The following is a 114,546-nucleotide window of genomic DNA, read 5'->3' as shown; positions in this document are numbered from 1 at the left end:
TAGTCGGCCTCGCCCGGGGTGTCGATCCGGACCACGGCCTCGAATTCGACACCGGTGTCGGTGCGCACGGTCACCGTACGCGGAGTGGCGCCGTCGTTGAGCGCGGTCACCCCGACGATGTCGATCGTCTCGGTGCCGGTGAGCCCGAGGGCGGCGGCGTCCTGCCCTGCCGGGTACTGCAGCGGCAGCACCCCCATGCCGATCAGGTTGGAGCGGTGGATCCGCTCGTAGGACTCGGCGATGACGGCCCGTACGCCGAGCAGCATGGTGCCCTTGGCCGCCCAGTCCCGTGACGAACCGGAGCCGTACTCCTTGCCGGCCAGCACCACCAGCGGCACGCCGGCCTGCGCGTACGCCACCGACGCGTCGTAGATGCTGGTCTGCTCACCGGTCAGGTGGTTGACGGTGAACCCGCCCTCGACGCCCGGCACCAGCTGGTTGCGCAGCCGGATGTTGGCGAAGGTGCCACGGATCATCACCTCGTGGTTGCCGCGCCGGGACCCGTACGAGTTGAACTCGTGCCGGGGGACACCGTGCTCGCTGAGGTAGCGCCCGGCGGGGGAGTCGGGCTTGATCGCACCGGCCGGCGAGATGTGGTCGGTGGTCACCGAGTCGCCGAGCCTGGCCAGCACCCGGGCACCGGCGATGTCGGTCACCGGCCGAGGTGTCGGTGCCATGCCCTCGAAGTACGGGGGCTTGCGCACGTAGGTCGACTCGTCGGCCCAGGTGAAGGTGTCGCCGGTGGGGGTGGGCAGCGACTGCCACTGCTCGTCGCCGGCGAACACGTCGGCGTACGCCGCACCGAACCCGGCGGCACCGATCGCACTGGCCCGCACCTGTTCGATCTCGGCATTGCTGGGCCAGATGTCACGCAGGAACACCGGCTGGCCGTCGGACCCGGTGCCCAGCGGCTCGTTGGCCAGGTCGATGTCCATCGTGCCGGCGAGGGCGTACGCGACGACCAGCGGTGGCGAGGCCAGGTAGTTCATCTTGACGTCCGGGTTGATCCGGCCCTCGAAGTTGCGGTTGCCGGACAGCACCGACACCACGGTCAGGTCGTGTTCGTTGACTGCGGCGGAGATCTCCTCGGGCAGCGGGCCGGAGTTGCCGATGCAGGTGGTGCAGCCGTAGCCGACCAGGTGGAAGCCGAGCTTCTCCAGGTACGGGGTGAGGCCGGCCCGCTCGTAGTAGTCCATGACGACCTTGGAACCCGGTGCCAGGGTGGTCTTCACCCACGGCTTGCGGGTCAACCCCCGGTCGACGGCGTTGCGGGCCAGCAACGCGGCACCGAGCATCACCTGCGGGTTGGAGGTGTTGGTGCAGGAGGTGATCGCCGCGATCACCACCGCCCCGTGGTCCAGCTCGAACCGGGCGCCGTCGGCGCCGGTCACCTGAACCGGCTTGCTGGCCCGCCCGCCGGCACCGACCGAGGCGCTGATCAGCTCGTGCGGCTTGTCGGCCGGGTCGTCGGCGCCGTCGGCGGCCGGCGGGTCGCTGGCCGGGAAGGACTCGACGCTGGCCTCGTCGGCCGGGCCGGCCACGGACGGGGTGTGGTCGTCGGCGACGTAGTCGGTCAGCGCCGAGCGGAACATGGTCTTGGCGCTGCCCAGCGGCACCCGGTCCTGCGGGCGCTTCGGCCCGGCCAGCGACGGCTCGATGGTCGACAGGTCGAGTTCGAGCCGCTCCGAGTAGTGCGGTTCGGCGGCCGGGTCGTGCCACAGGCCCTGTTCCTTGGCGTACGCCTCGACCAGCGCGACCTGGGCGTCGTCGCGACCGGTGAGCCGCAGGTAGTTGATGGTCTCCGCGTCGATCGGGAAGATCGCGACGGTGGAGCCGTACTCGGGCGACATGTTGCCGATGGTGGCCCGGTTGGCCAGCGGCACGGCGCCGACGCCAGGTCCGTAGAACTCGACGAACTTGCCGACCACGCCGTGCTGGCGCAGCATCTCGGTGATGGTGAGCACCAGGTCGGTGGCGGTGGTGCCGGCGGGTGCCTCGCCGGACAGCTTGAACCCGACGACCCGGGGGATCAGCATGCTGACCGGCTGGCCGAGCATGGCGGCTTCCGCCTCGATGCCGCCGACGCCCCAGCCCACGACGCCCAACCCGTTGACCATCGTGGTGTGCGAGTCGGTGCCGACGACGGTGTCCGGGTAGGCCTGCCCGTTGCGTTCCATGATCGTCCGGGCCAGATACTCGATGTTGACCTGGTGCACGATGCCGGTGCCGGGCGGGACGACCTTGAACTCGTTGAACGCGGTCTGCCCCCAGCGCAGGAACTGGTAGCGCTCCTTGTTGCGGCCGTACTCCAGCTCGACGTTGCGGGCGAACGCGTCCTCGCGGCCGAACAGGTCGGCGATGACCGAGTGGTCGATGACCAGTTCGGCCGGCGCGAGCGGGTTGACCTTGGTCGGGTCGCCGCCGAGCTCGCGGACGGCCTCCCGCATGGTGGCCAGGTCGACCACGCACGGTACGCCGGTGAAGTCCTGCATGAGGACCCGGGCCGGGGTGAACTGGATCTCGACGCTCGGCTCGGCGGTCGGGTCCCAGGATCCGAGTGCACGGATCTGTTCGGCGGTGACGTTGGCCCCGTCCTCGGTGCGGAGCAGGTTCTCCAGCAGGATCTTCAGGCTGTACGGCAGGTGTTCGTGACCCGCCACTGTGTTGATCTTGAAAATCTCGTAGCTCGCGTCGGCGACGCGCAGCTGGCTCTTCGCACCGAAGGTGTCGAGGCTCGCCACGTCGGACTCCTTACCGCTGTGTACCTGGTCGTCCTGGCAGTCTTTCGTACGGATTACCGCAGCATCGGGGTGAGGTAACACTTACCCGGAGCGCGGCTCGCAACAAAACCGTACGTCCGTCTTGCTATTGTTGCAACCCGGGTACCGGCTCCCGGGACGGGTTTGCCGACCAGTGCCACCGGGCACTGCGATCGGAGTGGACACCTCGACCGACCTCGACACGCTCGCCGGCTTCTTCGACCGGTACGGCGCGGCGATCACCGCCGGCGATGTACCCGGTATCGCGGACTGCTTCGCCTCGCCGGCGATGGTCGTCGCCGATGCCTACAGCTTCGCGTTCTCCTCGCCGGCGGCGGCGGCGCTGTCCTTCGTCGGCGCCGCGCCCGATTACGCGCGACGGCGGATCGTCGCGTCGCACGCCCGCTTCCACCAGGTGCAGCAGGTCAGCGCGACGTTGGTCGCGATCGAGGTGGAGTGGGAGTATCTCGATGCGTACGGGCGGTCGGTGCCCGGCCAGCGATTCCACTACCTGTTGCGGATCGGCCGCGACGCGGTGCGTATCTGTACTGTTACCCCACTCGACTAACTAGTCAGTAACTGGGCCTTTTGCGCTGCGGGTCGGAATCGCTACTCTTCCGCGGGACGCCGGTGCGAAAAGGGGGCCAACGTGGACGGCAGACACGCCGCGCGCACCACTTGGACCCCCTCCACCGTGATCGCCCTGGCACCCTGGGTGGTTGTCCTGAGTGGAGTCGCTGTCATGGTGGTCATCTTTCTGGTAGCCGCTGGCTGCGTACCCGTGCAGACCCGGGCGATCGGTGAGCCACCTCCTACCGTCGTCCCCGAGCCCGAGCCCGAGCCGCGGGTTGCCCCGACCCCGCCGGCGGTGAAAACCGGAGGCCAGCTTGTCGCCGCCGCCCCGCCGCCGTCCGGTGAGGCGGTGCTGCGACCCGCGCCCTCCTCGCCGGCACCATCCACTTCGGCTGCCATGCCGCCGTCGCCGGCCGGTCCGACCCACCGGTCGGTCGAGTCGCCGCGCGCCACCACCCCTGCCCCGCCCCGCACCCCGGCGCCGTCCGTCGATCCCGACGTGGTCGGCCGCTACCGGGTGCTCCAGCAGTTCGGCGACGGGTTCATCGCCGAGGTGCTGGTGGTGAACACCTCGCGGCGCGATCGTGACTGGACCGTCACCGTGCGGTTCCCGGACAACGTCGGCCGGTTGTACGCGGCCTGGGTCGAAGGCGCGCCGCAGGCGACCATGCGCCGGTCCGGCCGGGAGTACGTCTTCACCGGTTCGGTGCCGGTCGGGGCCCGCTCATCCGTGCCGCTGCGGTTCCACTTCGAACGCCACGGCCACGGCGCCACCCCGCAGCGGTGCCTGGCCAACGGCGCGCCCTGCGACCTGGACTGACCACGCCTGCAAGATATTGCAGAATCTTGCAGCAAGGGTTAGCGTGCGCTCATCGCCAACGGAAGGCTGTCGATGGAAGCCGCACCCGTCCGCACCCGTGCGTCCCGCCTGGCACCGTACGGTCTCGCCGCCGTCCTCGCCGCCACCCTGGTCGGCGTCCCGGCGCCGGTGGCCGGTGCCGCACCCACCGGTGCCGTACCCACCGGGACCGTCAGCCGCGCCGAACAGTTCTACTTCCTGCTGCCGGACCGGTTCGCCAACGGCGAGCCGGGCAACGACCGGGGCGGGCTGACCGGCGACCGGCTCGTCACCGGTCACGACCCCACCGACAAGGGCTTCTACCAGGGCGGCGACCTACAGGGTGTGATCGACAACCTGGACTACATCCAGGGCCTGGGCACCACCGCCATCTGGCTCGCCCCGGTCTTCGTCAACCGACCGGTGCAGGGCAGCGGCGACGACGTGTCGGCCGGCTACCACGGGTACTGGATCACCGACTTCACCCAGGTCGACCCGCACTTCGGCAGCACCGCCGACCTCAAACGGCTCGTCGACCTCGCCCACCGACGCGGCATCAAAATCTATCTGGACGTCATCGTCAACCACACCGCCGACGTCATCTCCTACGCCGAGGACAGCTACAGCTACGTCGACAAGGCCACCGAGCCGTACCGCGACGTCGCCGGCCGCCCGTTCGACGACCGCAACCACGCCGACGGCAGCCGCGCGTTCCCGGACGTCGACACCGACGCGTTCCCGTACACCCCGGTCGTCGACCCCGCCGACGCGCGGGTCAAGGTCCCGGCCTGGCTCAACGATCCGACCATGTACCACAACCGGGGCGACAGCACCTTCATCGGCGAGAACAGCGAGTACGGTGACTTCTTCGGCCTCGACGACCTGTGGACCGAACGTCCGGAGGTGGTCCACGGCATGACGAAGATATTCGCCGACTGGATCCGTGCCACCGGAGTGGATGGCTACCGGCTGGACACCGTCAAACACGTCAATCTCGACTTCTGGCCGCAGTTCAGCCACGGCATCGACGACGCCGCCCGACGCGCCGGGCGCCCCGACTTCTTCATGTTCGGCGAGGTCTACTCCGCCGACCCCGAGGTCACCTCGACCTACGTCCGCCGGGGTGGGCTACCGGCCACCCTCGACTTCGGCTTCCAGGAGGCAGCCCGGTCGTACGTCGCCGACGGCGGGTCCGCGACCGCCCTGGCCGAGCTGTACGCCGCCGATCCGCTCTACACCGCCCGGGACACCGACGCCGGCCGGCTGCCCACCTTCCTCGGCAACCACGACATGGGCCGGATCGGCACCTTCGTCGTCGACGGTGGCACCGACCCGGCCAGCCACCTGCGCCGCGACCTGCTCGCCCACGAACTGATGTTCCTCACCCGGGGCCAGCCGGTGATCTACTCCGGCGACGAGCAGGGCTTCACCGGCGCCGGGGGAGACAAGGACGCCCGGCAGACGATGTTCGCCTCGCGGGTCGACGACTATCTCGACGACGACCTGCTCGGCACCGACCGCACGCACGCCGACGACCAGTTCGACCGCGACCACCCGCTCTACCGGGGCATCGCCGAGCTCGGCGCGCTGCGCGCCGGCCACCCGGCGTTGCGCGACGGCATCCAGGTCACCCGGTACGCCGCCGACGGCCCCGGGGTTTTCGCCTTCTCCCGCGTCGACCCGGCCGAGCGCGTCGAGTACGTCGTCGCGGTCAACAACGCCACCACCGTCCAGCAGGTCACCGTCGACACCTGGTCACCCGGTGCCACCTTCACCAACGTGTACGGCGGGCACCGGCCGGTCCACGCCGACGCCGCCGGGCGGATCACGGTCACCGTGCCGGCGCTGTCCTCGCTGGTGCACGCCGCCGGCACCCCGATCCCGACACCGGCCGGCGTACCGTCGATCTCGATCACCGCCCCGGCTGACGGCGCCGCCGTCGCCACCCGGGCCACCGTCACCGCCGAGGTGACCGGTGACCCACTGGCCGAGGTCACCGTCTCCGCCCGGGTCGCCGGCGGCAGGTGGACCGTGCTCGGCCGGGCCGGGCACGCCCCGTACCAGGTGCACCACGACCTCGCCGGGTTGGCCGGCGGCACCCGGATCGAGTACAAGGCGGTGGTGCGCGACAGCAGACACCGGACCGCCACCGCCAGGACCACCGCCGTGGTCGGCACCCCGCCGTCCGGCGACGCCCGCGACTGGCTGGTCGTGCACTACCAGCGCCCCGACGGCGACTACACCGACTGGGGCCTGTACACCTGGGGCGACATCGACCCGGACTGGCAGACCACCTGGCCGACCGGTCAACCGTTCGCCGGCGAGGACAGCTACGGCCGGTTCGCCTGGGTGAAACTCGCCCCCGGCGCGAGGTCGGTCGGCTTCCTCGTCGTCGACGGCGACGGCACGAAGGACGTCGACGTCGACCGGACAGTCGACGTGGACGCGACCGGCGAGGTGTGGGTCAAGCAGGGCGACCCGGCGCTCTACCCGACCCGCCGCGACGCCACCGGTGAGGACGGTCCACCGGTCGACGACGGCGTGGCGGTGCTGCACTACCGCCGCGCCGACGGCGACTACACCGGCTGGGGGCTGCACGTCTGGGGCGGCGCCGCCACCCCCACCGACTGGGACGAGCCGCTGCCGCCCGCCGACCGCGACGACTACGGTGTCACCTTCCGGGTGCCGCTGGCCGACGGCGCGACCGGGCTGAGCTACATCGTCCACCGGGGGGACGACAAGGATCTGCCGGCCGACCAGCGGCTCGACTTCGCCGCCGCCGGCCGCGAGGTGTGGCTGCTCGCCGGTGACCCGCAGCGACTGCTGCCACCGGCACCCGGCGGCGCCGGCCGCGACCTCGACCTGACCGCGCGGCGGGCCCACTGGATCGACCGGTCCACCGTGGCCTGGGCCACCGGACCGACCGACGGCAGACGCTACGACCTGGTCTGGTCACCCGACGGCGGGCTGCGGGTCGACGGCGACGAGCTCGTCGGCGACCATCGGTCGATCCCGCTGACCGCGCGGCGCAACGGGCTCACCGAGGACCAGCGGGCCGCGTTCCCGCACCTGTGGGCGCACCGCGCGTTCACCGTCGACGTCCGGGACCGGGCGACGGTCGCCGCCGCGCTGCGCGGCCAGGTCGCGGTCACCGAACGCGACCACGAGGGTAACCTGCTGGCCGTCACCGGCGTGCAGACGCCGGGCGTGCTCGACGACCTGTACGCCGCCGCGACGAAAGCCCCGCTCGGGGTCACCTTCACCGGCCGGCGGCCCACCCTGTCGGTCTGGGCGCCGACCGCCCGTACCGTGGCGCTGGAGTTGTTCGACACGCCGACCGTCGAGCCGCAGACCGTGGCGATGCGCCGCGACGACCGCACCGGCGTCTGGTCGGTACGCGGTGAGTCGTCCTGGTCCGGCCGCTACTACCGCTACCGGGTCGACGCCTGGCAGCCGGCCGCCGGGCGGATGGTGACCACCTCGGTCACCGACCCGTACGCGGTGGCCCTGGCCGCCGACTCCACACACAGCCTGATCGTCGACCTCGACGACCCGGCGCTGACCCCGGACGGCTGGACGCGGCTGCGCAAACCGGCGGCGGTGCCGGCCGGCCGGACCCAGATCCAGGAGGTGTCGGTCCGCGACTTCTCCATCGCCGACCACAGCGTCCCCGCCGAGCGGCGCGGTACCTACCTGGCGTTCACCGACCCGGACAGCACCGGGATGCGGCATCTGACCGCGCTGGCCGACGCCGGCGTCACCCACCTGCACCTGTTGCCGACCTTCGACTTCGCCAGCATCCCGGAACGTCGCGCCGCGCAGGCCGAGCCGGACTGCGACCTGGCCGCGCTGCCGCCGGACTCGCCCCGCCAGCAGGAGTGCGTCGCCGCCATCGCCGACCGTGACGGCTACAACTGGGGCTACGACCCGCTGCACTACACGGTGCCGGAGGGTGGCTACGCCACCGACCCGGACGGTGCCGCCCGGACCGCGGAGTTCCGCGCGATGGTCGCCGGGCTCAACGCCGCCGGGCTGCGGGTGGTGCTCGACGTGGTGTACAACCACACGTCGGCGGCGGGTGTGGACCGGCACTCGGTGCTGGACCAGATCGTTCCCGGCTACTACCACCGGCTGCTCGACGACGGCACCGTCGCCACCTCCACCTGCTGTGCCAACACCGCCCCGGAACACGCCATGATGGGCCGGCTGGTCGTCGACTCGGTGGTCACCTGGGCGAGGGCGTACAAGGTGGACGGTTTCCGGTTCGACCTGATGGGCCACCACCCGAAGGCCAACATCCTGGCGGTACGCCGGGCGCTGGACCGGCTGACCGTGGCCCGGGACGGGGTGGACGGCCGGTCGATCCTGCTCTACGGCGAGGGGTGGGACTTCGGCGAGGTCGCCGGCGACGCCCGGTTCGTCCAGGCCACCCAGGCCAACATGGCCGGCACCGGGATCGGTACGTTCACCGACCGGCTGCGTGACGCGGTGCGCGGCGGCGGCCCGTTCGACGCCAACCCCCGGGTGCAGGGCTTCGCCACCGGCCTGTTCACCGCCCCGAACGGGGATCCGGTCAACGGCAGCCGCGCCGAGCAGCAGACCCGGTTACGCCACCAGCAGGACATCATCAAGGTCGGCCTGACCGGCAACCTGGCCGGGTACTCGTTCACCGCTGCCAGCGGCGAACGGGTGACCGGCGCCGACGTCGACTACAACGGCTCACCGGCCGGCTACACGGCGGCACCGGGGGAGGCGGTGACCTACGTAGACGCCCACGACAACGAGATTCTCTACGACGCGCTGGCGTACAAGCTGCCGGCCGGCACGTCGGTCGCCGACCGGTCCCGGGCCCAGCTGCTCGCGCTGTCCACGGTGATCTTCGCTCAGGGCACCGGGTTCGTCACCGCCGGCAGCGAACGGCTGCGATCCAAGTCGTTGGACCGCAACTCGTACAACTCGGGGGACTGGTTCAACCAGATCCGCTGGGACTGCGCCGCCGGCAACGGATTCGGCGCCGGGCTGCCGTCGGCCGCCGACAACGCCGACAAATGGCCGTACGCCGGCCCGCTGCTCGCCGACCCGGCCCTGGTGCCGGACTGCGCCACGATCGAGGCGACCGCCGCCCGGTACGCCGAACTGCTGCGAATCCGTGCTTCGTCACCGGTGTTCGCCCTGTCCACCGCCCGCGAGGTGCAGCAGCGGGTCAGCTTCCCGCTGGCCGGGCCGGCCGAGACCCCCGGCGTGATCACCATGCGGCTGCGCTCCGCCGGCCTGGACCGGCGGTGGCGGTCGGTGACGGTGATCTTCAACGCGACTCCGCAGACCGCCCGGCAGCGGCTGCCCGAGCTACGTCGGACCACCGTCGAGCTGCACCCGGTGCTGCGCGACTCGGCCGACCCGGTGAGCCGGCAGGCCAGCTTCGACGCCGCCACCGGCACGTTCACCGTGCCGCCGCGTACCGTGGCGGTCTTCGTCCAGCCGACCTGACGGCGTCACCGGACCGGCACCGGGTCAGGCAGATGGTGGGAGGGACAGTCGAACGTCAGCGCAGTCGAGCGTCGTCAGGGCAGCCGGGGTCCGGCGTCGCGCTGCGCCGCCAGCCAGGCCTCGACCTCGCCGGCCTGCCGGGGCAGCCCGGCCGACAGGTTCACCGCCCCGGCGGCGGTGACCAGCACATCGTCCTCGATCCGGATGCCGACTCCGCGCAGCTCCTCGGGCACAAGCTCGTCCTCCGGCTGGAAGTACAGGCCGGGCTCGACGGTCAGCACGTACCCCTCGCCGAGCTCGCCGTCGCGGTAGCGTTCCTTACGGGCGTACGAGCAGTCGTGCACGTCGATGCCGAGCATGTGGCCGAAGCCGTGCAGCGTCCACCGGCGGTAGACGGTCGACTCCTTGTCCATCGCCTCGTCCACGCTGACCGGCAGCACGCCCAGCTCGGCCAGGCCTTCGGCGAGCACCCGCATGCAGGTCTGGTGCACGTCGCTGAACTTCACCCCCGGCTTGATGTAGTCCATCCCGGCCTGCTGCGCGGCGTAGACGATGTCGTAGACCTGGCGCTGCAGGGCGGTGAACCGGCCGGACACCGGCAGGGTCCGGGTCACGTCGGCGGTGTAGAGGTGGTGCCCCTCCACGCCCATGTCCATCAGCAGCAGGTCACCCGGACGGGTGACGCCGTCGTTGCGTACCCAGTGCAGGATCGTCGCGTGCGCGCCCGCGCCGACGATCGAACCGTAACCGACGTCGTTGCCGTCGTGTCGGGCACGCAGCGCGAAGATTCCCTCCAGCAGCCGTTCGGCGACCGGTCGGTCGGCCGGCAGCACCCGGGCCACGTCCTCGAAGCCGCGGACCGTCGCGTCGATCGCCGCCTGCAGCTGGGCGACCTCCCACCCGTCCTTGACCAGCTTCGCCTCGGCGATCGCCGTGGCCAGCTCACGGTCGCGGTCCCCGGTGTCGTCACCGCTGTCGTACGGCAGCACCGCCGCGTCCACCCGCGGGTCGAAGCCACGGAGCACCCGGGTCCGGGCCGGCGCGCACCCGGCCAGCGCCTGCGGCAGCTCACTGAGCGGTGCCGTGCGCAGACCCAGCTCGGTCGACTTCTCCGCCAGGGTGCGCCGCCGGCCCACCCACAACTCGCCGTCGCGGCTGCGGAAGAACTCGTCATTGTCCCGCGACGACCGCTGCCGGGTGTAGAGCACCGCGTCGTGTCCGTCCCCGGTCGGGTGCAGCACCAGCACGCTGTCCGGATCGTGGTCACCGGTCAGGTAGACGAAGTCGCTGCCCGGCCGGAACGGGTAGTCGGTGTCGTTGGCCCGGGTCTTCTCGGTGCCGGTGGGCACCACCAGGGTCTCGCCGGGGAAGGCGTCGGCGAGGGCGGCGCGACGGCGGGCGTGGTTCGGTGCCTCGGTACGCGGGGCGAGCGGCAACGTGTCGTCGCGCCAGCCGGTGCGCATGAACTCCAGAAGCTTCTCCGGGAAGTCCGGGTCGTGCGACTCGGTGCGCGGCTGCTCGGCGACGACCTCGGCGGTCGTCTCGGTGCCTTCGGCGGTCATCTCGGTGCCGGTGGCTCCGGCCCGGTCCGGTGCCGTGCCCTCGGTCTGATCTTGTGTCACTGCGTCCTCCCCACGGTTGGGCGTACTCGACGGTACCGCGTGACCGGCACGTGAAAAGATGTCTGCCATGTGCGGACTCCTGGCCTTTTTCAGCGCCCGCGGCGACGCCGGCGCACACCGCGACGCGATCGCCCACGCGTTGGAATGCCTGCACCACCGTGGCCCGGACGAGACCGGCGTGGAGGTGATCGGCGACCCGACCGGCCGGTGGGCGGACGCGGTGTTCGCGCACAAGCGGCTGGCTATCATCGACGTGGCGTCCAGCCAGGAGCCGCTCGCCTACGCCGACGGCCGCTACCTGCTCACCTTCAACGGCGAGATCTACAACTACATAGAGCTGCGCGACCAACTGGTCCGGGAGTTCGGCGCGCAGTTCGCCACCGCCGGTGATGGTGAGGTGATCGTCGCCGGGTACCACTACTGGGGCGAGAAGGTGCTGCACAAGCTGCGCGGCATGTTCGCCTTCGTGATCTGGGACCGGCAGCGGCGTCGCGCGTTCGGCGCCCGGGACTACTTCGGCATCAAGCCGCTGCACTACCTGCAGACCCCGGACGGCATCTACCTGGCCTCGGAGAAGAAGGCGCTGCTGCCGTTCTCCGCCGCCGCGGGTGCCGGCGACGCCGGGGTGGACACCGCGAACCTGTCGCATTATCTGACCCTGCAGTACGTGCCCGAGCCGCGCACCCTGCACTCCGGAATCAGCCGGATCGGCTCCGGGGAGTGCCTGACCTGGTCGCCGCCGGCGCTGGACCCGACGACCGGTCGGCCGGCGCCGGACCCGGCCGGCGGGGTGCAGGTCCGCCGCTGGTACCAGCCGATCTTCCGGCCGACGTCGACGCCGGACCCGCAGCGGCTGTACGACGAGATCCGCGAGACGCTGCGGGAGAGCGTACGCATGCACATGCGGGCCGACGTGCCGGTCGGAGCGTTCCTGTCCAGCGGCATCGACTCGACCGCGGTGGTGGCGCTGGCCCGCGAGTTCAACCCGAACATCCTGACCTTCACCGTCGGGTACGACGTGTCGGGCTACTCGGAGATCGAGGTCGCCCAGGACTCGGCCCGGCACCTGAACGTGACCACCATCCCGACGAAGATCGGGCCGCAGGACATGATGGAGGCGCTGCCGCGCATCGTCTGGCACCTGGACGACCCGGTGGCCGACCCGGCGCTGGTGCCGCTGTACTTCGTGGCGCAGAAGGCCGCCGAACACGTGACGGTGGTGCTCTCCGGCGAAGGCGCGGACGAGTTCTTCGGCGGCTACACCATCTACCGTGAGCCGCTGTCGCTGGGCGCGGTGCACGGACTGCCGGATCCGATGCAGAAAGGGCTGCGTGCCGTCTCGAAGGTGATCCCGCAGGGGGTCAAGGGCAAGAGTTTCCTGGAGCGGGGCACCACCCCGATCGAGGAGCGCTACTACGGCAACGCGCGGATGTTCACCGAGGAGGAGAAGCGGCACCTGCTGCGCCGCTACGACCCGTCGGTGCGCTACACCGACGTGACCGCGCCGATCTACGCCGAGTGCGCCGAGCTCGACGACGTCACCAAGATGCAGTACGTCGACCTGTACACCTGGCTGCGCGGCGACATCCTGGTCAAGGCGGACCGGATCTCGATGGCGCATTCGCTGGAGGTGCGGGTGCCGTTCCTCGACAAGGAGGTCTTCGACGTGGCCGCGAAGATCCCGGTGGAGCTACGGCTGCCGCCCCGCTCCGACGCCACCAAGTACGCGATGCGCCAGGCCCTGCAGACCGTGGTGCCGCCGGCCATCGTGAACCGCCGCAAACTCGGCTTCCCGACCCCGACCCGGGTGTGGCTGCGCGGCGAGATGTACGAGTGGGCCCGGCACATCTTCGCCACCTCGGGCGCCGGTGACCTGCTCGACCTGTCGTACGCGATGCGGCTGCTCGACGAGCACAAGCGTGAGGAGGCCGACCACTCCCGCAAGGTGTGGACGGTGCTCGTGTTCTGCATCTGGCACGCGATCTTCGTGGAGCGTTCGCTCGACCCCGGCATCCGGCGCAACCAGTCGGCGCTGCTCACCAAGCCGGTGGTCGGGTCGATGGTGGCCTGACCCACTGCGGTCCCGCGTCGCCGGGACTACCGAGTCACGCGTCGACCCGACCTGCGAGGCCACGCACCGACCGGGCCCGGCAGCGTTTCGCGCTGCCGGGCCCGGTCAGGTGGGAATCTGCCGTGTGCGGCGGTGGATCAGCTCGCTGAGCAGGCCGTCGACGGTGTGCCGGGGCTGCCGTTGGCGACGAAGCCGAACGTGGTCGACCCGCTCGGCGACAGCGACCCGTTCCAGGCCGCGTTGCGGACGGTGACGCTCGATCCGCTCACCGTGTGGGTGCCGCTCCACAGGCTGTTGATGGTGACCCCGCTGCCGAAGTTCAGGGTCGTGGTCCATCCGCCGATGCTCGCGGAACTGTTGTTGGTGACTGTCACTTCACCCTGGAATCCACCGGACCAGGAGCTGGTGGTCCGGTAGGTCGCCGAGCAGCCGCCGGTGGGCGGGTTGCTGGTCGGCGGCGCGGTGGTCGGCGGGGCCGTGGTGGGCGGGGGAGCGGTGGTGGGCGGCGGCGCGGTGGTTGGCGGCGGGGTCGGATTCGGGTTGCCCCCGATCCCGGTGACCTCACCGTTGCCACCGTCGAACGTCACGTCCGAGCAGCCGAAGAAGTTCTCCTGGCTGTCCGAGCGCACCCACCGCGAGTAGATGATGTGCCGGCCGCTCTTGTTGCTGGGCAGGTTGCCGCTGAAGTAGTAGTGGCCGTCGTTGGTGCCGACCGCGCCCCGCTGCGGCGGGTTGGTCACCGTCAGGAACGGGGTCGCCTCCAGGTCGCTCCAGGCCAGCGCGCGGTTCGGGCTCCAGCTGTCCTTGGTCACGTAGAAGTAGAACGTGCCAGGGTGGTGGGCCCAGTTGCTGTACTTGAACTCCATCCGGGCACCGGCGGTCAGGTGGGTCAGCGGCCAGTCGTTGCGGGCCAGGTTGTATCCGGAGAAGCCGGAGTTGCCGCCGCTGCACAGCTGTCCGTCGGGGATGAAACCGGTGGTGCGGCCACCCGCGTCGGAGCGCAGCACGCTGAACCAGTTGTACAGCGAGTTGGCGCCGCTCTGAGCGACGGCGGCCGAGCAGGCCGGGTTCTGCGGGATGATCTGACCGGTCTGCGTCAGACCGTCGACCCAGCAGAGGTAGGTGCGGCTGCCCGGCGTCATGGCGGCACCGTGCGCCGAAGCCGCGTTGGGGGTCACCACCGTGAGCAGGCCGGCGGTGAGCGCGGAAGCGGCGGCAACTACCGCCACTCTGCGTAGAGCTTTCACCGAGACTCCTTCGTGAACCGGTCCACGGCGCGGGACAGACCCGGGCCGGCGGACAGGGCGATGGGTTCCGACATAACGGAACGTCAGGAAACATGAGGAGGAACGGCGACTGGCCGGCCGTGCCGCGGACGCGGTTGACCGACGTGCCGTCCGATGGACGTCTAGCGCGCTCGCGCAGCTCCCGGCGAGTCCGAAAGACAGCGAGTTGCCCCCACGCCGTCCTGGTAATCGATATCCCACCATACATCGATCGGAAGTGCAATAGTCACTGCTCGATGTGCGGGGCGCGGTGCGGGGTGGTGACCGGGGCCCGGGCGCCGACCTGGCAGACTTCGGAGCGGCAAAACTGCAGGTGGAAGGAGATCCATGCGGTACGCGGTGGTGCTCGGCGAGGCACTGATCGACCTGCTCGACGGCGAATGCGCCGGCCAGCCGGTCTACCGCCAAGTGATCGGCGGGGCGCCGCTGAACGTCGCGGTCGGGGTCGCCCGGCTCGGCGGCGCGGTCGAGTTCGCCGGGACCCTCGGCGATGATCCGCTCGCCGACCGGATCCGCGACTTCCTGCGTACCGCCGGGGTCGGCGACCGGGCCCTGGTCACCGTGCCCACGCCCACCACCCTGGCGGTGGCCACCTTCACCGGCGCCGAGCCGGACTTCCGCTTCTACGGCGACCCGCCCTCGTACGGGCTGCTCGAACCGGCCAGCCTCGACGGGAAACTGGTCGGCGACGCCGCCGTGCTCTACTGCGGTTCCATCGCGCTGCTGTGCGAGCCGACGCTGACCGCCGCCCGACAGGCCTGGGCGGGCACCGGCGGGCTGCGGGTGTTCGACCCCAACGTCCGGCCCCGGCTGTTGCCCGACGCCGCGTCTCTGACCGCGTACCGGCAGGTCGTCGCCGGCTTCGCGGCAACCGCCGACCTGGTCAAGCTGAGCGCCGCCGACGCCGAGGTGCTCTACGACGGCGCCGACCCGGTGACCGCCGCCGCGCTGCTGCACGATCTCGGCGCCGGTGCGGTGGTGGTCACCCGGGGCGCGGCCGGCGCCCTGGTCAGCGCCGGCCGCGAGGTGCTGACCGTGGCCGCCCCGACGGTGGCTGCGGTCGACGCCACCGGCGCCGGCGACTCGGTGATGGCCGCACTGATCGCCGAACTGCTCGGCACCGGGCTGCCGGCCGACGTCGCCGGCTGGGCCGCCCGGGTCGGGTTCGCCCTACAGGTGGCGGGGCTGGTGTGCGAGTCACCGGGCGGCGCGGTGTCGATGCCCACCCGGACAGCCGTCGCCGAACGTTTCGGCTGACCTGGTCGTCGCTGACGTTGGCGTCGAGACCGGGTAGCCGGGGATGGTCAGCGCGCCCTCGTTGAGCGATTCGGCAGCACGTGCACCCGGTCGGCGACCTCGGTGACAGTCGGCTCCATCCAGGTGGGAATCCACGTGGGACCCAGGTTTCGCGGACATTTCACACCAGTATCGCTGGAACCTTGACCGGTGTACGTGAGCGCTAACCGGATGAGGCTCCGGTCACGTCCGCGTGTCAACGGTGAGGTGCGGCGACCGCCTGGATCTCGGCGATGGTTGGCGCTCACCGCGTCGGACTTCGACGCCGCCTCGCGTGCAGCACGGCCGGCGTGTCCGCTGCTGCGGGTGCCCTCCGGAAATGGGTCGACGGACAGATTGTCCGTCGACATTGATGGAACTGCGGTAAGTTACCAAGATGATAAGTATGCGCTGGTATGAATACTGATAAGATTTGATGTTCGGGCCTCTTGGTGCTGAAGTGCTGAGTGCTTAGAGATCCACAAGTCTCCGCGTCACCCATGGGGCATCCGCTCGTTGTGGTACGGACCGCTGCGCCGTGCGGTAGGGGTGCCCAACGTTGGGAGAAGAATGGGAGCGTTTGGATTCCAAATCCATCCCGATATCGAGGTCAACAACGTCTTGGAGGATCTGAGAATCCGCAATTTCACGGTTGAACTGGATCAACCGGAGGGAGCGATTGTCTGCGCCAAGGGTTGCCATCAGAGAAGTGTAAGCTGGCGCCCGCAGAACGCCGAGAGGTATGCCAAGAGACTTCTGGATTGGGCTAACTCGCTAGACTGTCGGCGGCGCCCCAGAAGGGTGCGGAAGCGGAATTGGAGGCTTGGATCCCATAGGGAGCTGGTGCGGGAGTGGAGGTTAGAGTCGTCTTGCGAGTCGTGCCCCGAGGGTGGAGCTCCGGCTTGCGGCCAGTCGAGGCCGAACTGCACGCAGATGCAAAACACGTCCTGGAAGAAATCCTCGGGGTTGCGGATGCCGCTAAGGTCGCAGATATCTCGACCTCCAGTGACGCGATCGAAGGCGTCATCGAAGTCGAGGCCTTCGTCGAGGCGGAGACGGAAGGTGCTGCAGTCGACCGGCTCGTGAGTGATTTCCTTGTTGCGGCGCGTGCTGTTGAGCGCAGTCGGCCAGGTGTTCGTCGTCCGATCGGCTATCGCATACATCGCATCTACGTAGAGTATTCTAGTGGTCAGTTTTCTCGTGGTGACGGTGGTGATGTGCCGCGCGGGGACGATCGTGGTGGTGAAGCGATGCGCGGTGCATTCCTTGGTGGGCAGATTGGTGGCCAATGGGACATAGCCCTGCCGGACGCCGATGATGCCGCAAGAAAACCGCCACCGACGGATGGTAAAGGGATCTCTAGGGGCGGTAGAGATCGCAGGTTGCAGCCACGTTATCGGGTGGAATCAGGTGTGGGGTGGCATCCCGCGTCGGCGCGGCCACCAGGTATGTGACGCAGTCCTGCTGATGGCTCACGGCAAACGCACACGAGTTCCCGGTCACCCGTTCACGGGTGACCGGGAACTCGTGTGCGTTTGCCTGTTCGGCCGGAGTCGTCGTCCGACGGTGACGCCGGCTACCGTCGCAGGATGAGCGGTCTACGCGACAACGTCGACATCCGACAGGTCACCGAATGGGTCGCCGACGCCCGCCGGATCGTGGCGTTGACCGGAGCCGGCATCTCCACAGACTCCGGCATACCCGACTTCCGGGGACCTAACGGCGTCTGGACCCGCGACCCCGAGGCGGCGAAACTCTTCACCCTCGACGCGTACGTCGCCGATCCGGCCATCCGCCGCCGGGCCTGGCAGGGACGCCGCGACCACGCCGCCTGGACGGCCGAACCGAACGTCGGCCACGCCGCGTTGGTCGAGTGGGAGCGCGCCGGCAAGCTGGCCGCGATCGTCACCCAGAACATCGACGGGCTGCATCAGCGGGCCGGCAACTCACCGGACACCGTGATCGAAATCCACGGCACGTTGTACGAGGTCGAATGCCTCGGCTGCGCCGACCGTACCGGCATCCAGGAGGTCCTGGACCGGGTGGCCGCCGGTGAGGACGACCCGGCTTGCCGGCACTGCGCCGGCATCCTCAAGACGGCGACGATCTCGTTCGGCCAGTCGCTGCACGGACCGACCCTGCGGCGGGCTGCGCGGGCTGTCGCCGACTGCGACCTGATGCTCGCCGTCGGCACCTCGCTGACGGTGCAGCCGGCCGCCGGACTGGTCGAGATCGCCGCCGAGTCCGGTGCCCGCGTCGTGATCATCAACGCCGCGCCGACCCCGTACGACACGATCGCCGACGCGGTGGTGCGCGAGCCGATCGGTACGGTCCTGCCGGCTCTTGTCTCGGGTTGAGCGGCTCTCGGGTTGAGCGGCTCTCGAGATGAGTGGCTCTCGGGGTGAGCGGCGGCAGAACGTGCGCAGCACCTGCGCGGCCGGATCCGGCTGGCCGGGAGACCGGTCCTGGCCGGGCGGGACGGGCGACCTGCTGGTCGTCCCGGACGCCCGGCACGCGCTGTACGCCGACGAGGACTCGGCGGTGCTGTTGACCGTCGCCCGCTGACGGCGGTGTCGGCGGCTCAGCCTGCCAGCATCCCCGGCCCGAACACCTCGTAGCCGATCCGCTCGGCGGGCATGCCCCGGCGCAGCAGCTCGCCACGGACCTGCGCCATGAACGGCACCGGCCCGCACAGGTGCGCCCAGGCTCCCGGCGTGAGCGGGACCAGCGTCGGATCCACCCGCCCGGCGTGGACGGTCGCCTTCAGCCCAGCGATCTCGCCGTCAGTGGCGTCCTCGTACCACAGGTGTACCGACAGGTTGGGCATCCGCTGCTGGAGCTCCGGCAACTCGTGGCGCAACGGGTGCGCGGCCGCCGACCGGTCGGCGTGCACCAGCACCACCTCGCGGGCCGGCGCGACCGCGCCCAGCTGGGCGAGGGCGGCCATCGCCGGGGTGACGCCGATCCCGGCACTGACCAGCAGCAGCGGCGCGCCGAGCGCGCCGATGGAGCTGACCTCGCCGAACGCCGGGCTCAGCCGCAGGACGTCACCGACGGCGGTCCGGTCGTGCAGCTGGCTGGAGACCGTTCCGTCCGGTGCCGGCGACCCGGCTGACCCGCCCGCCGCTCCGGCCCCGCCCCGGAGCCGTTTGACGGTGATCCGCCAGGTCGCGGCGCCGGGACGGCCGGACAGACTGTACTGGCGGATCTGCCGGCCCTGGCTGTCTCCCAGATCAACCGCGACCGAGACGTACTGGCCGGGGGTGAAGGTGGGTGCCGGGTCGCCGTCGGCCGGAGCCAGGATCAGCGACACGACGTCGGCGGTCTCCGGAATCTTCTCGACGATCCGCCACGGCCGCCAACCGGCATCGGCTTGCAGGGGGAGGCCGGCGACGGTGTAGAGCCGGGCCTCCCGGGCGATCAGCTCGCAGGCCAGCAGCCAGTAGACCTCGTTCCATGCCGTCGCGACCTCGGGCGTCACCGCGTCGCCGAGCACCTCGCCGACGGCGGCGAGCAGATGCCGCCCGACGATCGGATACTGGGTGGCGGTGATGCCGAGCGAGGCGTGCTTGTGTGCGATCCGGTCCAGGATCGGCGCCCAGGGCAGCGTGCTGTGCCCGGTCAGGTGCTCGGCGTAGGCGACCACCGCGGCGGCCAGCGCCGCCTGCTGGCGGCCGGTCGCCTGGTTACCCCGGTTGAACAAATCCAGCAGCTCCGGATGGGCGGCGAACATCCGCTGGTAGAACCGGCTGGTGATGGCCGCGCCGTGGGCCTGTACGGCGGGCAGGGTCGCGGTCACCACCGCTGCTGAGGACTTCGAGAGCACGGTCACTCCTTTGGGGATCGGACGGGTACGACGCCTCTAAACAGGAATCTGTGGTTCCTCTTTTACGGCCATTGGTCCCGAGCCCCGATCACACCGCGCCGGGCCGGGCCGTTCACGCCGGGCCGTGCCGGTCTGCCGTGGCTGACTAGGGTCGGGACGTGAAGCTCAACCGGTCCACGGACATGGCGTTACGGGTCGCCATGTTCACCGCCGCGTCCCGCACCCGTACCACGGTGGACGACCTGGCCGCCCGGCTCGCCCTGCCGCGCAGCCACGTCGCCAAGGTGGTGCAGCGGTTGCAGCGGCTCGGCGTTCTGGTCACGGTGCGGGGCCGGGCAGGCGGCACCGCGTTCGTCCCGGCCGCCGCCGAGATGACCGTGGCCCAGGTGGTACGGGCTTTCGAGGGCGACGGTGAGGTTGTCTCCTGCGACCAGCCGGCCTGCCCGCTGCGCGCCGGTTGCCGACTGCGCGTCGAGCTGCGCCGGGCCCGAGCGGCCTTCCTCTCCGCGCTCGACGAGGTTCGCCTCGGTGACCTCGTCAACGCCGACGCGGGTCCGCTGCCCGCCCTGCTCACCATCGACTCCGGACCGCCGTCGCCGGCTCCCGTCGGTCGCGCCGAGTGCGGTCAGGCCCGGTTGGACAGTTCGGCGTAGCCGCGGACGACCGCGGTGCCCGCCGTCTGCGGCCCGAACGGTGCCCGCGCGGCGACCCGTTCCGGCGGCGCCCCGTCGGCGTGCCCGTCGCGGATCAGCCACTCCAACGCCACCAGGTCGGCGTGCTGGGCCCGGACGAAGTCGACGCCGACGCAGGCGCCGTGGCCGGGCACCACGACGCTGGCCGGCCCGAGGCGCCGCAGCACCGCCGCGAGGGTGTCCGGCCACTCCAGCGGGTAGGCGTCGTCGAACGACGGTGCGGCACCCTGCTCGACCAGGTCGCCGGCGACCAGCAGGTCCGCGTCCGGGACGTGCACCACCAGGTCGCCGATGGTGTGCCCGCGCCCGGGATGCCACAGCTCGACCACCCGGCCGCCCAGGTCGAGCGTCGCGGCGCGGGTCACCGTACGGTCCGGTGGGTGGACCACCGCGTGGCTGAGCTGCTCGGCCAGCTGCGGATCGTGGCCGATCATCTCGCGGTACGCCTCGTCGCGGACCACCTCGACCGGGCGGGCCAGCAGCCGGGCCGCCTCCTGATGGGCCCACACCGGCGCGGGCGGATCCCCGGCGGCCACCTGGTTGCCGAAGCAGTGGTCGAAGTGGTGGTGGGTGTTCACCACCGACCAGGGCAGGTGGGTGATCCGCCGGGCCGCCTCGACCAGCTCGGCGGCCTCGGCCGGCGTACTGCCGGTGTCGACGAGCACGGCGGCGGCCGCGCCGACGACCAGCGTCGAGTTGACGTCGAGCCGGGGTCGGCGCAGCACGTACACCCGGTCGCCGACCTCGACGAACCGGGCACTCATCCGGAGACTGCCCGCTCACCGGTGGGGTCGTCGCCGGCCCGCGGCGCCGGCGTGCGGTCGAAGGCCCGCTCGACGAATCGGTGCCGGTCGACCAGGGCCCGCTCGATGCGGCCCTGCGCGATGGTCGTGCCCGCCTCGAACACCACCACCTCGAAGACCAGCCGCCGCCCGTCGACCTCGGTCAGCCGGGCCAGCGCGGCCACCGTACGGCCGACCGGCGTCGCCGCCCGGTGGTCCAGCTCGACCCGGGTGCCGACGGTGGTCATGCCGGGTGGCAGCCCGGTGGCGGTGGCGGCTACCGTCGCCGCCTCGGCCAGGGCGAGCAGCCGCGGGGTACCGAGGACCGGTACGTCGCCCGAGCCGACCGCCTGGGCGGTGTCGGAATCGGTCACGGTCAGCTCGACCCGGGCGGTGGCACCCGGGCGGAAGCTGTTCTCCGGCGTGTGTCCCATGACCAGTCAGCCTAGGTGCTCGACCTGTGTCGGACCACGAAAGCCGGACCACGCGCCGGCCGCGTCCGGGTCACCGCTGCCGTCCGGGCCGTCCCCGGCAGCGTCGCCGGCGGTGCTCTGCCGGACCGCCATGGCGAACGGGGTCTGCACGTCGTACGGCGGCCGGGGCGGACGCCCTTCGATCCGGTCGACCAGCCGTCGGACCGCCAGCCGGGCGATCGCCGCCTTGTCCGGGGAGATACTGGTCAGGCTCGGGTTGGCGTACCGTCCCTCCTCGATGTCGTCGATCCCGACGACCGCGACGTCCTGCGGGATCCGTCGGCCGGCGTCGACGGCGGCGCGCATCGCGCCGAGCGCGATCAGGTCGTTGTACGCGAAGACCGCGTCCGGCGGCTCGGCGAGGGAGAGCAGTCGTCGCATAGCCGTCGAGCCGTCGAGCCGTCGAGCCGTCGGCTCGGCCGAACCGGTCGGTGACCACGGTCAGTTCCGGCCGGTCGGGCAGCCCGGCGGCGGCGAGGCCCGCCCGGAAACCGCGCAGCCGCAGCTGCGCCGACTGCCGGTCGTCGTGGCCACGGGATCCGATGAAAGCGATTCGGCGGCGGCCGAGCGCGACCAGGTGCGGTATCTTCTACACCCCGGCCTCGGGCATCTGGCAGACCGTCTGGCTGGAACCCACCCCGGCCACCTCGATCAGCGACGTCGACCTGCGCCCCGACCTGGCCAGCGACACCATCCGGATCCGGGTGGCCACCCGAGGCGACACCACCGGCCACACCGTCCGCGCCGAAGCCCTCGCCGGAGCCACCGTCGTCGGCACCGCCACTGGTGGCTTCACCGAGTTCGCCGTACCGGTGCCGGACGCTCGCCGCTGGTCCCCGGACGACCCGTACCTCTACCACCTGCGCGTCACCCTGCGGGACCGCAACGGCCGGGCCGTCGACCGGACCACCCACTACTTCGGTATGCGGGAGATCGGCGTACGGACCATCGACGGGGTACCGCGACCGACCCTCAACGGCGAGTTCGTCTTCCAGCTCGGCACCCTCGACCAGGGCTGCTCGTTCGAGTCGGTCAACTTCCCGGGCCAGTACCTCCGACATGCCAACTCCCGGGTCCGAAACTCGCCCGACGACGGCACCGCGCTGCTGCGCGCCGACGCCACCTGGTGCGCCCGGCGCGGCCTGACCGGATCTGATGTCTCGCTGGAGTCGTTCAACTATCCGGGTTCGTTCCTGCGCCACTTCGCCGCCGAGATCTGGCTCAGCGACGGCGCCGGTGGCCCGTCCTGGAACTCGCCGACCAGCTGGGCCGCCGACGTCACCTGGGACGTCGACCCCGCCTGGGCCCCGTAGCGGGGCCGCCGATCGTCCGGTCGCCGACATCGAGCGGAGCGCTATCCACCTCATGCCACAGTTGCAATCGGATAGCGCTTTCCTCGACGACCACCACATCTTCCCAGCACGGTCAGGGGGGTTCGCACAAACTTGCACGGGTGGACCACCGCGCCTAGCCGTTGCAACACCAACTGTTCGAGGTCACGGCGTTGGCCACAGATCTTGCTGTAGTCCGAGGTCCAGCGGCTGCCGCCGGCCGGTGCGCCGGTGATCGTCCGGCAGGTGCTGCGGTGCAGCACAAGGTAGCTGGCGGCCGGGTAGCGGTGGATGTTGAGCACTAAGCCGTCCGGGTGCCGGTCGATTCAGGCGAGGTAGCCGGAGTCGTCGTTGACAGACATTTCTACACCCGCTGGTACATCGAACGCACCACCGCGCCGCTGGTCGCCCTCCGACCGGGCCCGCCCCGCGACCCCGGTGGCTTCGGGGTCGGGTCCGTTGACTGCCCGTCCGCCGTCGACGGCCAGGACGACGCCGTTGACGAATCCGGCGGCGGGAGACAGCAGGAAAGTGACAGCGTCGGCCACCTCACCTGGGGTCCCAACTCGACCGAGCGGATGCAGCGCGGCCATCTCGGCGTCCACCTCGGGGTGCCGGGCCCGGTACTGCTCGAACCGGCCGGTGGCGATGGAGCCGAGCGCGACAGCGTTGGTACGGATGCCGGCTGGCCCGTGATCCACCGCCATTGCCCGGGTCAGACCCTCGACGGCAGCCTTCGCGGTCGCGTAGGGCAGCGCTCCGCGGACTGGGCGCTGGGCCTGGTGGGACGAGACGTTGACGATGGCCCCGCTACACCTGTGCGTCAGGAAGTGGTTGACCGCGACGTGGCAGCCGGTGACCGCCAGGGCGAGGTTCGTGGAGATCAGGTCCAGGATCTGGGCCGCCGACGCGTCGTCCATCCCCGCGTCGCCGTAAACCGCTGCGTTGTTGACCCAACCGAGCAGCGGACCGGCGGACTCGGCGGTGGCCGCCGCCCGTTGCGCCGTCTCGGCGTCACGAGCGTCGCCGGTGATCGGTACGACCCGTTCGTGCTGCCAGTCGAGTTCACCGGTGACATCCACGACGACGACCTGACCCTCGTCGGCGAGGCGTTCTGCGATCGCGCGACCGATGCCCCGGGCGCCTCCAGTGACCACATATGATGGTCGTGTCGCCATGACCGGGTACCCCCTCCGTATGCTCGGTCCTCATGAATCGATGGGATCACGTCAGGTGAGGGTCCTACCTCGCGCTGCCGCTGGTGGCGATCCTCTGGCTGGACGCGGACGAGTTCGAGGTCGGCGTGCTGACCGCGATGACCACGGCCGGGTCGCTGCTGATCGGGCTGCCGGCGGGTGCGTGGGTCGACCGGTGGCGCAAGCGCGCGGTGATGGTCAACACGGATGCGCTCCGAGCCGCGCTGCTGATGACGCTACCGCTGGCCTGGTGGGCCGATGCGCTGTCGATCTGGCTGCTGTACGCGCTTGCTCTCGGCCACGGACTGCTGACCATACTGTTCGAGGTCGGGTATACAAGCTATGTCCCTACGCTGGTCGGTCGTGACCACCTGGTCGAGGCGAACAGCAGGATCGCTGCGGTCCGTTCCACCGTCAGCATCAGTGGCCCCGGTCTGGCGGGTCCCCTGGTCGGCTGGCTCGGTGCACCGCTCACGCTGATCGTGAGCGCCGCCGGGATGCTGTTGTCCGCGCTCGGCATGCTGCGAATCCGTACCGTCGAGGTGGTGCGGCCGGAAGCAACCGATCGGCAGCTGATCCGGGAGGTTGCCGAAGGACTGCGCTTCGTTCTCGGTCATCGGCTGCTGCGGCCGATGCTGTTCACCGACGGCTTCTTCAGTCTCTTCCTCGTCGTGTACCAGACGATGCTGCTGGTCTTCCTGGCCCGGCAGCTGGATCTGAGTACGTCCGGCATCGGCTCGGTGCTCTCGGCGATGGCCTGCGGCGGGTTCGTCGGCGCGCTGATGGCCGGCCGGCTGATCGCCAGGGTCGGCCCGGGTCCGGCGATCTGGCTGGCGCCGCTGTGCACCGCTCCGGCCGCCGCGCTGCTGCCAGCAACAAGTGTCGGCTGGCCGACCTGGCTTGCTGTGGCCGGGCTGGCACTGCTGTCCTTCGGCGGGGTGGTCCGGCTTGTCGCGCAGGCGGGCCTGCAACAGAGCATCACTCCGGATCGGCTGCTGGGCCGGATGAGCGCCACGGTCCGCTTCGTCCAGTTGGGCAGCATGCCGGTCGCGGCGCTGCTCGGCGGTGCGCTCGGCGGCCTGTTCGGGGCGTCGGCCGTACTGTGGATCGGTACGGCCGGGATGACCGCCGCCTTCCTGCCGGCCCTGCTGTCGCCGCTGCGGGCAACGTACCGGCTGCCGGCGAGCGAGAGCGCCGCAGCTCATTAGGACGACCCAGGCTTGGCTCCAACCGCGAGGGCGGAGTCAAGCCTGGGTGATCCGGCCTACGGCTGACTCGGCGCTGTCCGATGGCTCAAGGCTTCAGGGTGGCAGCCGTCGACACGAAGGACCGCCACGCGGTCGGTCCGAAGGTCAGCATCGCGCCGTCGCGGTCCTTGGTGTCCCGCACGAGGACGCGCCCGGTGATGTTGTCGGCCACCTCGACGCAGTTCGCCGTATCGCTCCTAGTGCTCTTGCGCCAGCGCGCAGCCTCGGTCAGGTCCATCTCTCTGTCGCCTCCATGATCAATTTTCGGGACTGCTCTACCGACAAAGCGTAGCCCCGAATGTCCTCCCAGTCGGCCTCCAGACTTGCCACGGAGTCTGGTGACTCGACCACGTTGCCCTCCAGATGCCCCTCCAGGAAGCCGACCGTGCGGCCCTCGACGGACGCGAGCACCATCGGTCCCCGAAGCCCGACGTATGCCGGGGAATCGGCCGGAACGACGAGCACCCGTATGTGCTGCTCTGCGGAAATCGAGACCAGCCATTTCAGCTGGTCGCGCATAACCTCGGCATCGCCGACCCGCCGCCGTAGGGCGGCCTCGTCGACAACCACGACCAGGCGGCACGGGCTGGTGGTTCGGGTGATGATCTCTTGCCGGTCCAGCCGTGCCGCGAGCGTCTGTTCGACGTCCTCGGCCGGGACGTTCATTGCCGGCAGGAGAGCGCGTGCGTACGCCTCGGTTTGCAGCAGTCCGGGGATCAGCGTCGGATGGTAGACCCGCAGCAGGGTCGCCCGACCTTCGTACTCGACGAACGGCCGGTACCACACGGGTGTCCAGTCGCCCCGGACGAACTCCCGATAGAACCTGACCAGCGCGGTGCCGAACACCTTGTCGACGGCCTTCAGGTAGTCCGGCAGCGCGGGCCGCTCGCCGCGCTCGATGGCACCCACGTGCTTCGCCGAGAAGTGGATCCGGTCGGCCCACGCATCCTGGGTCAGCCCGAACGACTCGCGCAGCCGGCGTAGCTCCGATATCAGATAATCGCTCCCAGCCATAGACCTTCACATCCCCCAAATCGCTCGAACTTGTGATCTTCTGCTGGCCTGGACAGCACGTGCATTCCCTGGGCCTAACGCCTTCTTCCATTGAGCATGGTCACCTATCCAGGGTGGAACTCGACAGAAAGATACACGCTGTTCGTAATCGATCCGAGGGGGTAATGATGATCAGAAACGACGGGATCGGTGGGCCCCCGGACGATCCGACGCGAGGCGGCGACCCTACCTGGTCACCGGAGCTGGCCCGAGTCGTCCATGATGCGAACTCCACCGCCCGGACCCACATCCCGAACCGCACCACCGGGGAGTGTCACCGGTGCGGCGGCATCCCGGCACCGTGTCGACCGTTCCTGCGGGCACTCGCCATTCTGGACCGGTGGGACGCGAGCTCCGCCCGGCGCATCCGGGCTGTGCTGCACCTGTCCGGGCTGATGCCGGCCGGCGAGCCGGACGACGACGGTGACGGGTGACCCGGCGACCGGCACCTGCGGTGGACGCGGCTCGCCTCGCCCGCCGGGATCGCGGCGGCCGACGCCGCGGACCCGGACTGCCGCTTGTGCGGCGGCATCCTGAAGGCGGCGACGATCTCGTTCGGTCAGTCGTCGCACGGACCAAACCTGCACCGCGCGGTGCGTGCCGCCGAACGCTGCGACCTGCTGCTCGCCCTCGTCCACCAGTTGATCTAGAAGGATCTGGCCGGTATATCGACCACGACTCCTTTCAGATCGACGGCTGCGGCGAGGGCGGATCGGCTGGCGTGCTGCGGGCGGCGCGGGCCCGGTCGCTGAGCTCCGCCGCCAGCCGCCACGCCTCGGCCACATCCCGGTCCTTGGCGGCGGCGCTCGGCCCGCTGGCGGTGTCGGCGTACACGGTGGCCAACCCGAGCAGTCGCTGCAACGGCCCGCGCACCACCCGTACGCTCTGCATCCGCGCGTACGGCACGACCAGCATCTGCCGGGTCAGCAACCCGCTGCGGACACTGAACACGTCGTTGGCAAGCCCGGCACCGAGCTTCGGCTGCACCAGCGGGTTGAGCCAGCGGGCCCGGCGCGGCGGCGGCGTCATCGGCAGCGCGTCGAGCGCGATGCCGGGCAGCACGTCCGCGAGGATGTGGTTCGCGGTGGGCAGTACGCCGACCGGCAGCAACTGATCGGACTGGGTGCCGCCACCCTGCCCGTCCGGTGCGGCGTAGCCGGCGACGTGCAACCGCATCCGCAGCCACTTCTTCCCCCGCCACAGCAGCGGCCAGGTCGCACCGACCGCCTGGATCCGGTGCAGCGGTACGGTCTGCGACCGGGTCTCGGTCAGCCCGTGCCGGACCCGCAGACCCACCTCGTCGCGGGCCAGCCGGAAGTTCCAGTCGCTGAGCACCCGCCGGATCGGCTGCAGGATCACCCCGGCGGTGGCGGTCAGGGTGCTGGCGACCGCCACGAATGACCAGGTGGCGTCCATCGCGAACTGGGTGATAACGAACGCGACACCGAACGGCAGGAACATGGTCTGCGGGGTGAGCAGTTGGCTGATCAGCAGGTCCCGGTTGACCACGGTGTGTAGCAGCCGGCCGGGTGGCGGCGCCGACGGGTCGGGCAGGCCGGCCGGGGTGCCGTCCGGCAGCGGTGCCGTCCCGTCGGGAGCTGCCGCGTCCGGGGCCGGCTTGGCGCGGCCGGCGAGCGCCAGCAGCCGGGCCCGCAGCGTGGCGGCGTCGGCGACGGTCAGATATGCCAGCGGCGCCTCGGTCTGGCCACCGCCGACCACTTCGAGCCGCAGTTCGGCCAGACCGGTCAGCTGGGCGAGCAGCGGCCGGACAACCTCGACCGCCTGCAGCCGCTCCAGCGGGATGGCACGGGTCCGCCGCCACAGCAGACCTTCGTGAATTCGCAGCTCACGGCCGACCACGTGGTAGCCGGTGTTGTACCAGCTGATCACCGCCACCGCCAGGTAGCCGAGCAGGCACAGCACGACCAGCAGTGCGAAGCGACCGAAACCGACCCGGCCGAGCGTCTGCCAGGACAGGCCGGCGATGATCACCACGAGGGCTCTGCTGCCCTTGAGGATCGGGCTCAGCGGATGCAGCCGCTGGCGGGGCTCCTCGACCGGACCGTGCGGCGGGTACGGCGGGTACGGCTGGCCCGGTAGCGGGTAGGCCTGTCCGGGCAGCGGGTACGGCGGCGGGACCGGATCGTGCGGCTGGCTCACAGACCCTCCGCCCGGATCTCGCCGAGTGCGGTGAGCCGGTCCCGTAGCCGGGACGCCTCGGCGGGCCGCAGCCCGGGCACCCGGGCGTCGCTGGCCGCCGCGGCCGTGTGCAGCTGCACGGTCGCCAGGTCGAAGGCCCGCTCCAACGGGCCGGCGGAGACGTCGACGAACTGCATCCGGGCGTACGGGACGATCGACAGCCGGCGGACCAGCAGCCCGTGCCGCACCAGCAGGTCGTCGTCGCGCTCGGCGTACCCCCAGGCATAGACGGCCCGTACCGTCGCCACCACCCGTAGCACGGTGAGCAGCACGGCGGCGGCGAAGCCGACGCCGACGAACCAGAAACCGGTGATCGCCCAGCCGACCCCGAGCCCGACGAGCAGGAAACTCATCCCGATGGCGAGCCGGATCAGCTCCACCCAGACCAGGTCGCGGGAGACGGGCTGCCACTGCACCGTCTCCGGCCAGGGCTCCAACGGGCTGATCGGGGCTGCCGGTGCGGCGGACTGTTCGGTCACCCTTACGAGCGTAGGCGATCAGCCAAGCGGCGCCACGTCGCGGAGGAATCCACGTACGTGCAGGAAGTCGCCGAGCCGGTCCCGATGGTCGGCGCAGGCCAACCAGGTCTTGCGGCGTTCGGGCTGGTGCAGCCGGGGATTGTTCCAGTTGAGCGCCCAGATCGCCGGGGCACGGCAACCCTTGGCAGAACAGACCAACTGCTCGCCCGGTGCGGTGTCGGCGGAATCGGGGGGTGCGGCCACGGTACGAGTCTAGGTCGGTACCAGGCGAGGCCGGCGCCAGGCCGGGACGGCGCCGGGACAGGGCGGCACGCACCTGGAAGGAGTGAGCGCCGGGCGGCCACGGGGGAAGCCGCCCGGCGACGGCTGAATCGTACACACGCCGATCCCCCTCGTGTCTACCCACCGGGCGGTGCTTTCTCGGCCCCTGCCCGCCGGTTCGGACCGGCGTGCGACGCTTAGTGCGGCACGACCTTTTCGACCCGACGACGCCAGAACCCTGACGACACCAGAGCACGCTGTGGAGGACCGGTGGCCCAGCCGACCACGCCCGAATCTTCGACACCGACCGCTGCGCCACCGTCGCCCCCCGAGGCGACACCGGCCGCCGACGCGACCCTGCTGGAGCGGGCGATGTTCGAGGTCAAACGGGTCATCGTCGGTCAGGACCGGATGGTCGAGCGGATGTTCGTCGCGCTCCTCGCCCGGGGTCACTGCCTACTGGAAGGCGTCCCCGGGGTGGCGAAGACGCTCGCCGTGGAGACGCTGGCCACCGTCGTCGGTGGCTCGTTCGCCCGGATCCAGTTCACCCCCGACCTGGTTCCCGCCGACCTGGTCGGCACCCGGATCTACCGGCAGTCCAGCGAGAAGTTCGACATCGAGCTCGGGCCGGTGTTCGTCAACTTCCTGCTCGCCGATGAGATCAACCGTGCGCCGGCCAAGGTGCAGTCGGCGCTGCTCGAGGTGATGAGCGAGCGGCAGGTGTCGCTGGGCGGGCAGACGCACCCGGTACCGGATCCGTTCCTGGTGATGGCCACCCAGAACCCGATCGAGCAGGAGGGCGTCTACCCGCTGCCGGAGGCCCAGCGCGACCGGTTCCTGATGAAGATCGTGGTGGGCTATCCGACCGACGCGGAGGAGCGGGAGATCGTCTACCGGATGGGGGTGGAGGCGCCGCAGCCGAGCGTCGTCTTCAAGCCCACCGACCTGGTCGACCTGCAGCGCAAGGCGGACAAGGTGTTCGTGCACAACGCGCTGGTCGACTACACCGTACGCCTGGTGCTGGCCACCCGGGCGCCAGCCGAGCACGGCATGCCGGACGTCGCGCAGCTGATCCAGTACGGGGCCAGCCCGCGCGCCTCGCTGGGCATCGTGCGGGCCACCCGGGCATTGGCGCTGCTGCGCGGGCGCGACTACGCGTTGCCGCAGGACGTGCAGGACATCGCCCCGGACATCCTGCGCCACCGGCTGGTGCTCAGCTACGACGCGCTCGCCGACGACGTGCCCGCCGACCACGTCGTCGGGCGGATCATGCAGACGGTGCCGCTGCCGTCGGTCGCCCCCCGGCAGAATGCGACGCCGCAGGCGGTGGGACCGATGGGACATGCCGCGCCGGCCGCCGCGGTGCCCGGCCCGCCCGGTGGCGCCGGCTGGCCCGGGCAGTCGCAGTGACCACTGCGGTGCCGAGCTCGGGCCGGGCGGAGGCGGTGCTCTCCCGGCTCTACCTGACCGTCACCCGCAAGCTCGACGGCCTGCTGCAGGGCGACTACGTGGGGCTGCTGCCCGGTCCGGGTAGTGAGGCCGGTGAGTCGACCGAGTACCGGCCCGGTGACGACGTACGCCGGATGGACTGGCCGGTGACGGCCCGGACCACCGTGCCGCACGTACGGCGTACCGTCGCCGACCGGGAGTTGGAAGCCTGGGTGGCGGTGGACCTGTCGGCCAGCCTGGACTTCGGCACCGCCCGCTGTCTCAAGCGGGACCTGGCCGTCTCGGCGGCGGCGGCGATGGTGCACCTGAGCGCGCGGGGCGGCAACCGGGTGGGCGCGGTGATCGGCACCGGTGATCCGGCGCTCGGCGGCGTCCTCACCCGGCTGCCGGCGCGGACCGGCCGCAAGGAGGCGCACGGGCTGCTGCGGGCGATCGCCGGCACCCAGTCCCGACCCGGCCGCAGCGACCTCGGCGCCCTGATCGACATGCTGAACCGGCCGCCGCGTCGCCGTGGCGTCGCCGTGGTGATCTCCGACTTCCTGGCCTCGCCGCAGCAGTGGGGCCGGCAGGTCCGCAAACTCGCAGTCCGCCACGACGTCCTCGCCGTCGAGGTGGTCGATCCGCGTGAACTGGAGCTGCCCGACGCCGGCGTGCTGACCCTGGCCGACCCGGAGACCGGCACGCTGCACGAGGTGCAGACCGCCGATCCGCGGCTGCGCCGGCGGTACGCCGAGGCGGCCGGGGCCCAGCGGGCGGCGATCGCGCAGACTCTGCGCGGCGCCGGCGCGGCCCATCTGCGGCTGCGGACCGACTCGGACTGGCTGCTGGACATCGTCCGGTTCGTCGCCGGGCAGCGGCACGCCCGTACCCGTGGCATCGCCCGCCCGGCCCCCACCCCGCGCCCGGAAAGCGAAGCTCGATGATCCGTTTCCTGCAGCCCTGGTGGCTGCTCGCCCTGCTGCCGGTCCTGGCGATCGCCGGGATGTACGTGTGGCGTCAGTTCCGCCGCAAGGCGTACGCGGTCCGGTTCACCAACGTGGACCTGCTGCGTACGCTGGCTCCGCGCGGTCTGGGTTGGCGCCGTCACCTGGCCGCCGGGGCGTTCCTGCTGAGTCTGCTGGTGCTGGCGTCGGCGCTGGCCCGGCCGTCGATCGACACCGAGGAGTCGCTGGAGCGGGCCACTGTCATGCTCGCCATCGACGTGTCGCTGTCGATGGAGGCCGACGACGTGACTCCGAGTCGGATCGAGGCGGCCCAGCAGGCGGCGAAGGAGTTCGTCGCGGAGCTGCCGGAGGGCTACAACATCGGGCTGGTCGCGTTCGCCAAGTCGGCGAACGTGCTGGTCTCGCCGACCAAGGACCGGGCTGCGGTGTCCCAGGCGATCGACGGTCTGGTGCTGGCCGAGGCCACCGCCACCGGCGAGGCCGTGTTCACTTCGTTGGAGGCGATCCGGCTGGTGCCGACCGACGGTGCGCAGGGCCCGCCGCCGGCCCGGATCGTGCTGCTGTCGGACGGCTACCGCACCTCGGGCCGGTCGGTCGAGGAGGCCGCTGCGTCGGCGTCGGCGGCCAACGTACCGGTGTCGACGATCGCGTTCGGCACCGACGACGGCCAGGTGCAGATCGGCAACCAGGTGCAGCGGGTGCCGGTGGACCGGTTCGCGCTGGCCGAGCTGGCCGAGGCGACCAACGGCTTCTTCTACGAGGCGGCGTCGGTCGGCGAGCTCAACCAGGTGTACGAGGACATGGGCTCGTCGATCGGGCAGCGGACCGTGCCCCGGGAGATAACCCAGTGGTACGCGGCCCTGGCGTTGCTGCTGGCGTTGGGCGCGGCGGTACTCAGTCTGCTGTGGACCTCGCGGCTGCCGTGAGACGGCTCGACCGGCCCTGCGGGTGACAGGGCCCGGCCCGGCGGGAGACGGACACCCGCCGGGCCGGGACCCGTCACCGTGCGCCGCTGGCCAGTACGAAGATGACGGCGATCCAGACGGCGGCCAGGGTGAACCCCAGTGGTGCGACGTATCGGTTCATCGAGGGTGGACTCCGGCGACGGGCCGGCCACCTGTGGATCAGGGTGACCGGCGGGCGGGCTGACGGGGCGACACGGGCAGATCGCACGGGCGCACCGGGAGCCGCGCCGACCTCAGCGCGCTCGACCGGTGGCCCGGCGACGACTAGGAGGATCGCTATCTCGCACAGCGATCACCTCCACAGGTCGTCCGGCCGTTGAACCGGGCAAGAGCGTACACCCGGGCCGGCGGGTCGGCACAATCCGCCGCAACGTGATCAGCGCGACGGCGAGAACCGGCAGGTAGACGGCCCGGTCGACCAGCCACCCGGGATGCTCCGGCGCGGTGTGCACCCCGGCGACGGCGGTCCCGCCGGCCAGCCACAGCGCGGCGACCGTCAGCCCGACCAGTACCGGCTGGTGCCACAGGTAGACGCCGAGCGCGTGCCGGTTCACCGCCGCGACCACCGACCACCACCGGGCAGTGGTGTCGATCCGCCCTCGCAGCCACCGGACCGCCAGCCCGGCCGCACCGACCTGCGCGGCCACCAACGCCAGCGTCGCCAGCGACGGGGGGTTCAGGTTCGACCGGACCTGCCCCGGTACGCCGACCGCGCTGGCCGGGTACCCGCCGACGACGGTCAGCACGGTCAGCACCACCACGCCGCCGACCAGCAGGCCCACCGCGCAGCGCGCCGGCGGTGGACCGTACTCGGCCATCAGCAGCCCGGCGAGGAACGGCATCAGCCAGGCGGCGAACACGGCGAGCACCGGCGGCAGGTGCCCGAGGTCGGCGGCGGTGACCACGGTGAGCGCCGCCGTCACCAGTGGCGTCACGATCACCAGCGCCCGCTCCGGGCCCTGCCGGACGCCACGCAGCAGCGGTCCGCTGACCGCCCGCAGGACCAGCAGCACCACGAGGAACCACAACGGACTGACGGTGAGCGTCGCGACGGTCACCAGGCTGCCGGTCGGTGCGCCGGCGAGGTAGCCGACGACCAGCGCCAGCGCCAGGCCCCCGGCCAGCCCGGTCAGCGGCCCGCGAAGCGCTCGGAGCCCACCGGGCGTCCGGAGCCCTCCGGCCCGGCCGGCCGGGTTGCTGCTGCGCGCCGCGGCGAACCCGGCCGCGAAGAACAACAGGCCGAGGGTCTGCGCCAGCCAGGTCAGCGGGCTCAGCCACGGCATATCGGTCAGCGGGCTGGCGGTCTGCAGCACCCCGTCGTCGGTCAGTACCACGGCGGTGACCCACCAGTGGCCGGCGACCACGCCGACGACGGCGAGCGCCCGGATCAGGTCGACGACCGGCTCCCGCTGTGACGTCGCCGCCAACTCCGTCTGCGGCCTGTTCACCGTGGTCTGCGGCCTGTTCACCGGGCCACCGCCATCGCCTGCGGGACGGAACCGGCCGGGTCGGCGGCGACCAGGTCAGCCGGGTCGCCCGCGACGAGTTCGGCCAGCGCGGCCAGGGTGCCGCTGCCTGCCTGCAGGTAGCCGTCGTGTCCGTCGACGCCGTCGGTGGGCAGCGGTCGGGCGCCGAACGACGGTGTCGACGGTGCCGTGCCGTGGCCGAAACCAGCCAGCCGTACCGCCGGCACCCGCCGGATCCAGTCGTCGGCGGCGGTGGCCTGCCAGACCCGGGCCGGAGTGCCCAGATCGTCGACGCGCGGCGCACCCATCCCGGGCGCGCCGAGCGCGACCAGGTCGGTGACGCAGCCGTCGAGCCGCGCGGCGGCCAGCCCGGCGACGAGCGCGCCGTAGCTGTGCCCGACGACCACGACGGAGGCGGTCGGCTGCCGCCGGCACAGGTCGGCGACGAAATCGACCAGCGCGGCCGCGCCGTCCTCGGCCCGGTCCCAGCGCAGCGCCGCCGGTCCGAACCCCTCCGGCGGGTCGTAGCCGAGCCAGGCCACCACGGCGGTACGCGGTTCGCGGCGGTGCGCCGCCCCGTACAGCACCCGGGCCTGCACTGCCGGGGCGCGGTGGGTGACCCCGTCGAGGCCACGGTCGAAGGTAGCCAGCGTGTTGTCCGTACCGGGCACCAGCACCGCGATCCGGCGGCTGGTCGCCAGATCGCCGACTACTTCGACGGCGGTGCCGTCGCCGCTGGTGTCGAAGGCCAGGAACCGCCGGCCAGTGGTGTCCGGCCACGGTCCGCCGGGACCGGTCGGCGCGGTGCCCAGGGTGACGCCGCACAACGTCGCGAGGACGATCAGTCGGATACGCATACCGGTGAGCCTGCGGTGGCGACGGGTCGCGCCGCGTCGTGCCGCAGAGCCAGAACCGGCGTGCTACCGGGGAGCTACTCGCCGGCGGTGACCAGACCGGACTCGTACGCGACGACCACCGCCTGTGCCCGGTCGCGCAACCCCAGCTTGCTGAGGATCCGTCCGACATGGGTCTTGACGGTCTGCTCGGCCACGACCAGGTCGGCGGCGATCTCGCTGTTGGACCGGCCCCGGGCAATCAACCGCAGCACCTCGGTCTCCCGGTCGGTCAGTGTGGTCAGCGACACCGGTCGGGGACGGTGCTGCCCGGGGCGGGCGGCGAACTCGGCGATCAGCCGGCGGGTGACCGACGGTGACAGCAGTCCGTCCCCGGCGGCCACCACCCGTACCGCGTTGACCAGGTCGGCCGCCGGCGCGTCCTTGAGCAGGAACCCGCTGGCCCCGGCGCGCAGCGCCTCGTAGACGTAGTCGTCGAGGTCGAACGTGGTGAGGATGAGCACCCGGGGTGGTTTGTCGCGGGACCGGCCGTCGAGCAGTTGCCGGGTGGCGGCGAGCCCGTCCAGCACCGGCATCCGTACGTCCATCAGCACCACGTCGGGGTCGAGCCGGCGGGCCGCGCTGACCGCGTCGGCACCGTTGGCGGCGTCACCGACCACCACCAGGTCCGGTTGGGCGCCGAGCAGCGCACCGAAACCCTGCCGGACCATTGCCTGGTCGTCGGCGATCAGCACTTTGATCATCTTGTCCTTCGGTCGTCGTCGGGCACGCTACCCGGCCGGCCGATGTCCGGGCCGGCGTCGCGGGCCGCGTCGGTGCGGGCGTCGGTGTCAACCGTCCGGTACGGCAACCCGGCGGTGACCACGAAACCGGACCTGCCGTCCGGGCCGGCTGCGAAGCTTCCGCCGAGCAGCTCGGCCCGTTCCCGCATGCCGACGACGCCGTGGCCGCCGATGGACCGTTCCGCACCGGCGGCCAGCGTGGCCGGCCCGTTGCCGACCCGGATCATCAGCTGGTCGGCTCCGGCGCGTAGCTCCACCAGTACCGCCGCGCCCGGTGCGTGCCGGCCGGCGTTGGCCAGCGCCTCCTGCACGATCCGGTACGCCGCCAGCCCGACCGGCCCGGCCACCGCGACCCGGTCGAGTCGCGGGTCCGCCACCAGCTCGGCGTCGAGGCCGGCCCGGCGGGTGGCCTCCACCATCGTGGCGATGTCACCCAGCCCGGGTTGCGGTGCGCGGTGCGCCTGTTCGGTCTCACTGCGCAGCACCCCGAGCAGCCGGCGCATGTCGCCCAGCGCCGACCGGGCGGCACCGGCGATCGCGGTGAACTCGTCACGGGTCGGCTCGGTCATTGCGGTCAGCCGGTACGGCGCGGTCTCCGCCTGGACGGCGATCATCGACATGTGGTGGGCGACGACGTCGTGCATCTCGCGGGCGATCCGGGCGCGTTCCTCCAGCACCGCCCGCCGCTGCTGCTCCTGCTGGGTGACGACGGTCTGGCTGGCGAGGGCATGCTGGCTGACGCGTCGCCGGCGCACCTGGTCCATCGCCGCGACGACCACCGCCAGGACGGCGAGCAGCCAGAGGCCGGGGTTCGGGGCGACGAACACCAGCACGGGCACTGCCGTGACGGCTCCCGCCGCCGCCGAGACGGCCAGCTCGGCCCGGCCGGCGAGTATCGCCAGCACGAACAGCAGCGCCAGGACCTGGAACAGGCTCCACGGGTCCGGGCCGGGGTAGAGGTGCCAGACGGCGCCGAAGAACAGCAGGAGGATCGAGATCCGCCAGGCCCACAGTGGCCGGTGATAGGCGAGCGCCGCCGGTGCGACGGTGACGAAGCCGAGGATCAGCCCGACCGGCGCGGGCAGCAGTCCGGTGCCCTGCTGGTCGAGGGCGGCGACGACGCTGACGACGAGGAACAGGGCGAACGCCAGCCACCTGCCGACGGCACGCCTGCGGTTGTCCGTCGGCGGGGCCGGTGGTGGCGGGAGGTCCGGCCCGACGACCAGGTGCCGCAGTGCCTGGCGCACCTGCTGGACCGTCCCACCGTTCACCACTGTGAGGCTACGACCGGACCGACCTGGTGTCAGGACACCACAGGGGTAGTACCCCCGGGTTACTGCTTACCCGGCGGTAGCACCTAGTCTCCAAGGCCGGATCATCGACGACGAGGGGGGAACGTGGCCCGCACCGTACTGGTCACCGGCGGTAACCGGGGCATCGGCCTGGCGATCGCGCAGACGTTCGCGAAGCAGGGCGACCGGGTCGCGGTCACCTACCGGTCCGGCTTCGACGAGCAGGCCGGCCTGTTCGGCGTACGCTGCGACGTCACCGACGCCGACTCGGTCGACCAGGCCTTCGGCGCGGTCGAAGCCGAGCTCGGGCCGGTCGAGGTGCTGGTCGCCAACGCCGGCGTCACCGACGACACACTGCTGCTGCGAATGTCCGAGGAGCAGTTCACCTCGGTGCTGGACACCAACCTGACCGGCGCGTACCGCTGTGCCAAGCGCGCTTCGACGAAGATGCTGCGGGCCCGCTGGGGCCGGCTGATCTTCATCTCGTCGGTGGTCGGCCTGCTCGGCTCACCCGGTCAGGTCAACTACGCGGCGAGCAAGGCCGGCCTGGTCGGCATGGCCCGGTCGATCACCCGCGAACTCGGCGGACGCAACATCACCGCCAACGTCGTCGCCCCCGGCTACGTGGAGACCGACATGACGGCGGCGCTGCCCGAGGAGCGCAAGGCCGAGTACCGCAAAGCCATCCCGGCTGGCCGGTTCGCCACCGCCGACGAGGTGGCCGCCGCGGTGACGTGGCTCGCGGGCGACTCCGCCGGTTACATCTGTGGGGCGGTCATTCCCGTCGACGGCGGCCTCGGCATGGGGCACTGACCGTCGACGCCGCACCGACCTGCGACACCGCACCGACCCGACCTGGCTACCGAACACCGAACGGAGAAACCTGTGTCCGCACTGCTGGCCGGTAAGCGGCTGCTCGTCACCGGCGTCATCACCGACCAGTCGATCGCCTTCTCGGTGGCGAAGCTCGCCCAGGAGAACGGTGCCACCGTCGTGCTCACCGGCTTCGGCCGGATGTCGCTGGTGGAGCGGATCGCCAAGCGGCTGCCGGCCGAAGCGCCGGTGATCGAGCTCGATGTGACCAACCCGGAGCACCTGGCCGGCCTGGCCGACAAGGTCGGCGGACACGTCGACGGCCTCGACGGGGTGGTGCACTCGATCGGGTTCGCCCCGCAGAGTTGCCTCGGTGGCGGGTTCCTCGACGCGCCCTGGGACGACGTGGCCACCGCGCTGCACATCTCCACCTTCTCGTACAAGTCGCTGGCGATGGCGGCGCTGCCGCTGATGCGTCCCGGCGGCGCGGTCGTCGGGCTGACCTTCGACGCCACCCTGGCCTGGCCGGTCTACGACTGGATGGGGGTCGCCAAGGCCGGCCTGGAGTCCGCGTCCCGCTACCTGGCGCTGCACCTGGGACCGAAGGGTATCCGCAGCAACCTGGTCTCCGCCGGCCCGCTGCGCACCATGGCGGCCAAGTCGATCCCCGGCTTCGAGGCCTTCGAGCAGGCCTGGACCGAGCGGGCGCCGCTGGGCTGGCAGTTGACCGATCAGGAGCCGGCCGCCCGGGCCTGCCTGGCGCTGCTGTCGGACTGGTTCCCGGCGACCACCGGTGAGATCGTGCACGTCGACGGCGGCTTCCACGCCATCGGCGCCTGATCTTCGGGATGCGCCGCCGCCGGGTCCGGCCCGACCAGGAACAATAGGGCGCATGGCGTACGACGCACTGGTTCTGCTGTCGTTCGGCGGCCCGGAAGGTCCGCCGGACGTGCTGCCCTTCCTGCGCAACGTGACCCGGGGCCGCAACGTGCCGCCGGAACGGCTGGCCGAGGTCGCCGAGCATTACCAGCACTTCGGCGGTGTGTCGCCGATCAACCAGCAGTGCCGGGAGTTGCTTGCCGCGATTCGCGCCGACTTCGCCGCCCACGGGCTCGATCTGCCGGTCTACTGGGGCAACCGTAACTGGCATCCGATGCTGACCGACACGGTGGCCCGGATGCGCGACGACGGGGTCCGCCGCGCCCTCGCCTTCGCCACCAGCGCCTACGGCGGCTACTCGTCGTGCCGGCAGTACCAGGAGGACATCGCGGTGGCGCGGGCGGCGGTCGGCCCGGACGCCCCGGTGATCGACAAGCTGCGGCAGTTCCACGACCATCCCGGGTTCGTCGGTCCGCACGTCGAAGCGGTCCGGGCCGCGCTGGACACGATCGACCCGGCGCTGCGTCGGCGTACCCGGCTGGTGTTCACCGCCCATTCGGTCCCGACCAGCGCGGCGGCCGCCGCCGGCCCGGAGGGCGGGCGTTACCAGGCCCAGCTGGCCGAGACCGCCCGGCTGGTCGCCGCCGACGCCGCCCCGGAGCTGCCGTACGACCTGGTCTGGCAGAGCCGGTCCGGGCCGCCGCAGGTGCCCTGGCTGGAGCCGGACGTCAACGACCACCTGCGCGAACTCGCCGGTCAGGGGGTCGACGCAGTGGTAGTCAGCCCGATCGGTTTCGTCTCCGATCACCTGGAGGTGGTCTGGGACCTGGACACCGAGGCCGCAGCGACCGCCAAGCAGCTCGGTCTGGCGTACGCCCGGGCGGCCAGCCCCGGCACCCACCCGGCCTTTGTGTCGATGGTCCGGGACCTGGTGTCGGAACGGCTGCGCCCGGACGGCGCCCTCACCCGGGCGCGGCTCGGTACGCTGCCGGTCTGGGACACCTGCCCGGTGAACTGCTGCATTGCCTCTTCCACCCCCCGGAGATCCTCGTGACCGACCGTAAGCCCGTCGAGAGTTGGCTGACCGACATGGACGGTGTGCTGGTGCACGAGGGCCAACCGGTCCCCGGTGCGCCGGAGTTCATCAACCGGCTGCGCGCTTCCGGCAAACCGTTCCTGGTGCTGACCAACAACTCCATCTACACCCCTCGCGATCTGCAGGCCCGGCTCACCCGGATGGGTTTCGACGTGCCGGAGCAGGCGATCTGGACAGCGGCGCTGGCCACCGCGCAGTTTCTCGCCGACCAGCGGCCGGGGGGCACCGCGTACGTCATCGGTGAGGCCGGGCTGACCACGGCGATGCACGCGGTCGGCTACATCCTGTCCGACTACGCCCCGGACTACGTGGTGCTGGGGGAGACCCGCACCTACAGCTTCGAGGCGATCACCAAGGCGGTCCGGCTGATCAACGGCGGTGCCCGGTTCATCTGCACCAACCCGGACCCGACCGGGCCGTCGACCGAGGGCGCGCTGCCGGCGGCCGGCTCGGTCGCGGCGATGATCTCGAAGGCGACCGGGGTGGAGCCGTACTTCGTCGGCAAGCCGAACCCGATGATGATGCGGTCGGCGTTGAACACGATCGACGCGCACTCGGAGAGCACCGCGATGATCGGTGACCGGATGGACACCGACGTGCTGTGCGGGCTGGAGGCGGGGCTGCAGACGATCCTGGTGCTCACCGGGATCAGCAGCCGTACCGACATCGACCGTTACCCGTACCGGCCGTCGCGGATCGTCGCATCGGTGGCCGACCTGATCGACGAGATCTGATCGAGACGAGATCTGGTCGGGGCGTCCGGCGCGATCGGCAGTCAGGGCCGCAGCGGGGCGTTGCAGGCGGCGACCAGCGCCCGGCGGCAGGCGGTGGTCAGCGGTCGCAGCGCGGCGTCGCGCTGCTGGGCCTCGTAGCCGTTGACGGCGCCACCGGGGGCGACGTGCTCGGCGAGCGCCAGCACCTGGTCCAGCACGCTGGCCCGGGCGAACAGCCGGCGAGCCCGCGGATCGAAGCCGGGTGGCAGGTCCATCCCGCCGTCCGGGCGGCGCAGCGCGGCCAGCGCCCCGGCCAGCTCCGGCCGCCAGTGGGCGACGTCCAGCCGGGTCAGCGCCGTGGTCGTCTCGGCCAGCGCGGTGGACAGCTCGGCCTCGGCTTCGGCGGCGCTCGGCCCGGCGTGCCCGGCGGCGGGTAGCTCCTGCGGCAGCGGGTAGATCCGCCACAGCACCGTCTCGAAGGTGACCCCGGACCCGGACGTGTGCGAGCGTACTTCGGGGATGACGCCCAGCCCGCGGGCCACCACCGCCTCGCCGGCGAGCAGCGCGGCGCCGGTGAACTCACCCGGACCGGGCAGACCGCGCGGGTCGCCGGGCGCCGGCAACGCCAGCCGGATCTCGTCCGGCGGCAGCTTCGCGAAGCAGGACAGTGCGTCGCGCAACGGCAGGTCGGTCCAGGCACCGGGTGCGTCGGCGACCAGATGCTCCTCGTCGCCGGCTATCTCGTCGGCTATCTCGTCGTACGGCACCAGGCCGGCGCGCCATGCGCGCACCCAGGCCACGAAGCGGCTGGAGCGGCGCGTCGCGAGGGTCGCCGCGCCTGCTGCGGGGGACATGCACGCTAGGGTACGTGCCGCGCTGTCGGTTGTCTCGACACCGGGCGGCAGGTCCCCGTCGGGGTGTCCGGTCGGCGCGTCGGCGGGCCACCGTCGCCCGGTGCGGTTAGCCTGCCGGACGTGGGCGGTGACCAACGGTACGGCGACGACGTGTTGGCGGGCAACTGGCGCCGCCGTCGGGTGGTGCCGGAGGTCGACGCCGAGCCGGACCTCGTGGTGGAGGACGCCGACTCCGGTTTCTGCGGCGCGGTCGTCGGCTTCGAGTCCGGCGCGGTGACACTGGAGGACCGGCACGGTCGCCGACGGCATTTCCCACTGGTCCCGGCCGGTTTTCTGCTGGACGGCCAGCCGGTGACGCTGCGCCGGCCGCCCCGGGCACCCGCCGCGCCCCGGCAGCGGCAGCGCACCGCCTCCGGTTCGGTCGCGGTCGGCCACCGACCGGCCCGGGTGGCCCAGGCCAGCCGGATCTGGGTGGAGGGGGTGCACGACGCCGCGCTCATCGAACGGATCTGGGGTGACGACCTGCGGGTCGAGGGTGTCGTCGTCGAACCGTTGGACGGCATCGACGGCCTGGCCGCTGCGGTGGCCGGGTTCGCGCCCGGCCCGCAGCGCCGGCTCGGCGTGCTGGTCGACCACCTGGTCCCCGGGTCCAAGGAGAGCCGGGTCGTCGCCCCGGTCACCTCGCCGTACGTGCTGGTCACCGGGCATCCGTACGTGGACGTGTGGCAGGCGGTCAAACCGGACCGGATAGGGTTGCGGCAGTGGCCCCGGATCCCACCCGGACAGCCGTGGAAGGAAGGCATCTGCGCGGCGGTCGGCGTGTCCGATCCGGCGCAGCTGTGGCGTCGGATCCTGTCCAGTGTGCACAGCTACCAGGACGTGGAGACGCCGCTGATCAACGCGATGGAGCGGCTGATCGACTTCGTCACCGTACCGCCGCAGTGAGCCGGCGTCCGCTTAGCCGAGGTCGTCCGCTTAGCTGAGGTCGTCCGGTCAGCCGAGGTCGTCCGGGTCGCGGGTGAGGACGAAGGTGGCCAGGTCCAGCGCCGTCGGGGTGCCGGTCGGTCCACGCCGTACGGTGAGGATCTCGCCCTGCTGGGCGCCGCTGCGGCCCTGCCAGCGGTCCGCACCCGCTGCGCCGAACCGCGACGTCACCGGCTGCACCGGCCCGAGCAGGGTGAGGACCAGCTCGGCGGCGTCGGCGTCCCAGGAGACCTGCATCTCCCGTCCCATCCACCACCATCGGCCGCAGATGGCGTCGATCTCCGGCGGCGGCCGGGTGCCCGGCCGCCACGGCTGTGGCGCGGCCGGTTCCCGGTCGAGCACCTCGACCAGCACCCGCAGCCCCAGCTCGCGGATACTGCCCCGGGCGAAGCCGTAGGAGTTGGCGAAGGCCACCACGCCGGTGCCGGTGGCGCGGTGTACGGCGAGCAGCGCCACGTAGCCGGGCATCGAGCCGCCGTGGCCGGCGAAGACCCGTTCCCCGACCCGGTACAGCTCGGGGCCGAGCCCGTGGCCGCCGGTCCACCGCTGCGGGTCGTTGATCGCCACCGGCAGGCACATCTCCGCCATCGTGGCGGGGTCCAGCACCGCCGGGTCCGGGTCGGCGAGGAACGCGGCCCACCGGCTGAGGTCGGCGACGGTGGACCAGAGCTGGCCGGCGGGGGCCATCGCGCCGGTGTCGGTACGCGGCTCCTCCCGCAGCGTGCCGTGCCACGGGTGCACCACGTAGCCGGCGGCGTACGGGTCGGTGGGGTGGTAGGTGGTGCGGGTCATGCCGAGCGGGCCGAGGATGTCGGTGGCGACCAGGTCGGCCCACGGCGTGCCGGTGATCCGCTGCAGGGCGGCGCCGAGCAGCCCGTACGCCAGGTTCGAGTAGTGGTACGTGCGGTGCGGCGGAAAGGCCATCTTGTCCGGTCCGAGCCTGGCCAGCAGGGTGGCGACGTCGGTGCCGGTGACGCGTTCCCACCAGCCGTCACTGTCCGGTTCGCGTTGCAGGCCGGCGGCGTGGCCGAGGAGCTGACGCAGGGTGATCCGCTCGAACGGGACGTCGGGCAGGTGGTCGCGAAGCCGGTCGTCGAGGTCGAGCCGGCCGGCGTCGCGCAGCCGCAGTACCAGCGTTGCGGTGAAGGTCTTGGTGATCGAGCCGATCCGGTACTGCAGGTCGGGGTGGGGTGTCGGGTGGTCACCGGCGGACGCGACGTGCACCAGCCGACGGTCCCGGAGCACGCCGAGGACGACGGACGGTGCCCGGCCGTACGACTGGGTCTCGGCGACCGCAGTGTCGATCATGCTGATGGTGTCGGGGGACAGGGGTGCGGACACGCCTACATGCTCCTTGCTCGTGACTCAGATAGAAGGGATCCTGACTTAGGGTGGCCGATCTGGTCCGACTCACCGATAGCTGCCCGATTTGTCGGTTTGGCGGTCGCCGGTGGTGCGCGCACATGTCACGATCGGTGTGTGGAACCCGTCCTGTGGATCGTATTGGGCGTCGTGCTCGCGGTCGCGGAATTGTTCACCGCGACGCTGTTCCTCGTCATGTTCGCCGCCGGCGCGTTCGCCGCGGCGATCGCCGCCGCTCTCGGTGCCCCGGTGGCCGCCCAGGGCCTGGTCTTCGCCGCCGTCTCGGCGCTGACCGTGGTCGCCGTCCGGCCGGCCATCCAGCGGCACCGGCAGTCCGCGCTCAGCGGTGGCGAGGAGCCGTTCGGCGTACAGGCGATTGAGGGAGCCTCGGCGCTGGTGCTGGAGCGGGTGGACGCGGACGGCGGCCAGGTCAAGATCGACGGCGAGTTGTGGAGCGCCCGCTCCTACGACGGCACCCAGGTCTTCGCCCCCGGCGAACGGGTACAGGTGATCCAGGTCAAAGGCGTCACCGCGCTGGTCTGGCGGGACGACGTCACCGGCGGCGGACCGGCATGAACACCCCGAGCCGGCATCAACATCCCGAGCCGAGAAGGTGAACGACGATGGACTTAGTGATCGCGGTGCTGGTCGGGGCGGTCGCCCTGATCACGGTGCTGACCCTGATCCGGGCGGTGCGCATCGTTCCGCAGCAGCGGATGGACCTGGTCGAACGGCTCGGCCGGTACCAGCGCACCCTGACTCCCGGTCTCAACCTGCTCGTCCCGTTCATCGACACCGTACGGGCCAAGGTCGACATGCGGGAACAGGTGGTCAGCTTCCCGCCCCAACCGGTGATCACCTCGGACAACCTGGTGGTGTCGATCGACACGGTCCTCTACTTCAAGGTTGTCGACCCCCGGGCCGCCACCTACGAGATCGCCAACTTCCTGCAAGCGATCGAGCAGCTCACCGTCACCACGCTGCGTAACGTCATCGGCTCGCTCGACCTGGAGCGCGCGCTGACCAGCCGCGAGGAGATCAACCAGCACCTGTCCGGCGTGCTGGACGAGACCACCGGCCGGTGGGGCATCAAGGTGACCCGGGTGGAGATCAAGGCGATCGAGCCGCCGCCGAGCATCCGCGACTCGATGGAGAAGCAGATGCGCGCCGAGCGGGACCGCCGCGCCGCGATCCTCACCGCCGAGGGGCACAAGCAGTCACAGATCCTCGGAGCCGAGGGCGAGAAGCAGGCTGCGGTGCTGCGCGCCGACGGTGACCGGCAGGCCCGGATTCTGCAGGCCGAAGGCCAGGCCAAGGCGATCCGGACCGTCTTCGACGCCATCCACCAGGCCAACCCGAGTCAGAAGGTGCTCGCCTACCAGTACCTGCAGGCGCTGCCGCAGATCGCCAACGGCCAGTCCAACAAGATGTGGATCGTCCCGGCCGAGCTCACCAAGGCTCTCGAGGGTCTGGGCGGGGCGCTCGGCGGGCTCAGCCAGATGGTCGGTGACGCGCCGTCGCAGCAGGTCGACTCCAGCGCCGTGGAGCGGGAGGCGGCCGAGGCGGCCGAGGCCGCCGCCGCCGAGGCGCAACGGGTCAACGACGAGGTGCGGGCCGCCGAGCAGGTCACCAGCGGCGGTACGGCGGCCGGCGGCGCCAGGGCCCGGCCGGCCGGGCTGCCCGCGCCCGAGCCGGTGCCCGCGTCCGAGCTGCTCGGCGAGCTGAACTCCGAGCAGCAGCGCCCGCAGGCCGAACGCGGCTGACCCACAGCCGAGGCCCGGCCCGAGCCGATCGAGGCTGGGCCGGGCCGACCCGACCGGTGGAAATCCGAGGAACCCGCGCATACCGCTGTCGTCGGCTGTCACGATCGGTCGGTCAGTGAGCACAGCCGACAGGGCCCGCCGCGGGCCCCGCAGCGCGGGGAGGCGACACCGTGACGCGTGCCGTCAGGAACACCCGACCCCGGACCACCGCGTCCAACGTCGGCCGGTCCGGCCCGGTACGGGTGGTCTCCCGCAGCGACGCCGGGGTCGCCGTGGTGGCCGCCGCCGCACCGGAGAACACCCCGGCCGCCCCGGCCACCAACGCGGCCTGGGCGTGGTCGATCCGTCGGTTCAGCCGGGTCGCCAGCTGGGCGTTGCCGCTGTACGCGATCGCGTTCGGGATCGGCAGCCTGAGTGGCGTGCGCGGCGGCGGCCCGGCACCCGACCTGGTCGACGGCCGGCCGGCGTACCTGATCTCCTGGGTGATCGCCAGCTGGCTGGGGCTGGTCGCGCTGGTGGCGATCGCCGGAATCCACGCCGCCGCCCGCAGCCGGGGCACCGCCGTTTCGGCGCTGCTGGTCGGCCTGGCTGGTACGGCGTCGACGGTCCCGTTCGTCGGGCTGCCCGACGATACGGCCGTCTACGGAACGTCGGCCCGGTCGATCGCCCTGGTCGGCGCCGCCGTGTACAGCTTCGGCTGGCTGCTGGCCGGTGCCGCGGTGCTGCGCTCGGAGCTGTTCAACCGGCTCGACGGCTGGCTGCTGATCGTCGCGTCCCCGCTGCTCGGGCTCGTCGGGCTGCTCTCCGGACCGCTGCAGACCGTCGGCGCGCTCCTCACTCTCACCGCCGGGATCGGCCTGGCCTGGTCCGCCGGCCGGATGGTGCCCAGTGTCCAGGCGCCGGCGACCACCCCGGCCGGCTCGCGTTAAGCCGGGTCGTCGCGGCACAGCTCCCAGAAGGCGACCGCCGCCGCCGTCGCCACGTTGAGTGAGTCGACGCCGCGCCGCATCGGCACCGCCACCCGTACGTCGGCGGCCTGGACCGCCGCGGTGCTCAACCCCGGCCCTTCCGCGCCGAGCAGCAGCGCCGGTCGGGCCCGGGCCGCGGCGTCCAGCCGCTGGACCGGCACCGCGTCCGGTGCCGGGGTCATCGCGAGCAGCCGGAACCCGGCGGTACGGATGGTGGCCAGCGCCGCCGGCCAGGCCACCGCCCGGGCGTACGGCACCGCGAACACCTCGCCCATGCTGACCCGCACTGACCGCCGGTACAGCGGATCCGCGCAGGTGGGGGAGAGGACCACGGCGTCCATGCCGAGCGCCGCCGCGCTGCGGAACAGCGCACCCAGGTTGGTGTGCGTGTTGATCCCTTCGCAGACGACCAGCCGGCGGGCCCGGTCGAGCACCTCGTTCAGGCTGGGCAGGGCCCGGCGGTGGAACGAGGCGAGCACCCCCCGGTGTACGTGGAATCCGGTGATCGACTCCAGCACCGCCGGGGTTGCCGCGTAGACCGTCGCGTCCGGCGGCAGGTCGGCGAGCTGGTCGACCCGCTTGGCGTCGACCAGCACCGACCGCAGCCGGTAGCCGGCCCGCAGGGCCCGCCCGATGACCAGCTCGCCCTCGGCGATGAACAGGCCGTTCGGCGGCTCCCACCGGGTCCGCAGCTCGACGTCGGTCAGCGCCCGGTAGTCGGCGATCCGCACGTCGTCCGGGTCCATGATCTCCGTTGTTGGCACACCGGGCATTGTGCCGGTCGCCGGGGTAGCGTTCTGCGGGTGTTCCCGACCGTCCGTGAGGTGCTGGCGCTCGACCCGGTGCGGAACGGCGGACCCCGGGTGGTCGCCGCCGAGGAGGGTCTGGACCGACCGGTGCGCTGGGTACACGTTACCGAGGTGCCGGACATCGCCAGCCTGCTGCGCGGCGGTGAGCTGGTGCTGACCACCGGGATCGGGCTGCCCGGCGACGACGCCGGCGTGCGGGCCTTCATCGCCGACCTGGCCGAGGTTGGCGTATCCGGTCTGGTGGTGGAGCTCGGCCGCCGCTACCACGGCGGGGTGCCGAAGGTGATGTCCGCGGCGGCGCACCGGCGCGGGCTGCCGCTGGTGGAGCTGCGCCGGGAGACCCCGTTCGTGCTGATCACCGAGGCGGTGCATGCCCTGATCGTGGACGCCCAGCTGGCCGAGCTGCGGGCCACCGAGGAGATCCACCAGCGGTTCACCGAGCTGTCGGTGGAGGGCGCGGAGGCCACCGAGGTGGTACGCCAGGCGGCCGAGCTGGCCGGTGCACCGGTGGTGCTGGAGAATCTGTCCCGCCGGGTGCTGGCCTACCACACCGCCGGAGAGAACCCCCGGCTGCTGCTGGACGGCTGGGAGCAGCATTCGCGCCGGATCCAGCCGACCGGGCGTACCGCGTATCACGCGGACACCGGCTGGCTGGTGACCATGGTCGGTGCCCGAGGCCAGGACTGGGGCCGGCTGCTGCTGCGCTGCCCGGCTGCCGGGTCGGGTGTCTCGGGCGGGTCGGGTGTCTCGGGCGGGCTCAGCGGGCCGGGCGGACCGCCGCTGCGGTGGTCGATCCTGCTAGAACGGGCCGCGTCGACCCTGGCGTTGGGCCGGCTGATCCGCCGCGACGCCGAAGGGCTGGAGCGGCAGATTCACCGGACGCTGCTCACCGCGCTGCTGGACGGGTCGCAGCCGGTCGACGAGGTGGCGATGCGGGCCCGGGCGCTCGGCGTCGGCCTGGACCGTCGGCATCTGGTCGGCGTTGCGGTCCGCTTCCGGGACGCCGGTTCTGGTGCCGAGTCCGGATCGGTCAACGGGGTCGGCGGGGTCGGGCCGGCTGCGGCGGTGCCGTCGGTCGACAGCGCCGAGACGGTCCAGGCCCGGCTGCGCGACCTCGCCGAGACGGTCGGCCTGGCGTTGCGGGAAGCCGGGCTGACCGGCCTGGCCAGCCCGTTGGACGAGCACGCGGTCGGCGTACTGCTGGCGGTCCGCGACGCCACGGCGGCGGACCCGGCGCTGAACGGTCTGCTGGCCGCGCTGCACCGGTTGCGCCGGTCTGAGCCGGTGCCGGTGGTGGTCGCCGCCGGCAGCGGGGTGGACGGCGTCCGGGAGGCCCGGCGAAGCCTGGTCGAGGCCCGCCAGGTGGCCGAGGCCGGCCGCCGGGACCGCCGATCAGACCAGGTGCTGCGGCTGCCGGACGTCGGCCTGGCCGGGCTGCTGCACCTGCTGCGGGAGGAACCCCGGTTGCAGGTCTTCGTCGAGCGTGAGCTGGGCGCGCTGCTGGCGTACGAGGCCCGTCATCCTCGGCAGCGGATGCTGGCCACGCTGCGGGCGTACCTGGAGCACGGCCGCAACAAGTCGGCGGCGGCCGCGGCGGTGCACCTGTCCCGGCCGGCGTTCTACGAGCGGTTGACCCGGCTGGGGCAGATTCTCGGCGTCGACCTGGACTCGGTGCAGGCATGCCTGTCGCTGCACGTCGCGGTGCTGGCGCTGGACGAGGTACGGGCCCGGCCACCCGCCTGATCCAAGACGTCGACTCTGATCCAGACGTCGACGGCGCCGTGTCAGGCCAGGGAGAGGAAGAGCTTCTCCATCTGCTCCAGGCTGGCCTTGCGCTCGGTGGCGTCGCTGTCGGGGCCTATGCACTGTTCGAGCCCACTGGCGATGACCTTGAAGCCGGCCCGGTCGAGCGCCCGGGAGACGGCAGCCAGCTGGGTGACCACCTCGGCGCAGTCCCGGCCGGACTCCAGCATCGCGATGATGCCGCGGATCTGGCCTTCGGCCCGCCGTAACCGCTTGACCACGTCCGCCGTGGTGTTCTCCTCGACCTGCATGGCGAGTTCCTCCTGGTCCGGGATCTCCGGCTAGTGCTTCGGGCCTGCCCAGCTGGGTTTACACGATACACCCGGGGGTATCACTTGCAGATGTCCGTTCATTCGAACATACTGGGTTCGTAGATACCCCCAGGGGTATACGCGAGAGCGGAGGAGCACCCGTGGAACTCATCTCATTCCGTACCCCCGGCCTCGGCGACCAGTCCTACCTGCTGGTCCACGAGGGCAAGGGGGTGCTCGTCGACCCGCAGCGCGACATCGACCGGTTCCTCGCCGCCGCCGCCGAACGCGACGTCGACCTGCGGTTCGTCCTGGAGACCCACCTGCACAACGACTACGTCTCCGGCGGACCGCAGCTCGCCCGACGGACCGGCGCCGAACTGGTCCTGCCGGCCGGCGCGGCACCGACCTACCGGCACACCCCCGCCTTCCACCTCGAGGACATCAAGGCCGACAACCTCACGCTGCGCCCCGTCCACACCCCCGGTCACACCCCGGAACACACCAGCTACCTGGTGCTGATCGACGGTGAGCCGGTCGCCGTCTTCTCCGGCGGCAGCCTGCTCGTCGCCTCCGCCGGCCGACCCGACCTGCTCGGCCCCGACCGGGCCCGCACCCTGGCCCGGCTGCAGCACGGCTCGCTGCACCGTCTCGCCGGCCTGCCCCGGGCCGTCGAGCTCTACCCGACCCACGGTGAAGGCTCGTTCTGCACCGCCACCGGTGCCGGCCGGTTCACCTCCACCATCGGCGACGAGGTCGACACCAACCCGCTGCTCGGCATCGGCGACCCGGAGACGTTCGCCGACCGGCTGCTCGCCGAGCCGATGCCGATCCCGGCCTTCTACCAGTACATGGGCCCGGCCAATCTGCGCGGCGGCGAGCCGATGCCGGCCGTCGAGGCTCCGGAGATCACCGCCGCCGATCTGCCGACCACCGACGACACCCAGTTGCTGGACATCCGGCCACGGCCCGCCCAGGCCGCCGGCCTGCTGCCCGGCTCCGTCGGCATCGAGCTCACCGACGACTTCGGCAGCTGGGTCGGCTGGCTGCTGCCGTACGGCGCACCCGTCGTGCTGATCGCCGAACCCGGCCAGGACGTCGCCGAAGCCGTCGTCCAGCTGGCCCGCATCGGGCTCGACACCGTCCAGGGCGTCCACCGGCCGGCCCCCGCCGACCAGCTCGGCCCCGGCTACGAACTGCTCGACCTGGACAGCTTCCAGCAGCGGCTGGCCCAGCCCGACGCGCAGCTGCTCGACGTACGGATGCCGAGCGAGCGGGCACGGGTCAGCTGGCCCGGGTCGGTCGAACGCTTCCTCGCCGACCTGGTCACCGACGGCATCCCCACCGAACTCGACCCGCAGCGACCGGTCCTCGTCGCCTGCGGCAGCGGCCGGCGGGCCGCCATCGCCGCCAGCCTGCTGGTCCGCGCCGGCCACCGGCCCGCCGTGCTCAGCGGGGCCGGCGTCGCCGACCTGGCCACCGAATCCTGACCACCACCGCACGGAGGAGTGACATGCCCCCCACCAACCCGAACATCCAGGTGCCCGCCGCCCGCGCTTTGCTGGCCGACAACCCCGACACCCTGGTCGTCGACGTGCGCACCCCGGCCGAGTTCGAGACCGCCCACATCGACGGGGCGATCAACCTGCCGCTGGACCAGGTGGACGCGCACCTCAACCGGATCGTCGTCGACGCTGGCGGCCGCATCCTGCTGATCTGCCAGTCCGGCAACCGGGCCAACCATGCCTGCGCAAGACTCGCCAGCGCCGGGCTGGACGGCGCGACCGTCCTCGACGGTGGGATGAACGCCTGGATCGCCGCTGGCGCCCCGGTCAACCGGGGCCGCCAGCGGTGGAGCCTGGAACGTCAGGTGCGCCTGGTCGCCGGCGCGATCGTGCTGGTCTCGGTGCTGGCCAGCATCTGGTACCCGCCGGCCCGGTACGTCGCCGGACTCATCGGGGCCGGGCTGACCGTCGCCGCGTTGACCAACACCTGCGCCATGGGCGTGCTGTTGGCCCGCCTGCCCTACAACCAGGGCGCCGGGTGTGACGTCGACACCTCACTCACCCGGATCAGCCGGGCCGGCGCAGCGGAATGACCACCACCGCGTACCCCCGCCAGGAGCGCACCGGCCCGGCGCGGATCGTGCCCATCCTCGGTTGGCGGGGCGGATACGACCGGCACGTGCTGCGTCACGACCTGATCGCCGGCCTCACCGTCGCGGTGATGCTGGTGCCGCAGAGCATGGCGTACGCTGCCCTCGCCGGCATGCCACCGGTCACCGGCCTGTACGCGGCGATCGTGCCGGTGCTGGTGTACGCCCTGCTCGGCACCTCCGGTTCGCTCGCCGTCGGCCCAGTGGCGATCACCGCGCTGATGACCGCCACCGCGCTCGCCCCTCTCGCCGACGGCGACCCCGGCCGGTACGCCGCCCTCGCCGGCCTGCTCGCCGGCCTGGCCGGTGCCATCCAGGTCCTGATGGGGGTGCTGCGCCTCGGCGCTCTGGTGAACTTCTTGTCCCACTCGGTGCTGTCCGGGTTCACCTCGGCCGCAGCGCTCGTCATCGCCGCGAGCCAGGTCAAGGACCTGCTCGGGATGCGAGTCGAGCGGGCCGAGAACCTGCCCGGCATCATTGCCAGCCTGTGGCAGGGCGTCGCCACGATCCACCCGCTGACCGTGGCGGTCGCTGCGGCCAGCATCGCCGGGCTGGTCCTGCTGCGTCGGTACGCCCCGAAGGTGCCGGCGGCGCTGCTGGTCGTCGCCGCCGTCACGGCGGTCAGCGCCGTGCTGGCCCTCGGCAACCGGGGCGTACCCATCCTGCGGGACGTACCGAGCGGGCTGCCCACCCCGGACCTGCCGGCGCTCGCCCTGGCCGATCTGCGGTCCCTGCTGCCGGCCGCGGTCGCGATCGCGCTGGTCGCCTACATGGAGGGCATCGCGGTAGCCAAGTCATTGGCCGCCCGGTCCCGCCAGCACGTCGACCCGAACGCCGAACTCGTCGCGGTCGGCGCGGCGAACGCCGCTGCCGGTGCCTTCCACGCGTTCCCGGTGGCCGGCGGCTTCTCCCGCAGCGCGGTCAACTTCTCTGCCGGGGCCCGCACTCCGGTCGCGTCGGTGGTCACCGCAGGCGTGGTGGGGCTGACCGCGTTACTGCTCACCCCGGCCTTCTACCACCTGCCCAAGGCGGTGCTCGGGGCGATCGTCGTGGTCGCCGTACTCGGGCTGGTCGACTACCGGGGCGCCCGGACGGCCTGGCGTCTTCGTCGGGTCGACGGGTTCACCCTGGCGCTGACCTTCGCGGTCACCCTGGTCGCCGGGGTGGAGCCGGGCCTGGCCGCCGGGTTGGTGTTCAGCCTCGCGGTGTTCCTGCGCCGGTCCGCCCGCCCGCACACCGCCGAACTGGGCCGGGTGCCCGGCACCGCGACCTTCCGCAACGTGGCCCGTTACCAGGGCCTGCTCACCGATCCGCAGGTGGTGGTGCTGCGCATCGACGGGCCGCTGTACTTCGCCAACGCGCAGTACCTCGCCGACCGGCTGCTGACGCTGGCCGAGACCCGCGAAGCGCTACGGGCGGTGGTGGTCGACGCCAGCGCGGTCGGCGACGCCGACGCCGACGGCGCGCACGCCCTGGCCCAGGCCAGGGATCGGCTGGCCAGCCGGGGCGTCGTGCTGCGCCTGGCCACCGTCCGGGGACCGGTGCGGGACCTGCTCACCCGCTCCGGCCTGTGGCCAACGATGCGGGAGGCCGGGCAGCTGCATCCGGAGGTGGCCGACGCGGTCGACGCCGCCACCGGCGAAGGCGGGGCGACCGGCGGTGACGGGACCGCGGACACTGGCTCAACGCCCAGCTTGCCGCAAGAGGTGTACTGACGAACCGGACCATGTTCCGGGAGCGGTTGTCCATCGCACGTCCGGCTCCGCCCCGAACCGGATCTCAGGCCAACGCGCTGAGGACCTCCGCGTACGCCGCCGGCACGTGGTGCGGCCCGCCGGGCAGTAGTACGTCGGAGGCGTCGACCGCCGGCCAGGCCTGTTCCGGCACCGCCGCCATCAGCTCCCGTACCAGCGGGGTGCCGCGCCACTGCGGCGACCCGGCGAGCATCCGCAACGCGACGAGAGACTCCTCGACCTCACCGACACACTCGAACGGCTTGTGCCCGTCGAGGCCGAGCAGCTCCCGGTAGCCGGCCGACTGGGCCGGATCGGCGAGCAGGTCGACGCCGAAGATGCCGACCAGCCGGTCCCGCGACATGAACGGCGCGAACGCCAGGAAAACGAACCGGCATTTCGGGCACGCCCCGCACCAGCGTTCGCTGCGGTCGCGCAGCTTGAACGCCGCGTTGCAGCTGGTCACCACCGGGTCGTAGCCGGTCGAACGGGCGTACAGCTTCGCGATGTGCAGCTCGGACAGGGTCCGCAGCAGCGAGAAGTACGGCTCGGTCAGCCCGGCGTGGCCGTGCAGTGCGGCCCGCAGTAATCCTTCGGCCTCGACGCCTTTGGACCACTGGTGGTTGATCTCGTGACCGTTCCAGACCAGGTTCGGGTCCGAGGCGGACCGCTCGTTGGACATCACCACCGGCCCGAGGCCGTGCAGCACCGCCGTACCGACCGCGATCAGCGAGTTGACGGCGGTAACCGGAACATGGCCGTTGTACGCACCGGCAGCGTTGAGGTCGAACAGCCGCGGGTCCAACGCCCGGCGGGCGGCCAGCGCCGGCAGCCCGGAGGCCGCGTTGACCGCGACGATCACCGGGTTCGGGTTGACCGAGAACGGCACCGGGTCGAACCCGGCTCGGCGCAGCGCCTCCAGGGTGACGATCGAGTCCTTGCCGCCGCCGACCGCCGACAGCGGTCGCCGGTCGGCGGCGGCAATCGGCTGCGGCGGCGCCGGCACCCCGTCCGGCACGACGGGGGCCAACTCGAGCACGTGCGGCAGACCGTTGCGGTACGCGTACTCGGCCAGGCCCTTGGTGTAGACGGCGGTGACCAGCGCGACCGCCTCAGGCCCCAGCGGCGCGGGCGCCACCAGCGACGGTGGAGCCGCCGCTTTGTAGTAGCTGACCCCGGCGACCAGGTGCAGCAGCTCCAGGACCCGACGGAACGTCGACCCGGGCCCGCTCGGCGGTGGGGTACCGCCCTCGGGCATGGGGAAGGTGATCCGTTCGACGAAGGTCAGCTCCGCGCTGTCGTCGCCGGTGAGCGTGTAGCCCAGCTCGGCCACCCCGGTCACCGGGTCGAATTCCAGACTAGGGAAGGTAAACGCGGTGTAACGTCGCAATTCGTCGCTTTCCACCCGTACCTCCTCCACAGCTCACCGACCAGACATACTAGCCCCAGCCTGTGCCCTTGATCCGGGGCCCGATGACCCGCCGGCCGGTGGTGGGGGCGCCTGGTGCGGCCCTCACCCGGTCGGCCGTCCGTCGCCGGCTCGCACCGCTGTCAGCCAGGCCGCCGGGTCGGGGGCGCGCAACAGGTCGGTGCCGCTGACCACCCAGGTCGCGCCGGCGCCGGCCAGTTCAGCGGCGCGGGCGGCGGTGACCGCGCCGTCCACCCCGAGCAGCGGCCGGCCGCGCTCGGCGCGGACCCGCTGCACCGAGCGGGGCCGGAAGGCGCCGCCGGCGTTGCCCGGCTCGACGCACATGACCAGCACACCGACCGACGCCGGCAGGGAGTCGATGGTGGACATAGCGGTGTCCGGCGACACGGCGACGGCGGGGATACGGCCCCGTCGCACGATGCGGTCGACGGCGGCCTGCCAGGCGTCTGCCTCGACGTGCACGGTGACCACGTCGCAGAACCCGGTCCAGGCGTCGACGTGGCGCAGCGGTCGGCGCACCATCAGGTGCGCCTCGGCCACCACCCCCGTCGACGCGGTCAGCGCCTCGGCCTGGGCCGGTTCGAACCCGCCGGCCAGGGCGAAGTCCCCGTCGGTGACGTCCCAGTGCACATGTCGCAGGCCGGCGTCGGCCAGCCGGGCCGCCTCCTCGCCGACCCGGGCGCGGTCGGCAGACCAGAGCGAGCCGGCCACCCGTGGCACCCCCGTCACGCCCGAATCCCCTTCGCCTGCTGCGCCGGCCGGTCCGACTGGGTTGTCTGTGCCGGCACAGCCGGCGCGACGCCCTCGGCGCCGAGTACCGCCTCGGCCAACGCCCGTTCAGTGACCAGGCCGGTGATCAGACCGGCGCGGGCCACCGCCGCCACCGCGCCCGCCTTGTCGGCGCCGCCGGCCACAGCGATGACCCGGGGGAAGCGGCGCATCTGCTCCGGGGTGACCGAAATGCAGCGGGCGGCGAAGTCGGAGGTGACGATCGTGCCGTCCTCGGTCACCAGGATCGAGGCGATGTCGGCACGGACGCCCTGGGCCCGCAGGCCGCTCACCTCCTCGGCGGAGATCGCCGGGATGAGCTGGGTGTTCGGTGGGTCCCACGAGCCGACGGAGACGACCGCGGTGGTGACGTCGTCGAACATGCGCAGCGCGCGGGCGACGTCGGGTTGGCGGCGCAGCACCGTGGCGGCGGCCGGGTCGTCGACGACCAGCGGGGCGAAGATCGGGTGGGCAGAGCCACCGGAGCTGACCGCGACCTTGCGGACGATCTCCACCGGTGACTCGTCGAGGTTGCTGCCGATGGCGCCGGTCAGCTGCACCACCGACACCGGGGGCAGGGCCGGTAGTGACTGGGTCATCGCGCTCAGCGTGCGGCCCCAGGCCAGGCCGAGCACCTCGCCGGCGCCGACGCTGTCACTGAGCAGGCCGGCCGCGGTCAGGCCGATCTGCTTGCGGACCTCGGCCTCACCACCGGCGGCCTCGACGACGAGCGCCTCGCGCAGCCCGAGGTGCTCGGCGAGACGGGCGGACAGGGCCGGATCGACGGTGCCGCTGTCGTGCAGGGTGATGGTCACGACACCGGTGGCGACGGCCTGTTCCAGCAGTCGGGCCACCTTGAAACGGGACAGGCCCAGCTCCTTCGCGATCTCCACCTTGCTGCGGTCCTCAAGGTAGAAGCGACGGGCGACCGTCACGAGGAGCCACCGCTCGGTGGGCGTCAAGCTCTCGGTGCTCATTTGAGCATCGCCAGCGCTCATTTTTGTTTCATCCTCTTGTCGATTGCTCGTCACGTGACCTAGTGTTCACGTATGAGCGCAGTCTAGTGCTCGTATGAGCAGGATTGCCAATCCATCCCCCGCAGTTTTGCAAGGAGGCCCGTCGTGAAGCGGCGCATACCTGACGAAGCCGGCATTATGGCTGTGGTGGTGCTGGTCGGGCTCGCCTTCAGTGCCCTGTCGCCGACATTCCGGACATTCGACAACGCGCAGCTGCTGCTGCTCAACGGTGCCGTGATCGCCTTTCTCGCCATGGGGCAGGCGTTCGTCCTGCTGACCGGCGGGATCGACCTGTCCACCGGCTCCAACGTGGCCCTGACCGGGATGACCGCCGCCCTGCTGATGAGCAACGGCCTCCCCTGGTGGCTCGCCGCCCTGGCCGCGATCACGGTCGGCGCGCTCGTCGGCGTGTTCAACGGCGCCTGCGTGCACTTTCTTCACCTGCCGCCGTTCATCGTGACCTTCGCCACCTTCGGTGTCGCGGCGAGCATCCCGCTCATCCTCACCGGTGCCAGCTCCGTCTCCGTCAAGGACCCGCTGTTCGCCATCATCGGCCGGGGCGGGCTGTTCGGCGTACCGATGCCGGTCGTGCTGGTCGCCGTCGCCGCCCTGCTCTTCACCGCCCTGCTGCGGCTCACCCCGACCGGGGTGCACGTCTACGCCGTCGGCGGCAACGCCGCCACCAGCCGGCTCGCCGGCGTGCGGATCGGCCGGGTGACGATCTTCGTGTACGCGATCAGCGGGGTCTGCGCGGCCATGGGCGGGCTCATCACCACCAGTCGGCTGATGGTCGGCTACCCCAGCGCCGGATCCGGCAACGAACTGTTCTACTCCATCGCCGCGGCCGTCGTCGGCGGGGTCAGCCTCTTCGGCGGCATCGGCAGCATGCCCGGCGCCCTGTTCGGCGCGGTCCTGATCGCCACGGTGTCCAACGGCATGAACGTCGTCGGCGTGCAGAGCTACTGGCAGCCACTGGTCATCGGGCTGATCATCCTGGCCGGCGTCACCGTCGACACCTACCGGCGGAACACCTCGCTCGGCGAACTGATCCGCCGCAGCCTGCTGCGACGCGGCAACGCCCCTGACGCACCCGAGCCGGGTGGCGGGCCGGGGCAGCCGACCGGCGGGCCGGCGGCGGCCGGACACGGCACGTCCACCGGGGCCGCAGCCGCCACCACCGCCACCTGATGCCTCACCCGCACCGGCACACCCGTCACCAATGGAAGGAATTTCGATGCACCGCAAGATGATGCTGTCCGTCGGTGCCCTCGGCACCGCCCTGGCCCTGTCCGCCTGCGGCGGAGCCGTCGACACCGGCACCGGCCAGCCTGCCGACCAGGCCGACGCCGACGCCCGTCCGGCCGCCTGCGACGAGGAGAACCCCTACCTCGCCGTCGCGCTGCCCAACCTGACCAACCCGTACTACGTGGCGATGAAGCGCGGCTTCGAGGAGGAGGGCGAGGCGCAGGGCTTCGACGTCGAGGTGCAGATCGCCAACGACGACGACGCCGCCCAACTCGCCCAGGTCCAGGCCATGCTGCAGAAGAACCCCTGCGCGCTGGCGCTCAACGCGGTGAAGTCCGAGCCCGCGGCGGCGATCGTCAAGGCCGCCAACGACGCCGGGGTGCCGGTGTTCACCGTCAACGTCACCGTCTCCGAGGAAGCCCTCACCGACCAGGGCGCGAGCATCGTGCAGTACCTCGGCGCCGACAACGTCGCCGGCGGCACCCAGACCGCCGAGCAGGTCCTGGCGGACCTCGGCGCCGACGCCGAACTGAAGATCGGCTTCGTCACCGAACCCGACGAGGTGCCGACGCTGCTGCGCGACGAGGGCTTCGAGCAAGCCATCGCCGCCAACCCCAACGCCGAGATCGTGGCCAAGGTCGACGGCAACGTCAAGCCCGACGACAGCCTCAAGGCAGCCACCGAGATGCTCTCCGGCAACCCGGACCTCGACGTGATCTACGCCAACACCGGACCGGCCGCGTACGGCGCGTTGCAGGCCGTGCAGGGCAAGGACGTCAAGGTGTACGGGTTCTGCGCCGCCGAGGAGCCGCTGACCGAGCAGTACGCCGCCTGCGTCGCCCAGGAGCCCGAGGACTACGGCCGCCGCGTCGTGCAGCAGGTCCGTGACTGGGCCGACGGCGGCACCCCGGAGGCAGAGATCCTGCGTCCGCTGAAGATGTTCACCACCGGCGAGACCCCGGCCCCGGGCGAGGTCGGCTGAGATGTCCAGCAAGCCGACGACGGCGGTGACCCCGGCACCAGGCATCGAGGCACGGGGCATCGTCAAACGATTCGCCAACGTGCCGGTGCTGCACGGGGTCACCGTCGCCGTACGGCCCGGCGACGTGGTCGGGCTGGTCGGTCACAACGGGGCCGGCAAGTCCACCCTGCTCAGGAGCATCGCCGGGGCGATCCGCCCGGACGGCGGCACCATCCGGGTCGACGGGCGGGTGCAGCACTTCGGCTCGCCGGCCGACGCCCGCCGGGCCGGGGTGGCCGCCGTCTACCAGGAACTGTCCCTGCTGCCCAACCTCACGGTCACGCAGAACGCGTTCCTCGGCGACGAACGGGTCACCGCCGGGCTGCTGCGGCGCAGAGCGATGCGGCAGGAGGCCCAGAACCTGGTCGACCGGTTCGGGTTGGCGGTCGACGTGGACCGCCGCCTCGGCGACTACCCGGTCGCCACCCGGCAACTGCTGGAGATCGCCATCGCGATCCACCGCGACGTCAGCTACCTGCTGCTCGACGAGCCGACCACCAGCCTGGAGGGCGGGCAGGTCGAGAGGTTCCTCGACACGGTCCGCGACCTGGTCCGTGACCAGCGGGTCGGGGTGCTGCTCGTCGACCACAAGATGGAGGAGCTGTACGCGGTCGCGAACCGGGTGGTCGCCCTGGTCGACGGCCGGGTCCGGATCGACGGCGCGGTGGACGAGGTCCCCCGCGAGGAGGTGGTCAGGGCCATCGCCGGCACCGAGACCGGCTCCGAGACGCGGACCGGCTCCGCGACCGGCGCCGACCGTCGCCGGTCTCGCGGCGGGACCGGTGACGACGTCGGCCTCGCGGTACGCAACCTGCGTACCCCGGTGCTGGACGACGTCACCCTGCACGCCGGCAAGGGCCGGGTGCTCGGCATCTACGGCCTGGTCGGGTCCGGGCGCACCGAGCTGCTGCGTACCCTCGTCGGGCTGGACCCGGTCCGGTCCGGCACCATCACCCTGCACGGACGTCGCTACCGGCCGCGCGGCCCCGGGCCGGCGCAGCGGGCCGGCGTGGTGTACGTGACCGAGGAACGCAAGAGCGACGGGATCGTCCCGGAACTCGACTCGGTGATGAACGTCGCCCTGCCGGTGCTGTCCCGCTACCGCCGGTTCGGGCTGCTCGACCACCAGCGGATGCGCCGCGACGCCACCGCCCTGCTGGAGAAGCTGCACGTACGGGGGGACCGGTCGGCGCCGGTGGTGCGGCTGTCCGGCGGCAACCAGCAGAAGGTGCTGCTCGCCCGGGCGTTGGCGCAACGCCCGCAGGTGCTGCTGCTCGACGAACCCACCAAGGGCGTCGACCTGGGCGTCAAGGCGGAGATCCACCGCATGGTGCGGGAACTCGCACACCGCGACGGGCTCACCGTGATCGTGGTGTCCAGCGAGGAGGACGAGATCTGTGAGATCGCCGACGACGTCGCGGTGATCGTCCACGGCCGGTCCACCGGCGAGCTGCTGCCGGCCCGGGACCTCACCCCGCAGGCGCTGCGCCAGGCGGCGTGGGAAGCCGCCTGACGACCCGCCGGGCCGCCTGACGACCCGCCGGCCGCCGCCTGATGAACCGTTGAAACGAGAGAACGAGGAAACACGATGACAGTCGACGCTCCGGCCGAAGCGCTGCTGGCCGGCCAGGCCGCCATCCGACGCGAGGCAGCGGGGGTGCTCGCCGTCGCCGACCAACTCGGCGAGACGTTCCTGCGCGCGGTCGACCTGCTGGCCGACTGCACCGGCAAGGTGTTCGTCACCGGATCCGGCACCTCGGGCTCGGTGGCCCGCCGGATGGCCCACCTGCTGTCGGTCTGCGGCACCCCGGCGCTGTACATGTCGCCGATGGACGCCCTGCACGGCTCGATGGGGGCGATCGTCGGCGGTGACATCCTCATCGCGATCTCACACGGCGGCGAGACCGCCGAGCTGAGCGACCTGGCCGAACGGGTACGCCGCCGCGACGTGCCGATCGTCGTACTCACCTCCGCGCCGGACTCCACCCTGGGCCGGCTCGCCGACCTGGCCGTGGTGCTGGCCGACGACGATCAGGCCGACCCGGGCGGGGTGATCGCGATGGGCAGCACCTTGGCGGTGTCGGTGTGGGGTGACGCCCTGGCGTACGTGCTGATGCGCCGCAGCGGCTACGGCTGGGACCAGGTGCTGGAGACCCATCCGGCCGGCGCCGTCGGCAAGATCACCGAACTGCCGGCCGCCCTGCCCGGCCTGACCGCCGCAGCCGACGCCGGCCGACGCGGTACCGGCACCGACGACGGCGAGGCCGACGCCGGTGCCGGAGGTAACTGACATGCCGGTCGTCGCCGGAGTGGACAGCTCCACCCAGTCGTGCACCGTCGAGCTGCGCGACGCCGTCGACGGCACGCTGCTGGGCAGTGGCCGGGCCCCGCACCCGCCCACCTTCCCGCCGGTGTCCGAGCAGCCGGCCACCACCTGGTGGACGGCGTTCGTCACGGCGCTGCCGGCCGCCCTCGCTGACGCGGCGACCCGTGGCACCCCGGTGCCCCCGGCGTCGATCGGCGCGATCAGCGTGGCCGGGCAGTGCCACGGACTGGTCATGCTGGACGCCGCCGGACAGGTGCTGCGCGACGTCAAACTGTGGAACGACACCACCTCGGCCCCGCAGGCGGCGGCGCTGGTGGCCGAGCTGGGCGCGGCCGGCTGGGCGGAGGCGGTCGGCTCGGTGCCGACGGCCGCGTTCACCATCACCAAGCTGGCCTGGGTGGCCGAGCACGAACCGCAGCTGCTGCGCCGGCTGGCCACCGTACTGCTGCCGCACGACTACCTGACCTACCGGCTCACCGGCCGGACGGTGACCGACCGGTCGGAGGCCGCCGGCACCGCCTACTACGCCGCGCACGAGCGGCGGTGGCGGACCGACCTGCTGACCCGGTTCGTCGACGCGGACCTCGACTGGGCCACCATGCTGCCCACCGTGCTCGGCCCCGCCGAACCGGCCGGCACCCTGATCCCGGACGTGGCACGCCAGCTCGGGCTGCGGCCGGACGTGGTCGTCGGGCCGGGCGCCGGCGACCAGCACGCGGGTGCCCTCGGCCTGGGTATCCGCTCCGGCGAGGTGGTCTACAGCCTCGGCACCTCCGGAGTGGTGCTGACCACCACCGAGGATCCGGTGCACGACGCCAGCGGCTGGGTCAACGGCGTCGCCGACGCGGCCGGCGGCTATCTGCCGCTGGTGTCGGTGCTCAACTGCGCCAAGGTGACCGACACGTTCGCCCGGCTGCTCGGCGTCGACCACGACGAGCTGGCCCGGCTCGCGCTGGGCGCTCCGGACAACCCGGACCGGCCGGTGCTCGCCGCGTTCCTCGACGGCGAACGCTCCCCGGACCGGCCCCGGGCGCGCGGCGCGCTGGCCGGGCTGACCACCGCCACCACCCGCGAGGAACTGGCGTTGGCCGCCGTCGAGGGCGTGCTGCTGGCCCTGGTACGCGGGCACGAACGGCTACGTACTGCCGGTGCCCCGGCCGACGGCGACGTGCTGGTCACCGGCGGCGCCGCCCGCTCGGCCGCGTACCGGCAGGTCCTCGCCGACCTGCTGGGCACACCGGTGCGCACCTGTGACGCGCCGGAGGCGACCGCCCGGGGTGCCTGCCTGCAGGCGTCGGCGGTGCTGGCCGGTACCGACGTGCGTCAGGTCCGCGACGCCTGGCGGCCGGCCACCCTGACCGTCACCGAACCCCGGACCCCGGCCCGGCCGGACGTCCGCGACCGGTACGCCCGGCTGGCCGACTGGGACGGCCTCGACTCACCCGTTGACCCATCCGCCGACCCGCCCGTTGACAACCTTGAGGACTTCGCGTGACCCTGCTGTATCTCGACTCCGCCGACCGGGCCGCCCTGGCCCCGCTGCTCGCCACCGGGCTGTTCGCCGGCGTGACCACCAACCCGTTGCTGCTGGACCGGGCCGGGCTGGGCCAGACCGACCTGCCCGCACTGCACGACTGGGCGGTCGCCGCCGGCGCCGGCACCGTGTTCGCGCAGACCCTCGCCGAGGACCCGGACGGCATCGTCACCGAAGGGCTGCGGCTGCGTGAACTCAGCGACCGGGTGGTGGTGAAGGTGCCGGCCACCCGGTCCGGCCTCACCGCCACCCGCCGGCTCGCCGACCAGCAGGTGCCGGTGCTGATCACCGCCGTCTACCACGCCGCGCAGGCGGTGCTCGCCGCGGCGGCGGGTGCCCGGTACATCGCCCCGTACCTGGGGCGGATGACCGCCGCCGGCCGCGACGGTCTGGCGCAGATCCAGACCATGCACCGGATTCTCGCCGGCGGCCCGACGCAGACCCTGGTGGCGAGCATCAAGTCGGTCGACGACCTGGTACGGCTGGCAGCGGCCGGCGTGCCGTCGTTCACCATCGGTCCGGCGCTGGCCGACGAGCTGCTGCGCGACGACCTGACCGACGGGGCGGTGGCCGAGTTCCTGGCGGCCGCGGCCCGCAACGGCTGAAGCCAACCGGTGCATTCCCTGGTAACAGGTGGGCCGGACCGGCTGAATTTCGCGTCGGGTGCTATATAGGACGGCATGATTCGTGACCGGGTAATCGCCTGTCTGCTGTTCGCCGTCGCCTTCGCCGGGCTGGTGATGCAGCGGATGTCCTCGTTCAGCGACTTCCCGTTGGTGGTGGAGGCGGTGGTCGCCGTCGCTGCGGTGACGAGTGGCCTGACCGGTGTGTGGCTGTGGGTGCGCTCGTCGCGGCAACGCTCCGGCGACCCGCAGGCGCAGGCGGGGGCGGAGACGGGAGCGACCACCTCGGACGACTGACAACCCGCGCAGGCCGTCCGGGGCCGTCGGGCGACGGAGTGTCAGGCCGAGCCGGGCCGGCCGCTACACGATGGCAGTTGCTCCTTGTCCGGTCCCGGTGGGAAGGTGCTCCCATCGACGACCCAGGGAGCGTGGTGCCGCAGATGACCGCCGACGACCTGCTCACCCGGCACCGGGCCGTAATGCCCGACTGGATGCCGCTCTACTACGCCGAACCGCTGGAGATCGTCGCCGGCTCCGGCCGGCGGGTCACCACCGCCGACGGCCGCAGTTACCTGGACTTCTTCGGCGGCGTGCTGACCAACATGATCGGCTACGACATTCCGGAGATCCGCGAAGCGGTGCAGCGTCAGCTCGCCACCGGCGTGGTGCACACCTCCACCCTCTACCTGATCCGCCACCAGGTGGAGCTGGCCGAACGGATCGCCGCGCTGTCCGGCATCGCCGACGCCCGGGTCTTCTTCACCAACTCCGGCACCGAAGCCAACGAGGCGGCCCTGCTGGCCGCCACCAACTACCGCCGGTCGCATCAGATCCTGGCCGTGCGCAACAGCTACCACGGCCGGTCGTACGCCACGATGGGCATCACCGGGCACCGCAGCTGGTCGGCGAGCGCACTCAACCCGCTGCAGGTCGCCTGGCTGCACTCCGGTGACCGGCTGCGCGGCCTGCTGGCCCGGCTCGGCCCCGACGCCCAGCTCGACGCCGCCGTCGAAGATCTGCGCGAGGTGCTGGCCACCCAGACCGCCGGTGACGTCGCCTGCCTGATCGCCGAACCGATCCAGGGCGTCGGCGGCTTCGTGCACGGCCCCGACGGGCTGCTCGGCGAATGGAAGAAGGTCCTCGACGAGTCCGGCATCCTGCTGATCTCCGACGAGGTGCAGACCGGCTGGGGGCGCACCGGCGAACACTTCTGGGGCTACCAGGCGCACGGCGTCGTGCCGGACCTGCTCACCTTCGCCAAGGGCATCGGCAACGGCTTCGCCCTGGCCGGCGTCGTCGGCCGCGCCGACGTGCTCAACTGCGTACCAGCGATCTCGTTCTCGACCTTCGGCGGCAACCCGGTCAGTACGGCCGCCGGGGTCGCCGTCCTCGACTACCTGCGCGACCATGACCTGCAGACCAACGCCGCCCGCACCGGTGAGCTGCTGCGTACCGGGCTGACCGGGGCGGCCGCCGCGCATCCGATCGTCGGCGAGGTGCGCGGCAAGGGCCTGATGCTGGCCGTCGAGTTCGTCCGCCCCGGCACCCGCGACCCGGACCCGGCGGCGACCACCGCGGTGTTCGAGGCCTGCCGGGCCGGCGGCCTGCTGGTCGGCAAGGGCGGCCTGTACGGCAACGTGCTGCGGATGGGCCCACCGTTGACGCTCACCGACGACGAGGCCCGGGAAGGGCTGGCGATCCTGGTCGACGCGATCGCGTCGGTGTCGGCCTCCGTTGTGGAAGGAGCTGCGGCGTGAACCGGATCCCGCATTTCGTCGACGGTGCCCGTACCGCCGTGGTGGAAGCCGGCGGCGACGGACGGCACGGTGAGGTGTTCGACCCGGCGACCGGGCAGGTCGCCGCCACCGTCGGGTTCGCCACGGCAGCGCAGGTCGACGCCGTCGTGCAGGTCGCGGCGCGGGCCGCCCGCGACTGGCGGGACGTGTCGCTGGCGCGGCGCACCAGTGTGCTGTTCGCCTTCCGGGAGATCATCAACGCCCGGCGCGACGAACTGGCCGCGGTGATCACCGCCGAGCACGGCAAGGTCCTCGCCGACGCCGCCGGCGAGGTGCAACGCGGCCTGGAGGTCGTCGAGTACGCCTGCGGCATCCCATCGCTGCTGACCGGCGGCTTCAGCGAGAACGTCTCCACCGAGGTCGACTCGTACAGTCTGCGTCAGCCGCTCGGCGTGGTCGCGGTGATCTCACCGTTCAACTTCCCGGCGATGGTGCCGCTGTGGTTCGTGCCGATCGCCGTCGCCTGTGGCAACGCCGTCGTGGTCAAACCGTCCGAGAAGGACCCGTCGGCGGCGGTGCTGCTCGCGCAGTGGTTCACCGAGGCGGGCCTGCCGCCCGGGGTCTGCAACGTGGTGCACGGCGACCGTGAGGCCGTTGACGCGTTGCTGGACCATCCGGGCGTACGGGCGGTGTCGTTCGTCGGCTCCACCCCGGTGGCCCGGCACGTCTACCAGCGGGGCACCGCCGCCGGCAAACGGGTGCAGGCCCTCGGCGGGGCGAAGAACCACATGGTGGTGCTGCCCGACGCCGACCTCGACCTGGCCGCCGACGCGGCGGTCAACGCCGGCTTCGGCTCGGCGGGGGAGCGGTGCATGGCGATCTCCGCCCTGGTGGCGGTGGAGCCGGTCGGCGACGACCTGGTCGCCCGGATCGTCGAACGGCTCGGGAAGATCCGTACCGGGGACGGCCGCCGGCCCGGCTGCGACATGGGGCCGCTGATCACCGGCGCGCACCGCGACCGGGTCGCCGGGTACGTGGCCGCCGGTGCCGCCGACGGCGCGAAGATCGTCGTCGACGGGCGGGGCGTGCCGGTCGACGGCGACGCCGCCGGTTTCTGGCTCGGCCCGACCCTGCTGGACCAGGTGACGCCGGAGATGTCGGTCTACACCGACGAGATCTTCGGCCCGGTGCTGTCGGTGCTGCGGGTCGACTCGTATGACGCCGCGTTGGAGCTGGTCAACGCCAACCCCTACGGCAACGGTACGGCGATCTTCACCAACGACGGCGGTGCCGCCCGGCGCTTCCAGCACGAGGTGGAGGTCGGGATGGTCGGCATCAACGTGCCGATCCCGGTGCCGATGGCGTACTACTCGTTCGGCGGTTGGAAGGCGTCGCTGTTCGGCGACAGCCACGCCCACGGCCGCGACGGGGTGCACTTCTTCACCCGGGGCAAGGTGGTGACCAGCCGCTGGCTCGACCCCCGCCACGGCGGCGTCAACCTCGGCTTCCCCACTCAGACCTGACCGAGTCGCCGGTGCCGTCCAAGGTTGACCATCGCCGATAGCATCTGGGCTGTACACAGGAGCCGGTGCGAGAGGCGATCCGGATGGCCGACGGCGAGGCGCGCACCGTTACCACTGCGGAGCTCGTTGACGAGCTGGTCGCGGTAACCCGGCAGCGCAACGCGTCGACCTATCTCTATCTCAACCTGGAAGCCGGTGGCCGGATCTGGGTGCAGTGGGAGCAGCCGGGCGTCGACCACCCCCGCCGCTACCGGGTCGTCGACCCGACCGGACCGGCCTGCCCGCACTTCGCGATCATCGATGGCGTCGCACGGCTGGCACCGGTGCTGCCGCTCGACACGCAGCGCTTCGCCCGGTCCAAGTCCCAGTATGAGGCGGTGCTGTCCACCGGGCGGCTGCCGTCGCTGGCGTTCGGCCGGCGCTCGTGGGACCCGTCGACTAGCTGGCCGGCGACTGCCACGCCGCCGACGGTGACCCGCACACGCCGGCCGACTGCGCCGCCCACCGGTCAACCGACCCCGTCGACTGCGGCGACCCGCTCACGATGGCCGACCCGCTGCCGCTGGCCGTACAGCAGCGGTATCCCGAGCCGGAGGCGGCCGTCCGCGACGTCGCGGCCCGGCTCGCCGTGGCCCGGGACTGGCGCGACGCCGCCGACGAGGTCGCCGGCGGGCGGGCCGAGACCGAGGCGACCGGGGCGTTCCTGGCCCGATGCCCACTCGCCCTGCCGGTGTCGGACGCCATGGTCCTCGCGTTGCGGCCCGGCGAGCTCAGCAGCACCAGCACGCTGCTCGACCTGCTGGGTGCCGCACTTGGAAAGCTGGTCGGTGCCAGCCTGGTCGGGCAGCTGTATCACCGCTTCGCCTGCCTGCTCCCCGAGCCGACGACGGGCCGGTTTCCGACCTCCGGCGGGTCCTTCGACGTGGCGTCCGGCGAACCGGTCCGTACGCTGCGGCTGCCGACCGGGAGCGCGCCGTTGAGTCGACGCGGCCGTGGCGTCCTGCTGCTGTTCGAGGCCCGCCACACGATGAACGTCCACACCGTACCCGTCGGCCCCGGAAAGCCGTCCGGCTACTGGCAGTCCGAGGCGGCGCTGCACGTCTTCGAGTTCGGCCTGCTCGGCGCCCTTGGCGGCGGATACGAGACGGCGGTGAACGTCTTCCTCGCCAGGCTGCGCCGCACCGGCGAGCTGCTCGACCACCCGGAGCGGGTGCTCAACCGGCGGCAACGCAAGGCGCTGGCCGAGCCGTTCGGCCGCATCGACGACGTCGAGCTGCACCTGTGGGCTTCGGTCGCCTACCGCAACGCGATCTACGTCGCGCTGGGTAGCCAGGAAGCGTTCGCGGAGCACCTACGGAGCCAGGACCACCTCCGGACCCGTTGACAGTAGACCGGAGAGAGGGTTCTTGCTGAGCGACAGACAGGATCTGGACAAGGCCGAACGTGACGCTCGATCGCGCGAGATCTTGATCTGGCAGCGGTACGGACCAGTGCTGTACCGGCTCCGCCTGTTGTTCTTCGCGGTCGTCACCCTCGCTGTGGCGTACGTGTTTTCGCTCATTTACCTCACGGCTGTTTCCTTCTACCCGGGCACCGGTTCAATTCGTCCGTACGGCCCGACCGAGCGGCCCGTCCAAGCGAGCGTCGAGGAATGTCGTCGGATAGGTCCGGTCAGCACTCATGGGCTGGGCTACTGGTGGGTCTGCCGGATCAGGGTCGAGCGAGAAGGTGAGCAAAGCGTCGAGGCTGCCGTAGGTCGTTCCATTGTCGGTCCAGGGCAGATAGGAAAAGTCGTCGCCCTCAACGAGGCGTGCCATGACCTGGAGCGGGCCGAATGTGGTTACGGTAAACCGGTTCCTGAAATACTCGGTCTTCTCTATGGATGTTCTCGAATTATTGGTAGGGCGTTTGGGTTTTTCCTACTGTCTATGGTTGCACTCTATCTGTTCCGGGCGGTCGCGGGTGCTCCGACATATTTCCTGCTACTTGATAAATGGCGAGAAATGAAGAATGGGCTTGGCGCAAAGCGAGTTGGGGTAACGGTGACAGCCCGACAGGGTGAGAACATGACGTTGAGCGGTCGCGACGAGATCGATTCGCTGCTACGGCAGCTGGATGATCCGGTGCACCTGGAGCGGCCGGCCGGGTTTGACTACACGGCTGAGCAGGCTCGGTTCGCGGCGCTTGTCGCCGCTGTGGAGGCTCGCTTCGGTTGTGTCTGCCCGGTCGACGCTGGCATGAACGTCCAGGACGCCAGCTATCTCGGGCAGTTGGAGATCCCGGCGTTCGCGACGGCCACGGAAACCGAGATCTTCGTTCGGGTGAGCAACTTCGGTGGGCTGGCTCTGCTCGGTGCCGAACGTCCCGGGGTCTACGACGATGAGGAGACGCGGATTCTCGTCGCGTATGCAGACTGGCGGAAGGTTCTGGAGATCCTGACCAATCATGGCTATGTAGTCCTGTTGGAGGACGCCTTGTCGCGTCCCTACGACGGCACGAGCGATGCCTTGCGGCGCGCATACCCGACATACCCGGCCACGTGGTTCACACGCTACTTCGACCACCTCTGAGCGCGGCTAGGTACCGTGTCGCGTGAATGTCCCGCGCACCGAAGATCCTACGGCTGACGTGATCGGCCAGGGCTGTCAGTCGGTCGAGGCCATCGCCGCCGTCTTCCGGGAGGTCCGGGTCGGCTCGCCGTTCGACCCCCAGACGCAGATGGGGGCCGCTGGCGTCCGCTGCCCAGCGGGAACGGGTCGAAGGGTACGTCGCCAAAGGGCGTCGCGAGCGGAGCCACCCTCGCCGCTGGCGGCGGCCGGCCGAAGGAACTCGACCGGGGCTGATTCGTCGAGCCGACGGTGTTCGGCAACGTCGACAACTCGTCGGTGATCGCCCAGGAGGGAATCTTCGGGCCGGTCCTGAGCGTGATCCCGGCGCAGGACGAGAAGGACGCCGTACGGCTGGCGAACGACTCCATCTACGGCCTCAACGCCGCCGTGTTCACCCCGGACACCGACCGGGCCCTCGCCGTGGCCCGGCAGTTGCGCAGCGGCACGGTCGGGCAGAACGGCTTCAAACCCGCCTTCGGCATCGCCTTCGGCGGCTTCAAGCAGTCCGGTATCGGGCGCGAAGGTGTCCGGGAAGGCATCCGGGCGTACCTGGAGACCAAGACCGTCATCCTCGGTGACGCCGTGGCGGTCGGCTGAAGTCGCGCGCCGTGGACAGTTTGTGGGGCCGCCCGACCGGGTCACCGGACCGGGCGGCCCACGCTCCGCGCGGAACGGGCCGTCGTCAGGGACGTACCAGCCTTCGCCGTTACGTACCAACTGTCGTCAGGGGCGTACCAGCCACAGCGGGTCGGCGAGATAGCGGGCGGCGACCTCCACCGTGCCGGGCTGGTTCTCCGCCCACAGATCCGCCGGCAACGCGTCCTCGCGATGAGTGGTGGCCCAGCCCAGCATGGTGAGCCGGCGCAGCATCGACAGGGCGCAGGCCACGTCGAGGTCGGCGGCGTGCAGCGGTACGTGCTCCTGATAGCCGGCCAGCCACCGCGCCGCCATCTCGCGGGCCTCCGCACGATGCTCGTAGAACGTCAACGCGGCCCGAAATCGTAGAGGTAGTAGCCGTACCCGCAGTCGTCGAAATCGATGACGGTCAGCGCATCCGCGTTGGTCATGGCGTCCGAGTGCGTCATGGCGTTCGAGGGACGCAGATCGGCGTGGATGAGCCCGACGCTCTCGGCCGGATCGCGTGAGCCGGTCCGGTCGGCGAGGATGTCGCAGGCCCGCGCCTCGGCCCGTTCGAGAACGCTCCGCTGCGTCGCGGACAGTTCGGCGCGACGCCAGTCGCCCCACCGGGCCGTCGGGCCGACAAGGTCGGCGAGCACCCAGGTGAACCGCCCGAAACCGGCCGGTGGGGTCCACTGCCGGGCATGCCGGTGCAGGACCGCGGTGACCGCCCCGATCTCCTGGAACCAGCGGGGAATGTCGTCCCGGTCCTCCAGCACCGTCCCGGCGACGAACTCGAACGCCACAACACTCCACGTGCCCCCTGCCTCGTCTCGGATGGGCTGCAGCAGGTCGCCGTCGGCCCCGGGCACCGGCGTCGGCGTCGACAGACCGACGTCGCGGCGCAGCGCCTCGATCCACATCAGCTCCGAGCGCAGGTGCGCGGCGCTGGTGGCGTAGCTGGGCCGGGCCAGGCGGACCACCAGCGTCGGGCGGCCGGCCACGTCCACCCGGAACGTGACGTTCTCCGACAGCACGATGAGGCGGACGGCCACGTCCGCACCGAGACCCCAGGCGGCGACGACACCGTCGCGTACCCAGCCGGGCGCGTCGTCGCCGCGCCGCAGGGACGCGAAGGACCGGTACGGCTCGTCGGACGCCGCCGGCGCGGCCTTCCTCGCCTCGGTCCGGGCGGCGATCGACGACATCGAATCGTCCGGGGACCGCCGCGCCGGCCTGATCCTCGACACGTCGTTCTCGTCGGACGGCATCTACCCCGGCGATCCGGGCATGATCCGGGCGGCGGTCGAGCTGGTCCGTGAGCGCGGCGGCGTCGTCATCGCCGACGAGGTCCAGCCCGGTTTCGCTCGGACCGGTGAGTCGTTCTGGGGCCACCAGCGGCACGGGCTCGATCCGGACATCGTCACCACCGGCAAACCGATGGGCAACGGCTTCCCGATCGCCGCTGTGGCGGCCCGGTCCGAGGTCCTCGCCCCGTTCGCCGGCACCCGCCCCTACTTCAACACCTTCGGCGGCAACCCGGTCGCGATCGCCGCGGCGCAGGCCGTACTCGACGTCATCCGGGACGACGAACTGCAGTCACACGCCCTGGTCACCGGTGAGTCACTGCGCGCCGGCCTGCGGGAACTCGCCGGTACGCACCCCGCGATCGGCGACGTACGCGGAGTCGGCCTGTACACCGGGGTCGAACTTGTCCCCGACGGCACCACCCGCGGGCCGGCGACCGGCCTGGCGCTCGACGTCATCGAGGAGCTTCGCGCCCGGCGGGTGCTGACCAGCGTGTGCGGCCCGGCGAACAACGTACTGAAACTCCGCCCGCCGCTGCCGTTCGCCGCCTCGGACATCCCACAGCTGATCGAAGCGCTCGACGGCGCGCTGACCGCCTCCGGCGCCTGACCTTGCCCCGTCACCTGTCAACCTCGCCAACCATCCGCGACAGAAGGAAGAAGACCCATGAGTACGTACGTCGAGTTCATCAAGGAGTACAGCGAGTTCATCGAGTCCACGATTCTCGATGAGCCGACGTTCCTGGCCAAGCTGCCGGACTACATCACCGATGAGTCGGTCCTCGCCGAACCCGACAGCCTCTTCGGCCGCCTCGTCGGAATCGACGGGTGGAACACGTGGCGTCGCGGTGCCGCCGACATGGCTGTCCGTACGGGCATCCAGTTCGCGGCGAGCAACTCCCAGTACTTCGAGAACGGGGACACGGTGCTGCACTACTACGACATCGAGTTCTCGCCCCGCGAAGGCTACCCGGACGGCTGGCGTACCTCCATCATCGAACGCTACGACTTCGCCGACGGGAAGATCGCGACACTGACCGAGTACTACGCCGACACGACCGCGTTCGTCAAATTCTTCGCCTGACGAGGAGCGGCGCGGGCGGGGCTTTCGTCAGGTGCGAGCCCCGCCCTGCCGCGCGTCTGGGCGCTTCCGGGCGTACGACCGGACCGGTTACCTCGGGCGGACCGCGCGCTTCCAGTTCGTACCCAGGCGTTCGAGTGAGATCCGGGTCCGGTCGGCGCGGAACAGGTCACGCGACAGCTCTATCGGGCGGTCCGCCGTATCGACAGTGAGGCGACGGATGTCGAACAGCGGGGCACCGACCGGCACCTGGAGGATCCGGGCCTGCGCGTCGGTCGCGGCGCCCAGCTCGATCGTCTCCGCCGCCCGCGCCGGCTCGATCCCGTACTCGCAGCGAAGGATCTCGTAGACACTTACCGAAAATCGAGTCGGGTCCACCCGGGCAGCAGCCGAGCGGGAATCGTCATGCTGTCCAGGGACAGCGGGACGCCTGCGGCATCGCGTCGCCGGGTCAGCCGGATCACCGGGTCCCGCTCGGCCAGGCGCAGCTGGCGGCACTCCAGCCTGTCAGGGGTGCCCACCTCCGCCCGGAGCAGGCTGGTGTCGTGCCGGAGGCCCTGCTGCCGGAGCATGTCCGGGACACCCTGGATCGTGTTCAGGTGTCGGGTCACCTTGCCGTCACTGACGAAGACGCCGCCGAGGCGGCCCATCGTGCGCCGGATCTCACCGCACCGCTCAAGCACCTCCAAGGCGGCACGCAGCGGCGAGCGGTCGACCCCCAGCGCCGCGCACAGCCCGCGCTCCGAGCCGAGGCGCTCGCCGGGGCGGAGCTGCTCGCGCTTGATCATCCCGCGAACGCGCTGCACGATCTCCTCGCGTGAAGCGCCCGTTGACGAGCGTGGTCTGTCCTGTTCCAGCACGTTCCGCACCCGCCCCCCACGTCGCGAGCCTGCACACCCAACCGAGCTGTCGCTACAGCGTATGGCGGTTATGGCAGTCGCTGCCACTGGTGACAGTCGGTGTGCTCTGGCGCGAGGTCTGCTTGGTGGTCGCTGCCGGCTGATCTGGCGACTTGGGCAAAAGGCATAGGGTGGGGACTGTCTGCGTCGCTACGGTATCTTCGGGGTGCTAGCCGCGACTAGGAGGTGGGTATGACTGCCGAGATGGTCGCGCCGGCCTGGATGCATGAGCAGGTTACGGCCGAGCAGTACGCGACGTGGACAGAAGAACAGTGCGCGGGCATTGAGATCGTTGATGGGATGGTCCTCGTGAGCCCGAGCGCCTCAAAGCGACACAACCGCCTGGCCAGAATTCTGGCGAACGCCTTGGACGCTGCTGCGGGGCCGGACTGGAACGCTGACACTGATTTCGACGTCCGGCTTCAGGACGTGCCGCTGAACAACCGTCGTCCGGATGTGACGGTCTACCAGGCCGATACCATCGACGTCACGCCGACCCGACCAGAGCATGTCCTTCTAGTCGTCGAGGTGGTCTCGCCTGGTTCGGAGACGACCGATCGGATCGTCAAGGCAAATCAGTACGCGAGGTCCGGGATTCAGTTCTACTGGCGTGTAGAGCAGGCAGTCACTGGCGCTCCTATCGTCTACACGTACGTGCTCGACCCGGCAACGGGCCGCTACCGCGACGACGAGATCTTCACGGGCCTCGTAAAGCTGACCGTGCCCTTCCCCGTCGAGGTCGACCTCGGCGAAATCTGACTGGTCCGGGCCCGCCTGGCAACGGCGGCATTCATCGATCGTTGACGATCAGTCGGGGTCGTGCTCGTCCGGTCTCGTGTTGAGGACAATTGCCTTCTGTGTCGGGTGACGTGATCTCCGACGAGCAGTACGTCTGCGACCGGCAGCCAGACGGCGTCGGACTGCGGCTTGCTCCACACAACCGGGTCGGGGATCCGGCCGACGCCCGCGCCGCCTCGATTAGGGATGCACAGTCCGACGAGCCTGGGCGCCGGGACACCTGCCATGAACCGGGTCGTGATGATCACATGAGCGTACCCAGGTGGCGGCAGATCGAGAGCGGACCGGCAGGGCTGGTTTCGTATCGATGAGACTCGTACACAGTGATCATCGCGGTGAGGTCGCCGAGCGTTACGACCGTGGACATGTGCCTGCCGATGGCCTCCGAGTTTATGTCCGAAGGGTACGCCGCCCAACGCCGTTCGACGTAGATGACCAGTTGCCCCGCGCGACCCGATGTCCATGTGGCTTGACCTTGTCCACTCAGTAGCCACGCCCCGAGCGTCACTGACCGCTCGGCAGCGGCCGCCCGGCCGTGCGCGGCGGCCGCTGCCGAGCGGCGAGTAGCTGGGACGCAGGGGTCGAGGCGAGCGCTTCGCTTTACGGACAGTCGCTATCAGAGCTGCCACCTCCAGGTTTGTGAGGTGAGTCGGAGGCGCGCCGAGAACCGGTGCACGCCAACGCAATCGCGCTGGATGTGATCCAGATCATAATTTTATCAACGTCGATCTAATGGTTGTTACCGCGAGTGATCGTCCCATTTCCAAGGGCTTCAATATCGACGCATACGCGCCGGCGACCGGTGCTCCGACGTCCATCTCGTATCCGGAAGGTGGTGGCCTCGTCACCGAGCAAGTCACCACCGACTACGACGCCACCACCGGGATGCCCGTCCGGTTGGACACCAGTATCACCGGTTCCGTCGGCACGATGGCCACCGCCGCCTACACGGCGTACGGCGAACGCAGCGGCGCGATCTACAAGATGCCCGGCGGTACCTGGACCCAGGACGCCGTCTACCGGGACGAGGCCACCCGCCGGATCACCCGCACGACTGTGGGGCGGGAGACCATCGCTGGTACGGTCTCCGACCGCAACTACACCTACGACCACAGCGGTAACATCACCTCCATCGAGGAGAAGCCGCAGATTGGTCAGGCCGACACCCAGTGCTTCCGGCAAGATCCGCTGGGCCGGCTCGCCAGCGCCTGGACCCCGCAGACCGGGGTGGCCTGCCAGATTGATCCGACGGTGGCGAACCTGGGCGGTCCGGCTCCGTACTGGCATGACTCGACGTTCGACTCCACCGGCTCCCGGCTGACCGAGACCAGCCACACCGCCGGCGGTGACACCACCCGCAGCTACACGGTGCCGACGGGTGGCCAGGGTGTCGCACGCCCGCACGCCGTCACCGCGATGACCACCCAGGCACCAGGTCAGAGCGGCGTCGTCAACGCCTACGCCTACGACGCGGCCGGTAACACGACCTGCCGGCCGACCGGCACCGCCGCCAACAACTGCGGCACCGGTACCAACAGTCAGACCCTGGGCTGGGACGCCGAGGGCAAGCTGGCCACGGTCTCGGCCGCCGGTCAGACAATCGAAACCAACATCTACGACGCCAACGGGGTCAGGATCATCCGCCGCGACAGCAGCGGCACCACTGTCTACCTGCCCGGGCAGGAGATTCGCCGCGAGGGTGGCGTCAACACTGGCACCCGCTACTACAGCTTCGCCGGCACCGTCTGCGGCTCCCGTACGGGCGGATCGGCGGCCACCAACCTGACCTGGCTGTTCAACGATCATCAGGGCACGCAGCAGATCGCGGTGAACGCCGGCACCCAGGCCGTCTCCGTGCGTCGTCAGACCCCGTACGGGGTGCCGCGCGGCGCGAACCCGACCTGGGCGAACAACAAGGGCTTCGTCGGCGGGGACATCGACCCGACCGGCCTGACCAACGTCGGCGCCCGACAGTACGACCAGACGTTGGGCCGGTTCATCTCCGTGGACCCGGTCCTGGTCGCCGACGATCCGGACCAGTACAACGCATACCAGTACGGCGGCAACAACCCGGTCGACAACGCCGACCCGACCGGCATGTACTACACGGAGAACAGCGACGATACCGGCGACCGCGGCTACGTCATGTCCAACGGCACGACCAAGATCGTCAAGAAGTACGTGCCGCCTGCCTGCACCGCCGAATGCCAGCAACGACGCGAGGCGGTTCACAGGGCGATCGACGAACGCGTCGAAGCAGAACGCAAACATCGCGAATGCCAGGCCAGCTTCTGGTGCCGCTCAAAGAATGCGGTCTCCGATGTCGCGTCTAGCACCCTCGAGTGGGCGCAAGAAAATGCCGACGTCGTCGGGTTGGGGGCAACGATCCTTGTTACGGTAGGGTGTTCTGCTCTTACCCTAGGCATTGGTAGCGTGGGTTGTGCGATGATCGGCGGTGCTGTCGGTGGTGGCTTGGCGGCTGGGTTGAAAGGCGGAGATATTGGTGACATTCTTCTGGGCGCGGGAACCGGGGCTCTCTTCGGTGTCGTGGGTGGGGTCGCAGGGAAGGTTATCGGTACCGGATTAGCCCGCGGTGCTCTGGGCCTACGGGGTGGGCTGACGCAGGGTTCGGATGAAGCTCTCAAAGGCGTCAAAGGGCGTAGTTGGTGAACTGGCGCCGAGGGCCCAGGCTGGCGCATTCACGAGGGAGGGCTATCGTGCAATCAGGAAGACCCGTTTTGCATTGAAGACGATGGCACGGAATAATTCGATCTCTGGTCGATTTTGGTACAAAAATGTCCGGGAAAATCTGCCGGGGGCGGTGGGTGCTGGATTGGCGGGGACTATGCTTCCCTCCAGTTTCACTCAGATTGGGGGAATCCAGGGGGGGTGTCAATGGCTTTCTGACAGGCCTTGTCTAGAATTGGTGGATGGCTGTGGCGGAGATTCGGGTTATCAATCGCATCGCCGGTGTTCTTAAGTATCTAGCGGCTAGCGTTCTAATCGCGGTTGTAGCCGCTGCAATCGCGCTTGGAATCAGGTCTGTCGAGAGCTCCTACAGTGGCACCGGTTTGGGGATTTCCATGAATCATGAGACTGGTTTTGCCACGCCGAATAATTGTCGCCGAATTGGCCCAGTATCAGAACACGGATTTGGCTATTGGTGGTCCTGTTCCGCACAGGTGGAGATGGATGATGGGAGGGTGTTGGAGATAGAGACCGAGGCCTCCATGCTGCGCCCTGGTGAGCGAGACGTTGCGATTGTTGAGTCGTGTCAGAAGAACCGGCCAACAAAGTGTGTGTACTCGCAGCCTGGCAACTTTGTCCTCGCGCTCGGTGTGCGGCTGCTGGGCATAATAACGGCGGCGGTCGCGATCAGTGGCGCGGGGGCAGCGGCTATTGTTGCAGTCTTCGCTCTGATCGGCGGGTGGCGAGTAAGGGTTCGGGTGAACGGGGAGGCTGAAGCTGGTTGACATTCGTGGGTAACGCGTCGTGGGGTGGTCGACGAAATCGGCTGGAGGAACGGCCTCCGGTCGGGCATACTAGTGATGCAAATATTGATGACCTCATTGAAGACGTGATACCGTGATCCTTTGGCCTTGCCGAGAGCCAGGATTCCTGAGCTCTGATTCACAGGCGACACGGCCGCCGAGTGGTTCGATGTGGGTGCCGCGTCTGTCGGCTCCACGGGCACGCCCGACTTAATCAGCATCTACGACGGGTAGATGCATGGTCATCGTCACTATGCTGATCGTCGTTGCAGGGCTGGCCGCGATTATTTGGATGGCAAACTGGCCCTTCGGCACGCCGTGGGCAAAAGATCTCACTGACGAGGAGCACCGTATTGATGTCGAACACAACCGGCGACACCATCGCGGCGTGGCACTCATTTTGTCTCCGGGTCTCGCCGCCATTTTCGGAGTTGCGTCGATCGCGATTTTCGTGAACCAGAAAAGTCAGTCTGCGGCAGTCGCCATGGGTGTGTGTTCGGTCGTGTGCGTAGGTGTGTTCGTTGCAGTGATCAAGGGAGGGCGGAGACGGCGCTCTTCGAAACGGCGATGAACTCCCGGCCTTGTGGGAGGGGCATTCTGACTGGGCAACCAGGTGATGTGGTCGGAAACTCGCGCGCGACGATAGGTCGCGCGAGATCTCGGCCCGTAACGATGCCAAGCCGGTCGTATACCGAATTCGTCAATTGTTCTTTGCGGCAACGATGATTTTTCTAATGATATTATTGATGTTTGTATATCTAACGGTTTCTAGTATCTATCCTGGAAACTGGCTCTTCCCGTCCTTACGGTCCAGCTGAAAGTTCGGTTGAAGTGACTGTCGAGGGGTGTCGTAGGGTTGGCCCGGTAAGCGACCACGGATTCGGATACTGGTGGGTCTGTGACATAGCCGTGCTGGAGCGTGCCGGGGCCAAGCGGTGGTAGACCTCCATTGCTGTGCCGGAAGATGTTGGACAGTTCATTTCACTGCGTGAGGCGTGCTACGGCGAGAATCAGACTGACTGTCGATACGGTGGGCCGACGTCCGCTGTCTGGCCGTTCCTCATGGTTGCCCTACGAATGCTCTGGCGAGGCTTTTTGGTGGCTGCGCTTTTTGTGGTGCTCATCTACTTGATGAAATCGATTCTAAGTGCGCCCAGATCTTATGCTCTGGTTGATCGGCTGCGCGGGAAGCGTGGAAATGCGTGAGGAGGGAATGATGTGATTTCCGTAGACGAGTATTTGAGGGCTGTCCGGCAACGATTCGACGCAGCTGGGTGTGCGGTGACGGAGGGGGTCATTGGTTCGATGCCGGTAGTCGTCGGATACCGGGCAAAGGTCCGACTGTTGAAGAGGATGCACATTTTCGCCGTCGCCGCGAAGGTGGAGCGGGTCGACGAGGAGAGCCTGCGAGGGTACGTCGACGATGTAGTGAGGCTTATTCAGCAGGGCCCCGATAGCCCACAGTGGACCCCCCGATAAACGAGACGGCCCGCCCTCCCATAGGATGGAGTTACCACACAACAACCAAAGAAAAGCGGACCGCCGAACATGTATCATACCACCGGCTTCACGACCGATCAGATCCGCGACCTCTGCGTGCTGGTCCGCACCGAATGCCGGAACCTGGGCATGGAACCGTGGCCACCGATCCTCGGCCTCTACCGCGCCCTCGTGGTCACGTTGACCTACATGCGGCGCAACCGCGTCCAAGCGGAGATCGCCGAGGCGCACGGTGTCTCCCAGTCGACGATCTCCCGGGCGGTCACCGGCATCACCCCGGTCCTCGACCGCGTGCTGGCGGGGTTCGCGCCGACCGCCGACGAGCTCGACCCGACCGTCCAGTACATCGTCGACGGCACTCTGTTCCCCTGCTGGTCATGGCGCACGGACCGCTGTCTGTACTCTGGCAAGCACAAGACCACGGGCATGAGCGTCCAGGTCGCCTGCACCCTCGACGGCGCGCTCGCCTGGGTCTCCGATCCTGTCACCGGCAACCACCACGACTCGTACGCGATCAACGACACCGGTGTTCTCGCCAGCCTGAACCCTGGAGACTGGATCGGCGACAAAGGATACGTCGGCAACGGCATGATCACTCCGTACAAGAAGCCCAAGGGCGGCGAGCTCACAGAGTGGCAGAAGGAATACAACAGGCAGGTCAACAAGATCCGCTGGGTCGTCGAACAGGTCATCGCGAACCTGAAGACCTGGAGAATCCTGCACACCGACTACCGCAGACCGCTCGCGACCTTCACAGAAACGATCTCCTGTGCCATCGGGCTGCATTTCTACAGGATCGCCTGTGAATAGACCTCAGTGAACCTCGCATTGGGGCGTAAGGGTCAGTGGCGCGGCATGCAGTCGGGCGTGATTGTGCTGCCGATCCTGGTGACCGAGGCGGTGGATCCGGCCGCTGCGGCACTGGCGCAGAAGGCGTACCGGCTGAACCTCAACGGTTTCGCGGCGATGGCTCAACCTGCGGTTGTGGATGTGACGACTGGCCAGGCTTGGACCTTCAGGGGAACCAGGTTGTGGGCTATGCATTCAACTCACTCATCAAGCAGTCGTACGAGGCGTACCTGCCGGAGCCGGTGGCTGAGTCAAGCTGATGGCGAACGGAACGGCTCGGCTTGGCCACCCAACCACGGCTGGTTGAGTGGACGGCATCGGTCGCGGCAAGGACATCTAGGCTGGCGGGAGTGTGCGGATGGTAAATGCGAGTGAGGTCATTGAGGGGCGGCTGCGCTCCGACGGCTGCGAGGTGATAAAGGAAGAGGTCGATGGCGAGACCATTACGCTCGGCTATACGTCTGAGTGGAGATGGCTGTGTCGAGTGCATGTACTCGTCGCTGTGGTGAACAGGGCGGTGGCAACTGAGGAAGATGTCCAGGGTTTCACCCTCGAGGTCTTGATGGTGGCCGACAGTATGGGCTTGAGGAACGGCCTCCAGTCGGGCGTACTGGTGATGCCGATACTGGTGGCGCCTGTCATCGGAGAGGAGATACCCGGTATGATGTCGCGATCCTTTCGCCTCGGAACTTCTGGTTTTGCGGCTATGGCTCAACCTGCTGTCGTAGATGCGGGCAGCGGTCGCGTGTACACCTTTCGAGGGCGACGCCTGCTGGGTGTCGCATTTGTGAAACTGATCCATGAAAAAATCGAAACATATCTGGCTGGTCATGCCGAGGGTCGGACTTCCTGAGCCTCGATCAACGTGCCTCGTGGCCGTCGAGTGCTTTGAGATGGGCGCCGTGCTTCCCGCCGTAGGACAAAATGGGTAACAGAGGCCTCGTCGTTGGTGCTCTTCGATCGGGAGCGGCTGCCTGCTGAGTTGTCGGAGGACTTGACTGTAAACTGACAAATACTGAGACAGCTCAAGATGGCGAGCGCCAAGTGGGAATCGACGTAGGCGATGTCGGGTCGGACAGGGTGGGGCGTGGTCATCGTTACCATGCTGTGGGGCTTGCCGGAATTATCTGGATGGCGAACTGGCCCTTCGGCACGCCGTGGGAGAAGGATCTTGCTGACAAGGAGCGCGATATTGAGGCCGAACATAAACAGCGTCACCATCGTCGCGTGGCGCGCGCCTTGTTGCCGATTCTCGCCTTTGGTTTTGCAATCACATCAATCAGCATCTTATCGGGCCCGAAAAGCAGCCAGTCTGCGTCGGTCGCCCTAGGTGTGTGCTCGGTGGTGTGCGTGGGCTTGTTCGTTGTACTTATCAAGGGGGATCGGAGACGGCGGCGTTCGAAACGGCGATAGACTCCCAGACCTGGATGTACTGGGATCGGAAGGTGCTGTAGTCTCCGCGCCTGTCGGTCCCACAGGTACACCCGACTCAACCGGCTTCGACGTTCCCCGGTCGGTCGAGGAGTTGCCGCTCACCGCGAAGTGGGGGCAGGGCGGTGGGGGTCACCTCGGGGTACCCGAGGTGACCCCCACCGCCGTGGGTTGGGTCAGTGGGGGAGGGTGCCGGACTGCAGGGCGGTGGTGAAGGTGTCCCACTGGGCGGTGCTGAACGTCAAGGTGGGACCGGTACGGTCCTTGCTGTCGCGTACCTCGGCGCGGCCGGCGTGCCGGCGGGCCTCGACGCACTGACCGCCGTTGCCGCCGCTGCGGCTGGACGTGAACCAGGGGGTGTCAGGCTTCATCGTAGGTGCTCCTCGATCGGGACCGACTGCTCACGGACCTCTCGGAAAATTCGACGGTACTCGGCCAACTCTTCAGGACGCTCCAGGTAGCGGGAGCCGAGATGGGTTTCGACGTAGGCGATGTCGGGGTCGTCGGGGTCGGCGAAGTCGAGAAGGGTGAACGGGCTGACCATCGCGGCGTGGGCACCGGCGGACCAGGGGAGAACCCGGATCTCCACCCGTACCCGTCGACCGACGCTGGCCAGGTGGGCGCGTTGCTCGGCCATCACCGCCGAGCCGCCAACCTCGCGGGCCAGCGCGCCGGCTCCGAAGACGGCAACGATCCTCGCCGGCTCGGCCCGGTCGTAGTAGGAAATCTGCCGATCCAGCCGCAGCGACACCAGGCGCTCGATCTGCTGCTCCGACGCCTGCCGGTCGGCAGCACGAAACACCGCGCGCATGTAGTCCGGGGTCTGGAGTAGACCGTGGATCAGCTCCGGATCGTAGAGCTGGATCTCCGTCGCGGCGGCTTCGAGGCCGAGGTACAAGCGGAACCAGTCCGGTACGGCGTCACCGTGCGACTCCCACCAGCCGTGCTCGTCACACGCGGCGGCGAGCCGGGTCAACGTGTCCGTCGTTTCCGCGTCGACACCGTAGAACCAGCACAGACCCCGTACGGTGTTCATCTTGACCGGGAACTTGCCGTTCTCGATGCGCCACAACGTCGTACGGGAACAGACCTTCGCCCGCTCCACCTCCTGCTCGGTGCGGGAAGCCTCCTCCCGCAGCCGGCGCAGCCGCCGCCCCAGCTGGCGGCGCACCATTGTCGGTCCGGTGACCGGCATCGCTTCACCTTCCTTTCATCCGACACACTCACCACCCGCGCCGATGTTTCAAAATGAAACACCTGGCCGGGCCGGTAGCCGAATTCGCACGTCAGACCCGTGACGGGTCGGCGTCCACGATCGAGTCTGCCGTATGTGGGCGGAAAATGTGGCCCGCCACCAGGGTGGACCGGGGCGGACGGCTGGCGGCCGTTCTGCTGACTCGGCTGGCCGGGTTGGAAGCGGGCGTGTACCGCCCGGGCGTCGGGCGGGTGAGGATCAGTCGTCGAGGAAGTCGTCGACGTGGCGGATCAGCTCGGCCCAGGCGGGTTCGGCCGCGGTGAACAGGTGGTTGGCGCTGTCGAGCAGCACCAACCGGCTGTCGTCGATCAGCGCGGCGAGTTCCGTGGCGTCCGAGGCGGGGACCCGGGGGTCGTTGCGGGCGTGCAGGATCAGCGTCGGGCAGCGGACCTGCCCCGCCAGCGGGAACACGTCCATTGTAGTGATCATCTGGAAGAAGCGGACCAGGTTCTCCAGTGACGTGGTGCGTCGGGTGAAGGCGATGTACGTGTCCAGCTCGGCCGGGGTGGCGTTGGGCAGGAACTGGGCGGCGTAGGCGCGCAGGAAGCTCGGGTCGGCGGACTGCCAGGCGACCGTGGCCAGGTCCAGGTCGACGTCGGCGACCCGGCGGTCCAGCTCGGTGCGGGCGCGGGCCAGCCGGCCCCGGGCGTGGCTGCTGATCAGGACCATCCGGGTGACCCGGTCCGGGCGCAGCGCCGCGTAGGCGATCGCGGTGGCGGCGGCCTGGGCCGTACCGATGATCGCGAAGGTGTCGTATCCGGCGGCGTCGGCGACGGTGTCGAGGTCGTCGACCCACACCTGCGGTGACTCCGACGGCGGGCACCAGTCGGACAGCCCGCAGCCCCGCTCGTCGTACCGAAGCCCTCGCCGGCTGTCGCGCATCAGGTCCCGGTACCAGTGCGTCCACATCGGATCGCGTCGGTCCAGGCCGAGGTGGGTCAGCCAGTTGGCGGTGGAGATCAGCGGGGGACCGGCGCCGGTGACGGTGTAGGCGAGTCGGACGCCGTCCCTGGTCTGGCAGAACCGGACCGTGTCGTAGTCCTTGGGGGCGGCGACCGGGGTGACGTCGGCGACGAACTGGTAGCCGCGCCGGTGGACGGTGCGGATGACCTCCTGATGGCCGCCGGTGTCGCGGATCGCGTGGCGGGTGGCGCGCAGCGCGGCGGCGAGAGCCGACTCGGTGACGGGTTGCCCGGACCATAGCGTGTCCAGCAGCTCCTGCCTGGTGACCAGCCGGTCCCGGTGAGCGGCGAGGTGGCACAGCAACTCGACGGCTCGTGGCTCCAGCAGGATCTGCTGGCCCCGGTGGTGTAGTTGCCTGTGTTCCAGGTCCAACTCGTACTGGCCGAAGCGGAGTCGTGCGGGCGCCACCGCCGGAGCATAGCTGCATCGATGCGGCGCTCCTGATCGTGATCGAGGGATACGGCCAGCTGGTAGCGCTCCCAGCCGGTAACGGTTTGAAAACTTCGCCCACGGTCTTGACACGGAGGGGGTGTTAGTAAGAACTTTTACCACTAACAGTTAACAGTCCTTCCCGAAAGGTTGGCGCCGATGGCTGACAGCGAGGTGGAGATCCCCGCGGGGACCGCGGTGGTCGACGCCCCGGGGCCGGCCGACACGGTGCTCGCCCGGATCCGGCTCACCGAGTTCACCGGTGCGCTGCGCCGGGTCGCCGACCAGGTGCTCACCGACCCGGCCGCAGCCGCCCGCGCCACCATCGTCGAGCTGGCCGAACGCAGCGGTACGTCGCCGGCGACCGTCACCCGGTTCTGCCGGGCACTCGGCTTCGACGGCTATGCCGACCTGCGGCTCGGCATCGCCGCCGAGACCGGCCGGGCCCGCGCCGCCGGCTGGACCGTCGACATCGGCCGGGAGATCCAGCCCGGCGACCCGCTCGACCGGGTGCTCGGCCAGATCATGGCCGCCGACACCCAGGCCATGCACGACACCGCCGCCCTGCTCGACCTCATCCAGGTCGAGCAGGCCGCCGACGCGGTCGCCGCCGCCAGCCGGGTCAACATCTTCGGCGCCAGCGGCAGCGCCCTGGTCGGTGAGGAGATGCAGTTCAGTCTGCACCGCATCGGCGTACCGGCCTGGGCCTGGACCGATCTGCACAACGGCCTGGCCAGCGCGGCGCTGATGCGCGACGGCGACGTGGCCCTCGGCATCTCGCACACCGGCCAGACCCGGGAGACCATCGAGATGGTCGCCGAGGCCGGCAGCCACGGCGCGACCACCGTCGCGCTGACCAGCTTCCCCCGCTCCACCCTGGCCGACCTGGCCGACATCGTCCTGCTCACCGCCCCCCAGGCGACCACCTTCCGGCCGGACGCGCTCTCCGCCCGCCACCCGCAACTCGTCGTCCTCGACCTGCTCTACGTCGCCGTCGCGCAGCGCACCCACGACCGCGCGCACGCGGCGTTCCGCCGCACCGCCCGAGCCGTCGACGGCCACAAGGCCGTCGACCGGAGCACGATCCGCCCCGCCGAAACCCCCAGCTGAGGAGCACGCATCATGTCGCTTTACCCAGATTCCGTGCGGATCCCGTCCGCCGTCGCCGGTGCCTCGGTCCGCCGGCGGACCCTGCTGCGCCGCGCGGCCGCCGCCGGGCTGCTGGCCGGCCCGGCGGCCGGCCTGCTCTCCGCCTGCGCCGGCAGCGACCCCGGCACGGGTACGGAGACCGGCACCAAGAGCGCCGACAACCCGTTCGGTGTCGCCGACGACAGCAGCGTTGACGTCGTCGTGTTCAACGGCGGCCTCGGCGACGAGTACCCCGAGTTCGACAAGACGCTGTTCGTGGCCAAGCACGACAGTGTCACGGTGAACCTCAGCTCCACCCAGAAGATCAAGACCGAGCAGCAGCCGAAGTTCTCCACCACCCCGGCCGACCTGATCAACAACTCGGGCGCCGACCTGATGGCGATCGACACCCTGATCAACGAGGGCGCGCTGACCGAGCTGACCCCGCTGCTGGACGCGCCGAGCTGGGACGACCCGGCCGTCAAGGTCCGCGACACGCTGCTGCCCGGCACCGTCGACGACGGTACGTTCGACGGCGAGTTCTTCCAGCTCAACTACGCGTACACGGTGTTCGGTCTCTGGTTCGACCAGGCGTTGTTCGACCGCAACGGATGGGCGGTGCCGACCAGCTTCGACGAGTTCTTCACCCTCGCCCCGAAGATCAAGGCGGCCGGTGTCGCGCCGTTCGCCTTCGCCGGCAAGTACCCGTACTACATGCGCTGGCCGATCATGACCTGGATCTGGCTGGCCGGTGGCCGGCAGGCGGTCGTCGACATCGACAACCTGAAGGAAGGCGCCTGGCAGACCGACGCGGTCACCGCCGCGATGAGCGCCGTCGAGAAGATGGTCGCCGACGGCTACACCCTCACCGGCAGCGACACCCTGACCCACACCGAGTCGCAGCAGGCCTGGCTGGACGGCAAGGCGGCGTTCCTGCCCTGCGGCACCTGGCTGGAGAACGAGATGCGGGCCACCATCCCCAGCGGCTTCCAGATGAAGATCGCCCCGGTGTGGAGTGTCGGCGCCGCCGACGCCGCCCCGTACGGCACCGTGCAGGCCGGCTCCGGCGAAGGCTGGATCGTGCCGAAGAAGGCCGCCAACGCCCCCGGCGGCATGGAGTTCCTGCGGGCCATGCTCTCCAAGGAGGGCGCCGGCAAGTTCGCCGAGCTGACCAGCTCGCTCGCCTCGGTGAAGGGCTCCGGCGACAACGTCACCACCTCCACCGCGCTGACCTCGGCCAACGAGCTGATGAGCAACGCCCCCGGCGACCTGGTGTCGTTTCGTCACCCCGACTGGTACGCCGACCTGGACAAGGTGGAGCAGAACGCGATCGGTGAGCTGATGGCCGGCCGGATGACCGCCAAGGAGTTCCAGGACACTCTGCAGGAGGCGGCCGACGAGATCGCGGCGGACGACGCGGTGAACAAGTTCACCCGGTCCTGAGTTGTCGCTTCGCTGACCCGATCGAGCAGAAGGTGACCTGACGATGCAGCACGGAAAGGCCCGGTTCGTGACGGGCTTCCTGGCACTGCCGGTGGCGCTGTACGTGTTCTACGTCGTCTGGCCGTACGCCCAGGCGGCCGGATACTCGCTGACCAACTGGGGCGGCTACTCCGACACCCAGGAGTTCGTCGGGCTGGCCAACTACGTCCGGATGTTCGGCGACGAGCTGATCCGTACGGCGTTCTGGCACAACGTCTTCTTCCTGGTCACCCTGCCGTTGTTCACCATCGCGCTGGCCCTGTTCCTCGCTTTCCTGCTCAACGTGGGCGGGCGTGGGGACAGGGCCGGCGTGCGGGGCGTCCGCGGCTCCGGCGTCTACAAGGTGATCTTCTTCTTCCCGCAGGTGCTGTCCCTGGTGCTGGTCGCCATCATGTGGGGCGCCATCTACCGGGGCGACAGCCAGGGGCTGCTCAACGGCATCCTGATCAGGATCGGTCTGGTCGACGCGGAGCAGCCGCTGAAGTTCGTCTCCGACCCGACGCCGTTCCTCGGCGTACCGGCGGTGCTGTGGTGGCTGCTGCTGATCGCCGTCTGGGGCGGGGTCGGCTTCTACATGGTGCTGTTCTCCGCCGCCATGCAGTCGATCCCGAAGGACATCTTCGAGGCGGCGATGCTCGACGGGGCCAGCCGGGTGACCAGCTTCCTGCGGATCACCCTGCCGCTGCTGCGCGACAGCATCTCGGTCGCCTGGGTCTACCTCGGCTTCATCGCCCTGGACATGTACGCGCTGGTCTTCGTGATGACCCCCAACCAGGGCGGCCCCGACCACGCCAGCGAGGTGTTCGCGTCGGTCATCAACTTCACCGCCTTCAACAAGGGCCAGTTCGGCTACGCCTGCGCGATCGGTGTCGCGCTGGCCATCTTCACGCTGCTGCTCGCCGCGGTGCAGTTGCGGATCACCCGCCGTGAGCGGATCGAATTCTAGGGAGGGCCGCGCGATGAGCACTGTCACCAACCCACCGACCAGTGCGGCCGGCCCGCCGCCACCGCCGTCGGAGACCGCCGGCGGTCGGCGGACCGCCCGGGCGCTGCCGCCCCGGCGGGCCGGCGCGGTCAGCGACTCCTTCTTCAACGGCTTCTCCCACCTGTTCCTGCTGATCTGGGGCGCGATGGTGGTGTTGCCGCTGCTGTGGGTGATCATGTCGTCGTTCAAGGACGACGCGCAGATCATCCGGGAGCCGCTGTCACTGATCCCGGACGAGCTGCACTGGGAGAACTTCGCCCGGGCCTGGGTCGACGGCGGCATCGGCGACTTCTTCGTCAACACCATCCTCATCGTCGGCGGCGGGGTCTTCCTGACCATGCTGCTCGGCTCGATGGCCGCCTACGTGCTGGCCCGCTACGAGTTTCCCGGCAACCGGGTCATCTACTACATGTTCCTGTCCGGGCTGACCCTGCCGGTGTTCATGGCCGCGGTGCCGCTGTACAAGGGCGTCTACAACACCGGCGTGTTCATCCCGCTGCTCGGCCCGAACAGCCACGTGATGCTGATCCTCGTCTATGTGGCCTGGTCACTGGCGTTCACGGTCTTCTTCATGCATTCGTTCTTCAAGACGCTGCCGACCACGGTCGCCGAGGCGGCGATGGTGGACGGCGCGTCGCACAGCACGCTGTTCTTCCGGGTGATGCTGCCGATGGCGAAACCCGGGCTGATCAGCATCGGCATCTTCAACGTGATCGGCCAGTGGAACCAGTGGTACCTGCCGTACCTGCTGATGCAGCCGAGTGGCGGCGAGGCGAAGAACCAGGTGATCGCCCAAGGGCTGATCGACCTGTCGGTGAACCAGGGCTACAAGTCCGACTGGTCGGGCCTGTTCGCCGGGGTGACCATGGCGATGCTGCCGGTGCTGCTGGTCTACATCGTCTTCCAGCGGCAGGTGCAGTCCGGCCTCACCGGCAGCGTCTCCAAGTAGCCGGTGGTGGTCAGTACACGTAGGTGACGTCGACCATGTGCGCGCCCCCGGTGCGCGGCGGCGACAACAGATAGGTGGTCGACGCGGGCACCGCGAAATAGAACGTCCTGCTGCTGGTGTACCACCGGTTCGTCTGGTACAGGACCCCGCCGATCGGGTTGCGCATGTAGTTGCTCACCGCCGCCTCGGCGGCATCCGCCGGCAACATGACGGCGATGATTGCGCTGAACGCGACGAGGGTACGGCGTAGTTTAACCGTCTTCTCGACATACGCATTCTGCGTTCTTGACGTGATCCTGGCCATTGCCCGCCGGCACGGTTGCCCACCTGGCGTTCGCGGGTCTGATGCATGTGTGGCATTGCGATGCCACACATGCATCAGACCTGGAGAGCACCTGCCTCCGGCCCGGCAGGCGCGGGGACTGCCGGGCCGGCGTACGACAGCACCCACGACCAGGGCCGATGTTGTCGTACGCCGGGGCGACAATGGTCGGGTGCTGGTGGCGGTGGCGGCGGGTCCGGGCGGCGGCGCGCGGCGGCTGCTGCACGCCGACGGGCGGCCAGCCGGCCCGGTCGAGGCCGTGCCCGACCTGGCGTCGGATGCCGACCGGCCACCACCGTCGCAGCATCCGGCGGCCGGGCCGTCACCATCGCAGGCACCGGCGGCGCGCCCGGTGCCCGAGCCGCGCTGGCTGTGGGCGACCACCGCGGCGGTCTACCCGGCCCTGCTGCGGGCCGGCGTGCGGATCGAGCGGTGCCACGACGTCGAGCTGACCGAGGCGCTGCTGCTCGGCTACGACGGACGCTGGGGCGAGCCGCGGTCACTCGCCGCCGCGTACGCCCGGCTGACCGGTGCGCCGGTGCCACCCGACCCGCCCGCGCCGGGTGCCGCGCCACCCGGGCACGGTCAGACCGCGCTGTTCGACGACGTGCCGGCCCTGGCGACGGTCGCCGACCCGATCGAGGCGCTCACCCGGGTCTACGCCGACCAGCAGCGCCGCATCGCGGGCACGGCCCGGCCGGACCGGTTCCGGTTGCTGGTCGCCGCCGAGTCGGCCGGCGCGTTGGTCGCCGCCGAAATGGCTGCCGCCGGGCTGCCGTTACGGGCCGACCTGCACGACGCACTGCTCACCGAGCTGCTCGGCGCGCCGTCGCCGGTCGGCGGGCCGCCGCGCCGGCTGGCCGAGCTCGCCGGTCGGATCGCCGCCGCGTTCGGCGTCCGGCAGTTGCACGCCGACTCACCGGCCGAGGTGCTGCGGGCCTTTGCCCGGATCGGGATCAGCCTGCCCAACACCCGGGCCTGGGTGCTGCGCGGCGTGGACCACCCGGCCGTTCCGCTGCTCATCGAGTACAAGGAACTGCATCGGATCTGGACCGCGCACGGCTGGTCGTGGCGGCAGGCCTGGGTCCGCGACGGCCGGTTCCGCCCCGAGTACGTGCCGGGCGGGGTGGTGTCCGGCCGGTGGGCCACCCGGGGCGGCGGGGCGTTGCAGATCCCCAAGGCGGTCCGCCGGGCGGTGGTCGCCGATCCCGGCTGGTGTTTCGTGGTGGCCGACGCCGCCCAGCTGGAGCCCCGGGTGCTCGCCGCGATGTCCGGTGACCGCCGGTTGGCCGCGGCCGGCGGCGCCGGTGACCTGTACGCCGCGCTGGCCCGCGACTCGTTCGGCGGTGACCGGGCCCGGGCGAAGGTCGCGCTGCTCGGCGCCATGTACGGGCAGACCGGCGGCGCCGCCGTGCCGGCCCTCGCCGTGCTGCGCCGCAGCTACCCGGTCGCGTTCGAGTACCTGGAGTCGGCGGCCCGGACCGGGGAGACCGGTGGCCTGGTGCGCTCCTGGCTCGGCCGGACCTGTCCACCGTCCGACGTCGGCACCCCGGCCCGGGGGCGGTTCACCCGCAACTTCGTCGCCCAGGCGACCGCCGCCGAGTGGGCGCTGATCCTGCTGGCCACCGTCCGTCAGGCGATCGCCGGCACCGCCGCCGAGCTGGTCTTCTTCCAACACGACGAGGTGGTGGTGCACTGTCCGGCGACGCAGGCGGCGGCGGTGGCCGCCGCCGTGCGGGAATGCGCCGGCCGGGCCACCACGGTGCTGTTCGGCGACACCCCGGTCCGGGTCCCGCTCGAGGTGTCCACCGTCACCTGCTACGCGGACGCCACCTGATCGCCACCTGATCGTTGGGACCGTAGTGCGTTCCATCGGATCGGGCAGCGTTTGGCGGGCGCTGTGACCGCCGGCCGGGCTGGACCGGCCGGGCAGACGTAGCGGGGGTGGCTCAGCTGAGTCGGATCGCGGGGATGATCATCGCGGCTGGTGGGGGTCGGCGGATCGGCGGGCCGGAGGCCCTGCTGTACCGCGGCGACCAACTGCTGGTCGAACGGGCGTTGCGGATCGTGGGGGAGACCGGCTGTGATCCGGTCGTGGTGGTCCTCGGCGCCGCCGCCGACCAGGTACGCGACACCGCCGACCTGACCGGTGCCACCGTGGTGGTCAACCGGGCCTGGGGCACCGGGCTCGGCTCGTCGCTGCGGGTCGGCCTGGACGCGTTGAAGGACAGCGACGCCGAGGCGGTGGTGGTGTTCCCGGTCAACATGCCAGGGATCACCGCTGACGCGCTGCGCCGGGTGACCGCGCTGCCGTACCCGGAGGTGCTGGTCTGCGCCACCTACGCCGGCACGCGCAGCTACCCGATGGTGTTCGGCCGGCGGCACTGGGCGGCGATCGCGACCCTGGCCAACGCCGACGGCGGGGCCCGGCCGTACCTGCTCGCGCACACCGGCGAGGTGATCGACATCTCCTGCGACGGCGTCGCCGAAGGCGGGCAGGTGGACACCCCGGAGTCGGTCGCGGCGTGGGGGTTGGCGGTGCCGGTGCAGCGCACCCCGGCGTGACCCGAGGGCTCAGCCGGCGGTGAAGTGCCGGTGCACCGCCGGGATGGCCAGCCCGATGATGGCCAGCACCGACACGACGCTGAACACACCGCGGAGCACGACCACCTCGAACTTGCTGCCGGCCCTGATGGAGTACCGGTCCGGCGGGCCGAACATCCGCCACATGCGCCGGCCGATCGGGATCGGCCACAGGATCGGTACGCCGGCCCGGGTGATCAGGTCACCGAGGATGTGCACGAAGCAGCCGACCCCCATCGCCAGGCCGAGCATCGGGTAGCCCCGGTCACCGGGCAGGTGCAGGTAGGTGAAGTAGGCGGCGCCGAGCGACAGCAGGGTAACGATCACCCAGCCGGCGCGTTTGGCCCACTCGTCGAACAGCCCCCGCAACGCCAGGCCGATCATGAAGAACAGGATGGCGATCACCGCCCACTTGCCGTACGCGGCGCACAGCGCGGTGGTGCCCCAACCGACCAGCACGGTGAATGGAATGGTGTGGGTGAGGGTGCGGTGCCCGTTCTTGCGGTTCGGATCCTTGCTGAGCTTCGTCGCGTGGTAGACGCCGAGGGAGATCTTCTCGATGACCTCGGCGACGAACAGCGACGCCACCCCGAAGGTCCGGGCGACGGTGGCGCCGCCCTGGTTGCGGGTGACCTTGCCGGACAGGTCCAGGTCCGGGAAGAGCGCGCCGCCGGCGCAGACGGCGGTGCCGACCGCGATCATCAGTGGCGACTGCTCGTAGCCGGCGAACTGGTCGAGCGCCCAGGAACCGGCGAGCCACACGGTGGCACCGGACAGCGCGTGGGACGGACCCATCATGGTCGAGCTTCCTCCAAGGTCAACTTCTCGGCGGAGGCAACTCTGTCAGATGGTGGTGGCACCGTCCACACCGGTACGGCGGTCAGAGCACCCGGGTGACTCCTTCGCTGTCCACCCTGGGATCGAGCCGGTCCGGGTCCAGGTTGACGCAGAGCACCACGCTCGCGCCGACGGCGAGCGGTGCGAGCAGCCAGAACAGTGGGTGCTCGTGCTGGCCGCCGTCGACGAGCACCCGGTCGCCGGCGGTGACGTCCTGCTGCGCGGCGATCTCCAGCGCCAGCGAACCCCACTCGGCGTAGCTGGTCCCGTCCACGCTGGCCAGATCACCCGGCCGGACCAGCCCGTACGCCGGCGGGCGACCGGGGTACCGGCACGCCTCGGCGAGGAAGTCCCGGTAGCCCTCCGGCGGCGGGGTGCCCGCCGCGGCCCGGGTTCCGATGTCGAGCATGAACCGGTGCCGCGCCCCGGGCACGTCCTCCAACCAGTCGTCGATCCGGCCGCGGGCGGCGAACACCGCGTCCAACGGTTCGTCGCCGCCCGGCTCGATCACCGGCAGGCCGGCGGTGGCGGCCAGCCGGATCGACACCGAAACCCCGATCGACCAGGCGCCCAGCAGAACGGCGGCGGTCTGCCAGTGCGGCGGCAGCAGGATCGCCGCCCGGTCGCTGGCGACCAGCCCGCAGCCGTCGCGCAGCACCGCTGCGGTCCGGGCCGCCCAAGCGCCCAGCGCGGTCGCGGAGAGTTCGGTCCGCTCGCCGGTGGCGTCGTCATAGCAGGTCAGCAGGGGCGTTGTCGGGTCGCCAGGGTAGATGCCCAGGCCGGGCGCGCTGGCGAGGGCGGAGGCGTCCATGCGTACTCCAGGGTGTGAATGGTCGTCGCGGCCGACCCTACCGGGTCAGGGCGCCGGGGACCCGTAACCGTGCGGCCACGTCGCGCAGCCGGGGCCAGGTCACGGCGGTAGTGCCGGGCGGGGCGCCGGCGGTCACCCGGCGCAGCATCCGGTCGGTCTCGTCCACGTCGAGCCGTCGTCTCGGGTCGCGGCGCAGCAGACCGGCGAGCACCGGCCGCAGTGGCCCGGCCCGGGTCGCCGGGTCCGGTGGCGCGGTGGCCAGCGCGGTCAGCGTCGCCATCGGCGTCGACCGGGCGTACGGGGCACGGCCCTGGACGGCGGCGTACAGCGTGGCGCCGAGCGACCACAGGTCGGCCGCCACGGTGGACACCCCGTCCCGGGCGCGTTCCGGCGAGATGTACTGCGGCGAACCGATCACCATCCCGGTCCGGGTGAGCGAGCCGTCGCCGTCCAGGGTGGCGAGTCCGAAATCAGTCAGTACCACCCGGCCCCGGTCGCCGATCAGCACGTTGTGCGGCTTGACGTCGCGGTGCAGGACCCCGTGGCCGTGCGCGGCCCGCAGCGCGGCCAGCACCCGCCGGCCGATCGCCGCGACCCGTACCGGCGGCAGCGGGCCGTCCTCGGCGACGACCTGGTGCAGCGAACGGGACCGGACGTACTCCATCACGATCAGCGGGCAGCCGGCGACGTGCCGCACGTCGTAGATGCGGACCACGTTGGGGTGGTTGAGTCGGGCGGCGCTGCGGGCCTCCCGCAGCGTCCGGCGGCGCAGTGCCTCGCGTTCGGCGTCGTTCATCCAGTCCGGGGGCAGCACTTCCTTGACGGCGACGTCGCGACGCAGGACCTCGTCGCGGGCCAGCCAGACCCGTCCCATCCCGCCGCTGCCGACCGGACGTACGAGTCGGTAGCGGTCTGCGATCAGCTGCGGTGACACGATCACCGTCTCCCATCGTCAGCCCACGACTGCATACAGTAGTTGTGGGCTGACCATGCCGGATCAGCTGGAGAAGTGGCGACCATCAGCCGTTTCGCTGCGCCGGGTGACCTAACAGCCGAGTACCCTGCCGACGAGCAACCGCGCTGCCGATGAGCAGCCGAAGCCGCCTACGAGACGGCGCCGCCGACCGCCGCGAGCAGGTTGCCGTCCGGCACGACGAGCTTGCCCGCCCCGCCGGCCAGCTGAGCGGCCGCCCGCCGGGTGTTGAAGCCCGGCGCTTCGCGGACCGCGGCGGCGTACGTGGCGGCGGTCTGCGCCGCGATCGTCGCCCAGCCGTACCGCCGGGTCACCAGTTGCCGGGCCGACCGGGCCACCCGCCGGGCGAACAGCTCGTCGGAGAGCAGCGTGTGCACCGCTTGGGCCAGCCCGTGCGGATCCTGCGGCCGGAACGTCGTACCGGTCACGCCGGGCTCGACGATCTCGGCGAGTCCGCCGGTGGCCGACACCGCCAGCGGCGCACCCGCCGCCGCCGCCTCCAGCGCCACCATGCCGAACGGCTCGTAGAGGCTCGGCACCACGGTGGCGTCGGTCGCGCCCAGCACCGCCGGCAGCTGCGACTCGGTCATGAACCCGGCGAAGTGGATCAGATCGGCGACGCCGAGCCGCGCGGCCTGCGCCTGCAGCTCACCCCGGTACGGACCGTCGCCGGCGACGATCACTCGCAGCCCGGGATGGCGTTGCCGCAGCCACGGCAGCGCGGCGATCAGGTGCTGGACGCCTTTTTCGTAGACCAGCCGGCCGGCGAAGCCGATCAGCGGCCCGTCGGCGGCGTACCGCTCGCGGGCCGCCGCCACCGCCCGCGTCGACGACCGCCACACCCGGTCGTTCACCCCGTTGGCGATCACGTCCACCCGCGACGCCGGCAGCTCCAGCAGGTGGCTTACCTCCCAGCGCATGTAGCCGGAGCAGGTGATCACCCGGCACGACTCGTGGCCGAGCCAGTGTTCGATGGAGTGGATGGACTTGTTCATCTCGTCGGGGAGCCAGCCCTGGTGGCGGCCGGCTTCGGTGGCGTGGATGGTGGCGACGAGGGGGATGTCGAGGTGTTCGGTGAGGGTGATGGCGGTGTGGGTGACGAGCCAGTCGTGGGCGTGGATGACGTCGTATTCGGCGGTCTGGGTGGCGCGGAGTGCGGCGCGGGTGAGGGTGTGGTTGAAGGCCATGGTCCAGGCGAGGAGGCTGGGGGTGGCCAGGGGGAACAGGGGTGGGTCCTCGGCGGCGCGGATGATGCGGACGCCGTCGGCGTATTCCTCGAGGGGGGCGCCGGGGGCGTGGCGGGTGACGACGGTGACCTCGTGGCCGGCGTTGGCCAGGGCGACGGAGAGGGCGTGTACGTGTCGACCCAGTCCGCCTACCACGACGGGTGGGTACTCCCAGGACAGCATCAGAATCCGCTGCGACCGTGGTGCGCGGATGTCGATCACGTCGGCGGCAGGTGACATCGACAGACCCCCCTCAATTCAAATCGGCACCGGACATGCGCGATCAGACACCTATTGCGGGTGCTGACGCGTCTTTGGGTTGCCGACGATACTGCCGGCAACGGGATAACCAGGGAAGACATTCGCGTTGCGCTGATGTAACAGGAACTGATCAGACTCGTCGGACCCGGAGTAGTTCGGCTACCGACCACGCCTGGAACGGGCAGCCGGTGGCGCCGTGCGGCGGATCCCCGTCGGCCGTTTCGCTGACCGAGCCGAGTCCGTACTCGTTCAGGTGGGCGGTCAGCCCGAGGAACACGTCGGAGACGTCCAGACCGGCGCGCCGGGCCGCCGACACGTACGGTCCGATCAGCCACGGCCAGACCGTGCCCTGGTGGTAGGCGCCGTCGCGGCGGGCCGGGCCGCCCCGGTGCTGCCCGAGGTAGCCGGCCGAGTCCGGGGCCAGGCTGCGTAGACCCAGCGGGGTCAGCAGCGCCGCGCCGATCGCCCGCAACGGTGCCGGGTCCGGCTCCAACGGGGCGTACGGCAGCGACCAGGCGAGCAGCTGGTTCGGGCGCAGCGCGTCGTCGTCGGCGTGCGGATCTCCGCCCAGCGGGTACTGCGCCGGGGTGTCCAGCACGTCGTAGAGCCATCCCGACGGGGCCGGGTAGCGGGCCCGGAACGACTCCTGCGCCTTCGGGTACAGGCTCGTCGCCGCCCCCGGATCACCGTCCACCAGCTGCGCCAGCTCGCTCACCGCCGCCAGCCCGTTGACCCACAGGGCGTTCACCTCGACCGGCTTGCCTTCCCGGGAGGTGATCGGCACCCCGTACACCCGGGCGTCCATCCAGGTCAGTGCCTCACCGCCGGCACCGCCGGTGAGCAGCCCGTCGGCCTCGTCGACCCGGATGCCGTAGCGGGTGCCGCGCAGATGCGCCGCGACCACCTCGCGCAGCGCCGGCAGCAGCTCGGCCGCCAGGTCGATGTCGCTGGTCGCGGTGACGTGCCGGTCCACCGCGTGCAGGAACCACAGGGTGCCGTCGACGGTGTTGTACTCCACGTGCCCGGTGTCGGCGGTGTTCGCCAGCATCCCCTCGGACAGCGTCGCCGCGTAGCCGCGCAGCAGCTCCCGGCCCTCGTCGGCCCGCCCGGTCGCCAGGAACAGCCCCTCGTACGACGTCATCGTGTCCCGTGACCACGCCCCGAACCACGGATAGCCGGCCACCACGTCCGGCCCGGAGCCGGTGCGCACCACGAAGGCGTCGGCGGCCAGGGCCAGCGTGGCGTCGACGGCGTCGGCCGGTTTCGCGGCCGCCACCACCGCCCGGTTACGGGTCCGGGCGGCGGCGACGATCGTGGCCGCCGGGGCCGGCACCTGTTCCAGCTGCTCCGCCCACGCGGTCACCTCGGCCACCGCGCCGGGGCCGTCGAGGGTGGCGGTGAAGCTGCCCGCGTACCACAGGTCCTCCTCGGCCCGCAGCCCGCGCGCCGCCTCCTCGCGGTGGTACACGCCGTCCCACCAGTTGCCTGCCGGCACCCAGTCCGGGCCGTGTATCCGGAATGCGCCCTCGATCACCGTCCCGCCGTCGACGTTGTCCATCCGCGGCGGGGGAGCCTGCCCGTCCCGTTCGCCGTGCGCGTCCCGCCAGGTGGTGACGGCGGCCAGGGTGAGGGTGACCGGTCCGCCGCTGACCAGCCGGTGGGTGACCGCCACGCACGGCGAGCCGTGCGTCATCGCGATCTCCCGTTCGATCACCACGTCGCCGATCCGCCACCGCCAGCGCGGCACCCCGTCGGTCAGGTCGAAGCGCTCCAGCAGGGTGTGGCCGGGTGGGTCGACCACGCCGGACGACCATTCGTGCACGCCGAGGCGGACCTGCGCGCCGGACGGCAGGGTTACCGCCGGGTCCAGGCTGACCAGCCCGACCCGCCGGGCCGCCGGGGTGGCCCCGGCGACCACCAGCAGGCCGTGGTAACGGCGGGTACGCAGACCGCTGACCGTGCCCATCGCGTAGCCGCCCCGACCGTCGGTGACCAGCCACTCCCGGCTGGCTCCGGCGGCCAGGTCGCCGCAGACCTGCGGTCCGAAGCTGATGTCGAGCAATGTTCCTCCATGGCTGGTCGACCGGCGAGAGCGGGCTGCGGGCCGGTGGCGGGACAGGGCTGGGGCGGTGGCAGGGCGAGCGGTGGTACGGCGGTCGGTGCTGGGCGGTCGGGCCGGCAAACGGCGCTGATGTGCCGGCAAGGTGACGGTCCGACAAGTGCCGGAAACACGTCCCAGGAAGAATGACCGTCATGGTCAACTCCAGGCGGACGTATCGTGATCCGGAGCGCACCCGGTTGGCGGAAGCCGACGCGGGTGAGCAACCGTGGCGGGCATGGGGGCCCTACGTGTCAGAGCGGGCATGGGGAACGGTACGGGAGGACTACAGCGAGCACGGTACGGCGTGGGACTACTTTCCGCATGATCATGCCCGATCCCGGGCGTACCGCTGGAACGAGGATGGCATGGCCGGCGTCTGTGACGACCGGCAGACGTTCTGCTTCGGCCTGGCGCTGTGGAACGGCGAGGACCCGATCCTCAAGGAGCGCATGTTCGGCCTGGGCGGCGACGGCGGCAACCACGGCGAGGACGCGAAGGACTACTGGTGGTACGAGGATTCCACACCCACCCACTCCTGGATGCGTTGGCGCTACCACTATCCGCAGGCCGCCTTTCCGTACGACGATCTCGTCGCGGTCAACGGTATGCGCGGCCGCGACGAGACCGAGTATGAACTGGTCGACACCGGCATCTTCGACGACGACCGGTACTGGGCGGTAACCGTCGACTACGCCAAGGCGGGGCCGACCGACATGTGCATCGAGATCACCGTGGCCAACCGGGGCGACACCGACGCCCGCCTGCACGTCCTACCCAGCCTGTGGTTCCGCAACACCTGGGCGTGGGGGCTGCCCGGCCGCGACCAGATCCCGGTGCTCACCGGCGACGGCGACCGCCTGGTCGGCCACCACTGGGTGCTCGGGCAGCTGGTGCTGCAGGGCGACGGCGATCCCACCCCGCTGCTGTGCGACAACGACAGCAACGCCGAGCGGCTCTGGGGCCTGCCGTCGCGTACCCCGTACCCGAAGGACGGCATCAACGACCACGTCGTCGACGGCGCCGACACGGTCAACCCGGAGCTGACCGGCACCAAGGGCGCGCTGTACTACGTCCTCGACGTGCCGGCCGGCGGGGAGGACCGGATCCGGCTGCGGCTGACGTTGACCGCGCCGCCGCCGGGCAACACCCCGCCGCCCCGGCTCAACCTCGGCGCCGGGCACGCCGCGACGCTGGCCGCCCGGCACGCCGAGGCCGACCGCTACTACGACACCGTCATCCCGGCCGCCGCCACCGACGACGAACGTCTCGTCGCCCGCCGGGCATTCGCCGGTGTGCTCTGGGGCAAGCAGTTCTACCACTTCGACGTCGCCCAGTGGCTGGCCGGCGACCCGGCCAGCCCACCGCCGCCCGACGGGCGCGGCCACGGCCGCAACGCCGCCTGGTGGCACATGAACAGCTTCGACGTCATCTCCATGCCGGACCCCTGGGAGTATCCCTGGTACGCCGCCTGGGACCTGGCGTTCCACTGCTCGACGCTGGCCCGGGTCGACCCGCAGTTCGCCAAGGACCAGCTGTTGTTGCTGCTGCGCGAGTGGTACATGCACCCCAACGGGCAGATCCCGGCGTACGAGTGGGCGTTCGCCGACGTCAACCCGCCGGTGCACGCCTGGGCGGCGCTGCGGGTGTTCGACATCGACGGCCGGCGCGACTTCGAGTTCCTCGCCCGGATCATGCACAAGCTGCTGCTCAACTTCACCTGGTGGGTCAACCGCAAGGACATCAACGGCAACAACGTCTTCGAGGGCGGCTTCCTCGGGCTGGACAACGTCGGGCCGTTCGACCGGTCCGCCGCGCTGCCGGTGGCCGGGGTGCTGGAACAGTCCGACGGCACCGGCTGGATGGCGACGTACGCGCTGAACATGCTGGACATGGCGTTGACCCTGGCGGTGCACGACCACACCTACACCGACATCGCCACCAAGTTCCTGGAACACTTCGCCTACATCGCCGCCGCCGCCTACGACCAGGGGCTGTGGGACGAGGAGGACTCGTTCTTCTACGACCAGCTGCGGCTGCCCGACGGCGACACTCTGCCGTTGAAGGTACGGTCGGTGGTCGGCCTGCTGCCGTTGGCCGCCACCACCACGCTGCACTCCGGCACCCTGGCCCGGCTGCCGGAGCTGGCGGCCCGGCTGCGTTGGTTCCTGACCAACAAACCGGAGTACGCCGACGTGATCGGTGCCCGCCGGCTGGCCGGCGACGGCCGGCAGCACCGGCTGCTGTCCATGGTCGGCCCGGAGCAGATCGTGCGGATCCTCGCCCCGATGCTCGACGAGGAGGAGTTCCTTTCCCCGTACGGGCTGCGTACCCTGTCCCGGCGGCACCTCGACGAGCCGTTCACCGTCTCCCTCGGCGGACAGGACTTCACCGTCGGCTACGAGCCGGCCGAGTCGGCCAGCGGGTTGTTCGGCGGCAACTCCAACTGGCGGGGCCCGATCTGGATGCCCACCAACTACCTGCTGGTCTGCGCGTTGCGGGACTTCGCCACCTTCTTCGGCGACGACCTGCTGATCGAGTACCCGACCCGGTCCGGCTCCAAGCGCACCCTCAACGCGATTGCCGACGACCTGTCGCACCGGCTGATCTCGCTGTTCCTGCGCGACGGGTACGGCCGGCGGCCCATCTACGGCGCCGCCGAGAAGTTCCAGCAGCACCCCGACTGGCGGGACCTGATCGCCTTCCCGGAGTATTTCCACGGCGACAACGGCGCCGGCCTGGGCGCCTGGCACCAGACCGGCTGGACGGCGCTGGTCGCCGACCTGATCCTGACGGTGCGGGCCGATCGGGGGGCTCAGCCGGGCTGAACCCGCCGGCGGGCGTACTCCGGTGCGTGCTCGGGACGCGGTCCGATGCCGATCAGGTAGGCGGGCAGTAGCGAGGCCGCCGGGAACCGGCGCATCAGGGCCAGCAGCGGTGCCGGAGGGCCGCCCCGTCGACCCTCCAGGATCGGCCGCACCACGGTGCGGTGCATCACCTGCTGCAGGGTCTGCACCGCGACGGTCGGCATGCCCCGCCGGGCGCGCACGGTGGCCAGCTCCGCCGGGGTGACCCGGCCCCGGCGCAGCGGCCCGGCCAGCCGGGTCGCCGCCGCGACGGCGTCGGCGACGGCGAGGTTGATCCCGACCCCGCCCACCGGGCTCATGGCGTGGGCGGCGTCACCGATGCAGAGCAGGCCGTCGCGGTGCCAGCGGCGCAGCCGGTTCACCCGTACGTCCAGGTGTTTGACATCGTCCATGCTGGTCAGCGCGTCGAGTCGGTCGGCGAGCCGGGGTGCGACGGCGGCCACGCCGTGGCGGAACGCCGCCAACCCCCGGGACCGCAGCTCGGCGTCGATCCCCTTGCGGGCGATGTAGGCGACCTGCAGGTGGCTCTTTCGGGGGATCACCACGAGCATCGCGCCGGGGCCGGCGGCCGGCACCACCCCCGGCAGGTCGTCCGCGTCCCGTCGGGGCAGCCGGAACCACCAGGCGTCGATCGGCACCGGCAGCTCGCGTGGCCGTAGCCCGGCCGCCCGCCGTACGGTCGACCAGCGTCCGTCACAGGCCACGGTCAGCGCCGCCCGGGTCTCGCCGGTCGTGCCGTCCGCCGTCCGGTGCCGCACCCCGGCGACCCGGTCACCGTCGTACAGCAGGCCGGTCACCTCGGTCCCCATCCGCAGGGTGAATGTCGGCTCGGCCGCAGCCGCCCTGGCCAGCAGGCTGAGCAGGTCCCATTGCGGCACCATCGCGATGTACGGGTGCGGGGTACGCAGCCGGCGCAGATCCCCGATGACGATCCGCCGGCCGTCGCCGGTCGGAAAGGCGACCTCGTGGATCCGGCTCTGTGGCAGGGCGGCGAACTCGTCGCCGAGGCCGAGCTCGTCGAGCAGTCGCAGGGTCGACGGGTGCACGGTGTCGCCGCGGAAGTCCCGCAGGAAGTCGTCGTGCTTCTCGCAGACGACCACCCGGACGCCGGCCCGGGCCAGCAGCAGGCCGAGCATCATGCCGGCCGGTCCACCACCGGCGACCACACAGTCGGCAGTGTCAGTGTCCATCGCGCCCACCTCCATCGATTTCATCACGCGTTGAATAAATCGACGATAGCGCGCCGCGTCGATCCGTTCGACCCGGCGGTCGAGGTGTGGGCGACGACACGGCCCGACTGAACGCGGGCGGGTCAGCCGATGAACAGCGGCAGCAGAGTGAGTGAGTTGACCGCGCCGTGCACGGCGACGATCGCCCACACGTTGCGGTACCGCGACCACAGGTAGCCGAGGAACAGGCCGAGTCCGCCGTTGAACATCAGCACCACCGCGACCGTGTCGGCCACCGGGCCGGCGCCGATCCGGTGGGTGTGCATCGCCGCGTACAGCGGCGCGGTCGCGGTGATCGCCGGCCAACGGCCGAGCAGCGCCTCCAGCCGCGTCTGCAGCAGCAGCCGGTAGAAGACCTCCTCCAGCACACTCGCGGTCAGGAAGGTCAGCAGCATCGCCGCGAGCAGGACCATCGGATCGTACGCCCGGTAGCCGGACAGGTCGGACGGTCCGGCCAGCGGGCTGTGGTACGCCAACCAGGCCCAGCCGACGACCGCCGGCACCGGGCCCAGCCAGTACCAGCGCCCCGGGAGCGCCCGTCGATGCTCCCGACCGCCGGGCGGTGGCGCCGGCCAGTTCCGCAGTGCCCACCATGCGCCGCCGAGCAGCAGTGCGACCTTCACCGGGCCGTACCAGACGCTTCCCGGTCCGAGGAGCAGCGCCAGCACCGCGAACACCACCGCGACCGCGCACAGACCGACCACCTGCCGGGTGAGGGTCGCCCGCGCGTCGGCCACCGCCGGGCGCAACGCCGGCAGTTGCGGCGGCACCAGCCTGGCCAGCAGCATTGCGGCGACCAGCCAGCGGTCGCATCCCGACGGATGCGCGTACCGCCTCGAGATGGCTTGTCGCTGCCCTGGCCGACCGCACGGGTAGGGTGGCGGGCATGGCTGTCACCTCAGAGATGGTGCCGTTGGGCACCCCCGCGCCCGACTTCGCGCTGGCGGATGTCTCCGGTCACGTGGTCCGCCGCGACGACTTCGCCGACGCGCCGGCGCTGCTCGTCGCCTTTGTCTGCAACCACTGCCCGTACGTGAAGCACGTCGAGGTCGGACTGGCCAAGGTGCTCGCCGAGTTCCCGACCCTGGCCGTCGTCGGCATCTGCACCAACGACGCCGAGGCGTACCCCGACGACGCCCCCGCGCAGCTCGCCGCGCAGGCCCAGCGGGCCGGCTGGACGTTCCCGTACCTCGTCGACGCCACCCAGCAGATCGGGCGCGCCTACCAGGCAGTGTGCACTCCGGACTTCTTTCTGTACGGCGCCGACCGCACCCTGGCCTACCGGGGCGCGTTCGACGACTCCACCCCGGGCAACGGCAAGCCGGTCACCGGGGCGGCGCTGCGGGCCGCGATCGAACTGGTGCTGGCCGGGCAGCCGGTGCCCGAGCCGCACCAGCCGAGCATGGGCTGCTCGATCAAGTGGCGGTCCTGACCGGACCGTCGGCGCGGGCCGGATCCGGCCGCTGGTAAACCCCGATCGGCGGCCGCGCGTCAGTCCGGTATGACCCATCTGCGCGTACCGATGATCGTCAGCCTCGCCGTACTGCTGGCCGCCGCCGGCTGCACCACGGCCGAACCGACGGGAGCCGCCACCGGCCAGCCACCGGACGGAACCGGTGCCGGGACACTGGCACCGCCCGGACCGGCAGCGGACCAGCGGGAGTCGCCAGCGGTGGGCCTCAGCCGCAGCGGCCCGGACGGACCGCCCGGCCCCGGCCCGGGCGAATACCAGGTGCGGTACGGCTGGGCGGTGCCGTCGCAGACCGTCGTCATCCGTAACGACGTCCGTCCGCCGGTCGCATCCCGGCCGGCTCCGCCGCTGCCGTACCTGGTGGAGATCGAGGCCACCGACCACGCTGACACCGACCCGGCGTACAGCCGGATCTCGTTCGTGTTCCGGTCCGGATTTCCGTCCTACGAGGTCGGTTACCAACCGCGGATCGTCCTCGACGGCACGGGGGAGCCGGTCGACCTGGCGGGCGACTGCTTCCTGCAGATCCGGTTCGTCTCCGCGCAGGCACACGACGCGTACGGCCGGATGTCGATCCAGCGATCGCCCCGCCCTCAGCTGCGGCTGGGCAGCCTGCGTGGCTACGGGTTCGCCGGCGACTACGAGGGCCGGGTCACCTACGGTCTCGGTCTCGACCCGGCCGGCGGGCCGGACCAGCCGCCGCCGGTACGGGTCGCCGAGGTCGGCGTCGGCGACCGGTTCATCGTCGCCGTCGATGTCAGGTACTGACCGCGACCGCTGCGGCTGGGGGTCGGCGCGGGCACCGCTGCGGTTGGGGTCGTCGCACGGGAGGGTGACCCGGTCCGGCAGGATGTGGCCGGCGGGTACGGGTACCGCCCGGAGCGGACCGGCCGGGCGGACGGGACGGACAGGAGAGACGGTGTCTGACGCGGTGGTGGTCGGAGCCGGCATCATCGGGCTCAGCTGTGCGGTCCGGCTACAGCAACAGGGACTGCGGGTGACCGTGGTCACCGCCCACCCCGTCGAGCAGACCGTGTCGGCGGTGGCCGCCGCGGTCTGGTACCCGACCCGGACCGACGGCACGTCCCGGGTGTTCGACTGGGCCCGTCGCACCTTCGACGAACTTGCCGACCAGGCTCGGCAGCCGGTCCCGGGGGTGGTGATGCGACCGACCCGGATGCTGCTGCGCGCCCCGGTCGACGATCCACCGTGGTGGGCAGCGGCCGTTCCCGACCTGCGTTACTGCCCGGTCACCCCGGTGGTGCCGGCCGCCGGCACCGGTCCGGCCGGTGGGGTGGTGGCCGAGTGGCGGTGCACGGTGCCCACCGTGGAGATGCGGCCGTACCTGGACTGGCTCACCCGACGGTTCGCCGCCGCCGGCGGCGTGCTGCGCCAGCGTGATCTGTCCAATTTGGCCGAGGCGGGCCAGCTGGCGCCGGTGGTGGTGAACGCCACCGGCCTGGCCGCCGGGCGGTTGGCCGCCGACCCTGCGGTGCATCCGATCCGTGGCCAGGTGGTGCTGGTGGCCAATCCCGGCATCGCCACCTCGGTACGCGACGAGTACCACCCCGACGGTTCCACCTACGTGCACCCCCGGCGGCGCGACGTCGTGCTCGGCGGCACGTTCGAGCCGGGCGTCGACGGCGAACTGCCCGACCCGGCGACGAGCCGGGCGATCCGGGCCCGTTGCGCCGCCCTCGTTCCCGAGCTGGCCGGCGCGGCGGTCCTCGCCCAGCGGGTCGGGCTGCGACCCGGGCGGCACGGCGGAGCCCGGGTGGAGGTCGATCCCGCGCCGCCGGCCGGTATCACCCGGCTGATCCACTGCTACGGACACGGCGGTGCCGGCGTGACCCTGAGCTGGGGCTGTGCCGACGAAGTGGCATCGCTCGCGGTCGAGCCGGCGTGACGGCGTCGAACCGCCTTCAGCCGTCGGGCTGGTCGAGCGCGGCGACTGTCACCTGGTACGACGGCTCGTCGGCGTACTCCTCGCGGTAGCAGATCCGCTGGATCTGCCGGTCGGTGACGAACAGCGCCACGTCGACGAGGACGCCGAGGTGGGCGACGGCACCGGCCGGCTCATGGCGCTTGTCCTGCAGTACGTCGCCGATGCCGCCGAGGAAGTTCGTCGAATGCCCGAACTGGTGCTCGCTGGGGCGGCGTACCACGACCTCCAGCGCAACCGGCTCGGTCAGCGGCGTCCAGCCGCTGCGTTGCGCCGCGTCGCACGCTGCGGTCAGCAGGGTACGGACCCGCGCTGCCTGCCGATTGCCGGCGGTGAAGATGGACAGTGTCTGATTCTTCAGTGGTGGCAGGCCCGGGACCTCGAACGCCAACGCGAGCGCCTGACGGTCACGCATCAGGACCTCCTCGAGGATCGACGGCGGGCCCGCCGGGCTGCCGGCGGGCGTACCGGCGGGAGAGCGGGTCGGCGGCGGCGGCGACCGAGTCGTAACGAAAACTACCTACCCTGTTCACGCGTCGCCCAGGGTCCGTTCGTTCACAATCCCGGATCCAGCGTTGTGCGCGGACCGGCGGCGCGAGCGTCGCACCTGCGAAGGCGGACGGATCGGCGGGCACCGTCGGAGCCGGCGCCGGGCACCGGTGTTTGCCGGCGCAACGAACGGGTAGCGCGGTACCGGGGCAGACCCGAGCCGAACCGAAGGAGCTATCGATGGACGACCCGATCAACCTGTCGGTGATCTACTACAGCGCCACCGGGACCACCTATCAGATGGCGCAGGTCGCCGTGGAGGCCGCGGAGAAGGCCGGCGCGCAGGTGCGGCTGCGCAAGGTCCGCGAACTCGCCCCGGAGGAGGCAATCCGGTCCAACTCCGGCTGGCACGCGCACCGGTTGGAGACCGAGGACGTGATGGAGGCCGAGATCGACGATCTGGCCTGGTCGGACGCGGTCATCTTCGGCACCCCGACCCGGTACGGGGTGATGGCCGCGCAGCTGAAGCAGTTCATCGACGGCAGTGGGCCGCTGTGGGCCAAGGGGGTCCTGGTCAACAAGGTGTTCTCCGGGTTCTGCTCCACCGCCACCGCGCACGGCGGACAGGAGGCGACGCTGCTGTCGCTGTACAACGTCGTCTACCACTGGGGCGGCATCGTGGTCACCCCCGGCTACGTGGAGCCGAGCCAGTTTGTCGGCGGCAACCCGTACGGCGCCTCCCATACCAGCAACAACGGCGAGATCCCGCCGGACGAGGCGGCGCTGACCGCGACCGCCCTGACCGCCCGGCGGGTGGTCGACATCGCCGCGGCGGTCAAACGCGGTCTGGCCGCCGGTTGACCGCGACCAAATCGACCAGCAGGTCCCGCAGCACGTCCAGGCCGTCCGGGCTGAGTACCGACTCGGGATGGAACTGCACCCCGGCGAACCGCGGGCCGACCAGCGCGTGCACCGCGCCGTCGATCTCGTCCCGGCACAGCCGGACCTGCCCGTACGCGGTGGGTAGGCTCGCGGTGGCGCTGCTGGCGGTGAAACTTGAGTAGAAGCCGACCCGGCGCGGGACACCGAAAAAGTCGATCTCCCGCTGCAGTCCCTGGCTGGGCAGTGGCCGGCGGGTCACCGCCAGACCGAGCCGGTCGGCCATCACCTGATGACCCAGACAGATGCCGAGCAGCGGCTGCCCACGGTGCAGCGCGGCGTCCACGACCCGGCGCAGCACCGCCATCCGGGGCTGCGCCGGGTCGGTCGGGTCACCCGGGCCGGGCCCGGCGACCAGGACGTCCGCGGTGGCCGGGTCGACCGTCGCGATCTGGTCCCAGCGGACCTGCCGGACTGCCGCGCCGAGCGCCCGCAGCAGGTGGGCGAGCATGCCGGTGAAGCTGTCCTCGGCGTCCAGGACCAGCACGTCCAGACCGGTCAACTGGGACTCGGCCACCGCACCGGGAACCCGCTGCTCCAACCAGAATCGGGCCAGCCGGTCGTTGCGGGCGGCCAAGGCGCGTACCACGGTGGGGTGTTCGGGGTGGGCGAGCGCGGCGGTGACGCCGGTGCCGGGCGTCCCGGCCGGAAGTCCGATTCCGCAGCTGGCGGCACCGTCGGTCGCCGGCCGGTCCGCCGGCACCGTCAATCCGGGTGCGGCTCCGGAGACAGATCCGGAGGCGAGCCCGAGCGACGCAAGGACCGCCGACGCCTTCGCGTGCGTCTCGGCTACCTCACCGGACGGTGTGGAGTGACGCACCAGGGTCGCGCCGACCGGCACCCGGATCTCCCCGGTCAGATCGATCTCGGCGGCCCGGATCAGGATCGGGGCGTCCAGCGTCTGCGCGCCGTCGCTGTCGTGGCCGAGCAGTGCGAGCACCCCGGCGTAGTAGCGGCGTCCACCGGGGCTGTACCGGGCGATCACCCGGCAAGCGCTCTCGATCGGGCTGCCGGTGACGGTCGGCGCGAACATCGTCTGCCGGAGCACCTGCCGGACGTCGTGGCAGTTGCGTCCGGCGAGCAGGTACTCGGTGTGGCTCAGCCGGGACATCCGCTTCAGGTAGGGGCCGATCACCTGGCCGCCGTGCTCGGCAACCGTCGCCATCATCTTGAGCTCCTCGTCGAGCACCATGTAGAGCTCCTCGATTTCCTTGGGATCGTCGAGGAACGACAGCACGGTGGCGAGATCCGGTTCGCCCTGCGGATGCCGCAGAGTGCCGCTGATCGGGTTCATCATGGCCAGTCCGTCGCTGACGCTGACGTGCCGTTCCGGCGTCGCGCCGACCAGCACCCGCTCGCCGGTGTAGACCAGGAACGTCCAGTAGGCCCCGCGTTCGTCGCGCAGCAGCCGGCGAAGCGCGCTCAGCCCGGCGACCAGCGCCGCCGAGCGGCCTACCCGGTCGGCGGCGGACCCGCCCGGCGCCACCAGCCGGGCCCGGTAGGTGCGGTGCAGCACGAAGTTGGCACCGGCACCGTTGCCGATCTCGTCCCGCAGCACCCGGGCCACCAGGTCGGCGTACTCGTCGTCGGTTTTGTCGAAGCCGCCGCCGTCGGTCGCCACCGGTGTGCCGGGCAGGTCGCGGACCGCCGTCGCGACCGGCACCTGCCGGTAGGCCGACACCCGGATGCACTCCAGTGGAAGTCCGTCGTCGACGTGGGCGAACCCGCGTTCGGCGATCTGCCGGTACGGGACCACCGCCAGCGTCGCCGGCTGGTTCGCCGGTCCAGCCGGCAGCGGGATGTCCGCCAGCCGGTCGGCGCGGTGCGGTGTGCCGCGAAGCAGTTCGACGACATCGGCGCCGTCGCGGCGCAGCAGCGCGAACGGACCTGGGTCGACGCCGTCGTGCACGGCGCGCAGCAGGCTGGACAGGTGGTCGGTCATCGGGTCCCTCCGGGCTTCGGGCGGCCCGGCGAGGAACTGCCCAGGTGGGAACCCGGTGGCCGCCTCGACGGGCGGCCGGATGGTTTCGCGCTAGACGCGCGGCGGGGCCGCCAGGTCGGCGGGCCACCAGCAACGAGTGAGCGCGAGCATGGCGACAGCATACCGGTCCAGGCCCGTGGCTGGGTACGGTGATCGACGATGAGCATCCTCGCCCTCGATCTCGGCACCTCCTCGGTGCGCGGCCTGATCCTCGACAACGCGGCCGCGCCGCAGCAGGACGCGTTGGCCCGCCGCAAGGTGGCGCTGGCGGTCGACCGGGACGGCGCCGCGACCCTCGACCCGGCCGACTACCTGGCCGCTCTCATCGACTGCGTCGACGAGCTCGACTCGGCCGGCCGGCTCGACGGTGTCGAGCTGGTTGCCTCGGCGGCCCAGTGGCACTCGGTGTTGCCGCTGGATCCTGCCGGTGCCCCGATCGGCCCGCTGATGACCTGGTTGGACACCCGGCCGGCCGCGTTGCCCGGTGCGGCCGCGCCAGCCGACGAAACCGATTTCCACCAGCGCACCGGCGCCTGGTGGCACCGCTTCTACTGGACGGTGCGACTGCCGTGGCTGCGCCGCCACTGCGGCGGCCGGCCGGCGTGCTTCGTCGGCCTGCCGGAGTATGTGCTGACCGGTCTGCTCGGGCCTGCGCCGATGTCGGTGTCCCAGGCATCCGGCACCGGCATGCTCGACCTGGTGACCATGCAGTGGGACCCCGAGGCCGTGCAGTTGGCCGAGGTGCGTCGCGGTGAGCTTCCGGAGCTGGCCCCGGCGGACTGGCGTGGGCAGCTGCGGGCCGAGTTCGCCCGGCGTTGGCCGGCGTTGGCCGGCGTGCCGTGGACCCCGACGATCGGCGACGGTGCCGCCTCCAACATCGGCTCCGGATGTCTGGACCCCAGTCGGGCCGCGGTCACCGTCGGCACCTCAGCGGCGGTACGAGTGGTTCAGTTGGCCGCGCAGGGGGTCCCGTTGCCGCCGTTGCCCGCGCACCTGTGGCGCTACCGGGTCGACCACACCCGGATCGTCACCGGCCGGGCCTACTCCGCCGGCGGCAACCTGTACAGCTGGGCGAACCGGGAACTGCGCCTGCCGCAGGGCGCCGAGCTGGAACGGGCGCTGGAACTGATCGAGCCGGGTGAGGGCGTACCGGCGGATCCCCGGTTCGGCGGCGACCGCCCGCCGGGCCGAGCCCCGGCCGGCTCCGGCGAGCTGCGCGGACTGGGGTTCGGCACCACGGCGGTCGACATCTTCGCCGGGCTGATGGAGGGCGTATGCCGGCAGGTGGCCGGTGACCTGGACGAGATCGAGTCGACGATGGCCGGCCCGGTGAACGAGGTCGTTCTCGGCGGTGGCGCACTCGCCGCGTCAAACTGGTGGCGTCGAGCGTTCGGTGCGGCACTCGCCCCGCGTCAGGTGCGCTACATGGCCGAGCCCGAGGTCGGCGCCACCGGGGCCGCGCTGGTGGCGCTCGGCCGGCTCGACGGGCCGGGGCCGGCACGCGACATCGGCCGGACGGACGATGGCGAGTCGGCGGGTAAGCTACCCGCCAGTCAGCCACTGTATCCTTCGTGAGTCTTCCCGCAGGTCGCCGCGTTGACAGCGGAACGTGGCCTGGTTGGATGGACTCCGCTCCTCGGCTTGGCCGGTGTCGGGGAAACTGCGAGGAGGCGTGGTGGTAGCTCCCGGTGGCCCGTACGACAACGCGGTGCCGTACCCCCGCCGTCGCCTGACCGACGACGACGGGGTGACGCCACACCGTCGTCGGCTCCGGCTGCGCCCCCGGGACTGGCGGATGGGCGCGAAGCTCGCTGCAGTTCTGATCGTCCCATCGGTGGCGTTCCTGGTGGTCGCCTCGGTACAGACCGGCTCACTGGTCGGCCAGGCGACGGCACTCAACGAGTTCGCCCGCCAAGTGCAGATCGGCGAGCAGGTCACCGCGCTGGTACACGAGCTGCAGCAGGAACGCGACCGGTCCGCCGGGGAACTCGCGGTCCGGCAGGCCGGCGTCGGGTTCGACCCGGAGCGCAGCGTCGAGGTGCTGCAGCCGCACTACGACGCGGTCGACCGCCGGATCGCCGACTTCCTGGCCGCCGCCGGTGCGCAGTCCGGCGGGGACGCGGCCTGGCAGACCGCCTACAGCCGGGTGCTCGAATCGCTGGACCAGCTGCCACAGCTGCGTGAGTCCATCTCCGGCGGCGCGGTCGGGGCCGACACTGTCTTCGGCAACTACACCCGGGCCATCGACGCTCTGCTGGAACTGCTCGCCGAACCGTCGCCAGGTCAGGACCGACCGGAGCTGACCCAGGCGGTGCTGCGCAGCGTCCAGCTGGCCCGGGTCAAGGAGCTCGGCTCCCGGATTCGCGCACAGCTGTACGCCGCCGCCCGGGCCGGCCGGTACGGCCCCGAGGACCAGGTCAGCCTGACCGACCTACGGGCACAGCAACTGACCGCGCTCGCCGAGTTTCGGGTGACCGCGACCGGCAACCAGATCGCCCGGTACAGCCAGGCCGCCGCCGACCCCCGGTTCGTCGCCGCGGTGGAACTGGAGGAAACCACCATCGTCGGTGGCGCCGCCAGCCCGGCGGTGCTGGAGCCGGACGCCTGGTGGGCCGCCAGCCAGGACCGGCACCAGCTGCTGCGCCAGGTCGAGTCGAGCGTGCTGGGCAGCGCGGTGAGTCTCGCCGACGCCCGCAGCGACCAGCAGCTGCAACGGACCGTGCTGGTCGCCGGGGCGGTGCTCGGCGTGCTGTTCATCGCGTTGTTCACCTCGGTGGCGATCGGGCGGTCGATCGCCCGATCGCTGCGTGTCCTGCGGAGTCAGGCGTTGCAGGTCGCCCAGCTCGACCTGCCGGACACCCTGCAACGGCTCCGTTCGGTGGAGTCCGGGGTCCCGCAGATCGAGATTCCTCCGGCGGCGGTACGCACCCGCGACGAGATCGGTGAGGTCGCCGAGGCGTTCGTCGCGGTGCACCGTAGCGCGGTGACCGTCGCGGTGGAGCAGGCGGTCATGCGCCGCAACGTCAATGCGATGTTCGTCAACCTGGCCCGCCGCAGCCAGGTGCTGGTCGAACGGCAACTGGAGCTGCTTGACGAGCTGGAACGCGACGAGGGTGACCCGGACCAGCTGGATAACCTGTTCAAGCTCGACCACCTGGCCGCCCGGATGCGCCGCAACGACGAGAGCCTGCTGGTGCTGGCCGGCACCGAGGCGAGCCGCCGGTGGAGCCGCCCGGTGGCGCTGTCGGCGGTGACCCTGGCCGCCGCCGCCGAGATCGAGCAGTACCCGCGGATCCGCCACGACGTCGAGGACAAGCTGCAGATCGTCGGACACGCGGTCGGCGACCTGGTGCACCTGCTCGCCGAGTTGCTGGAGAACGCCACCGCCTTCTCCCCGCCCTACACCAACGTGCACGTCACCGGACACGAGTACGCGCCCCAGTCGGTTCTCATCGAGATCACCGACGAGGGGATGGGGATGTCCGCCGAGGCGATCGAGCAGGCCAACGTGACCCTGGCCGAGCCGCCCGCCGCCGACGTCGCCGCCTCCGAGCGGATGGGGCTGTTCGTGGTCAGCCACCTGGCTGCCCGGCTCGGGGTACGGGTGCAGTTGCGGCCGGCCGAACGTGGGCTGGTGGCCAACGTGTGGCTCCCCGGCACGGTGCTGGCCACCCCGGACGAAAGTTCGCCGTACGTCGCGTCGGCCGGCCGTAGTCCCACCGACTACCCGACCAGGGAGATGCGTGCCGTCGGAGCCGCGGTGCGGGCCAGCGCCGGTGACCCGGTGGCCAACCAGCCACCGGCCGCACTGGCTGGTCATGGGCCGGCGTTCGCCCCGCCGGCCGCGCGTCCGTCGATCCCGGCGGACGAACCGGTTCCGGTCGTGCCGGCGCAACCAGCTGTGGTCGAGCAGCCGCGTGCGGTACCGACGCTGCGTCCGATGACCGCGCTGCCGGCCGGACCGGCCGCTGGTGACCGGGCCGTGGCGGTCCGGCGCGGCGGCCGTCGACCCACCCCGGTGCGGGCCGAGGACATCCTCGCCTCGGCCGGTGGCGCCTCGGCCGGTGGCACTGCGGCCGGTGGCGCTGCGGCCGGTGGCGGCAGCGTCTGGTGGGAACGGCAGCGTGGACCGGTCGCTCCGCTGCCACCGACACCAGCGCCGCCGGTGGTTCCGGTGACCGCCGGGACCAGCAGCAAGGGACTGCCGGTACGGGTGCCGATGGCGTCGTTGCCCGTTTCCGCCGAATCTCCCGCAGCTCCCGTTCCGGCGCCGGTCGACGAGCCGGATCCGGATGCGGTCAGCAGCGTGCTGTCCCGCTTCTACGGCGGTGTGCGGCGGGCTGAGTCCGAAGACACCAGCGAAATGACCATGGCGCCGGCCGGCCGCCGTGGTGAGGAGGAGCAAGAGTGAAGACCTTGAGCAAGGAGGCCCGCGACCTCAGCTGGTTGGTGAGCGCGTTCGCGGAGCGCGTGCCGGGTGTCGCGCATGCCATCGTGGTGTCCTCGGACGGTCTGCTGGTCGCGGTCTCGGATCATCTGCCCCGGGACCACGCCGACAAGCTGTCGGCGGTGACCTCCGGGCTGATGAGCATCACCAGCGGCGCGGCCCAGATGTTCGACAATGACGTGGTGAAGCAGACCGTGGTCGAGATGGGCCGCGGCTACTTTTTGATCATGAACATCCGGGACGGTTCGATCCTCGCCACGCTTGCCGCAAGCGACGCGGACATCGGTGTCGTCGGCTATGAGATGGCGCGGTTGGCCAAGCAGGCTGGTGAGATGCTGACTCCGGCGTTGCGCGCCGAATTGCAGCAGGCGCTGCCGCGCTGAACTCAGTCGGCGACGTCCACCATGAGCGTGGTGAGCATGAGGTCGAGCTGGATGGAAATATCGGTGTCCACTGTGCCCTCTCGCCGGTGTCCGGCGAGTCTCGACCTCAGCTCGCCGGTCCGGTGTCGTAGCTGCTCGGGCGTGGCACCTTCCGCCACCGAGACGCGCAACTGGTCGGCCGCGTCGCGTAGGTCAGCCGCAGCATCCGCACGGATCCGCCCGTCGGTGGAGCCGTCGGCCACGAGCAGATCGAACTGCTCCACCACCCGCGCCGCCGTGGCCAGCAGCTCCGGTGGCGTGTCGTCCGAGCCGGTCGGTGGCCCGGTGGCCTCGGCCGCCGGCGCGGTCGCAACCGGCGAGGGCGCCGCCGCCTGTTCGGCGGCCGGCAGAGGTGCGCCGAGTACCGCGGCCGCCACGACCGCGAAGGCCAGCAGCGCCGCCGCGCCGGCCCCGGCAAGACCGACCGCCGTCGGGGACAACCGGGCGCGGCCGGTGGGCGGTCGTGCGCCGGCCGGGTCCGCCGCGCCCGCTGGGCCGGCCGGCCGCACCACCATCGCGGCCCGCCGCGGTGCCGGCCGGTCCGGCTGCGTCACCAACGCGGCCCGCCGCAGCACCGGCCCGGCCGGCCGGGCCGTCGGTAGCCGGTCCACCAAGGTCCGGCCGCCGGGCGAAGCGCCAACCGGGCGCGGACCGGGCAACGGGAATTCGACCATCACGCCGAGCACCGTGTGCAGGGCGTCGGCGACCTCACCGGCGGCCGGCCGCTGGGCCGGATCCCGGCTCAGGCAGGCGAGGCAGAGGTCGGCGGCCGGGGCGGGCAGTCCGTTGGCGCGGGGCCGCGCCGGCGGGTCCGGCCGCTGCAGTCGGACGGCCGCCTCCCGCCAACTGCCAGCGGGCACGGGTGGTGCCCCGGTCAGCATCTCGTAGTAGAGCGCGCCGAGGGCGTAGACGTCGGCCGCCGGATGGGCGGGCCAGTGGTGCAGCCGTTCCGGTGCGGCGTACGCCGGGGTGCCGAGTAACCAGCCGGCGTCGGGCGCAGGTCGGCCGTCGGCCACTGCGGCGATGCCGAAGTCCAGGATCTTGGCGCCACTGGCGGTGAGCATGATGTTGCCCGGCTTGATGTCCCGATGCACCACCCCGATGCGGTGGGCGGCGGCCAGGCCGCTGGCCACCTGTGCGGTCAACCAGACCGCAGCCTGCCAGGGCAGCGGCCCGCCAGCCAGTCGGGCGGCGAGATTCTCCCCGTCGACCAGTTCGAGGACCAGGAACGGCACCACGTCGGTTTCGGTTATCGCCGCCTCGCCGTA

Annotated in this window: 103 protein-coding genes and 4 pseudogenes (2 of these 107 cut by a window edge); 64 read left to right on the top strand and 43 right to left on the bottom strand. The window is 70.9% G+C overall.

What is annotated here, in order from left to right; genetic code table 11:
- Positions 1-2,741, bottom strand: partial view of an aconitate hydratase gene (locus O7621_RS23335; protein ID WP_282231235.1) — the 5' portion only. The gene continues 55 nt to the left of window position 1, outside the view; the window shows 2,741 of its 2,796 coding nt (coding positions 1-2,741); its start codon is at positions 2,739-2,741; the stop codon falls past the left edge of the window.
- Between the two features lie 196 nt (positions 2,742-2,937).
- On the opposite strand from O7621_RS23335, the gene O7621_RS23330 reads away from it, so the two are divergent.
- The 3 genes from O7621_RS23330 (at position 2,938) to pulA (ending at position 9,657) form a co-directional block, all read left to right on the top strand.
- Complete coding sequence (locus O7621_RS23330) at positions 2,938-3,327, top strand: hypothetical protein (RefSeq protein WP_282231234.1); 390 nt, start codon at positions 2,938-2,940, stop codon at positions 3,325-3,327.
- A gap of 174 nt (positions 3,328-3,501) precedes the next feature.
- Positions 3,502-4,152 (top strand): cellulose binding domain-containing protein, encoded by a 651-nt coding sequence (locus O7621_RS23325; protein WP_282231233.1) that lies wholly within the window; start codon positions 3,502-3,504, stop codon positions 4,150-4,152.
- A 72-nt stretch (positions 4,153-4,224) separates the two neighbouring features.
- Positions 4,225-9,657, top strand: coding sequence for a pullulanase-type alpha-1,6-glucosidase (gene pulA / locus O7621_RS23320; RefSeq protein WP_282231232.1), 5,433 nt, complete (start codon positions 4,225-4,227; stop codon positions 9,655-9,657).
- A 74-nt stretch (positions 9,658-9,731) separates the two neighbouring features.
- Here the strand turns inward: pulA and O7621_RS23315 are convergent, their stop codons facing one another.
- Entirely contained in the window at positions 9,732-11,219 is a 1,488-nt protein-coding gene (locus O7621_RS23315) for an aminopeptidase P family protein (RefSeq protein ID WP_282234699.1), read from the bottom strand.
- A 127-nt stretch (positions 11,220-11,346) separates the two neighbouring features.
- Between O7621_RS23315 and asnB the strand changes: the two genes are divergently transcribed.
- Positions 11,347-13,350 carry an asparagine synthase (glutamine-hydrolyzing) gene (gene asnB, locus O7621_RS23310; RefSeq protein WP_282231231.1) on the top strand — a complete coding sequence of 668 codons (2,004 nt, stop codon included), beginning with the start codon at positions 11,347-11,349 and terminating at the stop codon, positions 13,348-13,350.
- A gap of 137 nt (positions 13,351-13,487) precedes the next feature.
- Here the strand turns inward: asnB and O7621_RS23305 are convergent, their stop codons facing one another.
- On the bottom strand, positions 13,488-14,540 hold the full coding sequence (locus O7621_RS23305) for a lytic polysaccharide monooxygenase (protein ID WP_282234698.1): 1,053 nt from the start codon (positions 14,538-14,540) through the stop codon (positions 13,488-13,490).
- Between the two features lie 423 nt (positions 14,541-14,963).
- On the opposite strand from O7621_RS23305, the gene O7621_RS23300 reads away from it, so the two are divergent.
- From O7621_RS23300 to O7621_RS23285, 4 genes are all read left to right on the top strand, one after another.
- A complete protein-coding gene (locus tag O7621_RS23300) occupies positions 14,964-15,893 on the top strand; it encodes a carbohydrate kinase (RefSeq protein WP_282231230.1) in 930 nt (309 codons plus the stop codon).
- A gap of 920 nt (positions 15,894-16,813) precedes the next feature.
- Entirely contained in the window at positions 16,814-17,365 is a 552-nt protein-coding gene (locus O7621_RS23295) for a hypothetical protein (RefSeq protein ID WP_282231229.1), read from the top strand.
- A gap of 135 nt (positions 17,366-17,500) precedes the next feature.
- A complete protein-coding gene (locus tag O7621_RS23290; RefSeq protein ID WP_282231228.1) occupies positions 17,501-18,268 on the top strand; it encodes an NAD-dependent deacylase in 768 nt (255 codons plus the stop codon).
- 28 nt (positions 18,269-18,296) lie between these two features.
- Positions 18,297-18,476, top strand: coding sequence for a hypothetical protein (locus O7621_RS23285; protein ID WP_282231227.1), 180 nt, complete (start codon positions 18,297-18,299; stop codon positions 18,474-18,476).
- Positions 18,477-18,492: 16 nt separating this feature from the next.
- On the opposite strand, the gene O7621_RS23280 is transcribed toward O7621_RS23285, so the two are convergent.
- Complete coding sequence (locus tag O7621_RS23280; RefSeq protein WP_282231226.1) at positions 18,493-19,743, bottom strand: globin domain-containing protein; 1,251 nt, start codon at positions 19,741-19,743, stop codon at positions 18,493-18,495.
- 152 nt (positions 19,744-19,895) lie between these two features.
- Between O7621_RS23280 and O7621_RS23275 the strand changes: the two genes are divergently transcribed.
- Positions 19,896-20,390, top strand: a complete 495-nt coding sequence (locus O7621_RS23275) for an Rrf2 family transcriptional regulator (RefSeq protein WP_282231225.1) — start codon at positions 19,896-19,898, stop codon at positions 20,388-20,390.
- On the opposite strand, the gene O7621_RS23270 is transcribed toward O7621_RS23275, so the two are convergent.
- From O7621_RS23270 to O7621_RS23260, 3 genes are read right to left on the bottom strand one after another with little or no spacing between them, the layout of a single operon-like run.
- The gene (locus O7621_RS23270) at positions 20,363-21,193 is read right to left on the bottom strand and encodes an MBL fold metallo-hydrolase (protein WP_282231224.1); all 831 of its coding nucleotides are present in this window, start codon (positions 21,191-21,193) and stop codon (positions 20,363-20,365) included. The genes O7621_RS23275 and O7621_RS23270 overlap by 28 nt on opposite strands.
- Positions 21,190-21,645 (bottom strand): hotdog domain-containing protein, encoded by a 456-nt coding sequence (locus tag O7621_RS23265; RefSeq protein ID WP_281555383.1) that lies wholly within the window; start codon positions 21,643-21,645, stop codon positions 21,190-21,192. The genes O7621_RS23270 and O7621_RS23265 overlap by 4 nt, the downstream gene beginning before the upstream one ends.
- A 6-nt stretch (positions 21,646-21,651) precedes the next feature.
- Positions 21,652-22,065 (bottom strand): substrate-binding domain-containing protein, encoded by a 414-nt coding sequence (locus O7621_RS23260; RefSeq protein WP_348775258.1) that lies wholly within the window; start codon positions 22,063-22,065, stop codon positions 21,652-21,654.
- Positions 22,066-22,226: 161 nt separating this feature from the next.
- On the opposite strand from O7621_RS23260, the gene O7621_RS23255 reads away from it, so the two are divergent.
- Complete coding sequence (locus O7621_RS23255) at positions 22,227-22,997, top strand: AbfB domain-containing protein (protein WP_282231223.1); 771 nt, start codon at positions 22,227-22,229, stop codon at positions 22,995-22,997.
- Between the two features lie 344 nt (positions 22,998-23,341).
- Here the strand turns inward: O7621_RS23255 and O7621_RS23250 are convergent, their stop codons facing one another.
- On the bottom strand, positions 23,342-24,193 hold the full coding sequence (locus tag O7621_RS23250) for an SDR family oxidoreductase (protein ID WP_282231222.1): 852 nt from the start codon (positions 24,191-24,193) through the stop codon (positions 23,342-23,344).
- Positions 24,194-24,267: 74 nt separating this feature from the next.
- Here O7621_RS23250 and O7621_RS23245 point away from each other — a divergent pair, with 74 nt between their 5' ends.
- The gene (locus tag O7621_RS23245; protein WP_348775328.1) at positions 24,268-25,419 is read left to right on the top strand and encodes an MFS transporter; all 1,152 of its coding nucleotides are present in this window, start codon (positions 24,268-24,270) and stop codon (positions 25,417-25,419) included.
- 85 nt (positions 25,420-25,504) lie between these two features.
- Here the strand turns inward: O7621_RS23245 and O7621_RS23240 are convergent, their stop codons facing one another.
- Both O7621_RS23240 and O7621_RS23235 read right to left on the bottom strand, forming a co-directional pair.
- The gene (locus O7621_RS23240) at positions 25,505-25,696 is read right to left on the bottom strand and encodes a DUF397 domain-containing protein (protein WP_282231220.1); all 192 of its coding nucleotides are present in this window, start codon (positions 25,694-25,696) and stop codon (positions 25,505-25,507) included.
- Positions 25,687-26,472 (bottom strand): helix-turn-helix transcriptional regulator, encoded by a 786-nt coding sequence (locus O7621_RS23235; RefSeq protein ID WP_282231219.1) that lies wholly within the window; start codon positions 26,470-26,472, stop codon positions 25,687-25,689. Before O7621_RS23235 ends, O7621_RS23240 begins: the two co-directional genes overlap by 10 nt.
- A 167-nt stretch (positions 26,473-26,639) precedes the next feature.
- Here O7621_RS23235 and O7621_RS23230 point away from each other — a divergent pair, with 167 nt between their 5' ends.
- A complete protein-coding gene (locus O7621_RS23230) occupies positions 26,640-26,945 on the top strand; it encodes a hypothetical protein (protein WP_282231218.1) in 306 nt (101 codons plus the stop codon).
- 84 nt (positions 26,946-27,029) lie between these two features.
- On the top strand, positions 27,030-27,161 hold the full coding sequence (locus O7621_RS23225; RefSeq protein WP_282231217.1) for a hypothetical protein: 132 nt from the start codon (positions 27,030-27,032) through the stop codon (positions 27,159-27,161).
- A 34-nt stretch (positions 27,162-27,195) separates the two neighbouring features.
- On the opposite strand, the gene O7621_RS23220 is transcribed toward O7621_RS23225, so the two are convergent.
- The 3 genes from O7621_RS23220 to O7621_RS23210 all read right to left on the bottom strand — a co-directional run bounded on the left by O7621_RS23220 (position 27,196) and on the right by O7621_RS23210 (position 29,432).
- A complete protein-coding gene (locus O7621_RS23220) occupies positions 27,196-28,548 on the bottom strand; it encodes a PH domain-containing protein (protein WP_282234697.1) in 1,353 nt (450 codons plus the stop codon).
- Positions 28,549-28,667: 119 nt separating this feature from the next.
- Positions 28,668-29,189: a PH domain-containing protein gene (locus tag O7621_RS23215; protein WP_281567327.1), complete on the bottom strand. Its 522-nt coding sequence runs from the start codon at positions 29,187-29,189 to the stop codon at positions 28,668-28,670.
- Between the two features lie 18 nt (positions 29,190-29,207).
- Positions 29,208-29,432 (bottom strand): hypothetical protein, encoded by a 225-nt coding sequence (locus O7621_RS23210; RefSeq protein ID WP_282231216.1) that lies wholly within the window; start codon positions 29,430-29,432, stop codon positions 29,208-29,210.
- A gap of 288 nt (positions 29,433-29,720) precedes the next feature.
- On the opposite strand from O7621_RS23210, the gene O7621_RS23205 reads away from it, so the two are divergent.
- Genes O7621_RS23205 through O7621_RS23195 form a run of 3 tightly spaced genes read left to right on the top strand, consistent with a single transcriptional unit; the run spans position 29,721 to position 32,769 of the window.
- The gene (locus O7621_RS23205) at positions 29,721-30,860 is read left to right on the top strand and encodes a MoxR family ATPase (RefSeq protein ID WP_282231215.1); all 1,140 of its coding nucleotides are present in this window, start codon (positions 29,721-29,723) and stop codon (positions 30,858-30,860) included.
- A complete protein-coding gene (locus tag O7621_RS23200) occupies positions 30,857-31,822 on the top strand; it encodes a DUF58 domain-containing protein (protein ID WP_282231214.1) in 966 nt (321 codons plus the stop codon). The genes O7621_RS23205 and O7621_RS23200 overlap by 4 nt, the downstream gene beginning before the upstream one ends.
- Entirely contained in the window at positions 31,819-32,769 is a 951-nt protein-coding gene (locus O7621_RS23195) for a VWA domain-containing protein (protein ID WP_282231213.1), read from the top strand. The genes O7621_RS23200 and O7621_RS23195 overlap by 4 nt, the downstream gene beginning before the upstream one ends.
- Positions 32,770-33,041: 272 nt before the next feature.
- Here the strand turns inward: O7621_RS23195 and O7621_RS23190 are convergent, their stop codons facing one another.
- The 4 genes from O7621_RS23190 to O7621_RS23175 form a co-directional block, all read right to left on the bottom strand.
- Complete coding sequence (locus O7621_RS23190) at positions 33,042-34,277, bottom strand: acyltransferase family protein (protein ID WP_282231212.1); 1,236 nt, start codon at positions 34,275-34,277, stop codon at positions 33,042-33,044.
- Positions 34,274-35,131, bottom strand: coding sequence for an alpha/beta hydrolase (locus tag O7621_RS23185; protein WP_282231211.1), 858 nt, complete (start codon positions 35,129-35,131; stop codon positions 34,274-34,276). The genes O7621_RS23190 and O7621_RS23185 overlap by 4 nt, the downstream gene beginning before the upstream one ends.
- A gap of 74 nt (positions 35,132-35,205) precedes the next feature.
- Positions 35,206-35,871, bottom strand: a complete 666-nt coding sequence (locus O7621_RS23180; RefSeq protein ID WP_282231210.1) for a response regulator transcription factor — start codon at positions 35,869-35,871, stop codon at positions 35,206-35,208.
- Positions 35,868-37,181: a histidine kinase gene (locus O7621_RS23175; RefSeq protein ID WP_282231209.1), complete on the bottom strand. Its 1,314-nt coding sequence runs from the start codon at positions 37,179-37,181 to the stop codon at positions 35,868-35,870. Before O7621_RS23175 ends, O7621_RS23180 begins: the two co-directional genes overlap by 4 nt.
- 126 nt (positions 37,182-37,307) lie before the next feature.
- Between O7621_RS23175 and fabG the strand changes: the two genes are divergently transcribed.
- From fabG to O7621_RS23155, 4 genes are all read left to right on the top strand, one after another.
- Positions 37,308-38,015 (top strand): 3-oxoacyl-ACP reductase FabG, encoded by a 708-nt coding sequence (gene fabG / locus O7621_RS23170; protein ID WP_282231208.1) that lies wholly within the window; start codon positions 37,308-37,310, stop codon positions 38,013-38,015.
- Positions 38,016-38,087: 72 nt separating this feature from the next.
- A complete protein-coding gene (fabI, locus tag O7621_RS23165) occupies positions 38,088-38,855 on the top strand; it encodes an enoyl-ACP reductase FabI (protein ID WP_278169843.1) in 768 nt (255 codons plus the stop codon).
- 52 nt (positions 38,856-38,907) lie between these two features.
- The gene (locus tag O7621_RS23160; protein ID WP_282231207.1) at positions 38,908-39,948 is read left to right on the top strand and encodes a ferrochelatase; all 1,041 of its coding nucleotides are present in this window, start codon (positions 38,908-38,910) and stop codon (positions 39,946-39,948) included.
- The gene (locus O7621_RS23155) at positions 39,945-40,724 is read left to right on the top strand and encodes an HAD-IIA family hydrolase (RefSeq protein ID WP_281555368.1); all 780 of its coding nucleotides are present in this window, start codon (positions 39,945-39,947) and stop codon (positions 40,722-40,724) included. Before O7621_RS23160 ends, O7621_RS23155 begins: the two co-directional genes overlap by 4 nt.
- Positions 40,725-40,765: 41 nt before the next feature.
- Here the strand turns inward: O7621_RS23155 and O7621_RS23150 are convergent, their stop codons facing one another.
- Positions 40,766-41,557, bottom strand: coding sequence for a hypothetical protein (locus tag O7621_RS23150; RefSeq protein WP_123602363.1), 792 nt, complete (start codon positions 41,555-41,557; stop codon positions 40,766-40,768).
- Positions 41,558-41,677: 120 nt separating this feature from the next.
- Here O7621_RS23150 and O7621_RS23145 point away from each other — a divergent pair, with 120 nt between their 5' ends.
- Entirely contained in the window at positions 41,678-42,502 is an 825-nt protein-coding gene (locus O7621_RS23145; RefSeq protein WP_282231206.1) for a DUF3097 domain-containing protein, read from the top strand.
- 48 nt (positions 42,503-42,550) lie between these two features.
- Here the strand turns inward: O7621_RS23145 and O7621_RS23140 are convergent, their stop codons facing one another.
- Positions 42,551-43,849 carry a serine hydrolase domain-containing protein gene (locus O7621_RS23140; protein ID WP_282234696.1) on the bottom strand — a complete coding sequence of 433 codons (1,299 nt, stop codon included), beginning with the start codon at positions 43,847-43,849 and terminating at the stop codon, positions 42,551-42,553.
- A 171-nt stretch (positions 43,850-44,020) separates the two neighbouring features.
- Between O7621_RS23140 and O7621_RS23135 the strand changes: the two genes are divergently transcribed.
- From O7621_RS23135 to O7621_RS23125, 3 genes are all read left to right on the top strand, one after another.
- Positions 44,021-44,479, top strand: coding sequence for an NfeD family protein (locus O7621_RS23135; RefSeq protein WP_282231205.1), 459 nt, complete (start codon positions 44,021-44,023; stop codon positions 44,477-44,479).
- A 47-nt stretch (positions 44,480-44,526) separates the two neighbouring features.
- Positions 44,527-45,666 carry an SPFH domain-containing protein gene (locus O7621_RS23130; RefSeq protein WP_282231204.1) on the top strand — a complete coding sequence of 380 codons (1,140 nt, stop codon included), beginning with the start codon at positions 44,527-44,529 and terminating at the stop codon, positions 45,664-45,666.
- A 170-nt stretch (positions 45,667-45,836) separates the two neighbouring features.
- Positions 45,837-46,595, top strand: coding sequence for a hypothetical protein (locus O7621_RS23125; RefSeq protein WP_282231203.1), 759 nt, complete (start codon positions 45,837-45,839; stop codon positions 46,593-46,595).
- Here the strand turns inward: O7621_RS23125 and O7621_RS23120 are convergent.
- The gene (locus tag O7621_RS23120; RefSeq protein ID WP_282234695.1) at positions 46,592-47,380 is read right to left on the bottom strand and encodes an RNA methyltransferase; all 789 of its coding nucleotides are present in this window, start codon (positions 47,378-47,380) and stop codon (positions 46,592-46,594) included. The two genes, O7621_RS23125 and O7621_RS23120, sit on opposite strands and share 4 nt — an antisense overlap.
- 57 nt (positions 47,381-47,437) lie before the next feature.
- Between O7621_RS23120 and O7621_RS23115 the strand changes: the two genes are divergently transcribed.
- The gene (locus tag O7621_RS23115; protein ID WP_282231202.1) at positions 47,438-49,186 is read left to right on the top strand and encodes a PucR family transcriptional regulator ligand-binding domain-containing protein; all 1,749 of its coding nucleotides are present in this window, start codon (positions 47,438-47,440) and stop codon (positions 49,184-49,186) included.
- Between the two features lie 41 nt (positions 49,187-49,227).
- Here the strand turns inward: O7621_RS23115 and O7621_RS23110 are convergent, their stop codons facing one another.
- On the bottom strand, positions 49,228-49,497 hold the full coding sequence (locus tag O7621_RS23110; RefSeq protein WP_282231201.1) for a metal-sensitive transcriptional regulator: 270 nt from the start codon (positions 49,495-49,497) through the stop codon (positions 49,228-49,230).
- A 161-nt stretch (positions 49,498-49,658) separates the two neighbouring features.
- On the opposite strand from O7621_RS23110, the gene O7621_RS23105 reads away from it, so the two are divergent.
- The 3 genes from O7621_RS23105 to sulP are packed head-to-tail and all read left to right on the top strand — an operon-like array spanning position 49,659 to position 53,367.
- Positions 49,659-50,987 carry an MBL fold metallo-hydrolase gene (locus O7621_RS23105; protein WP_282231200.1) on the top strand — a complete coding sequence of 443 codons (1,329 nt, stop codon included), beginning with the start codon at positions 49,659-49,661 and terminating at the stop codon, positions 50,985-50,987.
- Positions 50,988-51,010: 23 nt separating this feature from the next.
- Complete coding sequence (locus O7621_RS23100; RefSeq protein WP_282231199.1) at positions 51,011-51,595, top strand: rhodanese-like domain-containing protein; 585 nt, start codon at positions 51,011-51,013, stop codon at positions 51,593-51,595.
- A complete protein-coding gene (sulP, locus tag O7621_RS23095; protein WP_282231198.1) occupies positions 51,592-53,367 on the top strand; it encodes a sulfate permease in 1,776 nt (591 codons plus the stop codon). Before O7621_RS23100 ends, sulP begins: the two co-directional genes overlap by 4 nt.
- 64 nt (positions 53,368-53,431) lie before the next feature.
- Here sulP and O7621_RS23090 read toward each other — a convergent pair whose 3' ends face one another.
- The 3 genes from O7621_RS23090 to O7621_RS23080 all read right to left on the bottom strand — a co-directional run bounded on the left by O7621_RS23090 (position 53,432) and on the right by O7621_RS23080 (position 56,559).
- Positions 53,432-54,790 (bottom strand): hypothetical protein, encoded by a 1,359-nt coding sequence (locus tag O7621_RS23090; protein WP_282231197.1) that lies wholly within the window; start codon positions 54,788-54,790, stop codon positions 53,432-53,434.
- Between the two features lie 108 nt (positions 54,791-54,898).
- Complete coding sequence (locus tag O7621_RS23085) at positions 54,899-55,543, bottom strand: hypothetical protein (protein ID WP_282231196.1); 645 nt, start codon at positions 55,541-55,543, stop codon at positions 54,899-54,901.
- Entirely contained in the window at positions 55,540-56,559 is a 1,020-nt protein-coding gene (locus O7621_RS23080; RefSeq protein WP_282231195.1) for a sugar-binding domain-containing protein, read from the bottom strand. The genes O7621_RS23085 and O7621_RS23080 overlap by 4 nt, the downstream gene beginning before the upstream one ends.
- 144 nt (positions 56,560-56,703) lie before the next feature.
- Between O7621_RS23080 and O7621_RS23075 the strand changes: the two genes are divergently transcribed.
- The 9 genes from O7621_RS23075 (at position 56,704) to O7621_RS23035 (ending at position 66,606) form a co-directional block, all read left to right on the top strand.
- Complete coding sequence (locus O7621_RS23075; RefSeq protein WP_282231194.1) at positions 56,704-57,786, top strand: ABC transporter permease; 1,083 nt, start codon at positions 56,704-56,706, stop codon at positions 57,784-57,786.
- 46 nt (positions 57,787-57,832) lie between these two features.
- A complete protein-coding gene (locus O7621_RS23070) occupies positions 57,833-58,825 on the top strand; it encodes a substrate-binding domain-containing protein (protein ID WP_282231193.1) in 993 nt (330 codons plus the stop codon).
- A 1-nt stretch (position 58,826) separates the two neighbouring features.
- Positions 58,827-60,377: a sugar ABC transporter ATP-binding protein gene (locus O7621_RS23065; RefSeq protein ID WP_282231192.1), complete on the top strand. Its 1,551-nt coding sequence runs from the start codon at positions 58,827-58,829 to the stop codon at positions 60,375-60,377.
- A gap of 75 nt (positions 60,378-60,452) precedes the next feature.
- Positions 60,453-61,154: an SIS domain-containing protein gene (locus O7621_RS23060; RefSeq protein WP_282231191.1), complete on the top strand. Its 702-nt coding sequence runs from the start codon at positions 60,453-60,455 to the stop codon at positions 61,152-61,154.
- 1 nt (position 61,155) lies between these two features.
- A complete protein-coding gene (gene xylB / locus O7621_RS23055; RefSeq protein ID WP_282231190.1) occupies positions 61,156-62,685 on the top strand; it encodes a xylulokinase in 1,530 nt (509 codons plus the stop codon).
- Positions 62,682-63,329, top strand: coding sequence for a transaldolase family protein (locus tag O7621_RS23050; protein ID WP_282231189.1), 648 nt, complete (start codon positions 62,682-62,684; stop codon positions 63,327-63,329). Before xylB ends, O7621_RS23050 begins: the two co-directional genes overlap by 4 nt.
- A gap of 75 nt (positions 63,330-63,404) precedes the next feature.
- Positions 63,405-63,644 (top strand): hypothetical protein, encoded by a 240-nt coding sequence (locus O7621_RS23045; RefSeq protein ID WP_282231188.1) that lies wholly within the window; start codon positions 63,405-63,407, stop codon positions 63,642-63,644.
- A 143-nt stretch (positions 63,645-63,787) separates the two neighbouring features.
- Positions 63,788-65,104, top strand: coding sequence for an aminotransferase class III-fold pyridoxal phosphate-dependent enzyme (locus tag O7621_RS23040; RefSeq protein ID WP_282231187.1), 1,317 nt, complete (start codon positions 63,788-63,790; stop codon positions 65,102-65,104).
- Between the two features lie 5 nt (positions 65,105-65,109).
- Positions 65,110-66,606, top strand: coding sequence for a CoA-acylating methylmalonate-semialdehyde dehydrogenase (locus tag O7621_RS23035; RefSeq protein WP_282234694.1), 1,497 nt, complete (start codon positions 65,110-65,112; stop codon positions 66,604-66,606).
- 247 nt (positions 66,607-66,853) lie between these two features.
- On the opposite strand, the gene O7621_RS23030 is transcribed toward O7621_RS23035, so the two are convergent.
- Positions 66,854-67,066, bottom strand: a complete 213-nt coding sequence (locus O7621_RS23030) for a hypothetical protein (RefSeq protein ID WP_282231186.1) — start codon at positions 67,064-67,066, stop codon at positions 66,854-66,856.
- A gap of 84 nt (positions 67,067-67,150) precedes the next feature.
- Here O7621_RS23030 and O7621_RS23025 point away from each other — a divergent pair, with 84 nt between their 5' ends.
- The 3 genes from O7621_RS23025 (at position 67,151) to O7621_RS23015 (ending at position 69,812) form a co-directional block, all read left to right on the top strand.
- Positions 67,151-67,990, top strand: a complete 840-nt coding sequence (locus O7621_RS23025; RefSeq protein WP_282231185.1) for a hypothetical protein — start codon at positions 67,151-67,153, stop codon at positions 67,988-67,990.
- Positions 67,991-68,012: 22 nt separating this feature from the next.
- Positions 68,013-69,176, top strand: a complete 1,164-nt coding sequence (locus tag O7621_RS23020; protein ID WP_282231184.1) for a DUF6346 domain-containing protein — start codon at positions 68,013-68,015, stop codon at positions 69,174-69,176.
- 288 nt (positions 69,177-69,464) lie between these two features.
- On the top strand, positions 69,465-69,812 hold the full coding sequence (locus O7621_RS23015; RefSeq protein ID WP_282231183.1) for an aldehyde dehydrogenase family protein: 348 nt from the start codon (positions 69,465-69,467) through the stop codon (positions 69,810-69,812).
- A gap of 126 nt (positions 69,813-69,938) precedes the next feature.
- On the opposite strand, the gene O7621_RS23010 is transcribed toward O7621_RS23015, so the two are convergent.
- Entirely contained in the window at positions 69,939-70,202 is a 264-nt protein-coding gene (locus O7621_RS23010; RefSeq protein ID WP_282231182.1) for a hypothetical protein, read from the bottom strand.
- Complete coding sequence (locus O7621_RS23005; protein ID WP_282231181.1) at positions 70,199-70,888, bottom strand: phosphotransferase; 690 nt, start codon at positions 70,886-70,888, stop codon at positions 70,199-70,201. Before O7621_RS23005 ends, O7621_RS23010 begins: the two co-directional genes overlap by 4 nt.
- Between O7621_RS23005 and O7621_RS23000 the strand changes: the two genes are divergently transcribed.
- The gene (locus O7621_RS23000; protein WP_282231180.1) at positions 70,872-71,750 is read left to right on the top strand and encodes an aminotransferase class III-fold pyridoxal phosphate-dependent enzyme; all 879 of its coding nucleotides are present in this window, start codon (positions 70,872-70,874) and stop codon (positions 71,748-71,750) included. The genes O7621_RS23005 and O7621_RS23000 overlap by 17 nt on opposite strands.
- A 57-nt stretch (positions 71,751-71,807) precedes the next feature.
- A complete protein-coding gene (locus O7621_RS22995; protein WP_282231179.1) occupies positions 71,808-72,224 on the top strand; it encodes a hypothetical protein in 417 nt (138 codons plus the stop codon).
- Between the two features lie 87 nt (positions 72,225-72,311).
- Here O7621_RS22995 and O7621_RS22990 read toward each other — a convergent pair whose 3' ends face one another.
- Both O7621_RS22990 and O7621_RS22985 read right to left on the bottom strand, forming a co-directional pair.
- The gene (locus tag O7621_RS22990) at positions 72,312-72,719 is read right to left on the bottom strand and encodes a GntR family transcriptional regulator (RefSeq protein ID WP_282231178.1); all 408 of its coding nucleotides are present in this window, start codon (positions 72,717-72,719) and stop codon (positions 72,312-72,314) included.
- A pseudogene (locus O7621_RS22985) lies at positions 72,689-73,027 on the bottom strand (GntR family transcriptional regulator); the annotation flags it as partial. The pseudogene O7621_RS22985 and the gene O7621_RS22990, both read right to left, overlap by 31 nt.
- Before the next feature lie 285 nt (positions 73,028-73,312).
- Between O7621_RS22985 and O7621_RS22980 the strand changes: the two are divergent.
- The 8 genes and pseudogenes from O7621_RS22980 to O7621_RS22945 all read left to right on the top strand — a co-directional run bounded on the left by O7621_RS22980 (position 73,313) and on the right by O7621_RS22945 (position 81,171).
- Positions 73,313-73,879: a Uma2 family endonuclease gene (locus tag O7621_RS22980; RefSeq protein WP_282231177.1), complete on the top strand. Its 567-nt coding sequence runs from the start codon at positions 73,313-73,315 to the stop codon at positions 73,877-73,879.
- Between the two features lie 825 nt (positions 73,880-74,704).
- Positions 74,705-76,399, top strand: a pseudogene (locus O7621_RS22975) (RHS repeat-associated core domain-containing protein); the annotation flags it as partial.
- 449 nt (positions 76,400-76,848) lie between these two features.
- Positions 76,849-77,391, top strand: coding sequence for a DUF6346 domain-containing protein (locus O7621_RS22970; RefSeq protein WP_282231176.1), 543 nt, complete (start codon positions 76,849-76,851; stop codon positions 77,389-77,391).
- Positions 77,392-77,647: 256 nt separating this feature from the next.
- Positions 77,648-77,980, top strand: a complete 333-nt coding sequence (locus O7621_RS22965; RefSeq protein WP_282231175.1) for a hypothetical protein — start codon at positions 77,648-77,650, stop codon at positions 77,978-77,980.
- A gap of 977 nt (positions 77,981-78,957) precedes the next feature.
- Entirely contained in the window at positions 78,958-79,719 is a 762-nt protein-coding gene (locus tag O7621_RS22960; protein WP_282230741.1) for a transposase family protein, read from the top strand.
- A 6-nt stretch (positions 79,720-79,725) separates the two neighbouring features.
- A pseudogene (locus O7621_RS22955) lies at positions 79,726-80,018 on the top strand (hypothetical protein); the annotation flags it as partial.
- A gap of 98 nt (positions 80,019-80,116) precedes the next feature.
- Positions 80,117-80,611, top strand: a complete 495-nt coding sequence (locus O7621_RS22950) for a hypothetical protein (RefSeq protein ID WP_282231174.1) — start codon at positions 80,117-80,119, stop codon at positions 80,609-80,611.
- 191 nt (positions 80,612-80,802) lie between these two features.
- Positions 80,803-81,171, top strand: a complete 369-nt coding sequence (locus O7621_RS22945) for a hypothetical protein (RefSeq protein WP_282231173.1) — start codon at positions 80,803-80,805, stop codon at positions 81,169-81,171.
- A gap of 194 nt (positions 81,172-81,365) precedes the next feature.
- Here the strand turns inward: O7621_RS22945 and O7621_RS22940 are convergent, their stop codons facing one another.
- The 3 genes from O7621_RS22940 to O7621_RS22930 form a co-directional block, all read right to left on the bottom strand.
- Positions 81,366-81,560, bottom strand: coding sequence for a DUF397 domain-containing protein (locus O7621_RS22940; protein ID WP_282231172.1), 195 nt, complete (start codon positions 81,558-81,560; stop codon positions 81,366-81,368).
- Positions 81,557-82,384, bottom strand: a complete 828-nt coding sequence (locus tag O7621_RS22935; RefSeq protein WP_282231171.1) for a DUF5753 domain-containing protein — start codon at positions 82,382-82,384, stop codon at positions 81,557-81,559. Before O7621_RS22935 ends, O7621_RS22940 begins: the two co-directional genes overlap by 4 nt.
- Before the next feature lie 258 nt (positions 82,385-82,642).
- The gene (locus O7621_RS22930; RefSeq protein ID WP_282231170.1) at positions 82,643-83,815 is read right to left on the bottom strand and encodes an alpha/beta fold hydrolase; all 1,173 of its coding nucleotides are present in this window, start codon (positions 83,813-83,815) and stop codon (positions 82,643-82,645) included.
- 180 nt (positions 83,816-83,995) lie between these two features.
- Here O7621_RS22930 and O7621_RS22925 point away from each other — a divergent pair, with 180 nt between their 5' ends.
- From O7621_RS22925 to O7621_RS22910, 4 genes are all read left to right on the top strand, one after another.
- The gene (locus O7621_RS22925) at positions 83,996-84,946 is read left to right on the top strand and encodes a MurR/RpiR family transcriptional regulator (RefSeq protein WP_282231169.1); all 951 of its coding nucleotides are present in this window, start codon (positions 83,996-83,998) and stop codon (positions 84,944-84,946) included.
- A 12-nt stretch (positions 84,947-84,958) separates the two neighbouring features.
- Positions 84,959-86,407, top strand: a complete 1,449-nt coding sequence (gene ngcE / locus O7621_RS22920) for an N-acetylglucosamine/diacetylchitobiose ABC transporter substrate-binding protein (RefSeq protein WP_282231168.1) — start codon at positions 84,959-84,961, stop codon at positions 86,405-86,407.
- 43 nt (positions 86,408-86,450) lie between these two features.
- Positions 86,451-87,392, top strand: coding sequence for a sugar ABC transporter permease (locus tag O7621_RS22915; RefSeq protein ID WP_123602302.1), 942 nt, complete (start codon positions 86,451-86,453; stop codon positions 87,390-87,392).
- A gap of 184 nt (positions 87,393-87,576) precedes the next feature.
- A complete protein-coding gene (locus tag O7621_RS22910; protein ID WP_348775327.1) occupies positions 87,577-88,380 on the top strand; it encodes a carbohydrate ABC transporter permease in 804 nt (267 codons plus the stop codon).
- Between the two features lie 10 nt (positions 88,381-88,390).
- Here O7621_RS22910 and O7621_RS22905 read toward each other — a convergent pair whose 3' ends face one another.
- Positions 88,391-88,588, bottom strand: coding sequence for a hypothetical protein (locus O7621_RS22905; RefSeq protein ID WP_282231167.1), 198 nt, complete (start codon positions 88,586-88,588; stop codon positions 88,391-88,393).
- Between the two features lie 286 nt (positions 88,589-88,874).
- On the opposite strand from O7621_RS22905, the gene O7621_RS22900 reads away from it, so the two are divergent.
- Together O7621_RS22900 and O7621_RS22895 are read left to right on the top strand one after the other, a co-directional pair.
- Positions 88,875-90,539, top strand: a complete 1,665-nt coding sequence (locus tag O7621_RS22900; protein WP_282231166.1) for a bifunctional 3'-5' exonuclease/DNA polymerase — start codon at positions 88,875-88,877, stop codon at positions 90,537-90,539.
- Between the two features lie 134 nt (positions 90,540-90,673).
- A complete protein-coding gene (locus tag O7621_RS22895; RefSeq protein WP_278174528.1) occupies positions 90,674-91,267 on the top strand; it encodes an NTP transferase domain-containing protein in 594 nt (197 codons plus the stop codon).
- A gap of 9 nt (positions 91,268-91,276) precedes the next feature.
- Here O7621_RS22895 and O7621_RS22890 read toward each other — a convergent pair whose 3' ends face one another.
- The 5 genes and pseudogenes from O7621_RS22890 to O7621_RS22870 form a co-directional block, all read right to left on the bottom strand.
- Positions 91,277-92,083 (bottom strand): metal-dependent hydrolase, encoded by an 807-nt coding sequence (locus O7621_RS22890; RefSeq protein WP_282231165.1) that lies wholly within the window; start codon positions 92,081-92,083, stop codon positions 91,277-91,279.
- 82 nt (positions 92,084-92,165) lie between these two features.
- The gene (locus O7621_RS22885) at positions 92,166-92,933 is read right to left on the bottom strand and encodes a TIGR03089 family protein (protein ID WP_282231164.1); all 768 of its coding nucleotides are present in this window, start codon (positions 92,931-92,933) and stop codon (positions 92,166-92,168) included.
- Positions 92,934-93,069: 136 nt separating this feature from the next.
- Positions 93,070-93,873: pseudogene (locus O7621_RS22880) on the bottom strand (serine/threonine-protein kinase); the annotation flags it as partial.
- 164 nt (positions 93,874-94,037) lie between these two features.
- On the bottom strand, positions 94,038-95,372 hold the full coding sequence (locus O7621_RS22875) for a glycosyltransferase family 4 protein (protein ID WP_282231163.1): 1,335 nt from the start codon (positions 95,370-95,372) through the stop codon (positions 94,038-94,040).
- Between the two features lie 151 nt (positions 95,373-95,523).
- The gene (locus O7621_RS22870; RefSeq protein WP_282231162.1) at positions 95,524-97,455 is read right to left on the bottom strand and encodes an amylo-alpha-1,6-glucosidase; all 1,932 of its coding nucleotides are present in this window, start codon (positions 97,453-97,455) and stop codon (positions 95,524-95,526) included.
- A gap of 191 nt (positions 97,456-97,646) precedes the next feature.
- Between O7621_RS22870 and O7621_RS22865 the strand changes: the two genes are divergently transcribed.
- Positions 97,647-100,319, top strand: coding sequence for a glucosidase (locus tag O7621_RS22865; protein WP_282231161.1), 2,673 nt, complete (start codon positions 97,647-97,649; stop codon positions 100,317-100,319).
- Here O7621_RS22865 and O7621_RS22860 read toward each other — a convergent pair.
- Entirely contained in the window at positions 100,307-101,548 is a 1,242-nt protein-coding gene (locus O7621_RS22860; RefSeq protein WP_282231160.1) for an FAD-dependent oxidoreductase, read from the bottom strand. The two genes, O7621_RS22865 and O7621_RS22860, sit on opposite strands and share 13 nt — an antisense overlap.
- A 122-nt stretch (positions 101,549-101,670) precedes the next feature.
- Positions 101,671-102,375, bottom strand: coding sequence for a CPBP family intramembrane glutamic endopeptidase (locus O7621_RS22855; protein ID WP_282231159.1), 705 nt, complete (start codon positions 102,373-102,375; stop codon positions 101,671-101,673).
- A 98-nt stretch (positions 102,376-102,473) separates the two neighbouring features.
- On the opposite strand from O7621_RS22855, the gene O7621_RS22850 reads away from it, so the two are divergent.
- The 3 genes from O7621_RS22850 (at position 102,474) to O7621_RS22840 (ending at position 104,964) form a co-directional block, all read left to right on the top strand.
- Positions 102,474-103,019 carry a thioredoxin family protein gene (locus tag O7621_RS22850; protein ID WP_282231158.1) on the top strand — a complete coding sequence of 182 codons (546 nt, stop codon included), beginning with the start codon at positions 102,474-102,476 and terminating at the stop codon, positions 103,017-103,019.
- Between the two features lie 69 nt (positions 103,020-103,088).
- Entirely contained in the window at positions 103,089-103,826 is a 738-nt protein-coding gene (locus tag O7621_RS22845) for a hypothetical protein (protein WP_282231157.1), read from the top strand.
- A 151-nt stretch (positions 103,827-103,977) separates the two neighbouring features.
- A complete protein-coding gene (locus O7621_RS22840) occupies positions 103,978-104,964 on the top strand; it encodes an FAD-dependent oxidoreductase (protein WP_282231156.1) in 987 nt (328 codons plus the stop codon).
- A gap of 16 nt (positions 104,965-104,980) precedes the next feature.
- Here the strand turns inward: O7621_RS22840 and O7621_RS22835 are convergent, their stop codons facing one another.
- Positions 104,981-105,415 carry a hypothetical protein gene (locus tag O7621_RS22835; RefSeq protein ID WP_282231155.1) on the bottom strand — a complete coding sequence of 145 codons (435 nt, stop codon included), beginning with the start codon at positions 105,413-105,415 and terminating at the stop codon, positions 104,981-104,983.
- Between the two features lie 314 nt (positions 105,416-105,729).
- Between O7621_RS22835 and wrbA the strand changes: the two genes are divergently transcribed.
- Positions 105,730-106,350 (top strand): NAD(P)H:quinone oxidoreductase, encoded by a 621-nt coding sequence (wrbA, locus tag O7621_RS22830; protein WP_282231154.1) that lies wholly within the window; start codon positions 105,730-105,732, stop codon positions 106,348-106,350.
- Here wrbA and O7621_RS22825 read toward each other — a convergent pair.
- Positions 106,325-108,370 carry an anthranilate synthase family protein gene (locus O7621_RS22825; RefSeq protein WP_282231153.1) on the bottom strand — a complete coding sequence of 682 codons (2,046 nt, stop codon included), beginning with the start codon at positions 108,368-108,370 and terminating at the stop codon, positions 106,325-106,327. The two genes, wrbA and O7621_RS22825, sit on opposite strands and share 26 nt — an antisense overlap.
- Positions 108,371-108,568: 198 nt before the next feature.
- On the opposite strand from O7621_RS22825, the gene O7621_RS22820 reads away from it, so the two are divergent.
- From O7621_RS22820 to O7621_RS22810, 3 genes are all read left to right on the top strand, one after another.
- Positions 108,569-109,984, top strand: a complete 1,416-nt coding sequence (locus tag O7621_RS22820) for an FGGY family carbohydrate kinase (protein WP_282231152.1) — start codon at positions 108,569-108,571, stop codon at positions 109,982-109,984.
- Positions 109,985-110,084: 100 nt separating this feature from the next.
- A complete protein-coding gene (locus tag O7621_RS22815) occupies positions 110,085-112,820 on the top strand; it encodes a nitrate- and nitrite sensing domain-containing protein (protein ID WP_282231151.1) in 2,736 nt (911 codons plus the stop codon).
- Between the two features lie 5 nt (positions 112,821-112,825).
- Positions 112,826-113,239, top strand: a complete 414-nt coding sequence (locus tag O7621_RS22810; protein ID WP_199757848.1) for a roadblock/LC7 domain-containing protein — start codon at positions 112,826-112,828, stop codon at positions 113,237-113,239.
- A gap of 2 nt (positions 113,240-113,241) precedes the next feature.
- Here the strand turns inward: O7621_RS22810 and O7621_RS22805 are convergent, their stop codons facing one another.
- On the bottom strand, positions 113,242-114,546 hold the 3' portion of the coding sequence (locus O7621_RS22805) for a serine/threonine-protein kinase (RefSeq protein WP_282231150.1). It continues 228 nt past the right edge of the window; the window shows 1,305 of its 1,533 coding nt (coding positions 229-1,533); its start codon lies off the right edge, out of view; its stop codon occupies positions 113,242-113,244.

The sequence above is a fragment of the Solwaraspora sp. WMMD937 genome, assembly GCF_029581175.1.
Classification (GTDB): domain Bacteria; phylum Actinomycetota; class Actinomycetes; order Mycobacteriales; family Micromonosporaceae; genus Micromonospora_E.
The sequence above is the reverse complement of the archived record's forward strand: the minus strand, read 5'-3'. Positions and strand labels throughout refer to the sequence as shown.

What these genes read in the sequence shown, in the direction of transcription:
- O7621_RS23325 (WP_282231233.1), top strand. Translation starts at nt 3,502, where the DNA reads ATGGTGGTCATCTTTCTGGTAGCCGCTGGCTGCGTACCCGTGCAGACC.
- pulA (WP_282231232.1), top strand. Translation starts at nt 4,225, where the DNA reads ATGGAAGCCGCACCCGTCCGCACCCGTGCGTCCCGCCTGGCACCGTAC.
- O7621_RS23315 (WP_282234699.1), bottom strand. Translation starts at nt 11,219, where the DNA reads ATGACCGCCGAAGGCACCGAGACGACCGCCGAGGTCGTCGCCGAGCAG.
- asnB (WP_282231231.1), top strand. Translation starts at nt 11,347, where the DNA reads ATGTGCGGACTCCTGGCCTTTTTCAGCGCCCGCGGCGACGCCGGCGCA.
- O7621_RS23300 (WP_282231230.1), top strand. Translation starts at nt 14,964, where the DNA reads ATGCGGTACGCGGTGGTGCTCGGCGAGGCACTGATCGACCTGCTCGAC.
- O7621_RS23290 (WP_282231228.1), top strand. Translation starts at nt 17,501, where the DNA reads ATGAGCGGTCTACGCGACAACGTCGACATCCGACAGGTCACCGAATGG.
- O7621_RS23285 (WP_282231227.1), top strand. Translation starts at nt 18,297, where the DNA reads ATGAGTGGCTCTCGGGGTGAGCGGCGGCAGAACGTGCGCAGCACCTGC.
- O7621_RS23270 (WP_282231224.1), bottom strand. Translation starts at nt 21,193, where the DNA reads ATGAGTGCCCGGTTCGTCGAGGTCGGCGACCGGGTGTACGTGCTGCGC.
- O7621_RS23265 (WP_281555383.1), bottom strand. Translation starts at nt 21,645, where the DNA reads ATGGGACACACGCCGGAGAACAGCTTCCGCCCGGGTGCCACCGCCCGG.
- O7621_RS23260 (WP_348775258.1), bottom strand. Translation starts at nt 22,065, where the DNA reads ATGCGACGACTGCTCTCCCTCGCCGAGCCGCCGGACGCGGTCTTCGCG.
- O7621_RS23255 (WP_282231223.1), top strand. Translation starts at nt 22,227, where the DNA reads ATGAAAGCGATTCGGCGGCGGCCGAGCGCGACCAGGTGCGGTATCTTC.
- O7621_RS23250 (WP_282231222.1), bottom strand. Translation starts at nt 24,193, where the DNA reads ATGGCGACACGACCATCATATGTGGTCACTGGAGGCGCCCGGGGCATC.
- O7621_RS23240 (WP_282231220.1), bottom strand. Translation starts at nt 25,696, where the DNA reads ATGGACCTGACCGAGGCTGCGCGCTGGCGCAAGAGCACTAGGAGCGAT.
- O7621_RS23235 (WP_282231219.1), bottom strand. Translation starts at nt 26,472, where the DNA reads ATGGCTGGGAGCGATTATCTGATATCGGAGCTACGCCGGCTGCGCGAG.
- O7621_RS23230 (WP_282231218.1), top strand. Translation starts at nt 26,640, where the DNA reads ATGATCAGAAACGACGGGATCGGTGGGCCCCCGGACGATCCGACGCGA.
- O7621_RS23195 (WP_282231213.1), top strand. Translation starts at nt 31,819, where the DNA reads ATGATCCGTTTCCTGCAGCCCTGGTGGCTGCTCGCCCTGCTGCCGGTC.
- O7621_RS23185 (WP_282231211.1), bottom strand. Translation starts at nt 35,131, where the DNA reads ATGCGTATCCGACTGATCGTCCTCGCGACGTTGTGCGGCGTCACCCTG.
- O7621_RS23180 (WP_282231210.1), bottom strand. Translation starts at nt 35,871, where the DNA reads ATGATCAAAGTGCTGATCGCCGACGACCAGGCAATGGTCCGGCAGGGT.
- O7621_RS23160 (WP_282231207.1), top strand. Translation starts at nt 38,908, where the DNA reads ATGGCGTACGACGCACTGGTTCTGCTGTCGTTCGGCGGCCCGGAAGGT.
- O7621_RS23150 (WP_123602363.1), bottom strand. Translation starts at nt 41,557, where the DNA reads ATGTCCCCCGCAGCAGGCGCGGCGACCCTCGCGACGCGCCGCTCCAGC.
- O7621_RS23140 (WP_282234696.1), bottom strand. Translation starts at nt 43,849, where the DNA reads ATGATCGACACTGCGGTCGCCGAGACCCAGTCGTACGGCCGGGCACCG.
- O7621_RS23130 (WP_282231204.1), top strand. Translation starts at nt 44,527, where the DNA reads ATGGACTTAGTGATCGCGGTGCTGGTCGGGGCGGTCGCCCTGATCACG.
- O7621_RS23120 (WP_282234695.1), bottom strand. Translation starts at nt 47,380, where the DNA reads ATGGACCCGGACGACGTGCGGATCGCCGACTACCGGGCGCTGACCGAC.
- O7621_RS23110 (WP_282231201.1), bottom strand. Translation starts at nt 49,497, where the DNA reads ATGCAGGTCGAGGAGAACACCACGGCGGACGTGGTCAAGCGGTTACGG.
- O7621_RS23100 (WP_282231199.1), top strand. Translation starts at nt 51,011, where the DNA reads ATGCCCCCCACCAACCCGAACATCCAGGTGCCCGCCGCCCGCGCTTTG.
- sulP (WP_282231198.1), top strand. Translation starts at nt 51,592, where the DNA reads ATGACCACCACCGCGTACCCCCGCCAGGAGCGCACCGGCCCGGCGCGG.
- O7621_RS23080 (WP_282231195.1), bottom strand. Translation starts at nt 56,559, where the DNA reads ATGAGCACCGAGAGCTTGACGCCCACCGAGCGGTGGCTCCTCGTGACG.
- O7621_RS23070 (WP_282231193.1), top strand. Translation starts at nt 57,833, where the DNA reads ATGCACCGCAAGATGATGCTGTCCGTCGGTGCCCTCGGCACCGCCCTG.
- O7621_RS23065 (WP_282231192.1), top strand. Translation starts at nt 58,827, where the DNA reads ATGTCCAGCAAGCCGACGACGGCGGTGACCCCGGCACCAGGCATCGAG.
- O7621_RS23060 (WP_282231191.1), top strand. Translation starts at nt 60,453, where the DNA reads ATGACAGTCGACGCTCCGGCCGAAGCGCTGCTGGCCGGCCAGGCCGCC.
- xylB (WP_282231190.1), top strand. Translation starts at nt 61,156, where the DNA reads ATGCCGGTCGTCGCCGGAGTGGACAGCTCCACCCAGTCGTGCACCGTC.
- O7621_RS23045 (WP_282231188.1), top strand. Translation starts at nt 63,405, where the DNA reads ATGATTCGTGACCGGGTAATCGCCTGTCTGCTGTTCGCCGTCGCCTTC.
- O7621_RS23040 (WP_282231187.1), top strand. Translation starts at nt 63,788, where the DNA reads ATGACCGCCGACGACCTGCTCACCCGGCACCGGGCCGTAATGCCCGAC.
- O7621_RS23025 (WP_282231185.1), top strand. Translation starts at nt 67,151, where the DNA reads ATGGCCGACCCGCTGCCGCTGGCCGTACAGCAGCGGTATCCCGAGCCG.
- O7621_RS23000 (WP_282231180.1), top strand. Translation starts at nt 70,872, where the DNA reads ATGAGGCGGACGGCCACGTCCGCACCGAGACCCCAGGCGGCGACGACA.
- O7621_RS22995 (WP_282231179.1), top strand. Translation starts at nt 71,808, where the DNA reads ATGAGTACGTACGTCGAGTTCATCAAGGAGTACAGCGAGTTCATCGAG.
- O7621_RS22980 (WP_282231177.1), top strand. Translation starts at nt 73,313, where the DNA reads ATGACTGCCGAGATGGTCGCGCCGGCCTGGATGCATGAGCAGGTTACG.
- O7621_RS22970 (WP_282231176.1), top strand. Translation starts at nt 76,849, where the DNA reads ATGGCTGTGGCGGAGATTCGGGTTATCAATCGCATCGCCGGTGTTCTT.
- O7621_RS22965 (WP_282231175.1), top strand. Translation starts at nt 77,648, where the DNA reads ATGGTCATCGTCACTATGCTGATCGTCGTTGCAGGGCTGGCCGCGATT.
- O7621_RS22960 (WP_282230741.1), top strand. Translation starts at nt 78,958, where the DNA reads ATGTATCATACCACCGGCTTCACGACCGATCAGATCCGCGACCTCTGC.
- O7621_RS22950 (WP_282231174.1), top strand. Translation starts at nt 80,117, where the DNA reads ATGGTAAATGCGAGTGAGGTCATTGAGGGGCGGCTGCGCTCCGACGGC.
- O7621_RS22940 (WP_282231172.1), bottom strand. Translation starts at nt 81,560, where the DNA reads ATGAAGCCTGACACCCCCTGGTTCACGTCCAGCCGCAGCGGCGGCAAC.
- O7621_RS22935 (WP_282231171.1), bottom strand. Translation starts at nt 82,384, where the DNA reads ATGCCGGTCACCGGACCGACAATGGTGCGCCGCCAGCTGGGGCGGCGG.
- O7621_RS22925 (WP_282231169.1), top strand. Translation starts at nt 83,996, where the DNA reads ATGGCTGACAGCGAGGTGGAGATCCCCGCGGGGACCGCGGTGGTCGAC.
- ngcE (WP_282231168.1), top strand. Translation starts at nt 84,959, where the DNA reads ATGTCGCTTTACCCAGATTCCGTGCGGATCCCGTCCGCCGTCGCCGGT.
- O7621_RS22915 (WP_123602302.1), top strand. Translation starts at nt 86,451, where the DNA reads ATGCAGCACGGAAAGGCCCGGTTCGTGACGGGCTTCCTGGCACTGCCG.
- O7621_RS22910 (WP_348775327.1), top strand. Translation starts at nt 87,577, where the DNA reads ATGGTGGTGTTGCCGCTGCTGTGGGTGATCATGTCGTCGTTCAAGGAC.
- O7621_RS22905 (WP_282231167.1), bottom strand. Translation starts at nt 88,588, where the DNA reads ATGTTGCCGGCGGATGCCGCCGAGGCGGCGGTGAGCAACTACATGCGC.
- O7621_RS22895 (WP_278174528.1), top strand. Translation starts at nt 90,674, where the DNA reads ATGATCATCGCGGCTGGTGGGGGTCGGCGGATCGGCGGGCCGGAGGCC.
- O7621_RS22890 (WP_282231165.1), bottom strand. Translation starts at nt 92,083, where the DNA reads ATGATGGGTCCGTCCCACGCGCTGTCCGGTGCCACCGTGTGGCTCGCC.
- O7621_RS22885 (WP_282231164.1), bottom strand. Translation starts at nt 92,933, where the DNA reads ATGGACGCCTCCGCCCTCGCCAGCGCGCCCGGCCTGGGCATCTACCCT.
- O7621_RS22875 (WP_282231163.1), bottom strand. Translation starts at nt 95,372, where the DNA reads ATGTCACCTGCCGCCGACGTGATCGACATCCGCGCACCACGGTCGCAG.
- O7621_RS22865 (WP_282231161.1), top strand. Translation starts at nt 97,647, where the DNA reads ATGGTCAACTCCAGGCGGACGTATCGTGATCCGGAGCGCACCCGGTTG.
- O7621_RS22860 (WP_282231160.1), bottom strand. Translation starts at nt 101,548, where the DNA reads ATGGACACTGACACTGCCGACTGTGTGGTCGCCGGTGGTGGACCGGCC.
- O7621_RS22855 (WP_282231159.1), bottom strand. Translation starts at nt 102,375, where the DNA reads ATGCTGCTGGCCAGGCTGGTGCCGCCGCAACTGCCGGCGTTGCGCCCG.
- O7621_RS22850 (WP_282231158.1), top strand. Translation starts at nt 102,474, where the DNA reads ATGGCTGTCACCTCAGAGATGGTGCCGTTGGGCACCCCCGCGCCCGAC.
- O7621_RS22845 (WP_282231157.1), top strand. Translation starts at nt 103,089, where the DNA reads ATGACCCATCTGCGCGTACCGATGATCGTCAGCCTCGCCGTACTGCTG.
- O7621_RS22835 (WP_282231155.1), bottom strand. Translation starts at nt 105,415, where the DNA reads ATGCGTGACCGTCAGGCGCTCGCGTTGGCGTTCGAGGTCCCGGGCCTG.
- wrbA (WP_282231154.1), top strand. Translation starts at nt 105,730, where the DNA reads ATGGACGACCCGATCAACCTGTCGGTGATCTACTACAGCGCCACCGGG.
- O7621_RS22825 (WP_282231153.1), bottom strand. Translation starts at nt 108,370, where the DNA reads ATGACCGACCACCTGTCCAGCCTGCTGCGCGCCGTGCACGACGGCGTC.
- O7621_RS22820 (WP_282231152.1), top strand. Translation starts at nt 108,569, where the DNA reads ATGAGCATCCTCGCCCTCGATCTCGGCACCTCCTCGGTGCGCGGCCTG.